Consider the following 110,294-nt stretch of genomic DNA (forward strand, 5'->3'; position numbering starts at 1 on the left):
CAGACGCCAGCGGCGTTCAAGAATGCCTGTTTATCAACCACCCAACCGGAGGCCGTTCTCCAGGAATAAGTGGTCCGGAGAATTCAGGCAGGTCAGCGACGCTGGTGCTTTTCATTCGGGCGAAGTTGGCGGTGCCAGCGGCGACGAGATAACGCCCATCTTGGCTGCGCTCATGGAATCGCTGGCGCGCCCACGAGGGTGAAACCGCAACGCTTTGACGGTGCTTCGTCATTTGTGCTGAATGACGCAGGACGACCCAAAGCCGCCCTACACGTTGTGAAAGCGGACGTAGGAAATGTTTCGTATAAGGCGTCCACGCAAACTGGGTCTGCCGCGAGTAAACCCTCACGACTCAAACTAGTTGGCCTCCGTGATATTCGGAGAGACTCAAGTGTTTATTTCTCCTTGGCTGGAATCAGAACCTGGTCGACAAACATTCGGGTTGTTGAACCAGCTGCTTCAGCATAGCCAGGACAAACATATGCCGTCAGCCACGGAGTCGGGTTGACGGGACTGGGGGCACCTGGGCTCCAGGCATAGCGCAGCATCTCGCCCAGCACTTCGCCGGTCTGGAGGTCGAGCACCTTGACCGTGCTGCTGGCCAGGCCAAGGCGACGCTCCTCGGGAATGACGTGGTCTTCGAAGGTGACGCCGTAGCGCGGAACGGCGTCTGGGGCGAGGACTTTGTTGAGAGTCCAGCGATAAACGTTCAAGTCGTAGCTAGGGTCTTTGCTGATTGCGAGCCGCACGTTGTAGGCCGAGGTGTCTTGTTTGCCAACGATTTTTTCAGAACCGGTATAGCGATACCGCTGGCCGTCCTTGGCGTCTAGCACTTCAACCCAGCGGTAGCCGGGACGCTCTTTGGGATCAGGCTTTGCACTTGTGTTGATATACCCCCGATTCATCTGGGTGATAGGGCGCGGCGTTCCGTCTGACCTAAAGGCTTCTTCGTAGCCGAGGAAGCTCGTAATGTAATAATCGGCAGTTCCCTCCCTCGCAAACGCCGCTCCCGGCCACATCCAGTCGGACTCCTCGCGTTGGCTGTGGCGCGGACGGATTTTGAGCAGCAACAAGCCCTCCACGCCGGGAACGGTCTTGTAGATCTTTTCTCCGGCAACGCTCTTGCACTTTTCGTCAAACAGCGCCTTGCCTTCCGTCATGCGCAGCTTGGTCGCTTCACGCGCCGGATTGTCGGCAAGCGCCGTGCAGCCACTGATGAGCAGGACGCACAGCGCGTGGGCGAACAGCGGGATGGTCTTGCGGGCGGGTTTCATGCTTGCCCCTCTGATATTCATTGCGCCGCGTTGGAAATGGTCATTGTTCCTTGTCCGCCACCACTTCAAGCTTGGTCGCGTGGTGCTGGCGCTCGAAGCTGAACACCTCATCGACGCGCAATCCCTGCGGTAGCTGCTCCGTCATACACAGCTGCGTGATATCGCCATTGAGAGTGTTGATCGTTCGGGCAAAGAATCAGTTTTCGATTGAATCAGGTTCAATGCCGCCAGATCGAAGAGCGGACTTTTCAGCCGCATGCGTAGACGGGGCATTCGAAATGCTGATGTTTACGTGAATCAACTGCTGAACGGCTGGCGGCGACCCAATCAGGGCTGTCGCCGTCTTAAATAAGCGGTCGTTCAACGTGGATGTGACCGGCGCTGCGCGGCTTTATCGCGCAGCGTCCGGGTGACCGCAGGGTTGGGCTGATAGCGTAAGTTACTCACCACAGGTCACGCCACGGGTCACGAGGGTCTATTCGCATCGAGTCAAGCGGCTTCGGGCATTTAAAGTTGTTCTTGGCGGCATCAGGAAAGCGTTCAGTCAGTTCCGCTCTACGTTCTGGAGTATATGGACGATTTAGAAAGTATGCGGCAGTCGTGAATCTTCTCGAGAACTCGTCTGCCCGTTCTTGGTCTACTGCCCCTCCAATACCGAATTTTGCCCAAACTTCGGCGGCACAGTGTCGTATTTCCGGCCTTAACTCGGAACGCTCCGAAAAATTTTTGGGTTCAAGATCTGATATGTCAAACAATACTCGTCTAGCCGTCTCCAAATCTTGTTTCCCATTGCAACCGAGTCGGTAATACCAATAAAGCTTGGTGTGCAAGTGACTGCTTGGTTTTATTTCAGAGCCAACTGGCTGGCGCCCCATATTCGGATTTCCATCAGCTCGAACTTTTCTCCAGTCACCATGTGAGTCCTTGGCCGACTCCAAGTCAATGCCTAGTTTTGAGCAGCTTCTCGTTAAATTTGCATTTAATAGCCACTGAATCCGACGCTGAAGCATTTCAATTTGAGATCGCCACAGTGAGTCGTCCAACGCTGAGTTTATATTCTTCCCATTTGCATCAATGTGCTCACTAAGCCTTCGTAACTCAATATTCAACCGCGTATAATTTTCATCGCTTAGGGCTTCTGATGGGAAATCATTCCCTACTGCCTTTGTTAGCTCGTGCACAAATAATTGTGTCGTCGTCCTTATAGGGAGAGTTTCACTAGCTGCTTCGGAGAGAAGCTTGTATGCGAAGCTTGATGCGATAGCGCCCACCGGAAAACTGAACATCAGTAAACAAGAAAGTGCAACACAGGCTTTCGATAAGAGAATTCTCACCATCACCGTCCTTTGTAGGCCCAACTTAAATTTCTGGAGACAATTTTGACGTTTTACTTCGGCTCCCATCCCCCTAACTTCAGACTGTGATATCGCCGGAAACCAGCATGGTTAGTAGCTTTTGGAGGCTTGGGCGTGGAGATCATGGCTACTAAAAGACATGAAAAGCGGCTGTCAGCACAAAAGCATAAACGCGTCTTTGATTGTCCGCTACGGGGAAGTACTGCCGATGTCAGCTCTTGGCCGTAAGCAGCCTGTCGTCGCTCTCATTTTAGGTATCGCTACATTGAACGCGGTAACGCGCTGAGCATAGCTCATGCGCATTTTCCCGCCAAGCCGACTGGCGAAAAGCGACTTTGTATTTTGCCGAGGAGATGCAAAGCCGCTTGGCGGCGCCCCTTGCTAAATCGCCCCGTCCGCCACCAGCCGCCCCTCGCACTCGCTCATGATCGACTCCCCAACTTCCGACACGTAGTTCGGATCAAGCGCCTCCATCAGTTCATGCGCGGTGTACAGTCCCGCCTCACGCGACAGCGAGCCGGCGATCTCGCGTGCCAGATCGTCGCTGACGGCGGATAGCTGCCGGCGCTCGGCCAGCGGCAGGCTGCGCTGCGAGCGGCTTAACCAGTCGGCGGCGAGGCTGGCGCCTTGCGCTTCGTTCAGCCACTGGCCGTGTTCGTAGTAGGCTGTCAGTCGTTCGGCGACGAGCGCGAAGCACAGCGCGATGCGCGTGCCGCGGTCGGCCGGGGCGGCGGAGGCCGTTTTTTCAATCATTGTGCGAGTTCCCTGTCGTAGCTGTTTCTTGCCTGTTTCGTGCCTGCCTGGTGCGGGGGCAGGGGATTCGTCATTGCCGGATGTTGCAGCTGCCATGCTCGAAATCGAAGCCATTTCCCGCCAGTTCAACGGCCGCAGCGTGCTGCGCGAGGTGTCGCTGCGCCTGCAGCCGGGCGAATACGTTGCCATTGTCGGCGAGTCCGGCGTCGGCAAGTCAACCCTGCTCAACCTGATCGCCGGGCTCGACCGCCCCGACGGCGGGCGGCTGGCGCTGGACGGTGTCGATTACGGCAGCCTCGACGAGGACGCCCTGACGCATTTGCGCCGCGACAAGCTCGGCTTCGTCTTCCAGGCCTTCCACATCCTGCCGCATCTCAATCTGCGCCAGAACGTCGCGCTGCCGCTGTGGCTGCAGGGCGTTGAGGGCGCGGCGGCAGAAGCGCCGGCGCAGCACCTGCTCGAGGCGGTCGGTCTGGGCGAGCGCGGCGACAGCTGGCCGCGCGAGCTGTCCGGCGGCGAGATGCAGCGCGTGGCGATTGCGCGCGCGCTGGTGCATAGGCCGCGGCTGGTGCTCGCCGACGAGCCGACCGGCAATCTCGACCCGGCCAACGGCGCGCGCGTGCTGGCGCTCCTGGCTGAGCGCATCCGCGAGGCCGGCGCCATCGGCATTCTGGTGACGCACTCGCTGGAGGCGGCGGCAACGGCCGACCGCGTGCTGCGCTTGTCCGCCGAAGGTCTTGTCGGGTGAGTCTGGCCAAGGTTTTCCTCGGCTCGCTGGCGCGGCGGCGAGCGGTGACAGCGTTCTCGTTTGCCGCCATCGTGCTCGGCGTCAGCCTCGGCATGGCGGTGCAGGCGGTGCATGAGGCGGCGCTCGCCGAATTCGGCCGCGGCCTGCGCACCATGGCCGGCGAGGCCGATCTGCAGGTCGTCGGCGGGCGCGTCGGTTTTGACGAGTCGGTCTATGGCCTCGTCGCCGGGCAGACCGATGTCGCCGCGGCGAGCCCGGTGATCGAACTCGAAGCGCGGCTGGCCGGACGCAAGGAGACGGTGCAGGTGCTCGGCGTCGATCTCTTTGCGCTGGCACGCGTCACGCCGGCCTTGCTGCCGCGCCCGCAGGCGGTGGCCGGCAAGGAACCCGAGCCGCTGGCGGCACTGGCCGACGATACGGCCTTCCTCGGCGCGGCGGCGCAGACGGCGCTTGGCGTCAAACCCGGCGAGGTATTGCGCATCCAGGCCGGCGTCGAGGTACTGCCGCTGCGCGTCGCCGGCGATCTGCCGGGGATGGCGGAAAACCCGCGTCTGGTGGTGATGGACATCGCCGCCGTGCAGCAGCAGTTCCTGCGCATCGGCCGGCTGTCGCGCGTCGATCTGCGCCTGCGCGAAGGCGTCAGCCCCGAGGCGGTGCGCGCGCGCTTGCAGGCGCTGCTGCCGGCCGGCGTGCTGGTCGAGGCACCGCAGGCGGCCGAAAACCAGGCGGCCAACCTGTCGCGCGCCTACCGCGTGAACCTCACCTTGCTGGCGGCGATGGCGCTGGTGACCGGCGGTTTCCTCGTTTTCTCGGCGCAGGCCTTGTCGGTGGTGCGCCGGCGCACCGAATTCGCTTTCCTGCGCGCCATCGGCCTTGACCGACGGCGGCTGTTCTCGTGGCTGCTCGCCGAAGGCGCGCTGGTCGGTCTGGCCGGCGGCATCGTCGGCGCGGCGCTGGGCTATGCGCTGGCGAGCGTCATGCTCAGCGTTCTCGGTGGCGACCTCGGCGCCGGCTACTTCGCCGGGCTGACGCCGCAACTGCACTTCCAGCCCGAGATGAGCGCGCTCTACGTGGTACTCGGCGTCGCCGCCGGCATCGGCGGCGCCTGGCTGCCGGCGCGCGAGGCGGCAACCGTCTCGCCAGCGCGCGCGCTCAAGGCCGGCGACGAGGCGGCGCTGATGCAGGGGCGCGGCCATCCGCTGCTCGGCGTCGCGCTGCTGGCGGCTAGCCTCGCCGCTTGCGCCATTCCGCCGCTTGGCGAACTGCCGCTTGGTGGCTATCTGGCGGTGCTGCTGCTGCTCGCCGGCAGCATCCTGCTACTGCCGCTGGCGGCCGGCGCGCTGGCGCGGCATCTGCCGCTGCGCGGTGCGGTGCCGGGGCGCCTGGCCGTGGCGCGGCTGCGCGCGGCGCCGGGGCATGCCGTGGTGGCAGCGGCCGGCGTTCTCACCAGCGTTGCGCTGGCGGTGGCGATGGCGATCATGGTCACTTCCTTCCGCGACTCGGTGAACCAGTGGCTTGATCAGGTGCTGTCGGCCGACGTATATCTGCGCGCCGGCACGGCGGCGGGCGGCGCCTACCTCGACGATGATTTGCAGCAGCGCATCCTCGCTCAACCGGGAGTCGCGGAGGTTGATTTCACGCGCATCGAAAGCCTGCGTCTGCAGGCCGGGCAGGTGCCGGTGGCGCTGATCGCGCGGCCGGTGATCCCCGACGGCCGCGAACTGGCGCTGGTCGGGCCGACGCAGCCTGGCGGCGGTGCCGATCATTTGCCCGACGTGTGGGCGTCGGAGGCGGTGCGCGACCTCTACGGCTGGCGTACCGGCCAGCGCGTCGAGGTGCCGCTCGGCGGGCGACTGGTGCCGATGCACGTTGCCGGCATCTGGCGCGACTACTCGCGGCAGACCGGCACGCTGATGATCGATCTCAAGGTCTATCGTGAGCTCACCGGCGACCGGCTGGTGAACGAGGCCGGCATCCACCTCGGCCCCGGCGGCGACGCGGCGGCGATCGCCAAGACGCTGCTCGACAGCGTCGCTCCCGGCGCACTGGAAGCGGCTTTACCGGGCGAGATCCGCGCCATCAGCCTGCGCATTTTTGACCGCACTTTCGCCGTCACCTACCTGCTCGAGGCGGTGGCGGTGCTCATCGGTCTGGCCGGCGTCGCGGCGAGTTTTGCCGCGCTGGCGGCGGCGCGGCGGCGCGAATTCGGCATGTTGCGTCACCTTGGTCTTACACGTCGTCAGGTTGGCTGGATGCTCGCCGCTGAGGGCGCGCTGGCCGCCGGCGTCGGCGTTCTCGGTGGCCTGGTTGCCGGCGGCGCCATCGGGCTGGTGCTGATCGAGGTGGTCAACCGGCAGAGTTTCCACTGGAGCATGGACCTGCACGTGCCGTGGGTTTCGCTGGCGGTATTCGCCAGCGGACTCGTTGCGCTGGCGGCATTGGCGGCGGTACTCGCCGGCCGGCAGGCGATGCGCCAGGAAGCCGTTCTGGCCGTGCGCGAGGATTGGTAGTGGAAACGGTGATCCGGCGATGAACAAACGCTCATTTCTCCTTGCGCTGGCTGCCTTGCCGGCGTGGCGCGCACTCGGCGCAGCGCCGCTCGGACCGGGCGCGCCCTCGGCGCCCGCAGCCGCAGGGGCGCCGGTAGCCGCAAGGCCCGGACCGGTAGTGTTTGCGCCGGTGCTGCGCGGCCGCCCGCTGTTCTTCCCGCGCGACCACGGCGCGCACCCGGACTTCCGCACCGAGTGGTGGTACGCCACCGGCTGGCTGCAACTGCCCGACGGCAGCCCGCTCGGTTTCCAGACGACTTTCTTCCGTGTGCGCACCGGCGCCGGCGAGGGAAATCCGAGCAGCTTCGCGCCGCGCCAGCTGATCCTCGCGCACGCGGCGATTGCCGATCCACGCCTGGGGCGCCTGCGTCACGACCAGCGCGCGGCGCGCGTGCTTGGCGGTGCCAACGCCACGAGCGCCGCCGGCGCCGGCTATTCGAGTGCGCGCACCGACGTTCACGTCGGCGACTGGTCTTTCCGGCAGACCGACGACAGCGGCCGACGCTATCGCGCCGAGGTCACGGCCGAGGGTTTTTCCTACGCGTTGAACCTCGCGGCCGATGCGCCGCCGATGTTGAACGGCGAGGGCGGTTTCAGCCGCAAGGCGGCCGACCCGAAGCACGCCAGCTACTACTACAGCCGGCCGCAGCTGCAGGTGAGCGGCACGCTCGTCCTCGACGGGCGCACGCTGCCGGTGAGCGGCCGCGCCTGGCTCGACCACGAGTGGTCGAGCGAACTGCTGCCGGAGGCGGCGCAGGGCTGGGACTGGATCGGCCTCAATTTTGACGACGGCAGCGCGTTAATGGCTTTCCGCCTGCGCGGGCGCGAGCAGGCCACTGCGGGGCGCGGCAAATCCGATGCTGCGTTGTCGGTGGCGACGGCCGGCGAGGCGCTACCGGCGCAGGCCGAAGCATTGTGGGCGGCGGCAACGCTGCGCCATGCCGACGCCGCGCTCGAGATCCTTTCGCCGCAGGCCGTGGCGTTCACCGCCTTGCGCCGCTGGCGCTCGCCGCGCACCGGCGTCGACTATCCGGTGGAATGGCAGGTTCGCGCCGGCGCGCGCCGTCTGCATCTGCAGCCGCTCATCGACGATCAGGAACTCGACAGCCGGCGTTCGACCGGCGCGCTTTACTGGGAAGGCGCCGTGCGCGTTTCCGAAGGCGGCCGCGAGATCGGCCGCGGCTATCTGGAAATGACCGGCTACAGCGAGAAGATCAAGGTTGGCTGAGCGCGCCCGGCCGGGTCAGGTTTTTGCCGGGAGGCTGCGCCGCCGCTCAGCGCGGCAGGCGCAGACAGAACACCGCGCCGGGCTCGTTGCTGAGCGCGACACTGCCGGCGACGCCGTGGTTCTGGTGCAGCGCGGCGACGCGCTGTGCCAGATAGAGGCCGACGCCGGCGCCTTCCGGGCCGACCCGGCTGGTGTGCGTCTGGCCGCGCAGGATTTCCTCGGGGAAACCGGCGCCATCGTCGCTGACGCGGAATTCGAGGCAGTCGCCGTTCTCAACGGCGCTCAGGGTGATGCGCTGGCGGGCGAAACGCAGCGCGTTCTGCACGGCATCGAGCACCAGCATGCGCACCAGATAGGGGTCGTAGAACCAGAGCTGCGGTGCGCGCGCGCCATCGACGACGATCTGCAACCGGGTCAGCGGCTGGTTTTCGCGTTGCAGTTCGCCGAGCAGATCGAGCGGGCAGCAGGCGTCGATCTCGGTGTGCAGGATGCCGGCGTCGGCCTTGTACAGCGCGAGCAGGCGGGTCAGGTCGGCGGCGGCGGCGAGCGCGTCGCGCAGTGTGTCGCTGTCGCCGCGGCTCTCGGCCCGGCTCGCCATCGCGGCAAGGCGGTTCTTGATGTCGTGCAGCGACAGCGCCGCGATGTCGAGGAAGCTCATGTGCTTTCCGCAGGCTGTTCTAATATATTGAATTTATTGCGTATTGTTGTGGTCAGCGCGGCGATGTCGGCGAGCTTGGGATGGCGCTCGTCAAGTGCCTGCAACTGTTGCTGGAAGGCCAGCGCCTTCGCGAACTTCTGCTGATCGAGACCGTTGCTGAAGACGTCGAGCAGCAGCGCGAAGGCGGCGTTGGCGACGATCTGCACGTTTTCGGGCAGGCGTTCGGCGGCTTCGGTGAGCATCTGCGCGGCGGCGCCAAGCTCGCCTGCCTTGCCGCGGCGGACGGCTTCGTTGTTCAACGCAACGACCTCGCCGATGCTGCCGGCAATCAGCGCCTGCGCGCGTTCGGGCGAACCGTGCGCGCTCATCGCCTTGGTCACCAGCGCATGCACTTCCTTGGAGTCCGGGCTGGTCTGCACGACGCGCTTGAGGATCGCCTCGCCGGCGTCGATCTGGCCGTTGGCGAGATAGGCCTTGGCCAGTTGCACCGTCACTTCCGGCGACATCGGCACGTTGGCGTTTTCGGCAACGCGCGCCAGCGCCTTGGCGGCAAGTTCCGGGCGACCGGCCTTGCTGTGCGCCAGCGCTTCGATGGCGGCAAGGTGCGGGTCCTGCTGGTCGCCCTTGAAGTTGGTCTTGGCTTCCTCGATCAGCGCGATGGCCTTGTCGGGCGTGCCGAGCTCGGTGAAGGCGTTGCCTAGGCGGGCGATGTCGCCGGTGTTGCGCAGCGGCGTGTTGCGCGTCTTTTTCACCACCTGGCTGAGCGCCGCCTCGACGCGCGAAAAGTCTGCCTGCTCTTCGGCCACCTTGGCGATGGCGCGATGCCGCGTCAGCGAGTTCGGCGCCACCTGCGTCGCCTGGTCGAGCACCTTCATCGCTTCGTCGGCCTGGCCCGATTCAAGGTGGGCGCGGCCGAGCAGGTCGTAGGCGGAGAGAAAGCGCGGCGACTCGACGATCAGCTCGCCGAGCGTTGCCTTGCTGGCGGCCAGTTCGCCCTTGGCGTGCAGCGCGTGCGCCAGGCCGAACTTGGCCCAGGGCAGGGCGCGTGCGGCGAGCACCTGCTGGTAGAAGGCGATGGCCTCGTCGAAGCGCCCGGCGGCGATCAGTGCGTTGCCGCGGATGCGCATCGCGTCGACCTGATAGCGGTCGCGGCTGGCGATGATTTCGTCGCAGGCGGTGACCACTTCCGCCCATTTGCGCTTGTCCTGCAGCGTGTTGATCTTCGCCAGCCGGGCTTTCTTTTCGAGCTGGCGCTCGACGCGCGAGTGCAGGGTGTCGGCGGTAAAGGGCTTGAGCAGGTAGTCGTCGGGCAGGCACTCGGCCGCCGTCACCACGCTCTCGTAGCTCTTTTCGGCGGTGATCATGATGAAGATGGTGCCACGGCTGATCAGCTCGCGCGAGCGCAGGTACTCGAGGAACTGCTGACCGTCGGTGCCGCCGCCGAGGTAGTAGTCGCAGAGAACGACGTCGAAACGGCGCTTCTCGAACTGTTCGATGGCGCCTTTGACGTTGGCGCAAACGACGACGTTGGTACAGCCCAATGAACCGATTTGCGCGCGCAGCGAACTGCGCATTTCCGGTTGGTCGTCGAGAACGAGGAAGTGTTTGTTGCTGAGCGTTGTGGTGATGGCCATCGGGCGTTCAAGTGTTCGCGATTTGGGGAGCTGCTGCCTGCCTGATCAGACCCGGAAAACCGGGCGCCCGACAATCCGGCGATTGTCGGGCTTGTCACCCCGTCGATCAAGAACCTTATTCCCGGCGGCTCATGTCCGGGATGCCCTGCGCACGCCTCAGGCTGCCAGCTCGTACACGCGGCGCGAACCGTCGAGGCCGAAGTCGCGCCGTTCGCCGAGCTTTTTCATGCCGTGGCGTTCGAGTTGGGCGACCAGCGCCGCTACCGCGTCGGCGCCGATGCCGTAGTCCGAGAGGCGCGTCGGTACCGACAGCGACTCGAAGAAAGCGCGGGTGTGCGCGATAGCCGCGTCGATACGTGCTTCTTCGTCGCCGTCGCGCAGGTTCCAGACGCGTTCGGCGTACTGCAGCAGCTTGGCGCGCTTTTCCTCGCGTCGTACCTGCAGCATTGCCGGCAGCACGATGGCCAGCGTTTGCGCGTGGTCGACGCCGTAGAGCACGGTGATCTCGTGGCCGAGCATGTGCGTCGCCCAGTCCTGCGGCACGCCGGCGCCGATCAGGCCGTTCAGTGCCAGCGTCGCCGTCCACATCAGGTTGGCGCGCACGGCGAGGTTGTCGGGTTCGGCCAGCGCGCGCGGACCTTCCGCGATCAGCGTCAGCAGCAGGCCTTCGGCAAAGCGATCCTGCACCGCGGCGTCGGCCGGGTAGGTGAGGTATTGCTCGACGATGTGCACGAAGGCGTCGACGACGCCGTTGGCGACCTGGCGCGGCGGCAGCGTCAGCGTCTTGGCCGGGTCGAGCACCGAAAAGCGCGGGTAGAGCAGTGGATTGGCGAAAGCCAGCTTGTCCTGCGTCGCCTTCTTGGTGATGACGGCGCCGTTGTTCATTTCCGAGCCGGTCGCCGGCAGTGTCAGCACGCTGCCGAAGGGAACGGCGCTGGTGATCGGCGCGCGTCTGGCGAGGATGTCCCAGGGATCGCCGACGAAGGGAATCGCTGCGGCGATGAACTTGGTGCCGTCGATCACCGAACCGCCGCCGACGGCGAGCAGGAAGTCGATCTTCTCGCGGCGCGCCAACTCGACGGCCTGCATCAGCGTTTCGTAGGTGGGGTTCGGCTCGATGCCGGCGAACTCGAAGACAGTGAAGCCGGCGAGTGCGGACTTCACCTCGGCCAGCGTGCCGGTCTTGACGACGCTGCCGCCGCCGTAGGTGATGAGCACGCGTGCGCCGGCCGGGATCTCAGCGCCGATGTCGGCGATGCGGCCTTCGCCGAAGAGGATTTTGGTCGGGTTGTGGAAGCTGAAGTTCTGCATGTGTTGCTCCTGGACTGCTTGTTAGAGGGTCGGGTAATCGGTGTAGCCGTGCTCGTCGCCGCCGTAGAGCGTGCTGGCGTCGAGTTCGTTGAGCGGCGCGTTGCGGCGCAGGCGCTCGACGAGGTCGGGATTGGCGATGAAGGGACGGCCGAAGGCGATCAGGTCGGCATGGCCGGCGGCGAGCGTGTCGATCGCCAGTTCGCGCGTGTAGCCGTTGTTGGCGAGGTAGGTGCTGGCGAAGTGCTGGCGCAGGAAATCGGGCGCGATGCCGCGACCGGTGTCGCGCGGGCCGCCGGTGGCGCCTTCGATGGCGTGCAGGATGCCGACGCGGCCCGACAGCTGCTGCGCGACGTAGGTGAACAGCGGTACCGGGTCGCTGTCGTCGATATCGTTGAAGGTTGACAGCGGCGACAGGCGTACGGCGACACGTTCCTTAGCCCAAACCTCAAGGACGGCGTCGGTCACTTCGAGCAGCAGGCGTGCGCGGTTCTCGATGCTGCCGCCATAGGCGTCGCTGCGCTGGTTGGACTTGTCGCGCAGGAACTGGTCGAGCAGGTAGCCGTTGGCGGCGTGGATTTCGACGCCGTCGAAGCCGGCGGCTTTGGCATTCTCGGCGGCACGCCGGTAGTCGGCGACGATACCGGGCAGTTCGGCGAGTTCGAGCGCGCGTGGTGTTTCCAGCGCCACCATCCCCTTGCCGGTGAAAGCGGTGCCCTCGGCCTTGATTGCCGACGGCGCCACCGGCAGCGCGCCGCCGGGTTGCAGGTCGGGGTGCGAGATGCGGCCGACGTGCCACAGCTGGATGAAGATCTTGCCGCCGGCGGCGTGCACGGCGTCGGTCACCTGGCGCCAGCCGGCGATCTGCCCGGCGCTGTAAATGCCCGGCGTCTGGATGTAACCCTTGCCCTGCGGTGAAACTTGCGAGGCTTCGCTGATCAGCAGGCCGGCGCTGGCACGTTGCCGGTAGTACTCGACCGTCAGCGGGCCGGGAATGTCGCCGGCGAGCGCGCGCGAGCGTGTCAGCGGCGCCATCACGATGCGGTTGGCGAGCTTCAGCTCGCCGGAGGTGAAAGGCTGGAAGAGGTCGGCGGGGGTGGTTTGCGTCGGCATTGGCTTCTCCTTGTTTGCTCGATGGTGAGTGGACCGAGTGGTCCTGAATGGCTAAAAAATTCAGCGGCCGGCGAACAGCGCGGCGAGGTGTCCGTCAATGACCGCCTGCAGGCGCGCCGGTTCAACGCCGCCCTTGGCGAGCACGTGGATGCCGGAGAGCAGGTTGAGCAGCGCGTCGGCGGCAAGCGGAGGTTTGGTCGTCGCCGGCAGCGAGCCTTCCTCACAGCCGCGGCGCAGCGCTTCGGCCAGAACGTCGGCGAGGGCGTCGATGTGCTGGCGCACGCTGGCTTCGATTTCCGCGTCGTGCGGCGCGAGTTCGATGGCCAGATTGAGGACCAGACACCCGCAGCGCTCGGCCGGGCGGCAGGCGTCGGGCAGCAGCGCATGGCCGAGCCACTCGGCCAGCAGCGCCGGCAGCGGCCGCGCCGCGGCGAAATGGCAGCGCGTTTCGGCGAGTTCACGCGCGCTGTAACGCGCCAGCGCCGCCAGCATTACCGCGCGCTTGCTGCCGAAGCACTCGTAAAAGCTGCTTTTCGAGAGCCCCATCGCCGCCAGCAGATCGCTCAGTGAAGTCGACGCGTAACCCTTCAGCCAGAAGGCGTTGAGCGCCTGGTCGAGGGCTTCGTCGATATTGAATTCGCGGCAACGCGGCATGGCAGGGCGGTCTTGTGCGGTTGGTGCGACAGCATAGCGGACCGAACGGTCCAGAACAAGTGCTTCTTGGGCGCGGGCAGGTATCGGTTTGTAACGGCGGTCGGGGTTTGCGCGCGGCAGGCGAGTTGGCGCTTGAGCGATCAGGCGCCGGACCTCAGCCTGGCACGGTGCGTCGTGCCGATGACTGGGGGCTGTCAGGCCGCGGGCGTCAGGTTGTCAGTTGCCGAGGATGCGCTCGGTGATCCGTTCGCGCAGTTCGCTGATTTTCGCGTCCTGCCGGTCGAAAGCCATCAGGCTCTGCCCGAAGACGTAGGCGTAGAGCAGCAGGCTGCGGCTCTTGGCCTCATCTTCGGAAAAACCGCAGGCGACGAACAGGCGGCGCGTACAGTCGAGGCGCCAGGCGTCGACTTCCTCGACGACGACGGCGGCAGCGGCATCGTGGCGCGCCCAGTCGCGCACCGCCAGTTCGATCCAGACGCCCTTGCGGTTGCGCGCGGTGCTGTAGATGTCGATGACCCGGTGCAATTGTTCGCGTTCGTGGCCCGGCGTCGCGGCGGACTGCCGGCTGACGTCGCGGATGCGCCCTTCCTTCCAGGTTTCGAGGACGGCGGCGAGCAGATCCTGGCGGTCCTTGAAGTGCCAGTAGAAGCTGCCTTTGGTGACCTTGAAACCCTTGGCCAGCGCTTCGACGCGCAGGCCGTCGAGGCCCTGGTCGGCGAGAACGTCGAGCGCCGCCTCGATCCAGTCGCGGCGCTCAAGTTGCTGACGCGGCTTGCTGTTTTCCTGATCCATGCTGCATCTCCTCCCCTGGGTTGCATATTGCGCAACCCGTTTCCGGCGCTGGGCGCGGCGCGTCTCAAACGGGCGTTTGCCTCACCTTGACAGCGTTACGACCCGTACGGTAGCGTTCGCTCTTCCATACCGCAGGGTATGGCTTATTGTCCGGACACGTCACAAGGCTGTCAAACCGCTTTCGCAAGATGCGTATCTGGCGCACAGGCGCCGCATAATTGAGGCTGGTGGCCTGCAAGGCTGCTCTGCTCTCGAAAGGAGAAACCATTGAAGATTCTCGTTCCCGTCAAACGGGTCATTGATTACAACGTCAAGGTTCGCGTCAAGAGTGACGGTTCCGGCGTTGATCTCGCCAACGTCAAGATGTCGATGAACCCCTTCGACGAAGTGGCCATCGAAGAGGCCGTCCGTCTCAAGGAAGCCGGTATCGCCAGCGAAGTGGTCGCCGTTTCGGCCGGAGTGGCCGCCTGTCAGGAAACGCTGCGCACGGCGATGGCGCTCGGCGCCGACCGCTCGATCCTGATCGTCACCGACGAAGAACTGCAGCCGCTGGCCGTGGCCAAGCTGCTCAAGGCCGTCTGTGACAAGGAAGCGCCGCAGATGGTGATTCCCGGCAAGCAGGCGATCGACGACGACGCCAACCAGACCGGCCAGATGCTCGCCGCGCTGCTCGGCTGGCCGCAGGCAACCTTCGCCTCGAAAGTGGTGGTCAATGCCGACAAGACCGGCGCTGCCGTGACCCGCGAAATCGACGGCGGTCTGGAAACGATCGAGATTTCGCTGCCGGCGGTGGTGACCACCGACCTGCGCCTGAACGAACCGCGCTACGCGACGCTGCCGAACATCATGAAGGCGAAGAAGAAGCCGCTGGAAACGACGACGCCGGAAGCGCTGGGCGTCGACGTGAAGCCGCGCCTGAAGACGCTGAAGGTTGCCGAGCCGGCCAAGCGCGCCGGTGGCGTCAAGGTGGCCGATGTGGCCGCGCTGGTCGATAAACTGAAGAATGAAGCAAAGGTGATCTGAAAATGACCATTCTCGTCATTGCCGAACACGACAACGCCGTCCTCAAGCCGGCGACGCGTAACGCCATCGCTGCTGCCGCGCGCATCGGTGGCGATATCGATGTGCTGGTCGCCGGCGCTGCTTGCGCTGCCGTTGCCGAAGCTGCTGCGCGCATTGCCGGCGTCACCCGCGTGCGTCTGGCCGATGCGGCGCAGTACGCCGACCATGGCGCCGAAAACCTCGCCGCGCTGGTCGTCGCCAACGCCGCAGCCTACAGCCACATCCTTGCGCCGGCCACCGCCGCGGGCAAGAACTTCCTGCCGCGCGTCGCCGCGCTGCTCGACGTGGCGCAGATTTCCGACATCGTCGAAGTCGTTTCGCCCGATACCTTCGTGCGTCCGATCTACGCCGGCAACGCGCTGGCGACGGTGCAGTCGGCCGACGCGGTCAAGGTGATCACCGTTCGCGGTACCGCCTTCGAGCCGGCCGGCGAGGGCGCCGCGGCGCCGATCGAGGCGCTGGCTGGCGCTGCCGATGCCGGTATCAGCCGTCTGGTCGGCCGCGAGCTGACGGTGTCGGCACGTCCCGAACTGACCGCCGCGCGCGTCATCGTTTCCGGCGGTCGTGCGCTCGGCAGCAACGAGAACTTCCACGCCGTGCTCGAACCGCTGGCCGACAAGCTCGGCGCCGCCGTCGGTGCTTCGCGCGCTGCGGTCGATGCCGGCTACGCGCCGAACGATTATCAGGTCGGCCAGACCGGCAAGATCGTCGCGCCCGAACTGTACATCGCCGTCGGCATTTCCGGTGCCATCCAGCATCTGGCGGGCATGAAGGAAAGCAAGGTGATCGTCGCCATCAACAAGGATCCGGAAGCGCCGATCTTCCAGGTCGCCGATTACGGGCTGGTGGCCGACCTGTTCGACGCGGTGCCGGCGCTGCTCGCGGCGATCGACTGAACCCGCGGCAAACGGCATGAACCTGCCCTCCGGCCTGTTCGACGGCGTGCTGTCGTTGGCGGCCTGGGGCGTGTTCGTGCCGGTCCTGATCGTTGCGCTGCGCCGCGCACCGTGGCGGCAGTTGGCCGATGGCCGGCAGATTCACCTGTGGCTGGGGATGATCGTCGTGCTCTCGCTGTTGTGGAGTGTGCCGATTGGCGTCAGGCCGGGGCTTGGCCTGCATTTCCTCGGTGCAACGGTACTGGCACTGTGTTGCGGCGGCTGGCTGGCGTGGATCGGCCTGTGCGTGGTGCTGGCGGCGGCGACCTTCAACGGCGCTGCCGGTTTCGAGGTGTATGCGCTCAACGCTCTGCTCACCGGCGGCGTGGGCGTGCTGAGCAGCGTCGGCGTACGCCGTCTGGCGGCCCGGTTGTTGCCGCATCAGCTGTTTGTTTTTCTGTTTGTCAGCGGTTTTTTCGCCGCTGCGCTGTCGGTGATTGCGGTCGGCGTGGCCGTGTCGCTGCTGCTCGCACTGACCGGGGCGCAGACTTTCGATTATCTGCTCAGCGAGTATCTGCCGGCGGTTCTGCTGCTGGCTTTTTCGGAAGCGTGGCTGTCCGGCATGCTGATCACGCTGATGGTGGTTTACCGGCCGCTGTGGGTGTCGACCTACGACGATGCCGAGTATTTTGCAAGTCGTTGAATAATTTATATTTTTATAACCAGAGCGGGCCGCTGCGGTCTGCCACCTGAATCTGCACTTAGCTGAAGGAGATTGTAATGAGTGAATACGTCGCCCCGCTGCGCGATATGCAGTTCGTGCTCAAGGAACTCGCAGGAATCGATCAGGTGGCGCAATTGCCCGGCTATGAGGACGCGTCGGTCGACCTCATCGACGCCGTTCTCGACGAGGCTGCCAAGTTTGCCGGCGGCGTGCTCTCGCCGCTGAACATCCCCGGCGACCGCGAGGGCGCCAAATGGTCGGCCAACGACGGCAAGCCGGGTGTGACCATGCCGGCCGGCTTCAAGGAAGCCTACAAGCTGTTCGCCGAAAGCGGCTGGACGGGCCTGCAGTCCGATCCCGAGTGGGGCGGTCAGGGCCTGCCGAAGGTGGTCGGCGCCGCCGTCACCGAAATGTGGAAGTCGGCCAACCACGCCTTCTCGCTGTGCCCGTTGCTCACCGGCGGTGCCGCCGAGGCGCTGTCGCTGTGTGGTTCCGAAACGCTGCAGCAGACCTATCTGGAAAAGATGGCCGCCGGCGTGTGGACCGGCACGATGAACCTGACCGAGCCGCAGGCTGGTTCCGACCTGTCGGCGATCCGCTCGCGCGCCGAACCGCAGGCCGACGGCAGCTACAAGATCTTCGGGCAGAAGATCTTCATCACCTACGGCGACCACGACATGGCCGAGAACATCGTCCATCTGGTGCTGGCGCGTACGCCGACGGCGCCCGAGGGCGTCAAGGGCATCTCGATGTTCGTCGTGCCGAAGTTCCTGGTCAATGCCGACGGCAGCCTCGGTGAGCGCAACGACGCCTGGTGCGTGTCGATCGAGCACAAGCTCGGCATCCACGCCAGCCCGACGGCGGTGATGGCCTTCGGCGACAACGGCGGCGCCATCGGCCATCTGGTCGGCGAAGAGAACCGCGGCCTCGAATACATGTTCATCATGATGAACGCCGCGCGCTTCGGCGTTGGTCTGGAAGGCGTTGCCGCCTGCGAGCGTGCTTACCAGCGTGCCCGCGACTACGCGCGCGACCGTGTGCAGTGCGTCGAAACCGGCGTGCGTGGCGGGCCGAAAGTGCCGATCATCCGCCACCCGGACGTTCGCCGCATGCTGATGACGATGCGCGCCTACGCCGAGGCAACGCGCGCGCTGGCCTATGTCGTTGGCGCCGCACACGACGTCGCGACGCGCCATCCGGACGTGGCGCTACGCCGCCGCAACCAGGCTTTCGTCGATCTGATGATCCCGGTGGTCAAGGGCTGGAGCACCGAAACCGGCATCCAGGTCGCCTCCATCGGCGTGCAGGTACATGGCGGCATGGGTTTCATCGAGGAAACCGGCGCCGCGCAATATCTGCGCGATGCGCGCATCTCGGCAATCTACGAAGGCACCACCGGCATCCAGGCGAACGACCTGATCGGCCGCAAGATGGCACGCGAAGGCGGCGCTACGCTGAAGGCGCTGATCGAGGAAATGCGTGCGCTCGATGCCGATCTGGCGCAGGCCGCAGGCGAGCATTTCGCAGCGATCCACCGCCGTTTTGGCGAGGGCCTCGAAGCGCTGGCGACTGCCGGCCAATGGATCGTCGATACCTACGGCCCGGATGTGCGCGCCGCGTCGGCAGGAGCGGTTCCCTTCCTGATGCTGGTCGGCATCGTCACCGGTGGCTGGCAGATGGCGCGTGCGGCGCTGATCGCGCAGGCCAAGATCAAGGCCGGCGAGACCGATCCTTTCTATCAGGACAAGATCATTACCGCGCGCTTCTTTGCCGACAACATCCTGGTCCAGGCGCAAGGGCTGGCCGACAGCATCACCGACGGTGCCGCCTCGGTGATGGCGCTGGCGGAAGACCGCTTCTGATCTTCGCGTCCTGAGCCGGCAAGGGCGGTGCCGCAAGGCACCGCCTTTTTTTCGTCCGCGCTTTGCGTCAGGCGCTGATCCTTGCCGCCGCCGCGGCCGCCGCGGCCGCCGCGGCCGCCGCGGCCGCCGCGTCGCATCGCGCCGGCTCTCGTTCGCTGGGCGCGCGCTTCCCGCCCGCTCAGTGCGCCGGCGCCTTGTCGCCGCGGCTGAGATAGGGCAGCAGCTGCACGGCGAGGATGCACGCAAAGATCAGTGCGCAGCCGCCCATCTGCATGCCGTTGAGGCGTTCGCCGAGATAGAGCGCGCCGGCGATGGCGGCGAACAGCGTTTCCGAGCTGAGCAGGATCGCCGCGTCGGCGGCTCGCGTGTGGCGCTGGGCGATGACCTGCAGCGTGAAGCCGACACCGACCGAGAGCAGTCCGCCGTAGAGGATCGCCGGCATTGCGGCGCTGATGCCAGCGAGCGAAATCGGCTCGCTAAGCAGCGCCGCAACGCTGGCGAGCACGCCGCAGACGACGAACTGCGTGAAGGCGACGAGAATCGGCGTTCCCTTCTTTGCCGCCAGCCGGCCGACCCAGAGCACATGGCCAGCCCAGAAAAAGGCGCTGGCAATGACCCAGAAGTCGCCGACCGTCAGCGCCGCGAACTCGCCGCCGCTGAGCAGATAGGTGCCGATCAGACAGCCGAATGCTGCCGGCCAGGTCGAAATGTGCGGCCGCTGCCCGTGCAGCATCCAGGCGAGCAGCGGCACCAGCGGCACGTAGATGGCGGTGAGGAAGCCGGCGTTGGTTACCGTGGTGGTGAGCATGCCGACCTGCTGCAGGATGGCGCCGCCAAAGAGCAGGCAGCCGAGTCCGGCCCAGGAGATGAGGTCGCGCCGGTCGATGACGACGCCGCGCGCCGCCAGGCGCCCGTATTCGCGCAACGCCAGCGGCAGCACGAACAGCGCACCGATGAGAAAGCGGATGCCGGTGTAGGTAAGCGGCCCGACATCCTGCATCCCGAGTTGCTGGGCGACAAAAGTCGTTCCCCAAATCAGGGCGGCAAGCAGCATCAGGCAATTGGCGAGGGTTCGTGACATTGATCTGCAGATGGAAAGACCGACCGGAGTCGCTGGTCAGCCGTAAATTCAAGGGAGTGACGCGGCGTCCTGTTCGGACGAGTTCAGGGAATGCTGGCCGGCGCGAGGTTGAAGGCGATGCGGATGCCCGAGATCAGCATCTGCACGGCCATCGCCGTCAGTACCAGACCCATCAGCCTTTCCATCGCCTGCAGCCCGGACTTGCCGAAGATTCGCGACAGCCAGCCGGCAGCGAGCAGAATCAGCGTACTCGCCAGGATGGCGACGACGATGGCGGCGACCAGCAGCCAGGGTTGCTCGGCTTGCCGCGAAGCGAGCAGGACCGTCGCCAGCGCCGCCGGTCCGGCGATCATCGGAATTGCCAGCGGCACGATGAAGGGCTCGCCGTTCGCCGCCACGTCGCTGTCGGCGAGCGGTGGGCGCGGAAAAACCATTCCCATGGCGATCAGGAACAGGATGATGCCGCCGGAAATTTCCAGCGCCGGGTCGGAGAGGTGCATCAGCTTGAGCAGCGCGTCGCCGACAAAGACGAAAACGATCAGCACGACACCGGCCACCGCGCATTCGCGCAGCACGATGTGCCGCCGCCGCGCAGGCGGCAGGTCTTTCAGCAGCGACAGGAACACCGGCACGTTGCCGAGCGGGTCGAGCAGCAGCAGAAGAAGGAAGACGGATGAGAGGAAATCGTGGCCCATGTGCTTCTCCCCGGGCGGGCAAGCGCCCGAAGAAAGAAACCGCCCCGGAGGGGGCGGTTCGGTCTGACGGAAACAGCGAAAGCTGCTTCGTCGTTTTCCGGCAGCGGCCGAAAGACCGCTGCCGGCGGGTGCATCAGTTGAGATTGTAGCGGGCGAGGAAGTTCACGCGCGACATGTTGCCCTGGTCACCAAAGACCGTTTCACGCTTGCCGTAAATGTACTCCAGGCCGAGTTCCATGGGTTTGGCCGGGCTGTAGAAGCCGCCGACGTGCAACTGGCTGATGCGACGGTTGGCTGCGTACTGCTCATCTCCCAGCGATTCGCGGGCGATGGTCGTGTAGCCGTTCTCGTAGCTCTTCTGCGTACCGTAGACGAAATTGAAGCGCCACTGGTCATTGGCCTTGTGCTGGTAGCCGAGGACGAGACCGACAGCCTTTTCCAGCTCGATGGTGTTGTTGTACTTGTTGTAAGCAGCGCCTTCGATGTAGTTGAAGTAACGGCCGATGCCCTTGCCGCCAGTGACAATCCAGCTGATCGTGTCGTCACCGACAGCCTTGATCGTACCGCTGGCCGCGAGGCCGAAGCCACGGCGGGAAATATCGACTGGGTCTGCCACTGTTGCAACAGTTCCATCAATACGGTGTTCATGCGAGACGCCACGCAGACTGACCGTCCCCCAGTTGTAGGCCTTGTCCCAACGCCCGATAAGGTCAGGAGACTTGGAGAAGCCAGCGGTCGTCGCCGAACCTGCTGGATCGATCACGTAGGAGACGGAGTTTTCTACGGCTGCCGTGAAGTTGCCGTATGTCGGTGTCGTGTGCGTGTAGCGGATCATCGGCTGGCGAATGAAGGTCGAGCCAATCGGGCCGTTGAAGTCGACGGTTTCCGGCGTGCTGTCGATATCCATGAACGTCGACCAGGTCTGGCCGAACAACCACGGGCCGACTTGCAGATAGGCGTGGCGCAGGCGGAAGCCGTAGCTGTTGGTCGCTTGTTGCGTATAAATGTTGTCAAGCGATCCGGTCACGGCCGAATTGCCGGTGCGCGGGTCGTTATTGAAGTCACCTTCAACCTTGAACATCGCCATTCCGTATTGCGTCGGTGTTGCACCTTCGATGCCGATGCGGCTGGTACGCCCGTGCAGATAGGTCTGTCCTTTCCGGTTGGCGAGATCGGAACCATTCAAGGGGATATAGGGGGCAAAGGTCGAATAGTCGGTAGCGCTGTTGTCGCCCTTGGATTCACGCACCATGTTCAGTTCGGCGATGCCATACACGCGCACCGACGTATCCGACCCCGGAACACGGAACGAATTCGGGATGTCGCCGGCGACGACGGCTTCCTTGCCTTGCGCGGTGACCTGATCGCGCAGGTCGGCGACTTCCTGGGTCGTTGCGGCCGACTTCTTCATCGCTTCGACCTGCTCCTGCAGCAGCTTCAGCTGCTTTTCGAGTTGTGCGATGCGGTCGGCGTCACCGGCGGCGTGCGCGGGCAACGCGCCGGCACAGAGGCCGGCGGCGGCAAGCGCGAGGACGATTTTCTTGTGCTTCATGGCTTCTCCTTGGTTCTGAAAAAGGGAGGGGAAAATGATTGGGTATTGCTGTCGGACAGGTGCAAACGCTGTTCAGAAGCCGTGCTTGACCTGCGACAGGAAAGCCTTGGTGCGCTCGTGGGCCGGTTGCGTGAACAGCTGTTCGGGCGTGCAGTCCTCGAGGATCGCACCGCGGTCGAAGAAAATGATGCGGTCGGCGACTTCGCGCGCGAAGCCCATTTCGTGCGTCACCACGAGCATGGTGATGCCGGTGTAGGCAAGTTCGCGCATGACGGCGAGCACTTCGTTGACCATTTCCGGGTCGAGCGCCGAGGTCGGCTCATCGAACAGAAGCACCTTCGGGTCCATCGCCAGCGCACGCGCGATGGCGACGCGCTGCTGTTGCCCGCCGGAAAGCTGGATCGGGTATTTGTTGGCCTGATCGGCCAGGCCGACGCGTTCCAGCAGCGCCAGCGCCTTGGCTTCGGCTTCCGCTTTCGGCGTCTTGCGTACGCGCATCGGTGCCAGCGCGACATTGCGCAGGATGGAAAGGTGTGCGAACAGGTTGAAGCTCTGGAAAACCATGCCAACCTCGCGCCGGATGGCGTCAAGGTTTTTCAGGTCATCGTTGAGTTCGATCCCGTCAACGAGGATGCTGCCCGAGTCATGCGCTTCCAGCCGGTTCAGCGTGCGCAGGAAGGTCGATTTGCCTGAGCCCGAAGGTCCGATGATGGCCGTCACCTGGCCTTCATAGAAGGTGGCGTTGACGCCCTTCAGCGCTTCAAAACTGCCGAAACGCTTGCACACTTCACGCGCTTCGATGATCGGCTTCAGGCCACTTTGCAGAGATTCCATCAGTTGTTCTCCTGACGTTTTCTGCCGACATCCAGCTGCGTTTCCAGTGCGGCGGTCAGGGTGGTGAAGGCGGTAGTGAGGATCAGGTAGATCGAGGCGATGGTCAGGAAGACCGGAATCGGCTGATAGCTTTCGGCCTGCACGCGGTAACCGACCATGGTCAGCTCGACGACGCTGATCGCGTAGGCCAGCGACGAATCCTTGACCAGCGAGGCGAGGTTGTTGGCCAGCGCCGGCAACGCGACGCGCATGCTTTGCGGCAGCACGATGTCGAGGAAGGTCTGCAGCGGCGACAGCCCGAGCGCGCGCGCCGCTTCAACCTGTCCTTGCGGTACGGCAAGGATGCCGGCGCGCACGCACTCGGTGTTGTAGGCGCCGACGTTGAGCGCCAGCGCAATCGCCGCGCAGGCGAAGTCGGAGATCTGCAGCGAGTCGGGCAGGATCTGCGGCACCGCCAGCCAGACGAAGAGGATCTGCAGCAGCAGCGGCGTGCCACGGATCAGCCAGACGTAGAAGCTGCAGAGCCAGCGCAGCGGTAGAAAGGACGACAGCTTGCCCAGCCCGGCAATGAAGCCGAGCAGAACGCCGGCAGAGCCGGAAATCAGCGTCAGCCACACCGTCACGCGCGCGCCTTCGGCGAACTGCTTGGCCGCCGGCCCGATCGGGTCGGGCGCGGCGGCGAGCGGAATTGCCATTCCCCAGAGAAAAAACAAGAGGCCGATCATGGCCCCGAACATCACCCAGCCGGGGTTTTGCCTGCTCCACTTCATGCCAGCATTTCCACCCGCTTAACGACAGGACGCATCGGTCTTGAAGTACTTCTGCGACAGCGTGGCGTAGGTGCCGTCCTTCATCACTTCGGCGAGGCCGTGGTTGAGCTGGTCCATCAGTTCCTTGTTGTTCTTGCGCAGGATCATCGACACGCGTTCGATGAAGACCTGTTCGCCGGCAACGATTCCGGCATCGGGGTTCTTGTCGAGCGTGCCCTTGATCACCCACTTGTCGGAGATCCAGGCGTCGATCTTCTTCGCCTTGAGCGCCGAGAAGACTTCCGGGTCGGCCTTGTAGGTCTTGATTTCGCCGATGCCGGGGATCTTCTTGGCGTTGTCGGAGTAGCTCGTCGCCAGCTGCACGCCGACAGTCTTGCCGGTCAACGCGGCAACGGTCAGCGGACCATCCTTGTGCGCGGCGATCTGGCCGCCGGTACAGTAATGCGGATTGGCGAAGTCGACCGACTTGGCGCGTTCGGGCGTGTAACCGTGCGAAGCGATGGCGAAGTCGAAACGATCCTGACGGATCGAGGCGAGCTGGGCATCGAAGGAAACGACGCGCCATTCAAGCTTGAGACCGAGCTTTTTGGCGACGGCCTCGGCGACTTCCACTTCGAAGCCGGTGAGCTTCGGGCCTTCGAAATAGTTGAAGGGGTAGAAGGCTCCTTCGGTGGCGGCGATGATCGTTCCCGAATCCTTGATCACGCTCCAGTCGCGGGCAACGGCACTGCCGCTGCCGAGCATTGCAAGACAGGCCGCAGCCCCCAGCCATTTGGCGACAACTCGCATAAATCCTCCGATGTTGAAGTTACGTGCAAAATCGATCTTCCCGTCCCGGAGTGCCGGGAGCGTGTCGATCGCGTCGAAACCTTGCTGTTGAAAAAGTATCGCTGTCGGCGTGGCTCCAGGCCGGAGCCATGTAACAGACTTTGCCGGATCGCCCTGAAAAGCGCGCCCGTAGCAAACGCGGATGACAATTTAGCGAAAAATCGTAAGCGTCGGTAACATTACTTGGCAAGAAATGGCCACTTCCAGCGTGCACCGCGGCATGTCGGCAACACTCGGCGAGACCTGTTTCCGGTACTGTCGGCGATTTATCCGCATGGCATTAATCAGCGGCTTTCAGGACGTTGCCATTTTTTAGCGCCACGGCAAGGCAGCGGATCGGAGAAGGCGACAGGGCTTTTTTCATTTCCACGAAAAACCCGGACACCGCCTCGGCTAAAATGCGCGTCAGGAATGATGATAGGGAGAAGGCGATGGAAGATGCGGTGCGGCGCGCGGCAGCGGCCCTGGCAGCCGAGTTTGATCAGAACGGTGATATCGATCCGGTATTTCCGACCAGCATCGATGCTGGTCGACGCGTCCTGCACGCACTTGATAATCCCGACGTGGCTTTTGAGGAGTTGACGCGGATCGTCATCTCCGAACCGCTGCTCTCTGCGAAGCTCATCCGTCTGGCCAATTCCGTGGCACTCGGCGCGCCTGGAGCGCGTGTCAGCGATGTCAAACATGCGGTCATGCGCGTCGGTATCGACGGCGTACGACCGCTGGCCATGGCGCTGATTGTCGACCAGTTGCGGCAAGCGCCGCCCGCCGGCGCCTGTCGCCAGCTGGCTGATGCCTTGTGGGAACGCAGTATGCACGTGGCGGCGCTCGCTTACGTGCTGGCACGCAAGATGACCCGGCTCAACGCCGACGAAGCGATGTTCGCCGGCGTGATTCACGACCTCGCGCGTTTTTACCTGCTGGCACGAGCCGGCGATTACCCCGAACTCGTTGCCGATCCGGCGACGCTGGCGGCGGTCATCAACGATCTGCGCGAGCCGGTGGGCGAACGGCTGCTTGATCAGCTCGGCTTGTCCGAGTCCTTGCGCGACGCAGTCCTCGCTGCGCGCAGCTACGGTGGCAGCATGCCGCCCGAGACCCTGCCGGACCTGCTCTTTGTCGCCGGCGCGCTGTCCTTGCGTCCCGACCCGATCGACGCGCTTGACACGCGGGTTCTCGCGCTGGCCAACAGCGCCGTCACGCTCGGCCTTGACCAGCGCACGGTGCAGGAAATGATCGCTGCCTCCGGCGACGAGATCTACTCGATCGTTCTCGCGCTCGAAACCTGAGCCGGCTCAGAACATCTGCGCAGGCGTCAGGCGCAGACCGAGCGAGAACCAGCGGCCGCCGGGGCCGCTGTCGTTTTGTCCGCCCAGCGTCGCGTCAATCTGGACGCGATCAGGAACGATGAATACGCGCACGCCGGTTTGCCAGAAGGCTTGCGCGCGGTTGTCGCCGAAAACTTCAGCGATCGCCGACACGCGCTGTCCGAAAGCATATTCACCGCCGATTCCCCAGGTCAGTTTGTCTTGTCGACTGTTGTGTTCGCGCAGCCAGCCGAGGTTGCCATGGATGAGTGTGCGCCCGTCAGCGAAAGCGAGCGTCAGCGGCACATAGGCATAGGTATTGCCGAAAAGGTTGGGTCCGGGGTTGACGGTCGGATGCATGACGCGGCCAGCCGCGAATCCGAGGCCGAAACCGTCGGCTTCCAGCGTGCGCAACAGCGTCTTGGCCTGCAGCAGATAATCCTGCGTCGCCGCCTCGCCATCGCCACGTGCGCGCCCGCCGCCAGCGGTTATTTCCAGATTGCCACCCGGATTGCAGGCCGGTAGCGCCCACGCTTCGCGGCTTTGCGGATAGACGCGCAGCCAGCTTTCGAGTTGGCAGCTGCCGGCCGTGGTCAGTCGTGCGTCGTCGGTAACGAAGGGGCGTGCGGCAAACGCCGGCAGTGTTGCCGGCAGCAGGATTGCGGCGATCGACAACTGCAGGGCGGCGTTGGCCAGCGGCCGGTGGCGGAAGAGGTATTGCATATCCGGAAGCGTGTTTGAAGGCAGATATCTGCCGTTTGCTGATCGCCGCAAAAGAGGGCGCCGTCGTGCGGGAGGGCGCATTATCCGGCAAGCCTGTTGCGACAGGATTACATGTTCGGGTAGTTCGGCCCTTCGCCGCCCTGCGGCGAGACCCAGGTGATGTTCTGTGTCGGGTCCTTGATGTCGCAGGTCTTGCAGTGCACGCAGTTCTGCGCGTTGATCTGCAGGCGCGGATGTTCGGCGTTGGCGTCGCGCACGATCTCGTAGACGCCGGCAGGGCAGTAGCGTTGCTCGGGCGAGTCATAAACCGCCAGATTGACGTCGATCGCCTTCGCCGGATCGGCCAGCAGCAGGTGACAGGGCTCGTTTTCCTCGTGGTTGGTATTGGAGAGGAAAACTGACGACAGCCGATCGAAGGTGAGCTTGTTGTCCGGTTTCGGATAGTGGATCGGCGAGCAGGACGCGGCCGACAGCAGTTTCAGATGGTCAGGCGTGTTGTGCAGCGTCCACGGCGCACGGCCGCGGAAGACGATCTGGTCAATGCCGAACATCAGCGCGCCGACGGTCAGCCCCTTGCTCATCCACGGCTTGAAGTTGCGGCCTTCGTAGAGTTCCTGGTACAGCCAGCTGTTGCGGAAGGCTTCCGGGAAGGCGACGAGTTCGTCGCCCGAGCGCTCGGCGACGATGGCGTCAAAAGCGGCTTCGGCGGCCATGGCGCCGGACTTGATTGCGCAGTGTCCACCCTTGATGCGCGAGGCACTGAGGAAGCCGGCGTCGTCGCCGATCAGCGCGCCGCCCGGGAAAACCAGCTTCGGCAGCGACTGCAGTCCGCCGGCGGCGATCGCACGCGCGCCGTAGGTGATGCGCTTGCCGCCTTCGAGGAATTCGCGGATGCGCGGATGCGTCTTGTAGCGCTGGAATTCCTCAAAGGGCGACAGGTAAGGGTTGTTGTAACCAAGGCCGACGACAAAGCCGACGGCAACGAGGCCGTCGTCCATCTGGTACATGAAGCCGCCGCCGTAGGTGTCGGGTTCGAGCGGCCAGCCGCCGGTGTGGATGACGAGGCCGGGCTGGCGTTTTTCCGGAACGATCTCCCACAGCTCCTTGATGCCGATGGCGTAGGTCTGCGGGTCGGAAGCGTCGTTCAGCCGGAAGTGCGCCTGCAGCTGCTTGCCCAGGTGGCCGCGGCAGCCTTCGGCGAAGAAGGTATAGCGCGCGTGCAGCTCCATCCCGGGCTGGAAGGCTGGACCTTCGCTGCCATCTTTCAGCCGGCCCATGTCGCCGGTGGCGATGCCCTTGACCGAGCCATCGTCGTTGAACAGCACTTCGCTGCCGGCGAAACCCGGATAGATCTCGACACCGAGTTCCTCGGCCTGCTGGCCGAGCCAGCGGCAGAGCGCGCCCATGCTGATGATGTAATTGCCGTGGTTCTGGAAACACTTCGGCAGCAGCCAGTGCGGAACCTCGGTCTCGCCGTGCGCCGAGAGGATGAACATGCGGTCTTCGCGGGCTTCGGTCTGCAGTGGTGCGCCGCGTTCGCGCCAGTCGGGAATCAGTTCGTCGAGCGCACGCGGGTTCATCACCGCACCGGAGAGGATGTGCGCGCCGACCTCGGAACCCTTCTCGATCAGGCAGACGCCGATTTCCTTGTCCGCCGCCGCAGCCAGCTGCTTCAGGCGGATCGCCGCCGCCAGACCGGCCGGCCCGCCACCGACGATTACAGCGTCGTATTCCATCGCTTCGCGTTGCATACGCATTCCTCCTGTGGAGTTCTATCCGGAGCCTCGGTCGGCCCGTGTTGTTGTACAGTTTACAATACGGTATCGTATGGAAAAAATCGCTCCGGAGTCAAGCACTACCGGAGTGCTGCCGACGAGCGGCAAACACGCCGCCAAAAACGAGGAGACACTGATGGATACAGGGCGCAAGCACGTTCACACCAGCCTGATTCCGATCCGCTGGGGCGACATGGATGCGTATGGCCATGTCAATAACACGATCTATTTCCGCTACTTCGAGCAATGCCGGGTCGAGTATCTCGAGAAGCTCGGCTTCGCGGTGGCGCCGCAGGGTTCGGCGCCGGTGATCATCAACGCCGCCTGTACCTTCCTCGTGCCGCTGAACTATCCGGGCGTCGTCGAGGTGCGCATGTTCTGCGGCGCGCCGGGGCGCAGCAGCATTCCGTCCTCCTACGAGATCCGCCTGCAGGGACAGGAAACGCTGTTTGCGGTCGGCGAGGCGAAGATCGTCTGGATGGACGTGGCCAGCGGCAAATCGGTACCGATTCCCGAGCAACTGCGCGAAGAACTGACCGCGTCCTGAACGACGGTCGGCAAAGCGCAATGGCCGCGCCCGCGCGGCCGGAATATCCATAAGGAGGAGAGCATGCAACAGGAAAACCCGTGCACGTCGGGCGGCGAGCAGCCGCAATCGGCGCAACTCTGGCGGCCGCCAGCCAACGCGCTGGCTGATTCGCGGATCGGCGCCTTCATGCGCGCGATCGAGCGCCAACATGGTCCTGAATTGGGCGATTACGCCAGTCTCTGGCGCTGGTCGGTGGCGCAGCCCGAGCACTTCTGGACCGCCATCTGGGACGACTGCGGCGTCGTCGGCGAACGCGGCGCGACGGTGCTTGAAAACGCGAACACCATGCCCGGCGCGCGCTGGTTCCCGCAGGCGCGGCTCAATTACGCGCAGAACCTGCTGCAGTCAGGTTGTACCGCCACTTCTGCGAACAGCGCAGTCGCTGGTTCCACCCTCGACGACGAGCGCGACGCGCTGGTCTTCCGCGGCGAGGACAAGGTGGCGCGCCGCCTGTCGCGGCGGCAGTTGTGCGACGAAGTGTCGCGTCTGGCGCAGGCGCTGCGCGCGGCGGGCGTGGGGCAGGGCGATCGCGTCGCCGGCTATCTGCCCAACCTGCCGGAAGCGATCATCGCCATGCTGGCGACCGCGTCGCTCGGCGCGATCTGGTCGTCGGCCTCGCCCGACTTCGGCGTTTCCGGCGTGCTCGACCGCTTCGGCCAGATCGCGCCGCGCGTGCTCGTCTGCGTCGACGGCTACTGGTACAACGGCAAGGCGGTCGATTGTCTGGCGAAGAACGCCGAGGTGGCGGCGCAACTGCCGTCGCTGGTGAAGACTGTCGTGGTGCCGTATCTCGGCACGGCCAGCGCGCCGGCGAATGCGGCAGTTACGGCCATCGCCCATGGCGTCGGCTGGCAGGACTTCGTTGCGCCCTTTGCGGCGGCGCTGATCGACTTTGTACCGCTGCCCTTCGACCACCCGCTGTTCATCATGTATTCGTCGGGGACGACGGGCGTTCCCAAGTGCATCGTGCACAGCCACGGCGGTGCGCTGCTGCAGCATCTGAAGGAGCATCAGCTGCACGGCGACGTGCGTCCGGGCGACCGCGTCTTCTACTTCACCACCTGCGGCTGGATGATGTGGAACTGGCTGGCCTCGGCGCTGGCCTCGCAGGCGACGCTGTTGCTCTATGACGGATCGCCGTTCGCCGCCGGCGCCTCGGGCGTCGCCGGAACGATCCTGTTTGACTACGCCGAGGCCGAGGGCATGACGCACTTCGGTACCTCGGCCAAGTTCATCGACGCGCTGGCCAAGGCCGGCCTGTCGCCGCGCGTCAGCCACCGGCTCGACGCGCTGCGCGTCATCTTCTCCACCGGCAGCCCGCTGGCGCCGGAGAGCTTCGATTTCGTCTACCGCGAGATCAAGTCAGACGTGCTGCTGGCGTCGATTTCCGGCGGCACCGACATCCTCTCCTGCTTCGCGCTCGGCTCCCCGATCCTGCCGGTGTGGCGCGGCGAGCTGCAGTGCCGCGGCCTAGGCATGGCGGTCGAGGTGTTCGACGACGACGGCCGGCCCTTGCCGCCGGGCAGCGGCGAGCGCGGCGAACTGGTCTGCGTGAAACCCTTCCCGGCGATGCCCGTCGGCTTCTGGAACGATGCCGACGGCGCCCGCTACCGCGCCGCGTATTTCGAACGCTTTCCCGGCGTCTGGTGCCACGGCGATTTCGTCGAGCTGACCGCGCACGCGGGGATGATCATCTACGGCCGCTCGGATGCCGTGCTCAACCCCGGCGGCGTGCGCATCGGCACCGCCGAAATCTACCGCCAGGTCGAACAGCTGCCGGAAGTACTCGAAGCGCTCGTGATCGGGCAGGACTGGCAGCACGACGTGCGCGTTGTCCTCTTCGTCAAGCTGCGCGAAGGGCTCGCGCTCGACGATGCGCTGAGCGAGCGCCTGCGCCGGCAGATCCGCGACAACACGACGCCACGCCATGTGCCGGCGAAGATCGTGCAGGTGGCCGACATTCCACGTACCAAAAGCGGCAAGATCGTCGAACTGGCGGTGCGCAACGTCGTGCATGGCCGGCCGGTGAAGAACGTCGAGGCGCTGGCCAATCCGGAGGCGCTCGAGCATTTCCGCGACCGACCCGAACTGTCTTGTTGAAGACCGGCGCACTGAGTAGCTGCCAGGAATAAAACATTTGTTTACACTGGCGCCCGATCTGCATGATCGGGGCATGTCTGTGTTGTCTGCCACCGTTCTGCGAAACCAGTCACAAACGGAACGGGGCGTATCAGATGTTGAGAAAAAATGGACTGGGCGTGCTGCTGGCGCTCTCTACTGCGGTTCTGGCGGGCTGTGCCGGCAACCCGATGCGGCAATACGACGGCGAACTCAAGGAAACGGTGACGCTGGTCAAAACCGGCGCCGTCCGCCAGGCGGTCGAACTGCTCGAGAAGAACAACGCCCCTGGCGTGATGACGCAGGACAAGGACCTTCTCTACTATTTCGAGAAGGGCGAACTGCTCAAGCTGGCCAACGATTACGCCGAAAGCCGCGACAGCTGGCTCAAGGCCGACGCCATCGTGCAGCAGTGGGAAGAGGAATTCCGTACCAATCCGCAGAAGCTGATCGGCGATCTCGGCAGCTACCTGATCAGTGACAAGACGCGTCGTTACGACGGGCAGGATTACGAGAAGGTGATGCTCTCGTCGCGCCTCACGCTTGATCACCTGCTGCTCGGCAGTTTCGATCTCGCGCGCATCGAGATGAAGAAGACCTACGAGCGCGAAAAGCTGATCGAGTCCTTCCGCGACAAGGAATACGACAAGCTCAAGGAAGACGGCGACAAGCAGAAGGTGAGCAGCGACCCGAAGCAACTGAAAGGCTATCCGCTCGACGACCTCGACACGCCGGAAGTGCGTGAGCTGAAGAACGGCTTCCAGAATGCTTTCGCGCACTACCTGGCTGGCTACTTCTTCGAGGTGACCGGCGAGCCCTCGCTGGCCGAACCGGGCTACCGTAACGCGCTGCAACTGGCGCCGCACCGCCAGATCATCCAGCAGAGCCTGAAGAACGTCGGTCGCAAGAAGCCCGGTCCACGCGAATCGGACGTGCTCTTCGTCGTCGAATCGGGCTTTGCTCCGTCGTGGAAGTCGCTGACCATCCCGCTTCCCATCCCGCGCCAGAACGGTGTGGTACTGACGCCTTTGTCCTTCCCGCTGATCAAGTCCGAGAACAGCGCCTTCGTTCCCGCGTCGATCAGCGTCTCCGGCCGCCAGTTGCCGGTCGAAACGCTGACCAATGTCGATACCATGGCGCGCCGTCTGCTCAAGGACCAGATGCCCGGCATCATCCTGCGCACCGTCGTTCGCGCCGCGCTCAAATCGGTCGCGCAGGAACAGGCCAACAAGGCCAATCCGATTGCCGGGCTCGCCGTCGGCATCGCCTCGGTCGTCACCGAACAGGCCGACGACCGCAGCTGGCGGACGCTGCCCGAGCGCATCTCGGTGGCACGCGCGATCCTGCCGCACGGCAAACAGACGATCGAGTTCCAGACCGGCGCCGGCGTTTACCGCGGCGAGGTGCTCATCGGCAACCGCTTCACCATCGTTCCGATTCGCCTGACCGGTGGCGCCGTCTATCTGGCGCAAGCCAATGTCGCCGTCGATGGTGCACAATCGGTTTCTGCCGACACCACGACGCCGCTGCCGGCGTCTACCGCGACGAAGGGCAAGCGCGTCAAGGCGGTACCGAAGACGGCGCCCAAGGCGGCAGATCAGTAAGTCCGACAGGAGAAAGCCATGAAAACCCCCAGTCTCGTTTCCCTCGCCATCGTTTGCGTGCTTGCTGCGCCGCTGGTGCAGGCACAGCCGCTTGCCGATGCGCCGCCAGCGCCGAGCATCGCCAGCAAGATCGAGGAGCAGGGCGCGATGCGCTACCTCAAGGTGAGCGATCTGCGTGCGGTACGCCGCGACGGTCTGCTGCGCGTCCAGGCCGAGATCAGCAACAGCAGTTCCAGTACCCAGCAGCTTTACTACCGTTTCAAGTGGCTCGACGCCGATGGTTTCACCGTCTGGGACGAAGAGCCGTGGAAGCCGCAGGTCATCTATGGCGCGCAGAAGCAGGTGATCAGCGTCGTCGCACCGACCTTCAAGGCCACCGATTTCCGGCTGATCCTGCAAAGCCCGAGCAATAGCGGTTTTGACCAGCCGCAACAGAACAGCAGTCCCACGTACTGATTCCGCCCGCCCGGCGGAACTTTCTCATTCACTTCAGGAGATCGCGACATGCAGGAGCAATCCAGGCTTCACACCCGCTTCACCTTGATCGCCGGCGTCATGGCGCTGACGCTGGCCGGTTGCCAGACGACGTCGCCGACCACCGGCAGCGGCAACGTCAGCTATGGCGACGCCAAGGCCGTCGAGACGGTGACGACCGACCTCGGCTCGACCGACATCCAGATGATCTCGGAAAAGATGACCTCCTCGCTGATCCAGCATCCGCTGGTGCAGGACATCATCCGCAAGCGCCAGCTGCTGATGGCGTCGCCGGTGAAGAACAAGACCAGCGAATACTTCGACACGCAGCAGATCACCGACACCGTGCTCACGCAACTGCAGAAGAACGGCGTGCGCTACGTGATCGAGGGCGAAAACATGCAGAACCAGGTTGACGAACTGCGCCGGCAGAACCAGAGCGGCCTCTACGACAAGGGCAAGTCGGTCAAGATGGGCAAGATGCAGGGCGCCAAGTACCGTCTCGACGGCAGCATCTCGTCGATCGTCAAGAAGACTTCCGACATGAAGGACGTCTATTACAAGATGAACCTGCGTCTGATCGAGATCGAGAGCGGCATCGTCGAGTGGTCGGACGAGAAGGAAATCCGCAAGTCGGCGCGGCGCTGAGCCTGCAGCGCGCAGGAACTCCGGGAGAATCTGAATGAAAGCCATCAATCACATCCGCGCCGGTGTCTGCGTACTGCTTGCCGCCTTCAGCCTTGGCGCCAGCGCAGCATCCGCGCCAAAGGTCGCCGTTACCGACCTCGCCTACGAAGAACGCGTCAGCGAGTATTTCCGCGTCGTTTCGGCGCACGAGAAATCCTCGCTGCGCGCTTCCGGGCGCGAAAGCGAGCGCGATTCCGACGCCGGCTATTCACGGCGCAGCAGCGGTTCGGTGAACGCCAAGTCCGAAAGCAGCTACTACGAGGCCGAGGGCACCTACAGCTATATCGATCGCGGCGAACTGCGCAAATTCACCGCCGACATCAAGGGCGAAATGCTCAAGTCGGGCCGTTTCCAGCTGGTGCAGGGCAAGCCGTTCACCGACACCAAGCACAGCGAGAAGCTCTACGACGTGATCGCGCGCATCAAGCAGGGCATGTATCCGGGCGCCGACTACGTTCTTTTCGGCTCGATCAACAGCATCGAATTCCGTCAGGAAGCCAATCCGATCGACAACACCAACACCGTTTCGCACACGCTCAGCCTTGAGCTGGTCGGCGAGTTCAGCCTGATCGGCACGCGTGACTACAAGATCAAGGCGGCCTTCAGCGCCATGGGCACCGGCCAGGACGTCAAGCTGCTGACCAGTCGTGGCGGTCGCGTCGTGCTCAACCGCGGCAAGGTGATGTCGGAAGTCTCGAAGAGTCTCGGCGAAGATGTCGCCCGCCAACTCGACGAACAGCTCGGTGGCGGTGGCGACCCGCGTGGCGACGGCAGCTACCGGATCCGTGAGGAATCGAGCCGCGAGGAAGTGATGATCTTCCGCTAGCCGCAGCTGTCCTGCCGGTCATGATGACGGCAGTGCAAACGGAAAAGCGCCGCCGCAAGCGGCGTTTTTTCATTCCGGGTCGAAGCAGTGCTTGCCTTTGCTTGGTTACTGTATAGAATTACAGTGGTCGTTAACCGGAGGCTGTCCCCATGTTCAAGCTGACCCCGCGCCAACAGGAAATCCTCGATTTCATCCGCAATTCGCTCGAAGTGCTCGGCGCGCCGCCGACGCGTGCCGAGATCGCCACGGCTTTCGGCTTTGCTTCGCCGAACGCGGCCGAAGAGCACCTCAAGGCGCTCGCGCGCAAGGGCGCGGTCGTCCTCGAGCCGGGATCGGCGCGTGGCATCCGGCTGGTCGAACAACTCGGCCTGCCGCTGATCGGCAGCGTTGCCGCCGGCAGTCCGATCCTTGCCGTCGAAAACGTGCAGGCGCGTTACGCGCTTGACGCGACGCTGTTCCGGCCGCGTGCCGATTTTCTGTTGCGCGTGCGCGGCCTGTCGATGATCAACGCCGGCATTTTCGATGGCGACCTGCTCGCCGTGCATCGCACCGAGGAGGCGCACAACGGCCAGATCGTCGTCGCCCGGCTGGAAGACGAGGTCACGGTCAAGCGCTTCCGCCAGCACGGCCCGATCGTCGAACTGATCGCCGAGAACCCCGATTTCGAGCCGATCGTCGTCGACACCCGCGAAGCGCATCTGGCCATCGAAGGCATCGCCGTCGGCCTGATCCGTGGCGGCGAGGCGATGTAGGGCTTCGCCCGCTGCGCCAGCCACTCTCCCGCGAAGTTAAGTGAATGAACGCCGTCCCGCGTCTTGACGACATCCTTACCCGCGCCGACGTCTGGCGCGGCGGAGTCATGGCTACGTCCGTGCAGCCCGGATTGCCGACCGGCTTTGCCGAACTCGACGCCGAACTGCCCGGCGGCGGCTGGGCACGCGGCGGCCTGTGCGAACTGCTGCCAACGCGCACCGGCGTCGGCGAACTGAGCCTGCTGCTGCCGGCGCTGGCGCGTCTCTCGGCCAGCGAGTTGTCGTGGGTGGTCTGCGTTGCGCCGCCACATCCCTTGCACGCACCGGCGCTGGCGCAGGGTGGCATTGCGCTCGAGCGCCTGCTCATTGCCGGTGCGCCCGGCCGCGATGCCGCGTGGACCTGCGCTCGCGCGCTTGATACCGACGGTGTCGGTGCCGTGGTCGCCTGGCTACCCGGCGCCGACGCGACACTGCTGCGTCGCCTGCATCTCGCCGCCGAAGCCAACCGCTCGCTGCTCTTCGTCTTCCGTCCGGCGGCCTGCGCCGCCGAAGCTTCTCCGGCGCCGCTGCGCCTGCAACTCGACGGCGAAGGCGAGCGCCTGCGCGTGCATATCCTCAAGCGGCGCGGCGCAGCTTGCGCGCTGCCGCTGTCGCTGGCGGTGCCACGCCCAGCGCTGCTACCGGCCGCCTCCTTGCCAGCGGCGATGCCGGCCTGCGCGCAAGCTGCGCCGACGCTTTCTCCCTCGTCACCGCCGCCTCTTTCGTCGCTTTCTTCGCTGCCCCCCTCGTCGCATGCTCTGGCTCGCCCTGTTCCTGCCGCGCTTGCCGCTCGACGCGCGTCCCTGCGCCTGTTCTGATGCTGCGCCGCCCTGTGCCGTCGTCGAACGCGAACGCATTGTCGTCGCCGACGATCGTGCGCAGGCGGCCGGCATCGTCTCCGGGCTGCGGCTGGCCAGCGCGCGTGCGCGCCTGCCTGAACTGGTCGTCCAGCCGCGTGATCCGGCGCAGGAAAGCGCCGCGCTGACGCGCCTGGCCTGCTCGGCCGGCGCTTTCACTTCCGAAGTCAGCCTCGCGCCACCGGCGACCTTGCTGCTCGAAATCGCGTGTTCCCTGCGCTTTTTCGGCGGCGTCGAGCGCCTGTTCGCCGGCATCGTGCAGGCGGCGACAGAGCAGGGCTTGCGCGTGCAGGCGGCCCTGGCGCCGACGCCGCTGGCGGCGCAGTGGCTGGCTTTCGCCGGTGGCGCCGACGCCGGTTTCGGCACTCCAGCCAGCCTTGACGCGGCGCCGCTGGCGCACAGGCTCGGTGTTCTGCCGCTGGCGCGGCTTGCCTTGCCGGCTGCGCAGGAGAAGCGGCTTGCCGCTTTTGGCGCCGGCACGCTCGCCGACGTTCTGCGCCTGCCGCGGGCCGGGCTGGCACGGCGCGTCGGCGCCGATTTTGTCGCCGATCTGGCGCGGGCACTCGGCGAAATTCCCGATCCGCGCGCGCGTTTCGTTTTCCCCGAACATTTCAGCCAGACGCTTGAACTGCCGGCACGCAGCGAGAGCGCACTGGCGCTGGCCTTTGCCGCGCGTCGCCTGATCGCCGCGCTGTCCGGCTGGCTGGCGGCGCGCGCCGCCGGCATCCGCGAATGTTTTCTCGACCTGCGCTGCGAACGCACGACGGGCGCCCCTCCGGCCTTGACGCTGTCGCTTTCATTCGCCGAAGTGACGCGCGATGCGCAACGCATCGGCCGCGTGCTCGACGAACGGCTGGCCCGCCTGCAACTGCCGGCGTCGGTCGAATCGCTGTGCCTGCGCGCTACGGCGCCGGAACCGCTGGCCGGCCGCGAAGCCGCCCTGTTTGCCGCCGACGGCAGCAGCGCCCGTGGCCATGCCGCCAGAGGCGCCGGCGGTGCGACGATTGCCGAACTGATCGAACGCCTGCAGGCGCGGCTTGGCGAGCACGGCGTCTATCGCCTCGCTGCGCATCCCGAGCACCGCCCGGAAAACGCCACGCAGAAAAACGCTCCGCTGGCGCGGCAGGACGCGCAGGGCACCGGGGTGGCGCAGCACGGGCCGCGGCCGCTGTGGCTGCTGCCGGCGCCGCAGGCTTTGTCGGAGCAGGGCGGTCGCCCGCAACGCGGCGGCCCGCTACACCTGCTCGCCGGCCCCGAACGCATCGAAAGCGGCTGGTGGGACGAGGGCGAGCCCTCGGCAGTCGGCGATGTCCGTCGTGACTATTTCATCGCCGTTTCGCAGCGTTGCGAATGGCTGTGGATTTTCCGCAGCGAAGCCGGCTGGTTCCTGCACGGCCTGTTTGCCTGATGGGCGCGCAGCTGATTCGCGCCGGACTCCAGCGGAAAAGTCGCGGCATGAGTAATGTCGCGCCCCTGTCGCCATGAGCCGCCTGCCTGATTACGCCGAGCTGCACTGCGTCTCCAATTTCTCCTTCCTGCGCGGTGCCTCACACCCGGAAGAACTGGTCGAACGCGCGCAGGCGCTGGGCTACGCGGCGCTGGCGATCAGCGACGAATGCTCGTTCGCCGGCGTCGTGCGTGCGCACCGGGCGGCGAAGGAGCACGGCCTCAAGCTGATCATCGGCGCCGAATTCCGCCTCACCGCCTCTATTCCTGCCTCGGCTCCGGCCTTCACCCCTGCCTCAACCTTGGCCTGCGCAGCCGCCGGTGCGGGCAGCCATGCCGGCGACGAGCCGGTGACGCCAGCACACAGCCGACTCGTGCTGCTGGCGCAGAACCGTGCCGGCTACGGCAATCTCTCGGCGCTGATCACGCTGGCGCGGCGACGCGCGGACAAAGGCAGCTACCGCCTGCTGCGCGGCGACCTCGATTCGCCGGCCGGCGCTGTGCTACGGGAAAAACCTTCCGATGCCGCGCGCCAGCCACGGGTGGCAAAGACCTGGGCTGCCGCAGCCGGCGCCGTTCCCGATTGCATTGCGCTGTGGGTGCCGCCTGCCGAACTCGTCCGCCGCGCCGCCGTGGCCGCGCGTGCAGCGGCGAGTACGGCAAGCGGCGGGGGGACAAACGAGGCGACCGGAGAGGCGGCGAGGGAAATGAGCAGAGAGGCTGCCGCGAGCAACGGCGCACTGGCTGCGCTGCGCGCCGAAGGGCAATTCCTCGCCGAACGCTTCGCCGGCCGCTGCTGGCTGGCGGTCGAACTGCATGCCGAGGGCGACGACCGCGAGCGGCTGTCGGTGTTGCAGGCGCTGGCCGTCGACTGCGGCCTGCCGGCACTCGCCGCTGGCGACGTGCACATGCACCTGCGTGCGCGACGGCCGTTGCAGGACGTGCTCACCGCCACGCGCCATCGCGTCAGCGTCTTCGCCGCCGGCGAGCGCCTGTTCGCCAACGGCGAGCGGCACCTGCGCACGCGCCTGCGCCTGTCGCGCCTGTATCCGCCCGAACTGCTCGCCGAAACGCTGAACGTCGCGGCGCAGTGCGACTTCTCGCTCGACGAACTGCGCTACGAATACCCCGGGGAAGTCGTCCCGCACGGGCAGACGCCGGCATCCTTCCTGCGCAGCGAGACCGAGCGCGGACTGCTCCGGCGCTACGGCGATTCGGTGCCATCAGCAGTGCCGCCGGCGGTACGCGAGCGCATCGAGCATGAACTCGCGCTGATCGGCGAACTCGGCTACGAGCCGTATTTCCTCACCGTCTACGACATCGTCAGCTTTGCGCGCAGTCGCGGCATCCTCTGCCAGGGGCGCGGTTCGGCGGCCAATTCGGCGGTGTGCTACGCGCTCGGCGTCACCGAGGTCGACCCGGCGCGTTCGCACCTGCTTTTCGAGCGCTTCATCTCGAAGGAGCGCGGCGAGCCGCCCGACATCGACGTCGATTTCGAGCACGAGCGGCGCGAGGAGGTGATCCAGTACCTCTACGCAAAGTACGGACGCGACCGCGCCGCGCTGGCGGCGGCGGTGATCAGCTACCACACGCGTGGCGCGCTGCGCGACGTCGGCCGCGCGCTCGGCTTCGAGCCGGCGCAGATTGACGCGCTGGCCTCGACGCTGGCCTGGTGGGACAAGCGCGAGCAACTGCCCGAACGGCTGGCGCAGATCGGCCTCGACCCGGCGAGCCCACGCGTCGCCAAGTGGCTGGCGCTCGCCGAGGCGCTGCGCGGCTTTCCGCGCCACCTGTCGCAGCACACCGGCGGCTTCGTGCTTTCGCGCGGACCGCTCTCGCGGCTGGTGCCGGTGGAGAACGCGGCGATGCCCGAGCGCACGGTGATCCAGTGGGACAAGGACGACCTCGACGCGGTCGGCCTGCTCAAGGTCGACGTGCTGGCGCTCGGCATGCTCTCGGCGATCCGCCGCGCGCTCGACCTCGTCGGCCGGCGCATGGACGAGATTCCGCCCGAAGACCCGGCCACCTACGCCATGATCTGTGCCGCCGATACCGTTGGCGTCTTCCAGATCGAATCGCGCGCGCAGATGGCCATGCTGCCGCGCCTGAAACCGCGCCAGTTCTACGATCTGGTGATCGAGGTGGCGCTGGTGCGCCCCGGCCCGATCCAGGGCGACATGGTGCATCCCTACCTGCGCCGGCGCGACGGGCGCGAGGCGATCGAAGGCATGCGCCCAGAGATCGCCGATGTGCTCGGGCGCACGCTCGGCGTGCCGATCTTCCAGGAACAGGTGATGCAGCTGGCCGTCGTCGCCGCCGGTTTCACGCCGGGCGAGGCCGACCAGCTGCGCCGGGCGATGGCGGCGTGGCGGCGCAAGGGCGGCCTCGAACCCTTCGAGCAGAAGCTGATCGCCGGCATGCGCGAACGCGGTTATGCGCTGGCGTTTGCCCAGCGCCTGTGCGCGCAGATCCGCGGTTTCGGCGAATACGGCTTTCCCGAGTCACACGCGGCGAGCTTCGCGCTGCTCGTCTATGTCTCGGCCTGGCTCAAGTGCCACCGCCCCGACGCTTTTCTCTGCGCGCTGCTCAACAGCCAGCCGATGGGCTTCTACGCCCCGGCGCAACTGCTGCGCGACGCGCGCCGGCATGGTGTCAAGGTACGGCCGGTCGACGTGCAGGCCAGCGCCGTCGAGGCGACGCTGGAGGCTGCAGCAACAACAGCGATAACGAAAGCGGCAGCCGGGGCAGGGCAGGCGCCGGCCGGCTGCTGCGCTGTCCGTCTCGGCCTTGGCGGCATCGCCAGCCTGAGCACCAGCGGCGCCGCGCGCATCGTCGTCGCCCGACGGCAAGGGCGGTTTGCCGATGTCGCCGATCTGGCTGCACGCGCCCGCCTTGCGCGCAGCGATCTCGACGCGCTCGCCGCCGCTGGCGCGCTGGCCGGCATTGCCGGGCATCGCCGGCAGGCGGCGTGGGCGGCGGCTGCCGCACCGGTGCAGGGCGATCTGCTCGCCGCGGCGATCCGTGACGAAGCGCCGCCAGTGCTGGCGCTGCCGAGCGAGGGCGACGATCTCGTCGCCGACTACGCCAGCCTCGGCCTGACGCTCGGCCGCCATCCACTGGCGCTGCTGCGCGAATCCTTGCGCGCGCGGCGCTTTGTTTCGGCCACCGACCTGGCCGGCTGCGCCGATCGCCAGCTGGCGCGCGTCGCGGGAATCGTCACCTGCCGGCAACGGCCCGGCACGGCGAGCGGCATCGTTTTCGTGACCATCGAGGACGAAAGCGGGCTGGCCAATATCGTCGTGCATGCGCCGCTGGTCGAGCGGCAGCGACGCGAACTGCTCGGCGCCACGCTGCTCGGCGTCTTTGGCCAGATCAGTCGCGAAGGCGCGGTCGTGCATCTCGTCGCCAAGCGTCTGGTCGACCTCTCGGCGTGGCTCGGTCGCCTGTCGCCGGCGAGCCGCGATTTCCACTGAGCTTGCGCCGAGCGCCGTCGTTGCGCACCATTCGGGGGCGGCTTGTCTCGAAGTCGACACGCGGAATCGACCGCGGGAAAGCGTCCGCATTCTCGCCAGCCCTTGTTCCGGCTGGTATTTTCCGGGTACCGCCCTCTGTTCCGACATAAATAGCGCTTGGCGCGCCGATTGCTTTAACGTTATATGGGCTACTTCACAACGACGACCGCAGCCAGGCTTCACCCCGAGAATCACCCGACATGAATTCATCTGCGCGCCAGCCGAAACCGGACGAAAGAATCGCTGCCTTGCCCGGCCGCGGCGATCTGCTTGCGGCCGCGCCTGACGCATCGACGCTGACGCTGGCCTTCGCCGGAGTCATCGGCGGCACCGCGCGCCGCGCGCCGCCGTACAACGTGCCCGTTGCCGGCCTTGCCGAGGCGGCGCTGCGCCGGCTGCTGCAGCGTTTCTTCCCCGCGCTGGCGGCAGCGCAGCGCGCAGCGCTGCTGGCCCAGGCCGCCGTGCGCGGGAATCCGTCTGCCCCGGAGAGCAGCGGCGTTGCCGACGAGTTCGCCGATATCGTCGCGCTGCTGCTTGAAGAGCATGCCGTCGCCGACGATGCCATCGTCTGGCTGGCGCACGCCATCGCCACCGCCTGCATGTCCGCCGACCACCTGTGGCAGGACATGGATCTGCCCGATCGCCCGGTGCTCGGCCGCCTGATGCGCGAGCACTTTCCGCAGCTGGCGGTACGCAACGTCCGCGACATGCGCTGGAAGAAGTTCCTCTACCGCGAACTCTGTGACCGTGCTGCCGTTCCGGTCTGCCCGGCGCCGAGTTGTTCGGCCTGTTCCGAGTATTCGCACTGTTTCGCCGGCGCCCCACCCGCCGCCACCGCGTCAACGTCCGCTCCCGACACTCTCCCGAACGAACTGCCATGAAAATCGCCATCGCCACGCGCAACTTCAAGACCCTGGCCGGCCACGCCGGCAAGACCCGGCACTGGCTGATCTACGACTTCGACACGCCGCGTGCCGCCGACGCCTTGCCCGAACCGACGCGGCTGACGCTGAAGAAAGAGCAGACCTTCCACTACATTCCCGATGGCGAGCCGCATCCGCTCGACGGCGTCGACATGCTGCTCACCGGTAGCGCCGGCGAGGGCTTCATCCGCCGCATGAAGCTGCGCGGTGGCGAGGTACTGCTCACCGGCGAGCGCGACCCGGAAAATGCGCTGCGTCTGCTCATCGCCGGCGAAGCGCAACCCGAGCCGCGCTTCGACCCGAGCACCGCGCTGTGCCGTCTGCGCGATCTCTTTTCGAAACACTGATCGCGCCCAAACGCCACTGAACCAACACACACGCATTCCATGTTCCTGAACGAAGAAGACCTGCAGGCGATCTGGCTGACCATCAAGCTCGCCAGTGTTGTCACCGTGATCCTGTTTCTCATCGGTACGCCGATCGCCTGGTGGCTGTCGCGTACGCGCTCGCGCCTGAAAGGAGCGATCGGCGCGGTCGTCGCCCTGCCGCTGGTGCTGCCGCCGTCGGTGCTCGGTTTCTACATGCTGGTGGCGATGGGGCCGAACGGTCCGGTCGGCCAGCTGACGCAGGCGCTCGGGATCGGCTTGCTGCCATTCACCTTCTGGGGGCTGGTCGTCGCTTCGGTCATCTATTCGCTGCCGTTCATGGTGCAGCCGGTGCAGAACGCCTTCGAGGCGGTCGGCGAAAGGCCGCTGGAAGTCGCCGCGACGCTGCGCGCTTCGCCGCTCGATGCCTTTTTCAACGTCGCGCTGCCGCTGGCGCTGCCGGGATTCATCACCGCCGGCGTGCTCACCTTTGCCCATACGGTCGGCGAGTTCGGCGTCGTGCTGATGATCGGCGGCAACCTGCCCGGCGCAACGCGCATGGTCTCGGTCCAGATCTACGACCACGTCGAGGCCATGGAGTACGCCAATGCGCATAACCTCGCCGGCGTGATGCTGGTCTTCTCCTTCCTCGTCCTGCTTGCGCTGTATGCCTGGCGTCCGGATGCAAAAAGGGACTGAGCGCATGGACAGCATCGACTTCCGCTTTCGCCTCGACTGGCCGGGCTTCTCGCTCGACGTCGATCTTGCACTGCCCGGCCGCGGCGTCAGCGGCCTGTTCGGCCACTCGGGTTCGGGCAAGACGACCCTGTTGCGCTGCATCGCCGGGCTCGAACGCGCAGCGCACGGCTACCTCTCGGTGAAGGGGGATGTCTGGCAGGATGACGGCCACTGGCGTCCCGTTCACCGCCGCCCGATCGGCTATGTCTTTCAGGAAGCCAGCCTGTTCCCGCATCTCGACGTGATCGGCAACCTGCGTTTCGGCATGAAGCGCGTGAAAACCTTGAGCGCCGGCAAGGCCGCTCTTGAAACGCATCTCGAACGTGCCATCGAACTGCTCGGCATCGAGCACCTGCTCAAGCGCAAGCCCGGCCACCTCTCGGGCGGCGAGCGGCAGCGCGTCGGCATTGCCCGCGCGCTGGCGCTCGACCCGCAACTGCTGCTGATGGACGAGCCGCTGGCGGCGCTCGACCTCAAGCGCAAGCTCGAAATCCTGCCGTATCTCGAGCGTCTGCACGACGAGCTGGCGGTGCCGATCCTTTACGTCAGTCATGCACCCGACGAAGTGGCGCGGCTCGCCGACCATCTGGTGCTGCTTGAGAACGGCCGCGTCGTTGCCAGCGGCCCGCTCACCGAAACGCTGGCGCGCGCCGATCTGCCGGCGGCATTTGCCGACGACGCCGGTGTCGTGATCGAGACCGTGCTCGCCGCGCACGAGGAAGACGGACTGTCGCGACTGGAGTTTCCCGGTGGTCAGATGTACGTCGGGCGGCGCGCTGATCCCCTCGGCCGGCGTCTGCGCTGTCGCATCCACGCCAGCGATGTCAGCCTGACGCTCAACCTGCCACCCGACTCGAGCATCCTCAACCGCCTGCCGGTGACGGTCAGCGATATTGTCGAGTCCGACAGGCTTGGGCATGTGATCGTCCGGCTGGAAATCAGCGGCGGCGGCGGTGCCTTGCTGGCACGCATCACCGAGCGTTCGCGCCGGCTGCTTGACATCAAGCCGGGGCGCCAGGTCTGGGCGCAGATCAAGGCGGTGGCGGTCCTCGCCTGAGACTTGCGCTGTGGCTACACGGCGCTGTCCTGACGGCGATCGTCGGCCCGCGGCGGCGATCTTGTCAGGGTCGCGCCCGCCACCGATAATCCGGCAGCCAGCCAGCGACGATCCACCGCTGCGCTGATCAAACCATGCAAAAGTGGCACGGCGGCAGCAGTACGCCGACCGGCAAGCCGCGCATTCCGAGGAGACAAGCCATGCTGATTCATCCCGACCGCTCGACGCTGCTCGTCATCGATATCCAGGAGCGTCTGCAACCCTTCATCGACCAGGGCGATTCCGTGCTCGCGCATAGCCAGTGGCTGCTGCGCGTCGCGCAGCGCATCGGTGTGCCGGTGATCTGCACCGAGCAGTATCCGCGCGGCATCGGTCCGACCGTGCCGGCCCTGCGCGAACTGCTGCCCGACTCGGCCGTCGTCGAAAAGATCTACTTTTCGGCGGTCGCCGAGTGCGCTGGCGGGCTTGCCGGGCCGGGCAGCGACGGCGCTGAAGGTGGTGGCATCTTTGCCGCGCCGGGCGGCGAGCGCCGCCAGTTCGTCGTCGTCGGCACCGAGTCGCATGTCTGCGTCATGCAGACCGTGCTCGACCTGCTCGCCGCCGGCCGGCGGGTTTTTGTCGTCGAAGAGGCAGTCGGCTCGCGCCGCGCCTCGGACAAGGCATTGGCCCTCGAACGCATGCGCCGTCACGGCGCCGACATCGTCTCGCGCGAGATGGTTGCTTTCGAGTGGCTGCAGCGCGCCGGCACCGATCTCTTCCGCGGCGTCAGCCGCGACTTCATCAAGTAGCCATCAAGTAGCCATCAGGTAGCCACGCCGGCGGCGCCGTGCCTCAGGAAAGCAGCGCCGCCAGCTTGTTCTCGAGCGTCGCCAGTTCTTTCCTGCCGTCGCTCGACAGCTGGATCGCCTCGCGCCAAGATTGAAAATTCTGACGCAAGGACGCCAGATCCTCGCAGGCGTCGATGCGGTCGATCAGGCTCGAACCGGCAACGCCGATGAAAGCCCGCACCGTATTGGCCATGAAGTTCTGTGCCATGCGGAAACGTTCCCCAGTATCGGCTGGCGCCGCGACAGGTTTGGCCTTGCCCGGTGCCGCCTGCGCCCCGGCCGCTGGCGCCGCTGGCTGCAAGGGCCGGACGAAGCCCTCGTCGAGCAGCGTTTGCAGGATGCCGGGCAGCGCATCGCCGGGGAACATCGCCGACAGCATTGCGCGGTCGCGCTTGCCGTCGATCATGATCAGTACCTGCCGCGTACGCATCGGCAGCCGCCAGGTACGTCGCTCAACCTCCTCGATACCCTTGGGCGTTTTCACGCAGGGCGACTCGTCGCTCATCGGTTTCCTCCTCTTGTGGATCCGGGCAACCGTCTTCGCGGTTTACCCCGGGCGCTAATCTAACGTGTTTTTCCTTCTCAGGATGAGAAGTTTTCTCACGTTTGCCACAATTCCAGGCACCAATCCCGGCTGCTCCAGAGAGCAGATGCGCCGCCAGCTGCCGCCATTCCGGCGCTTGTCGTAGTATCGGCGGATGCGAAATCCTGCCGTTCCCTTAGCCTTGCAATTCCCGTCTTCCGCCAATGGCCGTTTTTTCGGCGAGCCCGGCGCATGAGTCGGCCGTGCCTGCTTGCTGCCTGGTCGGCGAATGAGGCGTCGCTGCGCGCCTATCTGCGGCATCGGATCGGCGATGCCGGTGATGCCGACGAACTGATGCAGGAGTTGTTCCTCAAGGCCATCCGCCAGGGCGAGCTCTTCTGCCGCGTCGAGAATCCGCGCGCCTGGCTGTTTCAGGTGGCGCGCAACGCGCTCGCCGACCGTCTGCGCCTTCGCCATGAATACCTGCCACTGCCCGACGATCTGGCGATACCGGTCAGCGACGGGCTGAAGCCGGTCGATGAACTGAGCCAGTGTTTGCCACGCGTGCTCGCCGAACTGGCCGAGGCGGATCGGCAAGCGATCCGCTTCTGTGACATCGACGGCCACTCGCAGCAGGCGCTGGCCGACCTCCTCGGCTTGTCGCTGTCAGCGGCCAAATCACGGCTGCAGCGAGCCCGCCGACGCCTGAAACAGCAGCTGGAAACAGCGTGCCAGGTCGAGTTCGACGAAACCGGCGCGGTCAGCGGATTCACCCCGCGTCCGCCTTTGCCCGAGCGCTGATCGCGCTCAGCAAGGGCGTTTGCCGCCCGCCGCAGCCTGCGCGACGGGTGTCTATTCCATCCCGGACCAAATTTCTGCCGGCGCCGCTGCGTCTTTTTTGTCTCTGCTCCGTCTCCATTGGCAGAAGCCGCAAAGCGCGGCCGCCAATCGTTGATCTCCGGAGCCGCTTCATGATCGCAGTCCCCGTCGAAACAGCCGAACGACGCAAGCTGGTGCGTTGGTTGCTGGGCATTTCCGTCGCCACCGTCGCCTGGGTGTTCGCCTACGGCCAACTCACCAACTTTGCCGACGCAGCTGTCGAACTCCTCGGCGTTTCGCGGCAGACGCGCTTCGGTGAGGCGCTGCACTTCTTCTTTTACGACAGCCCGAAGGTCGTGCTGCTGCTCACCGGCATCGTCTTCGTGATGGGCATCGTCCAGACCTTTTTCTCGCCGGAGCGCACGCGGGCAATGCTCTCCGGCAAGCGCGAGGGCGTCGGCAACGTGCTGGCGGCCAGCCTCGGTATCGTCACGCCCTTCTGTTCGTGCTCGGCCGTGCCGCTGTTCATCGGCTTCCTTTCAGCCGGCGTTCCGCTCGGCGTGACTTTCTCCTTCCTCATCTCGGCGCCGATGGTCAACGAAGTGGCGCTGGTGCTGCTGTTCGGCATGTTCGGCTGGAAGGTCGCCGCGCTCTACCTGGTCATGGGGCTGCTGGTCGCCATCGTCGCCGGGCTGGTCATCGGCAAGCTGAAGATGGAGCGCTACCTCGAAGACTGGGTGCAGAAAATTCTCGGCGGACAGGCGGCGCATCCGGCGGGCGAGGCGATCTCCTGGAACGGGCGTTTCGCGGCCGGGCTGGCCCACATCAGGGAAATCGTCGGCAGGGTCTGGCCCTACATTCTTGCCGGCATCGCACTCGGCGCCGGCATCCACGGCTATGTTCCCGAGGACTTCATGGCGTCCTTCATGGGCAAGGATGTCTGGTGGGCAGTGCCGGCGGCAGTCGTCCTCGGGGTGCCGATGTACACCAACGCCGCCGGCATCATCCCGATCGTCGAGGCACTGATCGGCAAGGGCGCCGCGCTGGGCACCGTGCTCGCGTTCATGATGAGCGTGATCGCGCTGTCCGCGCCGGAAATGATCATCCTGCGCAAGGCGCTGAAGCCGCCATTGATCGCCACCTTCGCCGGCGTGGTGGCCTGCGGCATCCTGCTCGTCGGCTACGTTTTCAATCTGCTGCTGTGATGTGGCCTCATCCGGCCTCGTTTAATCGTCCTGATCAACACGAAAGGAAGTCTCATGAAAAACATCAAGGTCCTCGGCACCGGCTGTGCCAACTGTCGCAATACCGTCGCTCTCGTCGAGACAGTGGCCAGAGAAAAGGGCGTCGAGATCGTGCTGGAGAAGGTCGAGGATCTGCCCTCGATCATGGGCTATGGCGTGATGTCCACGCCCGGTGTGGTGGTCGACGGCAAGGTGGTCCATGCCGGCGGCGTGCCCTCACGAAGCAAGGTCGACAGCTGGCTTTGAAGGTGGGTGTGCGGATAATCCGGGCCATCAGCGCGGTGGTTTTCCCGATACTTCGACCGAAGGTGTTGTGATGAACGTACTTTTCCTGTGCACCGGCAACTCGTGCCGCTCGATCCTCGCCGAAGCGACTTTCAATCATCTTGCGCCAGCCGGCTGGCGGGCGCTGAGTGCCGGCAGCCGTCCCACCGGGCTCGTTCATCCGCGTTCGCTGGCGCTGCTCGCGCGTGAAGGCATTGCCTGCGATGGCGCTGCCAGCAAGTCCTGGGACGCACTGCCGCTGACGCCCGATATCGTCATCACCGTCTGCGCCAGTGCCGCCGGCGAAACCTGCCCGGCGTATCTCGGCCCGGTGCTGCGCAGCCACTGGGGCGTCGACGATCCGGCGCATGCCACAGGCAGCGATGCCGAAATCGACGCCGCCTTTCTGCGTGCCTATTGCACGCTGCGCCGGCGCATCGAGGCCTTTCTGGCGCTGCCGCTGACCGATCTGCAGGGGGATCGCAGCCGCCTGCAGGCCGAACTCGATCGCGTCGGCGCGCTGACCTGAACCAAGGACTTCACCATCAACATGAGCCTCTTCGAACGCTATCTCTCGCTCTGGGTCTTCCTGTGCATCGTCGCCGGCATCCTGCTCGGGCAGTTCTTCCCCGGCGCTTTCCAGGCGATCGGGCGGCTGGAGGTGGCGCAGGTGAATCTGCCGGTCGGCCTGCTCATCTGGGTGATGATCATCCCGATGCTGGTCAAGGTTGATTTCGGCGCGCTGCACGAGATTCGCCAGCATGTGCGCGGCATCGGTGTCACGCTGTTCGTCAATTGGCTGGTCAAACCCTTTTCGATGGCCTTCCTTGGCTGGCTGTTCATCCGCCAGCTGTTCGCGCCGTGGCTGCCGGCCGAGCAGATCGACAGCTACATCGCCGGGCTGATCCTGCTTGCCGCCGCGCCGTGCACGGCGATGGTTTTCGTCTGGAGCCGGCTGTCCAACGGCGACCCGCTGTTCACGCTGTCGCAAGTGGCGCTCAACGACGCGATCATGATCTTTGCCTTTGCGCCGCTGGTGGCCTTCCTGCTCGGCCTGTCGGCGATCAGCGTGCCGTGGGAGACGCTGATCGTTTCGGTGGTGCTCTACGTCGTCATCCCGGTGCTCCTCGCGCAATGGTGGCGGCGCTCGCTGCTGGCGAAGGGCGAGGGCGCTTTCGCGGCGGCGATGGCGCGCATCGGTCCGCTGTCGATCGCCGCGCTGCTGGCGACGCTGGTGCTGCTCTTCGCCTTTCAGGGCGAGGCGATCATCGCGCAGCCGCTGATCATCGCGCTGCTGGCGGTGCCGATCCTGATCCAGGTGTTCTTCAACTCGGCGCTCGCTTACTGGCTCAACCGCGCCCTTGGCGAAAAGCACAACGTCGCCTGTCCGTCGGCGCTGATCGGCGCGAGCAATTTCTTCGAGCTGGCCGTGGCCGCGGCGATCAGCCTGTTCGGCTTCAACTCCGGCGCGGCGCTGGCAACAGTGGTCGGCGTGCTGATCGAGGTGCCGGTGATGCTGCTGGTGGTCAGACTGGTCAATTCGAGCAAGGGCTGGTACGAGCGCCGTTGACCACTTGCCGCCCCCGGCGCGCAACGCACCAAGGGGAGTGCAGTTCAGTGACTCAGCGTCTTTGAGAAGAAATTGAGCACCGCCACGCCAGCGACGATCAGGCCGATGCCGATCATTGCCGGCAGGTCGAGCGGCTGCTGATAGACGGCCCAGCCGATCAGCGCAATCAGCGCCACGCCGACACCCGACCAGACAGCGTAGGCGATGCCCAGCGGGATCGCACGCAGCGTCAGCGACAGAAAATAGAACGCCGCCGCGTAGCCGACCACGACGATCAGCGAAGGCAGCCAGCGCGTAAAGCCTTGCGTGGCGTTGAGCGCCGAAGTTGCAATCACCTCGGAAACGATGGCGATTGCCAGATAGAGCCAGTGCATTGATCAGCGCTTTCGAAGGGTTTTCCGCATTATTTCGCCTCGCGGGTACACGACGGCGCCTTGATTTCAGTGCAGTGCTTGAAGGCTTCGGCCTTTACCGCGCCATACGCGGTGCGATACGGATTGAAGCATGCCCAGCTTGCGTCGTATCTGAGCCACTGCTCTTCACAGCTGCCCGGCTGGTTTTCGGCAGGCGCCGGCTGCGGCGCGGGGGCAGGGGGCTGAGCTGATTCGGCATTCTGCTGCAGGAGGTTTTTCTCCTGCAGCAAGCGGACTGCCGCTGCCTGGCGCTCCTCGTCCGACACCTCGACGTTATTCAGGTCCACCGGCTTTGCCGCGCGCTGATAGGCGCTGGGTACCGTGTCGCCGTAGTGCACCTGGCCTGTATCGTCGGTCCAGCGGTATATCTCGCCGCCGCAGGCAAGCGCGGGGAGCATGCAAGCGAGAATGAATAACCAATATTTATCAATCATTTGCTTGGCTCTGCTTGTTGGACGGCCGGCGTGCTCGTCGACTTGAAGAACGACCACATCACGTCGTTGGCCGACAGCGTCTGCGACGGCGCCTGGTTGCTGCGCAGCTTGTTGCCGCCCGGCCACGAGTGGCCGCCCGTTTCGGTGACGCAGAGTTCAACTGACACATTGCCCCGGCACTCCGAATAGCGCTCGCAATAGGCGCCCGGCGTTTCGAGCACGCGCTGCGGCTCGGGATTGCAGCTGTTCTGCCTGACCCACTTGGCGATCGTCGCTGGCACCGAGACGTAATCGGTGACCTTGCTCCGGCTCACCGACTTTTCGCCAGCGCCGCCGTTGAACTGTACGTGATCGTCGTTGCGCGCATGGATGTGCAGGATCGAGATCGGTGCTTTCGGCGTACAGCTCGTCGTGTTGTCGGTGCCGGCCACGGCGGCGATCGCCGAGAAGGTGTCGGCCATCTCGCAGGCGAGGCGGTAGGCCATCATCCCGCCGTTGGACATCCCCGTCGCGTAGATCTGCTTGCGGTTGATGCTCAGCTGGCTGCTCACCTGGTCGACCACCTTGCGGATGAAACCGACGTCGTCGGCGTTCTGGTCACGTGCCGCGGCGCAACAGTTGCCGGCGTTCCAGGTGGCGAACTTGCCCGAACTGCGCGGGCTGAAGCCGCCCGGAAAGACCACGACGAAACCCTCGGCCTCCGACTTCGAGATCAGCCCGTAATACTTGTCGTTGGCCATGAAGTCCATGCTGCCGCCGCCGCCATGCAGCGCAACCAGCAGCGCTGCCGGGTTCTCCGCGCTGTAGCGCTCGGGAACATGCACACGGTAGGTGCGCGGCGAACCGTCGTGCATGATCGAAAAGCTGTAATCACCGGGCTTGTCGATGCGCGACAGGCTGTCCGAACGCTGCGGTGGAACCTGCTTGTCCTGCCGTGAATCGAGCAAACGCTGTTTCAAGCGCTCGCGCAAAGTCCCGCCGCCGAAACTCTCCTGCGCGAGAACCTCGCGCGGGAGCAGGCTGAGGCTGCAGGCAATCAGCGAAATCGCAATGCCCGCGAGGACGGGCTTGCGCAGGCGTGCGTTGGCTTGCATTGAAGGCATCTCCTTGATTAACACGGCAAGGGTTTCAGTGGTTTTCCGCGGTCCGGGAAACACTATCTATTTCCAACTGAGTTGTCGGATTTCTGAGTAACGATGTGTAGATATCGACCCAATTCGGCCATGGGCGCCTGGGGAAAGCTGTCGTTCAACGTAGAAGTGAGCGGCCTGCGCGGCTTTTCGCGCAGGTCCGCTCGATTGCCGGGGTGGGCCTCATGTGGTTGGCCTAAAGAGAGCTAATATTTTTGCGCGGAGAACTTCGTCGCAGAACTCTTCCATGCCTAGCATTCGAATCAGAGCATCTACTTGTTCATCGCTTCGGTGTTCGTATGCGAGAAGCCTTTCAATTTGATATTTTGACAGATACTGATCGAGGTATTGAAATGGATTCGATGTCTTCGGCGCATGCGAAATTATCAAATTCCAACTGCATTTCTTCTGTATGCCCTCGTAGAGACGCTTGTATTCGAAGTATGGCTGAAGGACTTGCGCATACTCTTCAAGAACGGCACCTTTATGCCAGGCATAAAAGCTTTGCACATACTTTCGGTATTCGAAAAATAGGTTGTAGATATCGATTGTGTCCGAGGCGCTTTCAATAAACTCACGGGCCTTTGCGGTCCAGCCATCCCATGCAAGCAACTCAGGCTTCGTAACCGTGAATCGAGCCACTCGTGAGTGGGAGTTGAAGTCGTGATGAATGCCCCAGTTAGCCTGTGCGATGCGCCAATGAGTGTTGTAATTCCTAAGGCGTTGCAAGAAATCGTGTAGCCCGGGAGAAGAGAAGGCGGCCTTCAATCGATCAGAGTATTCGCGAACAGGTGCAGCCCCCTGAAAATTGCGTGCATGATCGACTAGCGCCATGAGAGACGAAGTGCAGTGAAAGAGCTTCTTCTTGACAGCGCGAGTATGGCTCTCCGCTTCATTCTCGTTTGCTTGGTGCCAGAACGTTAGATTCTTGCTGCGGTCTCCGAAGAGACATATCTCGTCGAGAAGTTCTGTAGTGCTTGCATGAAATATCCATATAGTGTCTTCGAGATCCCGAACGGCGCGCCATAATTTGCCACCCGAAGTCTCTTCAATTGACTCTCTTGCGTCCGAGAAACTTGCGAATATCGCGGTATCAATGAAGTCGCGAGACCAAGGATGCGGGACTGTATCGAGGTAGCGGGTCATGAGGCCCAACGTGGAAGTGAGGGGCAGCCGGAGTGCGAAGCACGAAGGGAAGCAACAAGCGCAGCTTGTTGGCTGTCCCTCTCGACTGCGGGGTTAGAGGGCTTAGCGACCACCCGTAAGTTCTCCTACTAGCGCCGCGTGACAACCATACAAAACATGCGATACCTCTTTGAGGATTGCCATCGTTTCTTGCGACTGAGAATCGTCATGAGAAAAGGCTTGCGTTACCTGATCATCGCTATCGAGAACGAGAAAAGCCTTTAGCGGCTTCGAGCCAGATTTGGCCTTGGCTAACATGTTTTCAAAGTCGTCCTCACGAATCGCTGACTTTTCTTTGTCTTTGATTTTGTCTTTGGTTACGGGATAGCGAAAGAATGTGCTGGAGGAGTCAGTTGTTTCAATTTTTTTAATCCAATCATCCAGCTCGACTGGAAAGCTCCAGTCTGTTCGGGTTTTCTCTTCTAAGTACTCAGATTGCTGTGAGAACAATTCGCGAACGTATGAGTACAGCGTTTGGATGCGGTGCTCGTTGTACATTGGTTTCCATTTGGCATCGCCGAGAACATGAGGTTCTCCATCCCAAGGGGTTGTGCCATACGGAATCTTGAGTTTTCTATGGAAGATAAGAATGGCGGATTTGAGATACAACTCAATTGCGTGCCGGTAAAGAAAGCTGACAGGAAGGTGCGCGTTAAGAAAAGGAGCCTCCGCTGTTGATTGAGTCAGCGAATCAGCAGCCTCCTTGAAAGAATCAGCTACCGCGCCAAACCCCTTATCAAAGTGCTGATCTAATGGCATGAAGAGGTAGTGCATCGGTCTTCACTCTAACGTTTGACGTGAGGGGCCGCCGTAGCGGCGAAGCCGCGGAGGGCGCCCACAAGCGCAGCTTGTGGGCGGTCCCTCTCGACGGAATGGTTAGCCAATAGCTGCAACACGCATGGCATTTGCCAATTCCTTAGCTAGCTGAACATATTTGATAACAGCTTCTGGCGGTGGCGAAAAGTCTGTCGAGTGGGCTGCTTCATTGCGGAGTGTGCGCAGATCATGAAAGAGCGCGATCCAATTGGAGTCCAATGCCTGAGCTTTTTGAACAGCACGAATGGCCCATACCGTGTTCTTTGACTGTCTTGGGGAAGAGGCTTGTTCGGACAAATCACGACGTCGGACGAGGTTAAACAGCTCATCTTCAACTTCAATCCAGGCGCTGACAATCGCTCCGCGTGGGTCCGTGCTAGCACGTGCTGCCGCAGTAGGGCTAATGCTTTCGTTCTCAGGAGCTCTCGGAATATCTGCCTCTGCATCTACCTCGCGGACATAGTTTTCGAACTCAAACTCAGCCGATCCAAATTTCCCCTTTTTAAGTCTTGCTAGCATTGCGGCAAGTTCTTTCTTGAATAAATAAGCAATAAGTACTGCCGCAACTGGCCATGAGAGGGTGCCGATAAGCTTAAAAATCTCTTCGACGATTTTTCCCCAAGAAAACGATGCGTCATCTCTCTCCTTCTTATCCGGTGTTTTTTCCGGTGCGGTTTGACTTACCGTTTGGTTCCCACAGGTAATGGATATCTCTTGTACCAGAGGTTCTTTTGTTCGAACGGATGGCGGCTTCTTTGGTGATACCTCTTTGCACGTAACTTCAGGTTCAACGGACCACGCGTTAACACACACGAGCAGGGCCATCATCGAGATAATCGTTCTGTTCATCTTGTCGCGGTGAACTAAGAATGGCTAACGTAGAAGTGAGAGGCAGCCGGAGCGAAGCGGCGGGAACCAAAAGCGCAGCTTTGGGCTGTCCTGCTCGACTGCCTGTTAGAGAGCTGCACGCGAGTTACCGTGGCCATACTTGAATGACGACAGCCAACGCACCACAAGCCGCGCCAATACCAAATGTGGCGAGCTGAAACCAGAACAAACCCCAAGTGAACTTGCCTAATGATTTTGACTCGTCACGCAAATATTGAAGCTCCGTCTCTCCATTTTCGCGGAGGCGGGAGATTTGGGTGGTAAGTCGAAAGTCGCGCAAGCGATTTATCGAGCACCACAGTGCAAACGCAACAGATAAAGAAAGTGCGATCAAGGCTGCGGCGGCGAACCCAAACGCACAACACAACGTTAGCTTTTTATCGAGAAGCTGCGTGGAGTAAAAAGCAAGCAGGCCAGTTGCTAGCGCGAGGATGAGGTTGCACACAGAACTGAAGTGCTCACGCGTTATTTCTTGCCAGCGGACAAAGCCACTTTGGTCTTCTTGGGCCATTGGGAGAGCTCTCTAACGTGAAGTGGATTTCCTAAAAGACGGGAAACATTCCGTCATGGCCTATGAAAAATCTCGAATTTTGTGATCAAAACCATTTGAAAAAATCGATATGGAAAATTTTAGTACGTCCCAATGACCCCGGTTTTTCCGTCAAATCGAGAACCGGATGCAGGTCCACGTCAAAGCGCTCCGCCTCGCACAGGGACTGTCGGTAAAAATTCTTGCAGATGGCTGATTATTCATCGAAAACGCGAGTTTTACATGCGCATATGTCTGCGATCGGGCGTCGGTGCCAGGGCCTGCTTCCGGCCGATAAGCGACTGCTGCGATGACTCTAGCATCCGAAGCGTCCCCGGTGAAGCGCACCCATCCAAAGATCGCATTTCGGGTGAAGAGGGGTCTCATTCTTTGAACGGGCAAACAACTTGCCCCGGCTCGCAAGGCACCTTCGCCCCTCACCGTGCGCTGGCGCACCGACCGGGCATCTTCGTGGTGCGACGATATCCTTGAGCACGCGTGAACGCCTCGCCAACGGTGGCGAGCAGGCTTCACCTGCCATCAGGGACCGATGAATCATGAAAAAAGAGCAAACCGCGTTGTTGCTGAGACCGCCTGAGCCGGCCATTTCGCTGACGCAGGTGCTGGGCCAGAGCGAGCGCGTCAGGGATATCGTCGAGGAGTGTGCCGACGACCTGTCCTTGGTCAATGCCGGCCTGAAGCGCGAGCTGCAGGAGGTTGATGTTTCCCCCGGTGTTGAAAGCGCTCTCGAAAAGAGCGAGGTCGTCGAAAGCAAGGTGCAGGACGCTTCCGAGGCACTGGCGGCGGTGAATAGTGCGCTGAAGGACGAGGTCAGGGAGCGGGCCGTAATTGATGAGCAGCTGGCAACGCTCACCCGGCAGGCCGACGAGGCGCGCCGTGCGTCGCTGCACGATCCTTTGACCGGCCTGCCCAATCGCGCGCTGTTCAATGATCGACTGAGCCATGGGCTGGCATCGGCCAACCGCAACGGCCTGCCACTGGCGGTGATGTTCATCGATCTTGATGACTTCAAGAGGATCAACGACTCGTATGGGCACGATGTCGGCGATCTCGTCCCGCAGACCATCGCCGGACGGCTCAAGGAAACGACGCGCGAGGACGACACCGTCTGCCGCCACGGCGGCGACGAGTTCCTCTACATCCTGATGGAAATCGACAGCGAGCGCGATCTCGCGACCGTCGCCGAAAAGATCATCAATGCGGTTCAGGCGCCGTGTGACATTCGCGTCCGCGATGTCGACACCCGCCTGAGCGTCAACCCGAGCATCGGCATATCGATCTTTCCCAAGGACGGAATCACTGCGGACGCGCTGCTCGATCTCGCCGACAAGGCCATGTATCGGGCAAAGCAGGCAAAGACAGGCTATTCATTTGCCGGTGCCGCTTAAGCCGGGCCCGCCTTGCCGGGCCCGGCGGCAGGAGCGAAGCGCCTCACTTCTTGTTGAACACCGCATTCATCTTGTTCTGGTCGATGTATTTCACGTACTCGCCAACTGACGCGGTGACTTCCGGGTTGGACATCAGTTCCTGCATCGCCAGCTGACCGACCACGCCGAAAGCGGTTTGCAGTGCGCCGCTGCCTTCCCGTTCCATGGCGATCCGGGCTTGCGAGGGGCATCTTTCGGTCAGCAGCTTGGTGATGATGTTGCCCATGCCGCGGTTGATTTCATCGCGCTGTGCCTGCGAGACGTTCGAGATGTTGCGGATTTCCGGGTGGGCCGACATGGCGAGAAAGATCCAGCGCGCCAGGTCCTTGCGGTCGCGGCCGGTGGTGTTGTCGGCCAGACAGCCCGACAGCGCGTCGGTGGCCGGGCTGGCGATGGCGGGCGCTGCCGGAATGATCGCGGCGAAGGCGGCGAAGGCGGCAATAGCGAGAATGCTTGCGGACTTTTTCATTCAGATTTTCTCCGGGGTGATCTGGCTGACGGCAGCCGTCAGAGCGATTTCGACGCGATATTGGGGGGTGGCCAGCTTCGCCTCGACGCAGGCGCGAACGGGCGCCGATCCTTCCGGAAGCCATGCATCCCAGACGCGGTTCATGGCGTCGTAGTCCTGCATGTCGGCCAGATAGATCGTCGCCTGGAGAATGCGCGCGCTGTCGCTTCCCACCTGCAGCAGCAGCCGGCCGATGCTGGCGAGGAGGTTTTCGGTCTGCGCGCTGATGTCGGCATCGAGGTTCGACGGCACTTCGACGATGTAGGCCGTGCCGTTATGCACGACGGCATCCGAGAAGCGGCGGGTGGTTCCAAAACGGATAATATTCATTGGCTTGCAATCTTGTGTGAGAAAGCAGCAGGCTTGTTGCGTGGAAGCGGCGGCCTGCATGCGCGCAGGCCGCAAGCATATCGCATGTTGGCATGGTCTTCCGGCGCTTCGTCGGCAAAGAAAAATGCACTTATTCCGCCGGCGGGGCTACGCTGAACGTCTGGCGCAACGACAGGAGCGGTCAACGTGGAATTCAGGGACTATTACAAGATTCTCGGCGTCGACAAGAGCGCGACCGCCGACGAGATCAAGAAGGCCTACCGCAAGCAGGCGCGCAAGTACCATCCGGACGTGAGCAAGGAGCCGGATGCGGAAAAGCGCATGCAGGAGGTCAACGAAGCCAACGAAGTGCTCTCCGACGCCGAGAAGCGCGCCGCCTACGATCAGCTTGGCAGCCGCTATCAGGCGGGACAGGAGTTTCAGCCGCCGCCGGACTGGGGCAGTGGCTTCGAGTTCTCCGGCCGCGACTTTGGCGGTGCCGGCGGCGATTACAGCGATTTCTTCGCCAATCTGTTCGGTCGCGGCGGCGCTGCGGCCGGCGGGCCGTTCCGCTCGGCGGCCGGGCAGGGCGGCTACCAGATGCGTGGCGAAGACCGTCACGCGCGGATTCTGATCGATCTGGCCGACGCCTATCACGGCGCGGTGCGCACGATCAGCCTGCAGGCGCCGGTGGCGGATGAATCCGGGCGCATCGTCGTGCGCGAGCACAGCCTGAAGGTGCAGATCCCCAGGGGCGTCAAGGAAGGGCAGCACATCCGTCTGGCCAGCAAAGGCAGTCCCGGCATCGGCGGTGGGCCGGCGGGCGATCTCTTTCTTGAACTGAGTTTCCGGCCGGACGTCCGCTATCGCGTTGATGGCCGCGATGTGTTCACCAGCCTGCCGGTGACGCCGTGGGAAGCCGCGCTTGGCGCGAGCATCGAGACGCCGACGCCGAGCGGCCCCCTGCAGCTCAAGGTGCCGGCTGGTTCGCAAAGCGGACGCAAGCTGCGCCTGAAGGGGCGCGGCATTCCCGCGCCGGCTGGGCAGGATGCCGGCGATCTGTATGTGCTGCTGGAAGTGGTGCTGCCGCCGGCCGACAGCGATGCTGCTCGTCACCTCTATCAGGAAATGGCGCGCGAGCTGGCTTTCGATCCGCGCCGGCAAAACGGTCAGGCGAAAGGAGTCTGAGCCATGACGCACACTGAAATCGTCGTCGGCGTGGTGCTTGATGAGGCGGCACTGACGCTGGAAGAGCTGGCGCGGGCCTGCGCGGTCGACACCCGCTGGGTGGTCGAGCATGTCGAGGCCGGCTTTCTCGGTGACGGCTCGCTCGGCGTCAGCCATTGGCGCTTCAGCAGCAACGACCTGACGCGAGCCCGTTGCCTGCGACAGCTCGAGCGCGCCTTTGCCGCCGAGCCCGAACTCGCGGCGCTGGTGGCCGATCTGCAGGCGGAAGTCCGCTCACTCCGCCAGCAGCTGCGTGCTGCCGGCTTCAGCGAGTCGCGCGGCAGCTGATCCGCGCGGGTAGCGTCAGCGGCGCACGCCACGGCGCGCGCCGCTGACCCTGGCCTCAGTCGCGCAGCGCCGCCAGTGCGCCGGCCAGATCGCGGCGCAGGTCGTCGACGCTCTCGACGCCGATCGACAGGCGCAGCAGCGAATCGCCGATGCCGATGGCGGCGCGCTGTTCCGGCGGGATGCTGGCGTGCGTCATGATCGCCGGGTGCTCGATCAGGCTTTCGACGCCGCCGAGGCTTTCGGCCAGCGTGAACACCTCGCAGCGGTCGAGCATGCGCAGCGTGCCGGCGAGGTCGGTGGCGAGTTCGAGCGCGATCATGCCGCCGAAGCCGCTCATCTGCCGCCTGGCAAGTTCGTGCTGCGGGTGCGAGGGCAGGCCGGGGTAGATCACTTTCGCCACGCCCGGCTGCTGCTCCAGCCAGCCGGCGAGTTCGAGCGCGTTGGCACAGTGCCGCTCCATGCGCAGCGCCAGCGTCTTGATGCCGCGCAGCACCAGATAGCTGTCGAAGGGGCTGGCGATGGCGCCGAGCGCGTTGTGCAGGAAAGCCAGACGCTCGCGCCACGCCGCCTGATGCGGCTCGCCCCCGGCGACGGCGATGCCGCCGATGATGTCCGAGTGGCCGTTCAGGTACTTGGTCGTCGAGTGCATGACGATATCGAAGCCGGACTCCAATGGCCGCTGCAGCGCCGGGCTGGCGAAGGTGTTGTCGGCAACGGCGATGATGTTGTGTTCGCGGCACTGCGCTGCCAGCGCCTGCAGGTCAGCCAGGCGCAGCAAGGGGTTGGTCGGCGTTTCGACCCACAGCATGCGCGTGTTCGGGCGGATCGCGGCGCGCACGGCGTCGAGGTCGGCGAGATCGACGAAGCTGAAGTCGAGCCCGGCGCTCTGCCGGCGTACGCGCTCGAACATGCGGTAGGTGCCGCCGTAGAGGTCGTCGCCGGCGATGACGTGGCTACCGGTTTCGCAGAGCTCAAGGATGGTGGCGATGGTCGCCAGCCCCGAGGCGAAGGCGAAACCCTGCGCGCCGCTTTCGAGGTCGGCGACGCAGCGTTCGAGCGCCCAGCGCGTCGGGTTCTGCGAGCGGCCGTAGTCGAGCCCGCCGTGCACGCCGGGGCTCTGCTGCACGAAGGTCGAGTTGGCGTAGATCGGCGTCACCACGGCGCCGGTCGCTGGGTCGGGGAACTGGCCGGCGTGGATGACGCGCGTGGCGAAGTCGAGGTGCTGCATGTCGAGCGCGGCGATGTGCTCGAGGTAGGACGGCACCTGCTGAGAATCTTGTTGAGCTTTGCTGTTCAGGATTTTGTTTTTCATGTATTTATTCTATTGAGAAATGAATCCGCGCAGTGTGTCGAGGACGGCGTCGGGCTGTTCGGCCATCAGCGAGTGGCCGGCGCCGGCCAGCGTCGTCAGCTGCGCGCCGGGCAGGCGGGCAATGAGTTCGCGGGTGGCGCGCGCCGGTGTCATGCGGTCGGCGGCGCCGGCAATGACCAGCACCGGGCAGGCGAGCGAGGTCAGCGGTGGCGAGGCCGGTGTGGCGTCGGCCTGATAGCGCCGGCAGGCGTCGAGCCCGGCGAGCAGCACACCGGTGCGCTGGCTGGCCATCAGCTGCCGGTTGGCGCCAAGCATCCAGGCGCCGGGAACGGTGTTGCCGCCGACGTGCGCGCGCGGCGAGTGCGACCAGTCGTTGATCATCTGCCAGGCCGCCGGCTCGTCGTCGCGCGCGGCGGCGATCAGGCCGTCGGACACCGGCATCGGCAGCGAGCAGCCGAGCAGTGCCAGTCGGCTGATGCGCCAGGGCGCGGCACGTGTGGCGACGTCGAGCGCGATCAGCGAACCCATGCTGTGGCCGATGAGCGTGGCGTGTGCCACGCCGGCGGCGTCGAGCAGTGCGACGATCCAGTCGGCGGCGGCTTCGATGCTGGCGGGTGGTGTGCCGCCGCTGCGCCCGTGGCCGGGCAGGTCGGGCGCCAGCACGGCGAAGCCATGGTGCGCGAACCAGCGGCTTTGCAGGTTCCAGCAACTGTGGTCCTGACCGGCGCCGTGGATGAAGACAACGACCGGCGCCGCCGCGGCCGGTCCGGCGGCATGCACCGGCGCTGCCGGGGGAAAGCTCGGCGCGTGCGCGTGGAAAGGCCGTCCGCCGGTGTAGCAGTAAGCGGTTTCGCCGCTGACGAGGAGTTCCATCATGCCTCCCGCTTCGGCGAGGCAGCAGACGCAGCCGGTTTGCTGGACTTTGTCGCGCTGCTGCCACCGACCTTGGCGGCGGCATAGAGGCCGCGGCCGAGGTCTTCGAGCAGGTCGTCGGCGTCTTCGAGGCCGATCGACAGGCGGATCGTTCCCGGCGCGATGCCGGCGGCGGCGAGCGCCGTGTCGGACATGCGGAAATGCGTCGTCGACGCCGGGTGGATGACCAGCGACTTGGCGTCGCCGACGTTGGCCAGATGCGAGAAGACCTTCAGCGCCTCGATGAAGGCGCGGCCGGCTTCGCGGCCACCGGCGAGCGCAAAGCTGATGATCGAGCCGGCGCCGCGCGGTAGCAGGCGGGCGGCCAGCGCGTGGTCCGGATGCTCCGGCAGTTCGGGGTGAACCACCTGTGCGATGGTGCCGCTGCTGTCGCGCTGGGCGACGAGGAAATCGAGCACGCGGCGGGTGTTTTCGGCATGCCGTGCCATGCGCAGGGGCAGGGTTTCCAGGCCCTGCATCAGCTGGAACGAGGAGAGCGGCGACAGACAGGCGCCGAAATCGCGCAGCCCCTCGCGCCGCGCACGCAGCAGGAAGGCGCCGACGGTCGATTCCTCGGCGAACACCATGTCGTGAAAGCCGGCGTAGGGGGCGGTCAGCGTCGGGAAGCGTTCGGCGTTGGCCGCCCAGTCGAAGCGGCCGCCATCGACGAGCAGGCCGCCGACGACGGTGCCGTGACCGCCGATGAACTTGGTCGCCGAGTGCAGCACCAGATCGGCACCGTGTTCGAAGGGGCGCAGCAGCCAGGGCGTCGTCAGCGTCGAATCGACCAGCAGCGGCAGGCCATGCTCGTGCGCGATGGCGGCAACGGTAGGGATGTCGAGCACGTCGAGGCCGGGGTTGCCGATCGTCTCGCCGAAGAACAGGCGCGTCTCGGGGCGGATCGCCGCGCGCCACGCGGCGGGGTCGCGTGGATTTACGAAAGTCGTTTCAATTCCGAATCTTGGCAGCGTATATTCAAGAAGATTATGCGATCCGCCGTAGAGCGAGCGGCTGGCAACGATGTGGCTGCCAGCGCCGAGCAGGGTGGCGATCGCGAGATGCAGCGCCGCCTGTCCCGAGGCGGTGGCGATCGCACCGACACCGCCTTCAAGCGCGGCGATCCGTTCTTCGAGCGCGGCGTTGGTCGGATTGGATATGCGCGAATAGACGTGGCCGGCGCGCTCCATGTTGAACAGCGCGGCGGCCTGATCGGCGTCCTTGAAGACGAAGGACGTGGACAGGTAGATCGGCTGCGCGCGCGCGCCAAACTGGCTGTCGGGTATCTGGCCCGCGTGCAGGGTCAGCGTGTCGAATTTGTAGCTCATTGCCGGGTGTCGGTCCTTGGACGGAGTTGTGGGGCGGCCGCTGGCGGCCTGGGGCGTCGCGCAGATTGATGCGGCGAAAGCGTCTTGTCCACGAAGCAATGCTGATGAGTTCATTCCCGAAACGGCCTTCTGCCGCGCCGGAATCGTGCCGTCGGCTGGCGACGATCGGTACATCCTGGCATATGCAATCGCCTGCATAGCTTAGCAGAACTGGTTCGTTCGATTCGGCCGGCGGCTTCTCCAGAATTCAGCCTGTCGCCCCTGTTCGGGGCGGTTCCGGCGCCATGCGCCGGACGATTCCTGCCTTGAAGGAGCCTGCCGTGGTCATCGCTTCCGCCCTGTTGTCGCCAAATTCGGCGAGCACCGCTGTGCCGCATCCCCATTCCGGCCGCGACTCGCGCTACTGGGACGCGGCGCTCGAAACGCAAAGCCGCGAAAGCTGGGAGCGTCTCAAGCTCGCCTCGCTGAAATCACACCTGCAGCATGCCTACCTCGGCTCGCCGTACTATCGCGCCGCCTGGTACGCGGCAGGCGTGCATCCGTCGCAGCTGAAGACGCTCGACGACCTGCGTCGTTTCCCGTTCATCGACAAGAAGGTCGTCCGCGACCGCCAGCTGGCGATGCCGCCTTTCGGCGACATCTGCGCCGTTCCCGAACGCGACATCGTCTATATCTCGGCCTCCAGCGGCTCGACCGGCGTGCCGACAGCGTCGCCCTTCACGCAGCAGGACTTCGACGACTGGATCGACTACGAAGCCCGCCAGTTCTGGTCGTCCGGCCTGCGGCCAGAAGACCGTTACGCGCATTCGCTGAATTTCTCGCTGTTCGTCGGCGGCCCCTGCGTGCTCGGCGCGCAGAAGCTCGGCGCGCTGTCGATCCACGCCGGCACGCTGCCTTCCGACCGCCTGCTGGCGATCATCCAGCAGTTCAAGGCGACGGCCATCTGGACGACGCCTTCCTACGCCTGGTATCTCGGCGAAACGGCGATCAAGCAGGGCATCGATCCGGCGCGCGATCTGTCGATCCGGCGCATTTTCGTCGCCGGCGAGCCCGGCGGCTCGATTCCCGAGACGCGCAACCGTATCGAGGCGCTGTGGGGCGCGTCGGTCTATGACTATTACGGCCTCTCTGACATCTTCGGTTCCTGCGCCGGCATGTGCGAAGAGCGCAACGGCCTGCACTGGGCCGAGGATCACATCCACGTCGAAGTGATCGACCCCGATTCCGGCGAGCCGGTGGCCGAAGGCGAGCGCGGCGAACTGGTGCTGACGACGCTGAAGAAGTCGGCACGGCCGATGATCCGCTTCCGCACCGGCGACATCGTCTCGTTTACCTCGGAGCCCTGCGCCTGCGGCCGCACCTCGCAGCGCATGCTTGGTGTGCACGGCCGGCTCGACGACATGCTGATCATCAAGGGCGTCAATGTCTTCCCGAGCGACGTCGAAGCAATTGCGCGCAAGGACCATGCGCTGACCGGCGAATACCGGCTGATCGTCCGCCGCGTCGATCACCTCGACCAGTTGACGGTGCAGATCGAGCGCACGGCGGCGGAAGCTTCGGCCGACGCCGATGCCGAACTGGCCGGGCGCTTCAGCCATCAGCTGAAGTCGATCGTCGGCATTTCGGCCAGCGTTGAAATCCTGCCGCCCGATACGCTGCCGCGCGCCACGCACAAGGCCAAGCGCGTCGACGACCAGCGGCAGGGCGTCTGGGGCTGAGCCTGTTTGCGCCGGCGGGTGGACTACAGCCAGCCGGCGCGCTTGAAGCGGTAGTAGAGGAAGCCGCAGGTCGCGGCGATGATCGCCAGCGCCATCGGGTAGCCGTACTCCCATTGCAGCTCGGGCATGTGCGCGAAGTTCATTCCCCAGATGCCGGCGAAGGCGGTGGCGACGGCAAATATCCCGGCCCAGGCGGCCAGCCGCTTGTTCACCTCGTTTTCCTCGATGGTGACGAGCGACAGGTTGACCTGGATGGCGGTGCCGATGGTGTCGCGGATGGCGTCGATCGAGGTGTTGATGCGATAGAGGTGGTCGACGACGTCGCGGAAGTAGGCTTGCGAATCGGCGCAGAGGTGCGGCACGCGGCCGCTGGTGAGCTTGCTCGCCGCCTCGGTGAGCGGTGCGACGGCGTGTCTGAGCGTCATCACCTTGCGCTTCAGTTCATAAAGCCGCTCGATGTTGGAGCTGGCCGCGCCCTTGGCGAAGATCTGTTCCTCGACCAGTTCCAGTTCGGATTCGAGCGCGTCGATCACCGGAAAATAGCGGTCGACCACCGCGTCCATCAGCGCGTAGAAGACGAAGCCGGACCCCTGGCGCAGCAGCTCGGGTTCGCGTTCGCAGCGTCCGCGCACGCCAAGAAAGCCGCGGCGGCTGCGGTTGCGCACCGACAGAACGTAGTTCTCGCCGACGAAGACATTGACCTCGCCGACGTTGAGCTCGTCGCCTTCGAGTTCGATCAGGTGCATGACGGCGAACAGCGAATCACCGTATTCCTCGATCTTCGGACGCTGATGGCCGTGGCGGGCATCTTCGACCGCCAGTTCGTGCAGTCCGAACTCGCTCTGCATCTCGGCCAGTTCGGCGTCGTCGGCATCGCACAGCGCCACCCAGACAAAACAGTCGGGCTGACTGACGTAATCGCTGATGGCGGCAATCGAAATATCTTGAAGCTTGGCGCCTTCCTGGTAGGCGGCGCAGTTGATCAGCATGCGAGCAAATCTCCGAAGCCTGGTGTCCGTGGGATTGCGGGGAGTCCCGCGCCGCGGCGAGCGCGGCGAACCCGTCGCACTTTAGCGGAATCGCCTGCGGACGATAAGCTTTCTGCGCGGAGTTCGCTCCGCGCCCGGGATTGCTCAGGCGGCCGAACGCTGCAAGTAACGGCCAAAACCGTTGTTGCGGGCGTCGCCGGCAACGGCAGGGAAGGGTTTGTTGAGCGCCGCCGCCTGAACGAGATCGATATCGCCCCAGTGGCTGGCGCCGGCATGCTCGGCGAGTCCGGCGCCGTCGATCAGCAGGCGGGCGTCGAGATTGCGCAGCGGCGCGACCAGCCTGCCGAGCGGCAGCCCCGAGGCCAGCAGGGGCGGGTCGAGACGGATGATCTGCGGTGCCAGCGCGCGCAGCAGCGGCAGGTCGGAACGGTCATGGCCGATGCCGCGCAAGGCGATGCCGTAGCCACGCGAACGATAGTTGCCGACGGCACGGATGAGGTGCGCCTGCCAGTCGCGCTGCACATGCGTTTCGGTACTCATGCCGGCGACGTCGATCTCGAGCGTGATCTCGGTCGGCAGCAGGCCGCAAGGACGCAGGATTTCCTCGAAGGCCAGACCGTGATCGTCGCTGACGCTGAGGACGTGGCGTGGATGAACGTTGAGCAGCAGGTTGCCGCGGATGCGCTGCGTCAGATAGTTGAGTGCATGCAGCGTGCGCACCAGCCGGTCGAGCTGGATGAACTCGGCGTCATTGCCCGGCAGGAGGAAGACGGCTTCGGCAGCCACTGGCTGACCGCTGGTCAGGCCGCTGACGCGCAAGCTTGCCGCGTGCCCGTGCGCACGTCCGTGCCGCGTATCGACGACCGGCAGAAACAGCGATTCGACGCACAGTCCGGCGAAATGCAGCTGCACCTCGCCACCCGGCGTGGCGACGAAAGGAGCATGCATGCGGAAACCTTCGCCAGCAGTGTTGCGGGCGTTGAGATGACGGACGAGATCGGTGAGCGGCATGGCAGTTCCTTCCGGATCGTGCGCAATGGCAGACGACCCGCGGCGACAAACAATGCCGTAAGAGTAGGTCCGCACGGACGAAGGCACAAAGATTATTTCGATCCTTGCATATCGTCATTGAGGCATATCGATAGTGGTGCCGACTTGGTCCTCGCCCTTTCGCCGAATTGGTGGGCAGCCCGGCGAGCGGTGGGCGGAAAAGCTGGCGCTTCTCTGCTTTCTCCGCCATGGCGGCCGTTTCCAGCCCGCAGGCGTTCCGTTGTTCGCTGCTCAGGGTTCTTTCAGCCAGCTGCGAATCTGCGCGTAAACCTCTTCGCTGCTGAGCAGTTCGAAGTGGTTCAGGCGGTAGGCGATGAACTGCTGCGTCTCCGGGATCGGCAGCGTCAGGGTTTGTTCCTTGTGCTGGCCGAGGCCGCTGCTGACCGGCACCAGTCCGTCACCGGCGAGCCGCTTGCCGGGCGCTGCCGGTTTCGCCTGCTTGCTCGCGGCGATCGCGTAGCAGCGTACGCCTGCGGGCAAGGGTACCGGCGTGCGCCGGTCACGCAGATGTCCCGCGCTGTGCTGGGCAGAGGCGGTGTGCCGCTGCCAGTCCTCATCGAGCAGGTTACCGTGGCGCAGATCCTTGACGCCGGCGCTGCGGATGTTGCCGAGCCGGGCGAACGGGGCGGAATAGGGGCTGAGGCCGAGAACGAGGTCGACCCAGCTGCCGGCGCGTTCGAGCGGCGAGCCGTGGTGCGGCGTGCCGAGGAAGACGAGTTTGCGCAGGAGGCCCGGCCATTTCAGGCCATCCTGCTGTGCGTAATGAAAGGCGCTGCGGGCGAGCAGTCCCCCCATGCTGTGACCGAGGATCACCAGTTCGTCGACCGGCAGCGGCCAGGCCTGCACGAGCTGCTCGAGCAGCGTCGCGAATTCGCGGCCGTTGCTCGAGATGTGCTGGCCGCTGTTGTAGCGCAGATGCAGGACGCTGTAGCCAAGATCGCGGGCGAGCGCTTCGCCGTGCTCGTGTCCGGCGCGTTGCCAGCCGAGATCGCCCATGCACAGGCCGTGTACGAGCACCAGCAGGCGAGGGCTGGCCGGTGTGCAGTCGGCAGCCAGTGCCTGTCGCTCGAGCCGCAGTGGCTGGCCGTTTCGGCGCAGCTGCATCGGAATCGCCAGCGGGTTACCGGAGGCGACGAGGTAGTCGCCGAGTACGCCGTTCAACACGGCGAGCAGCGCTTCGCGACGTGGCGACGAATGACTGCTGCCAATCAGGGGCGCAAGGCCGGCCAGCGCGTTGTCGAGCCCGACGCCGACCGCGTGCGTGACACCGCGCACGCTGCGATAGACCAGCCCGGATATGCCGCGCGTTCGCCCCGTCGGCCCCTCGCCGACCGGCGGCGAAACGCGGACGATGGTCGCGTGCATTGTCTCGACGATATCGGTGACGCCCTTGACCGCGTCGATCAGCAGCTGGCTGGCGCCGCGCAGGTCGTCGGCCATCGCCGCCGGCCGGATTGGTTTGGCGGGGAGCCTTGCCGGAAGAAGTCGCTGCGAGTTCTCGTTTTTGCTGCCCATTTTGCCGCCCGATCATTTGCTTGCAGGCAATCGCCATCATAAGCGAAAGCGGCGCCGGCGCATGACCAGATGCTCGCCTGGCCGGCGCTGCTCATTGGCCTGTCGTTCGCGGTGGTGCTCAAGGACTGTTGCCGCTTGCCCCGGCATTTTTTGCTGCCGCTTGTGCCGGCATGCCATATCGTTATGAATAAATCGTTGTTCGTTTTTGCCTCGTCACTACCTACGCTGACGCCTCGAACAAGCGCCATTGGCGGCGCGGGAGTCGTCGATGAACTGTCGAATCATTGCTGCAATGTCGTTGCGTGGCGGCGCCGGAAACAGCCGGTCGAAGCCATGTGCCGCACCGAGCACGGCGCCGCTGGCACCCCAGCTGCGACCGCGCGGTCTGGCCGGCCTTGCGCACCCGGCGCAAGCGTGCTGCGACTAGGCCGTATGCGCGCACCCCCTCAGGAATGGACAAGGATCTGAGCGCCTGTTGCCCGTCGACGCCGAGCGCCGGCGGCGGCGAAGCACGTGTGCCGCAAGCGGCAACGGCCCTGCCGACGCTGCAGCGCAACGCGCTGTGCAAGATCTTCGGTCGTTCGGGGTTTTCGCCCGAAGAGGTAGCGGCGCTTGGCCATCGCCGCCTGCAACAGGCCGAAGGCATCGGCAGCAAGGGGCTGGCGACGATCATTCTCTGGCTGGAAGCGCACGGTTACCCGCTGACCAGGGCGCGACCCGCCGCGCTCCGCCAGAACTTGCGCAAGTGCAGCCCGGACATCGAGCAGGCGATCAGTCTCTTGCGCCGCCATGGTTACACCGTACACAAGAAAAACGAGCGGGGCTGAGCGCTGCGCAAGATCAGGCTCCCGGCATATACGGGGCACGCATTTGCACGGATGAATTCCTTATTTCGGTCACTACCCGTCACCCGGTACATTGGCTTTCCTGACCATGTACGAAAGCCGGTATGTCGCCCGCCGATCTGCTTGAGCATTTCAATTCGCTCTACCGCGCCGCCAGAACGGGGATTTCGACTTCGCCGATCGCGAATGCCGCTTCTGCGGAAACCCGTTTCGCGCGTGCCGACGCGCAGATTGTCGCCCACGTTGCAGATCTGCGCCTGAACAGCGTCTTTCAGCCGATCTTCGACGCCGGCAATGGCCGACTGATCAGCCATGAAGCCCTGCTGCGTCCCTGGCGCCGCAGCGGAATGGCCAGCGACGAGGGCAGGCGCGGCGGCGGCGAAGAAGCGGTATCGCCCGAGGAGGTCTTTGCGCGTTCTGGTGAGCGCGGTGACATCGTTCATCTCGACCGTCTCTGCCGTACGCTGCACACCATCAACTTCAGCTGGCAGCAGCAGTTCCGGGGTGAGCAGCAGGGTGATCTGTTTCTCAATATCCACCCGCGGCATCTGCTGGAGGTGAGCGGCGATCACGGATCGTATTTCGAGTCGGTGCTCAGACGTTGCGGGCTGACGCCCGAGCGCGTCGTGCTGGAAATACTGGAAAGCAGCGTCGACGACCTGCCTGCCTTGCAGAAGGCGCTCGCCAACTACCAGCGCCGCGGTTACCGCATCGCCATCGACGATTTTGGTCGCAGCCATTCGAACTTTGACCGTTTATGGCAATTGCAGCCCGACATCGTCAAGCTCGACCGCAGCCTGATCGTCACTGCCAGCGACAACGACCGGGTGCGGCGAACCCTGCCGCGGCTGGTCGACATCATTCACGAACTCGACGCACTCACGGTCTTTGAAGGTATCGAAACGCAGGAGCAACTGAAGCTGGCCCGCGATAGCGGCGCCGATGCGCTGCAGGGCTATCTGCTCGGCCGACCGGCGGTGGAGTGCCGCAGCGGCGATTCCATTCCTTTGCCGCTACGCGTCGACTCGGCGCAGACGGCACAGACAGCTCCCCTGCCGTGCGCCAGGCTGGCCGCCGAATCGCTCGCCAACGCTGGCTGAGCGGCTGCCTGCAAGAAAAATCCCGGCATCACTGGGTGATGTCGGGATTTTGGTGTGTTACAGCTGAACCGCTTGAAACGCGGAAGCTTGCGCTCGTCCGGCGCAAGCGCCGGGCGTCTGGACTCAGACCGCCAGACCCGCGGCGTCGAAGATGCCTTCGAACAGGATCGAGCTCAGGTAGCGTTCGCCCGAGTCGGGCAGGATGACGACGATGGTCTTGCCGGCGTTTTCCGGGCGCTGCGCGACACGCACCGCGGCAGCGGCAGCGGCGCCGCAGGAAATGCCGGCGAGGATGCCTTCCTCGCGCGCCAGACGGCGGGCGAAGAGCACGGCGTCTTCGTTGCTGACCTGCTCGATCGCGTCGACCAGCGACAGGTCAAGCACATCGGGAACGAAGCCTGCGCCGATCCCCTGGATCTTGTGCGGTCCGGGCTTCAGCGGTTCGCCGGCAACGCGCTGGCTCAACACCGGGCTGGCCGCGGGCTCGACGGCAATCGAGGTGATCGCTTTGCCTTGTGTGCCCTTGATGTAGCGCGAGATGCCGGTGATGGTGCCGCCGGTGCCGACACCGGACACCAGAATGTCGATTTTGCCTTCGGTATCGTTCCAGATTTCCGGGCCGGTCGTCTCTTCGTGGATCGCCGGGTTGGCCGGATTCTTGAACTGTTGCAGCAGGACGTAGCGGCCGGGATCGGACGCTGCAATCTCTTCAGCGCGGGCGATGGCGCCGCCCATTCCCTTGGCGCCCTCGGTGAGGATCAGCTTGGCACCGAAGGCGGTGAGCAGCTTGCGCCGTTCGATGCTCATCGTTTCCGGCATGGTCAGCGTCAGCGGGATGCCCTTCGCGGCTGCGACGAAAGCCAGCGCGATGCCGGTGTTGCCGCTGGTCGGTTCGATCAGTTCCTTGCCGGGGCCGAGCAGGCCGCGCTTTTCAGCGTCGGCAACCATCGAGGCCCCGATCCGGCACTTGACCGAGTAAGCCGGGTTGCGGCCTTCGACCTTGGCGAAAACGGTCGCCTGTGCGCCGTCGGTGATGCGGTTGAGACGGATGAGCGGCGTATTGCCGATCGACTGTGCATTGTTCTGGTAAAGCGCCATGAATCTCTCCTGTGAAATCGGACTTTCGGGCGGTAGGGTGGCGATGTCCGGCAATCGGGCAAGCTTACGTCACCGTGTGCAACTGCGAGTTTATGCGTGCCGGAAGTGAGGCTTACGACGAAATATTCATATCGACAGATCAGGCAGCGATAAGCCGGGCAGGCCGGCAGTGGACGCCGCGCGGGCAGGCGGTCGCGCGCGGGAGTGCCTGCGCAGGCTGATTACGCTGGTGGGCGCTTTCGTGAATATGTATCGATCGCCAGTGCGATAAGCAAATAAGAATTCGTTCGTTCGGACTGGTGCGACCGCTTCATACACTCCGCCTGCCTTCATCCATCCACGGGAGCTTCCATGAAACTCAAAGCCATCGTCGCCGGCCTCGCCGCCGCGGCCATGTTCTCCGGCGCCGCAGTCGCTGCCGACGTCAGCCTGCTCAATGTATCGTATGACCCGACGCGCGAGCTCTATCAGGACTACAACGCCGCCTTTAACAAGTACTGGAAAGCCAAGACCGGCGACAACGTCACTGTCAAACAGTCGCATGGCGGCTCCGGCAAGCAGGCGCTCAGCGTCAAGGACGGTCTTGAAGCCGACGTCGTCACGCTGGCGCTGGCCTACGATATCGATGCCATCGCCGACCAGGGATTGATCGCCGCCGACTGGCAGAAGCGTCTGCCGCACAATGCCGCCCCTTACACCTCGACCATCGTTTTCCTCGTGCGCAAGGGCAACCCGAAGAACATCCGCGACTGGAACGACCTCGTCCGCGCCGACGTCAGCGTCATCACACCGAACCCGAAGACTTCCGGCGGCGCGCGCTGGAACTACCTGGCCGCCTGGGGCTTTGCGCTGAAACAGCAGGGCGGCAACGACGCCAAGGCGCGCGATTTCGTCGGTCAGCTGTACAAGAACGTCAAGGTACTCGATTCAGGTGCCCGCGGCTCGACCATCACCTTCGTCGAACGCGGCATCGGCGACGTGCTGATTGCCTGGGAAAACGAGGCCTATCTGGCGGTCAAGGAACTCGGCCCGGAAAAGGTCGATATCGTCACGCCGTCGCTGTCGATCCTCGCCGAACCGCCGGTTGCCGTCGTCGACAAAGTCGTCGACAAGCACGGTACGCGCAAGGTGGCGCAGGCCTACCTCGAATACCTGTACACCCCGGAAGGCCAGGATCTGGCGGCGCAGAACTACTACCGCCCGCGCGACGCCAAGGTTGCCGCGAAGTACACCAAGCAGTTCGGCAAGGTGAACCTGTTCACCATCGACGACGTCTTCGGTGGCTGGCGTACCGCCCAGAAGACGCACTTCTCGGAAGGCGGCGTCTTCGACCAGATCTATCTGTCCGGCCGGCGCTAGGACTGCGCAGGCCAGCTGCAACGCTGGCATCAGAGGGGCGGACGCGGCAAAGCGTCCGCCCTTTTTCATGTCGTCCGAATGTTTGTTTATAACGATAAGCGCTAACAAGATAATCACTAATTATTGGATGCTATAAGCGACTTTCCCTAAACTGCTCTGCAAGATGCCGGAGCGGTGAATGTCGAAACCTGAATCCGGCACGGCACAGGGGAAAAAGCAATGAACTTCCAGCAACTGCGCATCGTGCGCGAAACGGTTCGCCAGGACTTCAACCTCACCGAGGTGGCGAACGCCTTGTTTACCTCGCAGCCAGGCGTCAGCAAGCATATCCGCGACCTTGAAGACGAACTTGGCGTCGAGATTTTCGTTCGCCGCGGCAAGCGTCTGCTCGGCCTGACGCAACCGGGCGTCGAACTCGCCTCGGTGGTCGATCGCATGCTGATCGATGCACAGAACCTGCGCCGCATCGCTGACCAGTTTGCCAGCCGCGAAACCGGGCACTTCGTTGTCGCTACCACCCACACGCAGGCACGCTATGCCTTGCCGCGCGTCATCAAGTGGTTCAAGGCCGATTATCCGAAAGTACATCTGGCGCTGCATCAGGGCAGTCCGCGCGAAATCGCCGACATGCTCGAAAGCGGCACCGCCGACATCGGCATTGCCACCGAACTGCTCGACCAGATTCCCGGGCTGGTGACCTTCCCCTGCTATACATGGAGCCACGCCATCGTCGTTCCGCATGGGCATCCGCTGCTCGAACGGCAGGCGCCGCTGACGCTCGAGGCGATCGCCGAATACCCGATCATCACCTATCACGAAGGCTTCACCGGCCGCACGCATATCGATGAAACCTTCGCCGCCGCCGGCATCGTTCCCGATATTGTCATGTCGGCGATCGACGCCGATGTGATCAAGACCTATGTCGCGCAGGATCTCGGCATCGGCATCGTTGCGGCGATGGCCTACGACGCCGACAAGGACCGCGAACTGGCGCTGATTACCGCCGAGGGGCTGTTCCCGCCGAACACGACGCGGCTGGCGCTGCGCCGCGGCAACTTCCTGCGTGCCTACACCTACGCCTTCATCGAGAAGATCGCCCCCGAACTGAGTGAAGAAGTGGTCAAGGCGGCGATCAAGCAGCCGATCAACGGCGAGGGCTGAGCCTCGCCGGAGCTGCCGGCGAGCTGCTGGCCGGCTTCTCCGGCGACAGCTTCTTGCCTGCATCAGCGCTGTCGCGTGCCCGGCATGGCCTGGGCTTCGGTAGAATTCCGCAGATGAACGACGAATACTACATGCGCGAAGCGCTGTCGCTGGCGAACGCCGCCGAATGCCTCGGCGAGGTGCCGGTCGGCGCAATCATCGTGCGCGATGGCGAAATCATCGGCCGCGGTTTCAATTCGCCGATCGGCGAAAGCGACCCGACGGCGCACGCGGAAATTGCCGCACTGCGCGATGCCGCGCGGCGCGTCGGCAACTACCGGTTGCCCGGCGCCACCCTCTACGTCACGCTCGAGCCCTGCGCCATGTGCGCCGGCGCCATCCTGCATGCGCGCATCGCGCGCGTGGTCTATGGCGCGCGCGACCCGAAAACCGGCGTGCACGGCAGCGTCGTCGATCTCTTCGCCGTCGAACGGCTCAATCACCACACCTCGGTCGAAGGCGGCGTCCTTGCCGAGGAGTGCAGTCGTGCGCTTTCGGCTTTCTTTGCCGCACGCCGGGCGCAGCGGGCCAGCGCATGAGCGAGGCCGCCGCCGATGACGCTCGCGCAAGGGCAGCGACAGCGCTTCCGGCGTCACCGGCAGTCGCTGGGCCCGCTGACAAGGCCGACGAGGTGGCCAGCCTGTTCATTTCGCTGGCGCAGCAGACCCTGAATGTGCTCGCCGCCGACGGTCGTACGCTTGCCAATTATTCGGTGTCGACCGCGGCCAATGGCCCTGGCGAGTGCATCGACAGCGGTTGCACGCCGCGCGGCTGGCATCGCGTGCGCGCGCGCATCGGCGCCAGCATGCCCGAAAACACCGTTTTCCGCGGCCGGCGGCCGACCGGCGAGATCTACACGCCGGAACTGGCGCAAGCCTTCCCGCAGCGCGACTGGATTCTCTCGCGCATCCTCTGGCTGTCGGGCTGCGAGCCCGGCCGCAACCGGCTCGGCCAAGTCGACACCATGCGCCGCTACATCTACATCCATGGCGCCCCGGACTCGGCGCCGATGGGAATCCCCGCTTCGCACGGCTGCATCCGCATGCGCAACGCCGACATCGTCGAACTGTTCGAGCGGGTGCCGCCTTATCTGCCAGTGCTGATCGACTGATTGCGCGCTGGCGGCGCCGAAGCAGCCAGGCCTCCTGCTGCCTGGCGCCGCTGCCGATCGGCAGCGACCTCAGACGCCAAAGACCGTATCGACTTCGCCGATGATTTCTGCACCCGGGCCGAAACTGCGTTCGACGAAGCGCGTCGTGCCGTCGCGGCCGACGGCGATCAGCGTAGACGCGCGCGTTCCGTAAGCCGGCGAGCGCACGAAGATCGCCGACAGTCGCCGTTCCCACTCGCGTGAAACACCGGTCTCGGGCAGATGCTCGTCGGCGACGATTTTCTCATCCCTGAGCAGTGCAAAGAACGGATCGAGTGCGGGCAAGGCGGGCAGGGCAGCGGCGAATGCTGCCTTCGCCGTAGCGAGCTTCGGCCATGGTGTATCGAGCAGGTGGTTGGAGATGCCGTAGATGCCGGGCGCGAGCCAGCGGGTTGCACCGCCACGCTTGCTGCAGTAGCCAAGTCGCTGTCCGTCGCCGACGAGCAGGTTGCAGGCGCCATAGCCGGCCAGCTGCGGCGCAAGAGCTGCGAGATAGCCGTCGGCGGAGCATTTTCCCGACTCGTCTCCCCGCGCAAAAGCGCGCAGGTAATCGGCAACCAGGCGGCCACGCGATGGTGCAGCGGCTGGCGGCGCGGCCAACTCACGAAAGTTGGTCAGCGCGGCAAAACCCTGGCGCCAGGCAGTCTGCTGCGATTTGCCGGCGCGGCTGGCGCGCGCCGTGTCCGCGCCGCAATCCGCCGGCGCCAGCAGTGAAGCGCTGTCGATGGATTGAGGCCGGGTAATTCCCAGCCAGCTGCCACCGGCCTGCAGGTCACGGCCGCCGAATACCGCCGGCGCATCGTCCCAGAACGCCGCTGCGGCGCTCGGCCGGGCGAAGAACTCGTCGCGGTTAGCGGCGACCAGCAGCGGGTAATCGGGATGCGCCTGCCAGGCAAGAACGATCAGGCACATCGCGCTGCTGTAGGCAGGTGCAGATCGGCGCGTGTCAGGTGGAAGCGTTCGCCGCGAGCGGCGCCAGCGGCGACAGCGCCGCGTCGGCACCGTCAACGCCGCCAACCTTGAGCGAAGCGCGCTCGGCGGAGCTGTCCTGGACTACCGCCAGCGCATCGAAACCGCCGTCCGGCGCCGGTGTGCCGTCGACGATCATGCCGCAGGCGTGCTCGGGGCTGTCCGGCGACCAGAGCGCGAGACCGGCGACGAGGGGCGTCGCCGCATGCAGGCGGAACAGGCGGCGCTTGATCTTGCCGAGGTAGTGCGTTCGCGCGATCACTTCCTGCCCCGGATAGCACCCCTTCTTGAAGCTGACGCCGCCCAACTGGTCGAAATCGGCCATCTGCGGAACGAATTCCTCGCTCGTCGCCGCCGTGACCAGCGGCCAGCCGGAACGGATGTCGAGCCAGCGCCAGACCGGGCTGCCCGCCGGCCTGGCAAGGCTCGCCAGGGCTTGCCAGGTGGCTGGCGCGGCGGACGCGTCGACGGCGACTTCGTAGCGACCGGGGGCCAGACGCAACACCCAGCCGGACGCAAAAGCGGCAATGGCCAGATCGGCGGTCGGCACCGGCAAACCGGCACCGCTCAGCGCGGCTTCTGCCTGAACACCGGCAAGGCCGAGCTGAATGCGTTCAGCGCCGGCGGCGCCTTCCTCGACTTTCACCTTCGAGCGCAGCACGTAGATGCGCAGGCGCTTGGCAATCGCCGGCGCCAGATCGGCCGCCAGACGCAGTGTGTAGGTGCTGCCGTCGCGCAGCAGGAAGAAGCTGGCCAGCATGCGCCCCCTGGCGGTGCACCAGGCGGCTGGCTGCGCCGCGCCATCGGCGAGATGACGGACGTCGCTGGTCAGCTGGTTGTGCAGGAAGTCGCTCGCGTCTTCACCGGTGCAGGCGATCAGCGCGAGATGCGTCAGCGGAACCAGTACCGTCGCGTCACGCGCCGCGCGCAGTTCGCCGGCGAGGTCGCCGAAGTCGCTGATCTGTTCGTTGTCGATACGGGCGCCAGCGGCGCCAAGGAATGCTTGCCAGTCGGAATGAGTCATCGCGGTTTTCTTTTCGGATTTTGAGAAACAGTTTGGCGGGTTGGATCTGTTGCTGCGCCATCGCTGCGGCGCAGCACAACAAGTCAGCGGGAACAGACCGGTACGGGAGGTGCCAGTTCCGGCGGATGGGCTATTATATGCGCCGCTGCGGGCAAGCCATTCGACTGCCCGAAGCCCGGTCATTCCAGCCGTTTTGGCTGATTCCCCTTCTTTCCGCCTTCGCGGCCGCCGCGCCGGACCGATGCTCAGAACGCTCAAAAACCTCATCCTTCTCGCTGTGCTGCTGTTGGCCGCGCTGGCGGGTGTTTTCTACTGGTTGGTGTCGTCGCCGCTGAACCTGCCGCGCACGCCGCTCGAGTTCGAGATCGAGTCAGGCAGCGGCCTGCGCGCGGTCGCCCGGCAGATCAACGCGGCCGGCATTGCCATCGACGCGAATGTCTTTGTCGCCCTCGGCAAGCTCAGCGGCGCCGAGACCTCGATCAAGGCCGGTAGCTATGCGCTCGACTCGGCCGTCAGCGCCCGTCAGCTGCTCGCCAAACTGACGCGCGGCGACGTCACGCAGACCGACATCGCCTTCATCGAGGGCTGGACGCTGCGCCAGATGCGCGAGCGCCTCGATGCGCATCCGGACATTCGCCACGATTCGCGCGGACTGAGCGACCCCGAACTGCTGCGCCGCGTCGGCGCGCCGGCAAACTTTACCGTCGCCAGCGCCGAAGGGCTGTTCTTCCCCGACACCTACTCGTTTGCCAAGCGTTCCAGCGACATTGACATCCTGGCGCGCGCCTGGCGCGCGCAGCAGCGGCACCTGACGCAGGAATGGGAGGGCAGGGCATCGAGTTTGCCCTATCGCAGCCCGTACGAGGCGCTGATCATGGCGTCGATCGTCGAGAAGGAGACCGGGCGCGACGCCGACCGGCCGATGATCGCCGCCGTTTTCGTCAACCGTCTGCGCGCAGGAATGCCCTTGCAGACCGATCCGACGGTGATCTACGGTCTTGGCGAACGCTTCGACGGCAATCTGCGCCGCCGCGATCTCGTTGCCGACACGCCTTACAACACCTACACGCGCAACGGCCTGCCACCGACGCCGATCGCCATGCCGGGGCTCGCCGCGCTTCGCGCCGCACTGCATCCGGCCGACAGCCGTGCGCTGTACTTCGTCGCCCGCGGCGACGGCAGCAGCGCTTTCTCGCACACGCTCGACGAACATAACGCGGCGGTGGCGCGCTACCAGAAGGGCGGTGCGCGATGAACGCCAGCCAGCGCGGTCGCTTCATCACCTTCGAGGGCATCGACGGTGCCGGCAAGAGCAGCCAGATCGAGTATGTGGTCGGCTTGCTGCGCGCGCGCGGCCTGCACGTCGTCGCCACGCGCGAACCGGGCGGCACGCCGCTCGGCGAAAAGCTGCGCGAGTTGCTGCTGCACGAGCCGATGCATCTGGAAACCGAAGCCCTGCTGATGTTCGCGGCGCGACGCGAACATCTGGCGCAACTGATCGAACCGGCGCTGGCGCGCGGCGACTGGGTCGTCTGCGACCGTTTCAGCGACGCCACCTGGGCCTATCAGGGCGGTGGTCGTGGCCTCGACCGCGACAAGTTCGCGCAGCTCGAGCAATGGGTGCATGGCCATCTGCAGCCCGACCTGACACTGCTCTTCGACCTGCCACACAGCGTCGCGCAGGGACGCATCGCGGCGCAGGCGCGCGGCCTCGACCGTTTCGAGCAGGAGCGCGCCGATTTCCACGAGCGTGTGCGCGACGCCTATCTCGAACGGGCGGTGGCGGCGCCGCAGCGCATGCACGTGGTCGACGCCAATCAGACGCCGGCAGATATTCGTAAAGAACTTGAACAAACGATCGCAAATATTTGTTCATGAACATTATTTACCTTCACGCTGAAACCTGGAAACGGCTGCTGGCGCGGCGCGCGCAGCTGCCACACGCGCTGCTGTTTACCGGCCAGCGCGGTATCGGCAAGCTCGAACTGGCGCGCGCTTTTGCCGAACTCCTGCTCTGTGAGCGTACGGACGGCAGTACGGAAGGGCAGGCCTGTGGCCGCTGCGCTGCCTGCAACTGGCTGGCGCAGGGCAATCATCCGGACTTCCGTCTGCTGCAGCCGGCGGCGCTCGACGATTCGGCCGATGAGGAAAGCGGCAAAGGCGAGGGTGAAAGCGCTCGCCGCAAGCCGAGCGCGCAGATCACCATCGATCAGGTGCGCGCGCTCGACGACTTCCTGCACGTCGGCGCGCACCGTCGCGGCTTGCGCGTGATTCTCGTCAATCCAGCCGAGGCGATGAACCGGGCGACGGCGAACGCACTTCTCAAGTCGCTTGAAGAACCGATGGCAGGTGTTTTGTTTTTATTGGTTTCAAGTGAGCCAGCACGACTACTGCCGACGATCCGCAGTCGTTGCCAGGTGGTGCCGGTGGCGCGACCGGAAGCAAGCCTGGCCAGCGCCTGGCTACGCGCTGCCGGCGTCGACGACGCCGAGCGCTGGCTGGCCCTCGCCGGTGGTGCGCCCTTGCGCGCCGTGGCCATGGGCGACAGCGAAGGCGGTGGCGACCGCGAGTTGCTCGACGCGCTGGTCGGTGAACTCAGTCGTGGCGATCGCCTCGATGCACTCAATGCAGCGGCAGCGCTCGATCGCGTCGTCAAGGCGGAAAAGGCGCCGGCAGCGCTGTCGCGGCTGGTCGTCTGGCTGCAGCACTGGCTGTGCGACCTGACGCTGGCGCAGGCCGGGCAGCCGGCACGGCATTTCATCCGCGAGCAGCCGGCCCTGCAGCGTCTGGCGAAAACGGCCGAACTTCGACGCTTGTTGGCGTTCAATGCGAAGGCGATACAATACCGTTCGCAAGCCGAGCAGCCCCTGAACAGCCGTCTCTTCCTTGAGGACGTTTTCATGGGCTACGCGGCGATCTTCTCCGGGATATGAGCCACGCGATGTCCGACGCCAAAGCCCACGCCTCGCCCAAAGCCGCCGCCGCGCGGCCGAGTGTGCTGTCGCTGAACATCAACTCCAAGTCGGCGTTGTACGCCGCCTACATGCCCTTGCTGCGCAACGGCGGCATCTTCATCCCGACCTCGCGTCCATACCAGATCGGCGACGAGGTGTTCATGCTGCTCTCGCTGATGGAAGATCCGACGCGCCTGCCGATTGCCGGCGTCGTCGCCTGGATCACGCCAGCTGGCGCGCAGAACGGCCGCGCGCAAGGCGTCGGCGTGCATTTCAACAAGGACGAAGCAGGGATCGAAGCGCGGCGCAAGATCGAGGGCCTGCTTGGCGGCGTAATGCAGTCGAGCCGGCCGACCCACACCTTGTAAAGCCTCTTGATGCTTGTCGATTCGCACTGCCACCTCGATTTTCCCGAACTCGCCGAAAACCTGCCGCAGATCCTTGCCCTGATGCAGGAGAACGGCGTCGCTTACGCGCTCTGCGTCGGCGTCAATCTCGAAAACCTGCCGCGCATCCTGACGCTTGCCGAGGCACACGCGCAGCTTTTTGCCAGTGTCGGCGTGCATCCGGACAACGAAACCGCCGCCGAGCCCGACGTCGACGCGCTGCTGCAGCTGGCGGCGCATCCGAAAGTCGTCGCCATCGGCGAGACCGGTCTCGACTACTACTGGCACAAGGACCAGCCAGAGTGGCAGCGCCAGCGCTTCCGCCAGCACATCGCCGCCGCCCGCAGCTGCGGCAAACCACTGATCGTGCATACGCGCAACTCGGCGGCGGATACCTTGCGCCTGCTGCGCGAAGAGGGCGCCGACCGCGTCGGCGGCGTCATGCACTGCTTCACCGAGGATTGGGAAATCGCCAGCGCCGCGCTTGATCTCGGCTTCTACATCTCGCTCTCAGGCATCGTCACCTTCAAGAACGCGCTGGTGTTGAAGGACGTCGCCAGACGCGTGCCGCTCGACCGTCTGCTGGTCGAGACCGACTCGCCCTATCTGGCGCCGGTGCCTTATCGCGGCAAGATCAACCAGCCGGGCTACGTGCGCCACGTTGCCGAAGAGATCGCCCGTCTGCGCGACATTCCGCTGGACGAGCTGGCGACGGCGACGACCGACAATTTTTTCCGTCTTTTCAAGGCAGCCAAGCGAGTTTGAGTCGATGTCCCGTTTGACGCCGCTGGACTCTTGCGCTCAGACACCTGCCCGGCGAAACTGCCTCTGTACTCAGGAGAACAAATCATGAGAAAGATTCTTGTCGCCACTGCTTTCGCTACCGCGCTGCTGCTGCCGACACTGGCCACGGCTGGCGTCTATGAAGACATGCTCAGCGCGCTGCGTGCCGGCGATACGCCCGCCGCCATTGCCTTGCTCGACCGCGGTGTCGATGTGAATACCGTCGATCGCAGCGGTAACTCGCTGCTGATGCTCGCCGTGCGCGAAAACAACGCGGAACTGCTCGAACAGCTCCTGCTGCGCCGTGCCCGTCTCAACAGCCGCAATCGCGACGGCGATACCGCCCTGCGCATGGCTGCCTTCAACGGTCAGGACGTCTTCGTCAAGCGTCTGGTTGAGGCCGGTGCGGCGGTCAATATGTATGGCTGGACGCCGCTCGCCTACGCCGCCTTCAACGGCCATGCGACGATCGCCGACTACCTGATCCGCCACGGCGCCGAGATCGACGCGCGCAGCGAAAACGGCAGTACGGCGCTGATGATTGCGGCTCGCAACGGCCACAAGGCCGTCGTCGAGGTGCTGCTGCAGCACAAAGCCGATCCGACGCTGAGCAACGAAAACGGCCTGACGGCACTCGACTGGGCGCAGAAGTCGGCCAATACCGATATCGCCACGCTGCTGCGCGCGGCGGGTGGCGGCAGCGGTCAGAAAGTCACGATCGAACTGGCGCCGGCCGCCGCCGCAGGCATCGCTCCGGCAGCGCCGAGCGGAGCGGCTGCCGGAGTTCATGAATGAATTCATGAATGAATTCATGAAAGCCGCGCAAGCGACTGAAAAAATGGCAGAAGTTACGCAGATTCCGCAGGGCTGATCGACCCCGAACGGCGCGGCGGTGCGCGCGAAGACGCTTTTACGCGCCGGCATCGGGCGCCTGAGGCGGCAGCGCTTTTGCCACACTGCGCGCGTCTGCCGTGAGCGGGAGGCGTCGTCACCGGTGCTCCCCGGGTCAGCCCTTAAGGGCTGGCCCCAATTTCCCGGCAGCAGGATTTCTCCTACCCTGCGCAGGATGAATTACCGTCCATTTCCGTTTCGCGCGACTGCGCCGAACAGCCTTCCCGGGTTCTGCGCATGCTGACCACGCTGATCCTCATCTTCGTCGTCGCCTATGCGGCAATCGCACTCGAGCACCCGCTCAAGATCAACAAGGCTGCTTCGGCGCTGATCTGCGCCGGCCTGCTGTGGACGATCTACGCAGTCTCGCTCGGCGATACACATCTGCTCGGCGAACAACTGGGCGAGTCGCTGATGACGACGGCGCAGATCGTCTTCTTCCTGATGGGAGCGATGGCCATCGTCGAAGTGGTCGACGCGCACGACGGTTTCGAGGTCATCACCTCGCGCATCAGGACGCAGAAGCTGTCGACGCTGATGTGGCTGGTCGGCTTCGTCACCTTCTTCCTCAGCGCGATCCTTGACAACCTGACGACGACCATCGTCATGGTGTCGCTGATGCGCAAGCTGCTCGACAAGCACGATGATCGTCTGCTCTTCGCCGGCATCATCGTCATCGCGGCCAACTCCGGCGGCGCCTGGTCGCCGATGGGTGATGTCACCACCACCATGCTCTGGATCGGCGGTCAGATCACCGCGCTGGCCGTCATCAAGGGCGTCCTGCTGCCGGCCATGGTGAGCATGCTGGTGCCGCTCGGCATCAGCGCGTATCTCCTGCGTGGCCGTGCTGTTGTCGCGCCGCAACGCGTCGATGGCGGGAATGAACTGCCGAGCACGGCCTTTGAGAGCAATCTGATGTTCTTCATGGGCCTTGGCATTCTCGTCGCCGTCCCGGCGTTCAAGACCCTGACCCACCTGCCGCCGTTCATGGGAATCATGTTCGGACTGGGCATTCTCTGGCTGGTCGGCGATCTGCTGCATCGCAAGAAGCAGGAGGAGGCCAAGCAGCACCTGACGCTGGCGCATGCGCTGACGCGCATCGACATGGGGTCGCTCGTCTTCTTCATCGGCATCCTGCTGTCGGTGGCGACGCTCGAACACACGCATATCCTTACCGCGCTGGCGCAGTGGCTGGAGCAGACTGTCGGCAGGCAGGACGTCATTGTCATGATCATCGGCGTTGCCAGCGCGATCGTCGACAACGTTCCGCTGGTTGCCGCCTCAATGGGCATGTACAGCCTGAGTGACTTTCCGCCTGACCATTTCCTGTGGGAGTTCATGGCCTACTGCGCCGGTACCGGTGGTTCGATGCTGATCATCGGTTCGGCTGCCGGTATCGCCGCCATGGGACTTGAGAAGATCCACTTCTTCTGGTACGTGAAAAAAATCAGCGGCTTGGCATTGGCAGGGTATCTTGCCGGTGCGGCGACATATCTCGTCCAGTACCGGCTGCTGCATTGAGCGATCTGGCCCCCGCTGCGGCCAGCGCATCGCGTTCGCGTAGCTCCCCGGCGGGGGCTTGGTCGGGCCGCCTGCGGATTCCTCGTTGTCCGCAGGCGTTCTTTTATGTGATGCAGGTTCTGAACGCCACCTTGAGGGGGATCTGACCATGCTCAAATGGCACGCGACGGAAACGGCTACGGTAACGAACTACTTCGCTGTCGATCCGGCCAGTGGTTTGACGGACGTCGTGGCTGCCGAGCGCTTGCGCAGTTACGGCGCCAATCGGCCGAGTGCGCGGCCGGGACGAGGCGCCTTTCTCCGTTTCGTCGCCCAACTCGTCCAGCCGCTGATTCTGGTGCTGATCGCTGCGGGAATGGTGACCCTGTTTCTGCGTGAATGGGTCGATTCGGCGGTGATCTTCGGCGTCGTACTGGTCAATGCGCTGGTCGGTTTCATCCAGGAAGGCAAAGCCGAGGCCGCGTTGGCGGCGCTGGTGCGGGCAGTCGCCGCCGAGGCCACGGTCGTGCGCGATGGCGCGCGGCGTCGCCTCGACGCGATTCATCTGGTGCCCGGCGATGTGGTGGTCTTGGCCGCTGGCGACAAGGTGCCTGCCGACTTGCGGCTTTTCTCGGGCAAGGAGCTGCGTCACGCCGAGGCGGCGCTCACCGGAGAATCGCTGCCGGTGGCCAAGCACGTCGAGCCGCTGCCTGCCGAGACGCCGCTCGCCGACCGGCACAACATGGCGTATGCCGGTACCTTCGTCGTCGGCGGGCAGGGAACGGGCGTCGTCGTCGCCACCGGCGACGCGACCGAAACCGGCCGGATTTCAGCACTGATCGCCAGTGCTCCTGATCTGACGACGCCGCTGACGCGACAACTCGATGTTTTCGCCCGACGCCTGCTGGTGGCGATCCTGATTCTTGCCGTGCTCACCTTCGGCGTCGGCGTGCTGCGCGGCGAGTCGGCGCTCGACATGTTCATGGCCGCCGTGGCGCTGGCGGTGGGGGCGATTCCGGAAGGGCTGCCAGCGGCAATGACCGTCACGCTGGCCATCGGCGTCGCGCGCATGGCCAGGCGCCGCGCCATCATCCGCAAGCTCTCGGCCGTCGAGACGCTGGGCAGCACCACGGTGATCTGCTCGGACAAGACCGGGACGCTGACCGAGAACGCGATGACCGTGCGCGAGATCCGGGCCGGCGGGGAGCATTTCACGCTCAGCGGCGATGGTTACGCGCCCGTCGGCGGCATTGAGCGCGAAGGATTACCGGCGACGGTGGCGGGAGCGCTCAAGGAGACCCTGGTCGCCAGCGTGCTCTGCAACGACGCGCGTCTGGCGCAGGTGGAAAATCAGTGGACGGTGATCGGCGACCCGACCGAAGCCGCTCTCCTCGTTGCGGCGCGCAAGGCAAATCTCGACGAGGCGATCCTGAATTCGCTCTTTCCGCGCCGCGACGAACTGCCGTTTGACTCTGCCCGGCAAGTGATGGCAACGCTGCACGAAGTCGACGGCGTGTGCGTCGTCTATGTCAAAGGTGCCGTCGAGAAGCTGCTTGGCGCCTGCGCCGGCAGGCTTGATCGTCAGGGACGCGAGGTGCCGCTTGCCGGGGAAGACGTCCAGGCGGCGGCGCTGCGCATGGCGGAGGCCGGCTTGCGCGTGCTCGCCCTTGCCCGCTCCGAACTGTCCCCGACGCAGGTACTCGAGCATGAGCATCTGGGCAGCGGCCTGGTCTTTCTCGGTCTGATCGGCATGATCGATCCACCGCGCAGCAGCGCCGCTGCCGCGGTGCGCGCGTGTCACGCGGCGGGAATCCGGGTCAAGATGATCACCGGCGACCACCCCGGAACCGCCGTCGCCATCGCCCGTCAGCTCGGCATTGCCGACGCCGGAACCTGCGCACTGACCGGCCAGGAGCTGGCCAGACTGGACGACGACGGCTTGCGCCAGGCAGCGGCGACGGTCAACGTGTTCGCCCGCGTCGAGCCCGAGCAGAAGCTGCGGCTGGTGAAAGCCTTGCAGGCCGATGGCGAGGTCGTGGCGATGACCGGCGACGGCGTGAACGACGCGCCGGCGCTGAAACAGGCCGATATCGGCGTCGCCATGGGGCTTGGCGGTACCGAAGTCGCCAAGGAAGCCGCCGAAATGGTGCTGACCGACGACAACTTCGCGACGATCGAGGCTGCGGTCGAGGAGGGGCGTGGCATCTACGACAACCTCGTCAAGTTCATCGTGTGGACGATTCCGACCAATGCCGGCGAGGGACTGGTGATCCTGGCCGCCATTCTTGCGGGTTCGACGCTGCCGATCACGCCGCTGCAGATCCTGTGGATCAACATGACGACGGCCATCCTGCTCGGCATGATGCTGGCCTTCGAACCGGCAGAGCAGGGCATCATGCAGCGGCCACCGCGCGCACCGTCGGCGCCGATTCTCGATCGACCGCTGTTGCTGCGCATCCTGCTGGTCAGCATCCTGCTCCTGAGCGGTGCTTTCGGTCTGTTCGAGCTGGCCCTGCAGCGCGGGCAGTCGCTTGCCGAAGCGCGAACGATCGCCGCCAACGTCTTTGTTCTGGTCGAGACGCTGTATCTCTTCAATTGCCGATCGCTGAGCCGTCCTTTCTGGTCGATCGGTGCCTTCGCCAATCCATGGGTGTGGGCCGGCAGCGGGGCGATGCTGCTGCTGCAACTGGCATTCACCTATGTTCCGGTAATGAACAGCATTTTCCAGACCGCGCCGATCGGCCTTTCCGATTGGGCGACTATCGGCGCCTTTGCCGTCTTTTGCGCAGCAGCCGTCGAGCTGGAAAAGCGCTGGCGCCTGGCCAGCGCCTGCCGTCCGCCGGCGCTATCGGCAGGCAGATGATCGACATCGCCTTGCTCGCAAGCGACCTGGCCTGGCCTCTTACCATTCTGATCGCCTGGCTTGCCGGAGAACTTGCGCATCAGACATGGAAAATCCCGCGCATCAGCATTTATGCGCTGGTCGGCTTTGTGTTCGGGCCGGCACAGCTGGCTGTCTTGCCGCACAGCCAGTCCGCATCAATGCTGCTGCTCGCCAACATCGCTTTCGGACTGATCCTGTTTGAATGTGGATACCGGATCAATCTGCGCTGGCTGTTGGCCAACCCATGGATCGGTGCAACGAGTCTTGCCGAGGCGTTACTGACATTTCTGGCGGTGTACTTTCTTGCCAGCTGCTTCGAGCTGCCTGCGTCGACTGCCTTGCTGCTGGCTGCGCTGTCGATGGCAACATCGCCGGCGACCATTGTCCGGGTAGTCAATGAACAACGCAGTTCCGGCCAGGTTACCGAACGGGTCCTGCATCTTTCCGCGCTGAATTGCGTGCTGGCCGTTCTCGTTTTCAAGATCATTGTCGGACTCGTGGTATTCGAGACTTCCGGCAGCCTCTGGGAAGCCAGCTACAACAGCCTGATTGTCCTCTCGGTCTCGGTGATTATTGGGGCGAGCGCCGGATTCGCCGTCCCTGCGCTGCTGCGCTTCACGCATCGCACCAATCAGGACAGCACGCTTGCCTTTACCATCTCGATCATCTGTCTGGTTGCGCTGGCGCACAGCCTGAAGCTGTCGCCGGTCCTGGCGGCGCTGACCTTTGGACTGTCTGCCCGCCATCGGCGTATCGTCTTCAACTCTTCGCAGCGCGGCTTCGGCACGCTGGGCGATCTGCTCTCGGTGCTGCTGTTCGTCTTCATTGCAGCGACGCTGGAGTGGCGGCAGGTCGTCGCCGGGATCGGTCTGGGCCTCGCCATCATTGCCGTGCGCCAGCTCGCCAAAATCATTGGCATCGGCATCTTCGCCCGAATCAGCGGGATTTCCTTGCGCAAGGGCTTGCTGGTCGGCATGGCAAGCACGCCGATCTCGGCTTTTGTGATTCTGGTTCTCGAGCAAACCCGCTATCTGGGAATCAACCTCGTCGAAGAACTCGCGCCACTGGCGGCAGCGGCGCTGATTCTCGAAGTGCTCGGCCCGATATTCATCCAGCGCGCGCTGATCTGGGCGCATGAAGTGCCCGACGCCGAGGAGCCTGCGCGTGCCCCTTGAAAAATTCAGGACCTCGCAAGCATTGACGCTGGGCGTCGAGCTGGAACTGCAACTGGTCAGCCTGAGCGATCTCGACCTGGCTGCCGCCAGCCCGGACATGCTGGAATTGTTGCGACGCAAGTCGTTTCCGGGAAGTGTGACGCCGGAAGTGACGGAAAGCATGATCGAGGTCGCCACCGATATTCACGAAAGATATCCGGAGCTGCTGGCCCAGTTGCTGACCATGCGCGACACCCTCATCGGCGCCGGAGATCGTCTCAATATCGGAATTTGCGGTGGTGGCACACACCCTTTCCAGCTGTGGTCCGAACGGCGGATTTTCCGGAAACCCCGCTTCAGGGAAGTCTCGATGCTCTATGGCTACCTGAGCAAGCAGTTCACCATTTTTGGTCAGCACGTTCATGTCGGCTGCGTCAGCGGTGACGAAGCGCTGTTCCTTCTGCATGCCTTGAACAGATATGTTCCGCATTTCATCGCCTTGTCGGCATCGTCACCGTTCGTCCAAGGCCACGATACCTTGTTCAATTCGGCCCGGCTGAACTCCGTTTTTGCCTTCCCGCTCAGCGGGCGCGCGCCCTTCGTCCTGCGCTGGGATGATTTTGCCGAACAGTATTTCGCGAAGATGGAACACACCGGGGTCGTCAAAAGCATGAAGGACTTCTACTGGGACATTCGCCCCAAGCCCGAATACGGAACGATCGAACTGCGCGTATGCGACACGCCGCTCTCGGTCGAACGCGCTGCCGCTCTGGCGTGCTACCTGCAGGCACTGTGCAGCTATCTGCTCGAGCGTAACGAAGCCGAGCCTGCTGAAGACGACTATCTGGTGTACAACTACAACCGTTTTCAGGCCTGCCGCTTTGGCCTGGACGGCAGCATCGTGCATCCGAAAACCTATGAACAAATCTCTCTGCGCGAGGACATCCTGACAACGATACGGCGCATCCAGTCCCGCGCCGACGCGCTTGGATGCTCACCGGCACTGGAGGACATCTACCGGATCACGCATGCCGGCAGTGACGCAAGCTATCTGCGCCGGGAGTATGCCGAGCGCGGAAGCGTTGAGGGTATGGTCGACTCTGCGCTGCTCGTTTTCCGCGGCGATGCTTCCAGCCAGGAGTCGTTTTCAAGTGGGGTCTGAGTTGAAAAGCCTGTGCTTGGTGTGTCTTGTTGCCGGTCTGCTGCTTGGCGGCTGTGCAAGCCGGTCGGTCGGCGAAGAAGCGGATGGCGCGATCCCTCCCTTCCCGAAAAAAGTGCCGCAGAGCGTTCACGCGCATGTCGAAACACCGGAAACAAGGGCGGCAGGCGCGACAGAGACGGGGGCGGGGGAAGATGAAGCAGCGAGCATCTATTTCGGTTACGGTTCAAGCAAGGTCGATGTCGCGGGACGCGAAAAACTGCGTGCGCTTGCGTCCAAGCTCGACAGGAACAGCGAGAGCACGGTAACGCTGATCGGTCGTACCGACGATCTGGGCAGCCCTTCCTACAGTCTGGCAGTGGCCGGGAAACGCGTTGACGCGGTTGCCGACATCCTGCGTTCTTACGGAGTAGCGAGGAACCGCATCAGCAGATCGGTGCGCGGCAACGAAACACTCGCCGCGCACTGCGCCACGAAAGCCTGCAAGAAGAGGATGCGCAGGGTCGAGGTAAAGTATTCGCCGTGATTCCGGTCGGACGGCGCCGAAGCAGGCGCGCCAGCCGGCCGCGTCCATAAACTTAAGCTCAACTCGACGGTCGGACCTGCAAGGGCTCCCGCGATGTGATCGTCGGCGCTCGCGAACGTCGGCGCCTGACGCAACAGCCATGCTGGCATGTTCTTCACCAGCGCAGCGGACTGCCGGATTGCTTCCATCGTGAAAGTGTGAAGCCCGGATTTTATTAGCTCAGAAGGAGTTCCCCATGCAAATCGCGATCATCGCCGCCATTTTGACGGCTATCGGAGGCGTTGCCTTCGCCATGCAGAACAACGTTCCAGTGACGGTGAATTTCCTGTTCTGGCGTTTCGACAGCTCTCTGGCCATGGTACTGCTGCTCGCTCTGGCCTGCGGGGCGTTGATCGTTGCCCTGTTGTCCACGCCCGCAACCTTGAAGCGCCAATGGCAATTGGCGCAACAGAAGCGATTGATCGATGATCTGGAAAAAGCCTCTACTCGCCAGGTCGACCGGATCGCAACACTTGAGGGCCATGCCCCGACTGAATGAGCGTTCGTCTGGCCGGAATGATCCCCTGATGGTTGGCTGCTACGCAGGCGCTGCTTGCGCTGGGGGAATAAGCTGTTGTCAGGGGGCGATCTCCGGCTTGCTGATACGGAGAGCCAGTCGACAAGCGTTTTCGTGACGACGAAGATGCAGCACGTCGCTCAGGACCCACCAGGCGAGGGCAGGGCGCTGACCTTGCCGGAACTCAGGAAGCGATTGAATAGACGATAGATTTCCGGATCGAAGGGGGGGCTGACGGCAACGCCCTGCTGCGCTCTTTCGAGGCTTTCCGCCAGTGCTGAACGGGTTTGCACCGTCGCCAGCAGCCGCCAGCGATCGACCAGATGAAAATCTTCGCGCAAGCCGAAGTCGTCGCGTTCGACGATTGCCACCGGCCCGGCATAGGGCCATTCCTTCAAACGGATACGCGCCAGCGCCGCCTGCAGTCGCGCCGTGTGTTGCGTCGCGCTTTCCTTGCCGATACAGGCGCCGCGGCAGGCGTGACGGCGATGCGCAACACAAGGCTTGCCGGGCGGTGTATCGCCGAGCCCGAGCAGGGAAAAACACAGACGATGTGTCTCGGCGATCCGGCGCAAGGCGAGCAAAGCCTCGCGCCGGCTGGAATAGAGGCCGTAGAGATCGTCGCCGAGCGCCAGATCGTGCTCGCGCGAATAGACAAGTTGCGGGCGTAGCTCGCCAACGGCGTGCTCGACGAGGCGCCAGGCGCACAGATCGTCCGCCAAAGGCCGGAGCGGGCGCTGGAAAGCAAGCTCGTGCAGGCGCGCGCCGAGTTCTCCTGCAGCCTCACGCCATTCGATGCGCTGAGTGGAATTCGCCAGCGCGACTTCGCGCCGCTCTGGCGCAAACAGCCCGAGCGCCTGCTGGCGGACATTGGCGCTGCGCGCGATATGCAGCGGCTTGCCAGCGGCGTCGTAGAAGGCGAAAGCGCCAGCGGCGTCAGGCAGGTCGTCAATGATCGAAGGATCGATCTGCGGTGGCAGTTGCGGCCTGCCGATGATGCCGAGCGCGGCCGTCCATACGTGGTCGGGCGACTGCGCAAGGCACCAGCACTGCCACAGGTCCCACAGCACACGCGCATCGTCGAGCGCGCGGTGACGCGCGGCGACGGCGATGGCGTGGCGTTCGAGCAAGGCGTCGAGGCTGTGCCGGTGGTGTTGCGGAAAGAGCCGGCGTGAGAGTTTGACCGTGCATAGGCACTGGGCGCGGAAAGCGACGCCCACGCGCGCGAACTCGCGTTTGAGGAAACCGTAGTCGAAGCGCGCGTTGTGCGCGACGAACAGACGGCCGCGCAGCCGTTCAGAAAGCGCCGGAGCCAGATCCGCGAAGCGCGGCGCGCCATCGGTCATCGTGGCGTCGATTCCGGTGAGGCGAGTGATGAAGTCGGAGATCGGCAGTTGCGGATCAACGAGCGAACTCCATTCGCGCACGCCATCGGCGTCGACTTCGACAATGCCGATCTCGATGATGCGATCGGCCGCCAGATTGGGACCGGTTGTTTCGAGATCGACGAACACCAGCGGCTCACAAACGAATGCGGCAGACTCCTGAGCAGACGGCTCGGCCGCTAACGGCAGGGGCTGCGAATCCGGTGTGTTTTGCGGGCCTTTTCCCGCATCCTTAAAACGCATAATTTGTATTATGTCAAATTACATCGAGACGAGCAAAGCGCCGTGCGGGCAGCTTGCGCAACTTCCCCGCGCGCTGCCAGCGAGCACAACATCACGGCTTGAGGTTTCGGGCAGAACGGGCAGCCTTCAGCTTGCGAACTGCCCGGCGAGAACAGCCGCTAGTTTGCCTCAAAACCTCGTGCTCGCACTCGCGCCGAAACGTTTGTCCGCCACCAACCATCAGCAAGCTCCGCGTTTCGGGCACGCGGATCAGTTGCCGCCAATACCTTCGCTGAAAAGCGCCGCGATGCGACGCATGTCCTCGGCAAGGAGCTGCGGGTCGGCATCGCGCAGCGGCATGAAGGGAACCGCCAAGTCGCGTCGCAGCAATTCGTCTACGAGTTCGAGCATGAAAACTCCCGATGATTCGCCCAGCCCCGAAGCCTCAGCATGCACCGCGCAGCCGGGGCTTTGCATGTTGCCGCCAATGACGGCAAGCAGCCGATGTCCGTGGGCGACATGTGCCGCCATGAGCGCGGCGGTCTCCCCGGCAAGCCGCTGGCAAGCGGCGCGTCCTGCCAGTGACGCCAGCGCATCCCGCAGCGACTGGCCGGCGGGACGCGCACGCGACATCCCCAGACACTGCACTTCCGGGCAAGGCATTTGCAGCATCCCGACGCGGTGTTCACGACACAGATCGAGGAAAGCCCAGTTCGCCGCGGGGAAAGACGCAGCCCCGTGGTCACGCACATTCTGGTCGAGTATGCAGTGGATCACGGCAACCAGACGCCCGCTGCGGCAGTCGGCAAGCGGCTTCTGTCGGCCGATCAACTGCCGCAACGAGAACATCGGTGGCCCCTGCTTCCTCTCAGTTCTTGCGGGCGACGAGGCCGATCAGCGCCGAGCGCCCCTTGTGGCCAAGGCCCTCCGCAATATCGTCTTCGTACTCGACCAGCTCCTCGATCTCCCAGTCGGCAAAAGCCTCGCGCAGGATTTCCGGGGTGTAGAGATTCTCGATGGCCGAAGGTCCGCCGGTGCGGTATTCGTGCTGCTTCGGCGTATAGCCGTGCAGGAGGATCCTGCCGCCGGGCCGCGTCAGTTGCTTCATCACGTCGAACTGCCGTTCGCGCCATACGGGGGCGACAAACTGGATGAAGATGCCGAGCACCCAGTCATAGCTGTTCTGCAGTTCGGCCGGCGGCCATCCTGGCGCCAGCATGTCGGCCTGGACGAAATCGATCCTCACCTTGCGCCCGGCCGCGAGTCTTCGCGCTTTCTCCAGCGCCACCGCCGAGATCTCGATCGCTGTCACCTCCAGCCCCTGCTCTGCCAGCCAGACCGAGTTGCGGCCTTCGCCGTCAGCAACCGACAGGGCATTGCGACCTTTCTCGAAGAGCGCCGCCCGGTGCGCGAGAAAGCGGTTGGGCTCGGTGCCAAACAGGTATTGCTCGCCGGCATCGCTGTAGCGCTTGTTCCAAATGATCGACTGGTTCATCTGCACATCTCCCGTCAAGAGGACTTCTGGCGTGCTCATGATGCTCCAGGAACGATATTACCCGCATCAACAAGCCGCGCCGCGATGGAACGATGCCTTACGACAAAATCGACCGGGCGTGATGGCGGAAAACAGCGTGGCACTGACTGCCAGAAACTGCCAGATGGCAGTTTCTGCTTTTCCCGCCAGCCACCCTGCCCTGCCATGGTTCAGCAAGTTACTGTAAATAAAGAATAACAACCCCGTGCTGCAAGTGGCATGGATATTGATTGCAACAAGGCGGCAAGGGGCGTGCAGCGCGTTCATCGCTACGGCGGAGGTTTTGGCAGTGCCGCAAGCTCGCCGGCTTTCAAGGAGATCCAGATGCACAGCCTTCAGCTTTCGGTCGTCGTCGCCAGCTTTCTGTTCGCCCTGCCGCTGCTCATCGTCACCGGCCAGCACGGTTTCGCGCCAGCCGATCCCCCGGGCAGGTCGGAGCGCGTCGCCGCCCCCCCGTCCGCGCCGGTCGTCCCGTTGCGCACGCTGCCCTCCGTTGCCGCTCCGACGCGCTGATGGCGGCGCGGATCGCAAGTAGCGAAACGTTTTCCACCGCTGATTGATCGGTCTTTCCGTGAAAAAACTCGTCTGGCTCGCAGCCATCGTCATTGCCTTGTTCGCCCTCGACTGGGCGATCCGTGCGCCAGATTCGCAGGCGCGCGATCTCACCCGCGCGATTGCCGAAAGGGGCAGTCCGGAGCTGCTCGCTTATCCCTATCAGTTCCGCGTGCTCAAAGTCGATGAGGGCGTCGCCTACGTCACCACGCCGCGCAGCTTCGACGTGCCGGCGGCGCGCCTGATTGCCCTGCTGTTCCCCGACATCAACACCAAAGACGCCAACGACCCCGCCTTCGTCGCCGCAGAAAAGCGGCTGGCAGCAATCCAGGGCGAGGCACAGACGATCGTTGCCAGTCAGCCGGGAATTCGCGCCGTGCGCTGGAAAATCGATCGCGACTGGTTAACGGCACACGGCATTGATGTGCCGGACGGCGCCGGACCCTGAGCGCCCGCGCGCTGCCTCACCGTCCTCGTTCGCTGGCGCCCCGCTGACCGTGGCTCCAGGCAAAAACGCTGGGCAGTCGTTCTGCCGTAAAAGTGTCCACGGCTGGTCTGTTGGCTGGCGAACGGCGGCAAGGCAAGGGCTCCGTGAAACGCATGCCGGAATTCGTCCGATCTTCGAAACACCTTTGACACGCGCTATCAATCAGCATATACTTATGGGCATATGCCAGTAAATATGAGGCGATGTTCTTTTGCTCTCGCCTGGCAGAGTTTTCATCACCGAGATTTCGCTCCATGACCAACAAAGAAGTTCGCCCCAGCGCCCCGGTACCGAGCGGCCGCAGTCGCCGCTTCATGCACCTCGGCCGCGCCGTTGGTGAAATGGCGGCGTCGGCCGCGGCTGACGGGATTTCGCGGCTGGCGCGCGGGCAGCGGCCGCAGCTGTCGCAACTGATGCTGACGCCGGACAACGCGCGCCGTCTCGCCGAGCGCCTGTCGAAGATGCGCGGCGCGGTGATGAAGATCGGCCAGCTGATGTCGATGGACGGCAAGGACGTGCTGCCGCCGGAATTTGCGCACCTGCTCGCCGGCCTGCGCGACGGTGCACACGTCATGCCCCTGCCCCAGCTGGCCGCCGTGCTCGAACAGGAATGGGGCAGCGGCTGGGAGAGCCGTTTCAAGCGCTTCTCGTTCAATCCGATCGCCGCCGCGTCGATCGGTCAGGTGCATCGCGCCGAGACGCACGACGGACGCACGCTGGCAGTGAAGATCCAGTATCCGGGCGTGCGCGACAGCATCGACAGTGACATCGCCAACGTCGCACTGCTTGCCCGCCTGCCGGGACTCGTTCCGGGCGGCTGGGAACCGGCACCGATCCTCGAACGTGCGCGGCAACAGCTGCACGAGGAAACCGACTACGTCGCCGAAGCGCGCTCGCTGATGGCCTACCGCGAACTGCTCGGCGAGCATCCGCTGCTCAGCGTGCCGATGCTGCACACCGATCTGTCGACGCCGCGCATCCTCGTCACCGACTTTGCGGCCGGCGTGTCGATCGACCAGCTGGCGCAGGCAACTTACCCGCAGGCCTTGCGTGATCGCGTCGCCGAAGCGCTGGCTGAACTGGCACTGCGCGAGCTATTCGAATTCGGCTTGATGCAGACCGACCCCAACTTCGCCAACTACCTCTATGACGCCGACAGCGGACGCATCGCGCTGCTCGATTTCGGCGCGGCGCAAGTGGTTCCGCCCGCGCTCGTCGAGGTGTTGCGCGAGATGGGCCGGGCGCTGCGCGATCAGGACCGCGAGCGGGTGCGGACGACCGCTGGCAGCGTCGGTTTCATTGGCGAACGCGATTCGGAGGCGCAAACAGCCGGTGTCGTCGATCTGATGCTGCTTTGCAGCGAGCCGCTGCGCCATGTCGGTCCCTACGACTTCGGCCACTCCGACCTCTTCGGCCGCGCCTACACCGGTGGCCGTGACCAGTACATGAACAATGGTTTTGCCAGTGCGCCACCCGCCGACATCATGCTTCTGCAGCGCAAGCTCGCCGGCGTTTTCATGCTCGCCGCGCGCCTGCGGGCGCGGATCGATATCGGGCGCCTGTTCGCGCCCTACCTGTAGATCCACTCATGTCCAGCGGACCCGCCTGCGGAAAAGCGAAGCCCTTGCGGCCCCGCTTTTGGCGAAGTCCATGCCACACGGAAAGGAAATCCATGCGTGTTTGTGTCCCCTTGTTGTCCAGCGTGAACGATGCCTCGGGCAACGACTCACCGCTGGCCACGCACTTCGGGCTTGCCGGACGTTTTGCCGTGATTGACAGCGAAAACGGCGAGATCCTTGCCGATTGCCCGGTTGGCGGAGTCTGTCGCGGCCCCTGCGGCTGCCCGCTGCCCGACCTGTCAGGCAGCAAGCTCGACGCAATCGCCGGGCGTTCCGTTGGTTTTCGCCTGCTGCAACTGTCGCGGCGCGCTGGTCTGCCCGTGCTGGCGTCTGCCGCGCGCACGCTCGGCGAACTGCGGCGCGAACTGGCGGCAGATCGTTTGCGGCCGCTGTCGGCAGCGACTTGTGTCAGCAACGCGCGCGCTGCGAGCGGACGAGGCCGCTGAATCATGCCACGCCCGCCGAAATGCAGACGTATCGGCTTCTCGCCGGCCGCCACCTACTTCAAACCACGCGGCGTCGGTCTGGCGCTGCTCGAAGAAGTCAGTCTTGAACTCGACGAAGTCGAAGCGCTCCGTCTGGCCGACCTCGAAGCGCTCTATCAGGCCGAGGCGGCCGAGCGCATGGGTGTCTCGCGTCAGACCTTCGCCACTATCGTCGAGCGCGCGCGCAGGAAAGTCGCTGACGCCATCATCCACGGCAAGGCCCTGAAAATTGCCCTCGGCAACGAAGGCCCCGCTTCTCTTAGCTCTCATCAACCCTGTTGCAAGGAAAAATCATGAAAGTCTGTTTGCCTGTAGACCAGCTCAATGGCCTGGATTCTGAAATCGCTCCCAATTTCCGCGCTTCGCCGGCACTGCTGCTGGTCGATAGCGATACGCAGCAACACTTCGGCATTGACGCCTCGGGCGGCTCGTGTAGCGCGCTGCCGGCGCAGATCGACGCGATCGTCTGTGCCGGTGGCATCGGTCGGGGCATGTTCAACAACCTGCGGCAGCGAGGCATCCGGGTATTCAACAGCGACGCGCTGACCGCGGGCGAAGCACTGGCTGAACTTGCCGCCGGCAGCCTGCAGGAAGTGGAGGAAGTCGAATGCTGCGGCGGCGGACACCACGAAGCGCACGCCGCCGAAGAGGAACACCAAGGCTGCGGCTGTTCCGGCCACGGCGAGAGCTCCGCCGATGCGCACGAGCACGGTGCTTGCGGCTGCACCCACCACTGATCTTTGCCGCTTTGCTGCGGTGCAGTTCGGCCGCAGCAAAGCGGCAAGTGATCGCCCGGCGAAGCGGGCGTCAGATCAATGCGCGGATCTGCTCAGCAGGCTGCGCTGCTGGTACACACCTTGAGGCTGGGGAGCAGCGTACTCATTCCTCCGCCATCCATGACCCGCTTGTAGCCTTGCTGCTCCAGGCTGGTGCGGGCAATCGCCGAGCGGCGGCCGCTGCGACAATACAGAAGGATCGGGCTGTCTTTTTGCAGATTGCGGATCGACTGAACGCCACCGACGATCTGCTCGTAGGGAATGTTGAGCGCGCCATCGACATGTCCCGCCGCGAACTCCTCCTGCGTGCGGACGTCGATGATGACCGCCGGCCTGACGCCCCTGTAACTGAAATCGCCGGCCTGGGCAGAGACGGCGAGCAGTGCGAGAAAGAGGTGCAGCAGGGCATTTTTCATGAGTTGCTGTCATTTGATGAAGGCGAATGGCTCCCGGAATTTTCCGGGGGCAGATACCGGATCGTCACTTCTGCGCAACGATGAGCGCTTCGCCGCACCTTGTCCGGAAAATGGACCGTGACGGGGCTTGCGCCAATCATCAGCGGAAGACGCGCAGGTAGTGTCGTTCAAAGTAACGCTTGGCCCAGTGAAAGACACGCGACGAAGGCAATACCCAGCCGCGCTTCGCATCGCGATAGATGAGCATGCCGGCATTGACGCTATCGACGATGCAGATCAGCTCCGGACGCGCGCGTGCGCGTGGAGCCTGACCCTCAAGGCTGAGCAGCAGGTTCTCCGCAGCGGCTCGTGCCTGAAGGTCCGCCATATGCGCCTGCTTGGGCAGCCAGTCGGGCCCCGGATAGCTGCCGGCGTCACCGGCAACGAAGACGCGCTCGCCAGCTTGCACCGCGCAGAACTCGTCGGCCAGGAAAAAGCCGCCGGCAGAAAGCTGGAGACCGCTGTTCGCTGCCCAGGCCGGACCGCTCAGTCCCGGCATGAAGAGAATCAGGTCGGCCGGCAGCTCGCCGCCTTCGGTACTGATCGCTGAATCCGAAAAGGCTGTGAGCTTGTGCCCGAGATGAGTGCTGATCCCGCGCTCGCTCATCTCGTTCAGCAGCAGGGTCATCGCCTTCGGCCCGAGCCTTTTGCCCGGTTCAGCGGTGGGATTGAAGAAGCTCAGCGTAAACTGCTGTCGTCTCCCCTGCTGCCGCAGCCAGGTATCGACGCCAAACAGCAGTTCGAACATCGGGCCGCCGCGCACGGCTGTTGGCTCCTTGGGATTGCCGGCAAAACCGAAGGCCAGATGTCCGCCGCGCATCTGGCGCAGGCGGGCGCCGATTTCTTCCGCCGCGCCGACACCCGCGCAGAGGGTCAGCGCGTTTTCAATTCCGGGCAAGCCATTAAGGAAGCGGCTGCCGGTGGCAATCAGCAATGCATCGTTGCTGACTTCCCCTTGGTCGGTAACGATCGTTCGACCGCCGTCGCGCAGCCCGGTGACGCTGGCCGGAAAATGATCGATCCGCAGATCGTCGAGGAAGCGCGCAAGCGGCAGTACCAGATCGGCAGCGCGGCGAATGCCCGTCGGTACCCAGATCAGGCTCGGAAGATAGACGAATTCGGCGCGTGGTGCGGTAAGCGTAATGGACACGTCTGGCGCACGGCGACGCAACTCGCGGGCCGCGCTCAGGGCGGCGAAACCGGCACCAAGGATGGCGATCCGGACCGGGCCATCAGGCATTTTCTTCTTTCATTGTCTGATTCAGAGCAGCAAGGGAAGCCGGCCAAGCGTGACCGCCCGCAGCAGGACGAGCGCCAGCGCCACCGTGCAAGCGATAGTCGAGAGCAGGATGCGCGGCAGCCAGTGTCGTGGTATGAAGCCGACGCCGCGGACGAAACCGGCGTTCATTGCCCAGAAAATGAGCAGAGTCAGCGGATAATCGACGTGTCCGTCGCTACCGGTCGCCAGATCAGGACGCACCGTCATCAGCAGGAGCAGGACGATCCCGACCCCGAGCGAAACCGGCGATATCCCCCCTGCCGCCGGCTTTGCGCCCGGAGCGGTATGCGCCGGACTAGCGTCGCTGCTCGGCATCATTGCTCAGCGAGGCCGCACGGGCGTCCTCGTTCTCGCCCCACATGGCGTTGAGGATGGCCAGCAGGACGGCGAAACCGATGCCGAGCATCCAGGCGAAGTACCACATGATTGATCTCCTTCCTTGTTCAGTTTTCCGGCGGCCACTGGCGCCGGGCAGGCTTGGTCTCAGTAGGCGCCGTGTTCGTTCTCACGGATGTAGGCGGCGGTGACCTTGCCGGCCATGACCTTGTACGCCCAACTGGTGTAGATGATGATCAGCGGCATGAAGATCAGCGTCGCCCAGAGCATGATCGACAGCGTCAGGTGGCTGGATACGCTGTCCCACACCGTCAGGCTCGAACGCAGATCGCTTGACGAAGGCATGATGAACGGGAACAGCGAGCCCCCCGCCGTGCCGATGACGCCGAGAATGGCCAGCGACGAAGCGACGAAGGCGGCAAGCGTGCGGCCCGAAAACGCCAGCAGCAACGCCGCTATCACGCCCAGATAGGTGAGCACCGGCAGCGCCATGCTCGCCGGGTAGCGGCTGTAGTTGGCCAGCCACGCGCCCGGTTCGCGCGCCACCGTCTTGCCCAGCGGATTCGGCAGCGCACCGGGATCGACCGCGGAAGTGATCACGTAACCGTCTATGCCCTGCCACAACCAGATGCCGGCGGCAGAAAAACTGAGCAGCAGCAGTCCGCCGAAGATCACGGCTGCGCGCCCGCTCCGCCGCTGGATCTCGCCCTCGGTGCGGTGCATCAGGTAGATCGCGCCGTGGAAAGTGATCATCGCACTGGAAACGACGCCGGCAAGCAGCGCGAAGGGATTGAGCAAGGCCCAGAAGCTGCCCGTATAGGTCGACACCAGATGGTCGTCGAAGTGGAAGGGAACGCCGAGGAGCAGGTTGCCGAAAGCGACACCGAAGATCAGCGGCGGCACCGATCCACCGACGAACAGCCCCCAGTCCCAGGTGCTGCGCCAGCGCGCATCGTGAATCTTGCTGCGGTAGTCGAAGCCGACCGGGCGGAAGAACAGCGCCCACAGCACGAGCAGCATCGCCCAGTAGAAGCCCGAAAAGGCGGTTGCATAGACGAGTGGCCAGGCAGCGAAGATCGCCCCGCCACCGGTAATGAACCAGACCTGATTGCCGTCCCAGTGCGGACCGACGGTATTGATGACGACGCGACGTTCGACGTCGTTGCGGCCGACGAAGGGCAGCAGCGTGCCGACACCCATGTCGTGACCGTCCATGATGGCAAAGCCGAGCAGCAGAACGCCGACCAGCAGCCACCAGATCACCTTCAGTGTTGCGTAATCCAGCATGGTGTCCTCCTTGCTCAGGCGTGCGCCGCTTCGTCGAGATAACGACCCGTGCCGAGGCTGCCCGGGCCCTGCCGCGCAAACTTGACCATCAGATACATTTCGACGAGCAGCAGCACCGTATAGAAGCCGACAAAGCCGGCCAGCGAGCCGTAAAGGCTTTCCACGCTCAGGGTCGATACCGACAGATGCGTCGGCAGGACGCCGTAGATCGTCCACGGCTGGCGTCCGTATTCGGCGACCAGCCAGCCGAGTTCGCAGGCGAGCCAGGGCGCCGGCAGCGAGAACAGCGCCAGTCGGAGCAGCCAGCGCTTGCCGGTGAAGCTCCCCTTCACCGAATGCCACAGCGACAGGCTGAAGATCAGCAGCATCAGCAGGCCCAGACCGACCATCGCGCGAAAACCCCAGAAGATCGGCGCGACGTGCGGAATCGTGTCGTCAACCGCCTTCTCGATGATCGCGGGCGTCACCTGATCGATCGAACTGACGTATTTGCGCAGCAGCAGACCGAAGCCAAGGTCCGCCTTGTGCGCCTCGAAGCGAGCCTTCATTTCCGCGTCGTCGAGATTCTTGCGCAGGGCGTCGAGCGCGGTCACCGCCTCCATTCCCGAGATGATGCGTTCGCGGTTCTTTTCCTTGATTTCCTTGATTCCGGGAATTTCCTTGTCCAGCGAACGCGTGCCGATGATGCCCATCACCCAGGGGATGCTGATTGCGAAATCGTTCTTCATCTCGGCCTGGTTGGGGATGGCGACGAGGTTGAACGATGCCGGTGCCGGTTCCGTCTCCCACATCGCCTCCATCGCCGCCAGCTTGGTCTGCTGCGCTTCGCCGACGGTGTAACCCGATTCGTCGCCGAGAACGATCACCGAACAGACCGACGCGAATCCGAAGGCGGCGGCGATGCGGAAACTCTTCTTGGCGAATTCGACGTCGCGGCCTTTCAGCAGATACCACGACGAAATGGCGAGGACGAACATGGCACCGGTGGTGTAGCCGGCCGATACTGTGTGGACAAACTTGGCTTGCGCGTCGGGATTGAAGACGATCGTCCAGAAATCGACCATCTCCATGCGCATCGTCGTGTAGTTGAACTCGGCGCCGACCGGGTTCTGCATCCAGCCGTTGGCGATCAGGATCCATAGCGCGGAAAGATTGGTGCCGACCGCCATCAGCAGCGTCACCAGCAGGTGCTGGCCGCGCGAGAGCCGGTCCCAGCCGAAGAAGAACAGGCCGATGAAGGTCGATTCGAGGAAGAAGGCCATCAGTCCCTCGATCGCCAGCGGCGCGCCGAAGATGTCGCCGACGTAGTGCGAGTAATAGGCCCAGTTGGTGCCGAACTGGAACTCCATGGTGATGCCGGTGGTGACGCCAAGGGCGAAGTTGATGCCGAACAGCTTGCCCCAGAAGCGCGTCATGTCCTTGTAGATGGTCTTGCCGGTCATCACATAGACCGACTCCATGATCACCAGGATCCAGACCATGCCCAGCGTCAGCGGCACGAAGAGAAAGTGGTAGAGCGCCGTCGCGGCAAATTGCAGACGCGACAGATCGACGAGTTGTTCACTGATCATTCGGATTTCCAGCGGGGAGTTTGGCGGGCGAGGCAGAGGCGCCCAGATGATCGGCAGCCATCGGCGCATCGACGCTGATGCGCGCATCACGTACGAAGTACCACCACAGGGCGGCAATGGCCAGCAGCTTGACGATTACGACAAAGACAATGTCCTTGACGAGATTTCGGTCACGCTGCTGCATGAAAAGCTCCATGGCCAGCGTCAGACTTTACAAACTTGGCAGACATTTAAGGCAATTCTAATATAGGTTTCGTCACGGCCGCGAATCCTCCAAACAAGTTCCATGCCGGCCGGAACAGGCGTCGATCAAGCCAGGCAGAACAATGACTTGATAGAGCGCATTGCTGAAGCCCGGCCGAATCATTTGACTTTTTTCTGCCATCATGGCGATGATTGGCAGCATATCTGGCAGAGAGGATGACAGGACATGGCTGGTGAAAGACCGGAGTTGCCCGAATTGGTTTCCTTCCTCGAAACCCTGCCCGAGCCGCACATCCTCTGTGACCGCAATTACCGCATCGTTGCCGCCAATGCGGCGTACCGTGCCAATTGCGGCAGCTGTGACGACGTTGCCGGACGCAGCTGCTACGAAGTCTCGCACCGCTATTCCGCGCCCTGCGACCAATCCGGCGAATCGTGTCCGCTGGCGCGCAGCCTCAAATCCGGCCAGCGCGAACGCGTGCTGCACCTGCACCACACGCCCGCCGGCGAAAAATACGAGAACATCGAGTTGTCGCCGGTGCGCGATGCCGACGGCGAGATTGCATGGTTCGTCGAAAAGCTCGAGCCGCTGCCGGCCGCCCGCGGACTCGAAGACTCGCGTGGCCTGATCGGTCGTGCCCCGACTTTCCGCGCCATGCTTGAACTCGTCTACCGGGTGGCGCCGGCGGAAGCCTCGGTATTGTTGCAAGGCGAGTCGGGCGTCGGCAAGGAACTCGTCGCGCAGGCCATCCACGAGGCCAGCCGGCGCGCCAAAGGGCCGTTTGTCGCCGTCGACTGCTCGGGGCTTGCCGAATCACTGTTCGAGAGCGAGCTTTTCGGCCATGAACGCGGCTCCTTCACCGGCGCCGCACAGCGCAAGATCGGCCTCGTCGAAGCGGCGGCCGGCGGCACCCTCTTCCTCGATGAACTCGGCGACATTCCGCTCACCATGCAGGTCAAGCTGCTGCGCCTGCTCGAAACCGGTGCTTTCCGCCGGGTCGGCTCGACCGAACTGCGCCGCGCCGACATCCGCCTGATTTCGGCGACGCACCAGCCGCTGGCGCGACTCGTCGAGCGTGGCGAGTTCCGTCAGGATCTGTACTACCGACTTAACACCTTTCCGATCCGCCTGCCGGCGCTGCGCGAACGACGCGACGACATCCCGCTGCTCGTTGCCGCGCTGCTCAAGCGCGTCGCACCCGAGCGCGAACTCGGCATCTCGGACGCCGCGATGGACTTCCTGCTCGCCTACGACTACCCCGGCAATGTCCGCCAACTGCGCAACCTGCTCGAACGCGCCAGCCTGCTCTGCGACGGCGACACCATCCAGCCGCAGCATCTGGCTGACGAAGTACGCAACAACGGCAGCGCCAGCCCGGCGCTGGATTTCGCCGCCAAGGCCGGCGATCGGGAGGCCTCGCCGACAGCTGCGGCTGAGCTTCCGCTGGCGGCGCTGCTCGCCCACAACAGCATGAACGCGACCCGGGAAAACACGGTAGCCGAGGCCATCGCACGCGCCGCCCTGCTCCCGCGCCAATCCGGCGCATCGCGCCGCGCGCTGGCGGAAAGCCTCGGCATCAGCGAACGAACGCTCTACCGGCGGCTGAGCGCCCTGCGCGGCTGACGACTTGCCGGCGCACGCTACACTTGCTCGCAGCACCAGGCGCTGCCGGCCGGCAGCAAAAGAACGTTTCCGGCCGGCGTTGCTCTGGGCGACAATCGGTGACATGGACAAGACCACCAGTACGCTGCTCATCGACTTTGCCGACCCGGCCAGCATCGGGCTCTGGCAAGCCATCGGCGATCGCGTGATGGGAGGTCTCTCGTCCGGCACCCTGCTGCCCGATGCAAGCGGCGGCGCGGTCTTCTGCGGCAGCGTTTCACTTGCGAATGGCGGCGGCTTTGCCTCGGTTCGCTGTCAGCCCGGTCAGCGCGATCTTTCGGCCTATGATGGCCTGCGCCTCGGCGTGCGCGGCGACGGGCGTCCGTACAAGCTCTCCCTGCTCATCGACGCAGGCTTCGACGGCATTCTCTATCAGGGCAGCTTCACAGCCGCGCCGGGTGAATGGCAAAGCATCGACCTGCCCTTTGCCGCTTTTGTCGCCCGCCGTCGTGGCCGAACGCTCGCTGCCGCGCCGGCGCTTGACCCGGCGAACGTCCACGGTTTCGGCCTGATGACCGATGGCCGGCTGCCGGGGCCGTTCCGCCTTGAGCTGCGTGCATTGAGCGCATATTCCGGAGCAACGCAGACATGAAAGTGGATGATGATCAGCACTGGCATCAGCGTCTCCATCCGGCAGCGACTCTGACCGTCCCGCATGCCAGCGGCGCTGGAAAACGGCGGAGACTCGCGTGATGCCCTGGGCTGAACTGAGTGCCCTGATCCTGCTTGGCGGTGTCGCTTGGCTATGGATCGACACGCTGCGTGCACGTGAAGCCTGCCTTTACGAGGTACGCAACGCTTGCGCGCTGCGTTCGCTGCAGTTGCTCGACGATACCGTCGCGGTTGGCAGAATGCGTTTCGCGCGTGACGATGCAGGTCGCCTGCAGCTGCAACGCGACTATGTCTTCGAGTTCAGCGATACCGGCAACAACCGGCGTCGCGGTGGCGCCCGTCTGCTCGGCCGCGAGCTGATCGCGATCGACCTCGGCCCGCGCCTGGTCAGCGTCAGCGAGTTGCCCATCGACTGAGCGCCCTGCCTGGCGCGCAGCGGTAAACGGAGGCGAGCTCGCCCGGTCGCTGCGCCACCGGCCGTCGCCGAAGCCTTGGCGTTTCAGTAGCTGAGCAGCAGTTCCTTGCGACTGACGCCGAGCCAGTTGACGATTTCCTCGGCCGGCAGCGGTTTGGCGAACAGATAGCCCTGCCCCTCGGAGCAGCGCATGTGTTCGAGCACGCTCTTCTCTGCCGGCGTTTCGATGCCCTCGGCAACGATGTCGAGCGACAGACTGTTGGCCAGCGCAACAATCGCGCGGGCGATCGACTCGTTGGTCGGCGTGCGCTCGATGTCGCGGACGAAGGACTGGTCGATCTTCAGGCGGTCGATCGGAAAGCGGCGCAGGTAGCTCAGACTGGAAAATCCGGTGCCGAAATCGTCAATGGCCAGACTGACGCCGAGCGCCTTGATCTCGTGCAGCGTCTGCAGGACCCCCTCGACGTTGTGCATCAGCACACTTTCGGTCAGTTCGAGTTCGATCAGGCAGGGATCGATCGCATATGCCTCGATCTGCTCGGCAAGATAGCGGGCAAAACCGCCCTGGCGCAGCTGCAGCGCCGAGATATTGATCGACACGCGCACCGGCAGACGCTCCTGCATCTGCCATTGCCTGAGCTGGTGCAACGCGGCGCAGAGCACCCAGTTGCCGAGCGGCACGATCAGCCCGCTTTCCTCGGCGACGGGGATGAAATGGATCGGCGACACCAGCCCGCGCTGCGGATGGCGCCAGCGCACCAGCGCCTCGACGCCGCGAATCTCCTGCGTCACCAGATCGACCTGTGGCTGGAAGAAAAGCACCAGTTCGTCGCCGTCGATGGCCTTGCGCAAGTCGTTTTCGAGGGCGATGCGCGCCGGGTTGTACATCGCCGTGCCTGCCGCATAGCGGCGGAAACCGTTGCGGCCTCTGGCTTTCGCCTCGTACATTGCAGCATCGGCCTTGGCCAGCAAGGGACTGATTTCCGTATCGTCGGCCGGATAGAGCGAACTGCCGACACTGACCGTTGCCACCAGCGAATGACCGAAGACCTCGATCGGCGCGCGCATCGCCTCGACCACACGCTGGGCGACGAGATCGACATCGGCCTGATCGTCGAGGCTCTCCATGAGGATGACGAACTCGTCGCCGCCGAGGCGGGCCACCGTATCAGCGCGCCGCGCCGACAGCTTTAGCCGTTCGACCACCTTGCGCAGCACCGCGTCGCCGACGCTGTGACCCAGCGAATCGTTGATCTGCTTGAAACGGTCGATATCGATGAAGAGCACGGCGACGAGGCTGTTCTTGCGCTCGGCGTCACGGCAGGCACGCTCCAGACGATCGGCAAGCAGCATGCGGTTGGGCAGGCCGGTCAGATGATCGTAATGCGCGAGATAGTGCAATTCGGCCTGTTTGCGCTGCGTGATGATGTTGAGCAGATCGTGGCCGTTGGCGACGCCGAGATAATTGCCGCCGCTGACGACGATGAAACCGGTGACCATGTGCTGCATGCCGGCATCGATGATCATCTGCGCCACATCCTCGACGCTGCACGAATCCTCGACGATCAGCGGATTGGCGCTTTCATATTCGTCATAGGAATCGAGTTCGACGATCGCCCGCCGGCCGAATATCTCGCGGCTGTATTGCTTGCTGAAGAACTCGATGAAGCTGCGGCGATCAACCAGCCCGATCGGCCGAGACTCCTTGTCGATCACCGGCAGTGCATACAGGTCCGGCTGCGCAAGAAAGCGCTCGAGCACCTTCTGGCACGGCGTTTCCGCGCGCAGCGGCGACAGGAAGTTGAGCAGGTGGCGTACCGTCGGAGCCTCCTGCAGACGACCGTCGCTGATGAAAACGAACTGCCGCTGCGGCGACTCGCCGCTGGCGACCGCTGGCTCGGGGAGATGACTTGACATGAGCATCAGGCCGGCAAGGTGAGCCCGCGTACAATGGCATAAAGCCGGCGCGCAGGCGCCTTCGGCACAAAAAATGGCGACGGGCCATGGTGCGTGAGAAACATTAAGAAGATGTGACGGTCGCCGTCTGCAGCCGCGAAAGCCGCGTGAAAAGCCCATGAAATCATGGGCGGCGGCAGCGCATAGTCCGCGCTGTAACAAGGCCATCATGCGGCGCGTGCATTGTTCCCGGATTGAATGCCGCTGCCTCATGTCCCCCACTTCCCCCACTCCCGACTTATCCCCCGCCGCGTCTTTGCCCTCGAGGGCCTGTTCGTCGCCGGAATGTGCCGCCTGCCACAGCGATCTGCAACAGATGCTGGCAGCCGGCGATCTGTGCGTGCGCTTCCGGCCCGTTGCCGAACTCGCCCGCTGCGGCATCTGGGGACATATCGCGAGCATCAGCCCGGCAACGCATTCGCTGCCGCACTCGCCGCAGCGGCTGGTGGCGGTGGCGCGCGCAGCCGGGCAGCTGCCGGCGCTTGCCGGCGCCTTTTTTGCCGGCGCGGTGCGCCGCTACGCCGAGGCAGGCAAACCGGGCACCCTGCTGCTGTCGCTGCGTGGCTGGGAAGACGATTGCCACCTGCTTGATCTGACCGAACTCCTGCTGCCAATTCTCGACAGTCACGGGCTGGCGAGTACGCAGATCATGTTCGTCCATGCCGGCTGCACGCCGGCGTCGGCGGCGCCGGAGGCGACGCTGCGCTGGCTGCAGGCGGCACGCAGCGTGGGCTTTGGCGTGGCGGCACACGGTCTTGGCTGTGATTACAGCGAGCAGCGGCTGTGGTCGCTCGTCGCTCCCGAGCTGGTCATCGCTGACGCGCGCGCCATCGCCGATCTGGAAATGCCGGCGCTGAGCCAGTCGCGCTTCGCGGCGCTGATCGCCCGCGAGCGCGACCGAGGGCGGCAGGTTCTGCTGAGCGCCGTCGACAGTCTGGCCGCCTGGCGCTCGGTGGTCGCGCTCGGTATCACGCATGCCGCCGGCGATTTCATCGGTCGTGACAACGCCCTGCCGTCGACCATCGTCTCCGCGGCCGCCAGCAAGCTGATGCGCGAACACGGCAACTGCGGACTGCCGGGCGGCAGCTGCGAACTGCCGGTTCTCGAGCGCCTGCTCGTTGCCACGCCGCCGGCCAGGGTCAGCGACAGTGCGGTCAGCGTCTTCATGCGCTTCGAACGCGACAAGGAAACGCAGGCCATCGCGGTGCTGCGCGACGAGCGGCCAGTCGGCCTCATTTCGCGTTTCGACATGGTCGAAAACATGGCGCGACCGTTCCGGCAGGAAGTTTATGGCCGCAAGCCCTGCACCCGCTTCATGGACGAAGACCCGCTGATCGTCGATATCGGGCTGTCGCTGCAAGAACTCTCCGAACTGATCGTGCACGCGCATCCGCGTCACCTGGTGAGTGGCTTCATCATCGTCAGCGGTGGCCGCTACCTCGGTGTCGGCTCGGCGCGCGACCTGATGCGCGAGGTGACGGCAATGCAGATGGAAGCCGCGCGCTATGCCAATCCGCTGACCGAACTGCCGGGCAACGTGCCGATCAACAAGCATATCGACAGCCTGCTCGGCAACGGCGAATGGTGCGCGATCGGCTACTGCGACCTCGACAACTTCAAGCCCTTCAACGACGTCTATGACTACGCCAAGGGCGACGCCGTCATCCGCCTGTGCGGCCGCATCCTCGCCGACAGCTGCGATGAGCAGCGCGACTTCCTCGGCCACATCGGCGGCGACGACTTCATCCTCGTCTTTCGCAGCGAAGACTGGCGCGGTCGCTGCGAACAGGCGCTGGCGCGCTTTGCGCAGGAGATCCGCGGCTTCTTCAGCGACGACGATCTGGAACTCGGCGGCTACGTCACCGAAAACCGCAAGGGACAACCCGAATTCCATTCGGTCACTTCGCTATCGATCGGTATCGTCGAAGCGCTTCCCGGCATGTTCGCCAGCCATCTGAGCGTTGCCCGCGTGGCAACCGAGGTCAAGAAGAAGGCCAAGGCCATCGCCGGCAACAGCCTTTACGTCAATCAGCGCGCCTACCACGACGACGAGAGCGAGAGGGACACCGGCCGCGGCAGCGACGATCCGGGCAAGGCGGATCGCCGCTGATCAGGCGTCCTCGAAGCTCGCCGACGCCGCCAGGGCGAGCACCAGATCGGGATCGGCGTCGGGAAACTCCCAGTCGTCGCCATCTTTCGCCGGATCGTCGAGCGGCTCGATGTCGAGCCCGCGCCGGCGCACTTCGGCCCGCAGTTCGTCGTCGCTGAGCGCGGCAAAGCCGGCGAAACCATCGCGCAGGATGCCCAGCAGCCAGACGCCATGCCGCGACGCGGACAGTTTTTCAAAGCAGTCAAGAACCAGCAGGTCAATCATCGATTCACGATCCATGGCTTCAATCCCGGCGCAATGAGCAGCGCGGATGATGGCAAGGCTTGATGTCATGACGATGGCGAACAGATTGCGCGGCCATGTCTTTTCGGCGACGACGGCAAGCGCCGGCCGGCGCTCCCGGCATAGTCCGAACAGACTAGTCCGCCTGAGCGTCCGCATCAGCCGACTTCACCGTCATGTCACATACGCCGCCTAGACTCGCCGGCTGCAGAAACCGTTCATCCCATCCCACCGGATACCCACTTGCGACCCATGAAAAAACGCGCGCTTCATCCCTCGCAACACGGCTTCACGCTGCTCGAACTGCTGGTCGTCATGGTCATCATCGGCATGCTTGCCGGTCTTGTCGCGCCGCGTTTCTTCGCGCAGATCGGCAAGTCGGAAACCAAGGTGGCGCGCGCGCAGATCGACTCGCTGGAAAAATCGCTTGACCAGTACCGCCTTGACGTCGGCCGCTATCCGAGCAGCGAACAGGGACTGGCCGCGCTCATCGAACGTCCCTCCGGCCTCACGCGCTGGTCCGGCCCCTACCTGAAGAAGGGCATTCCGCCCGATCCCTGGGGCAACCCCTACGTCTACAAATCGCCGGGCGAACACGGCGAATTCGACCTGCTCTCCTACGGCAAGGACGGCCAGCCGGGCGGCAGCGGCGAAGCCGAGGACATCACCAACTGGTGAGCCATGGAGTACCGGATCAAGGCCGTCCAGCCGGGACGCGGCGTCACCTGCCTGCGGCTCGACGCCAGCAACCCCGCCGACGCCACGCGTCGCGCCGAAGCGCTCGGCTGCACCGTGCTCTCGGTCAGCCGTGGCCTGAGCCTTGGCCTGTCGCGCAGCAGCGGCCAGTTTCCCGTTCTGCTCTTCGCGCAGGAACTGCTCGCCCTGCTGCGCTCGGGCATTTCCGTACTGGAAGCCGTCGAAGCCCTGCTCGAAAAGGAATCGCGGCCCTGGGTGCGCGGCGTGCTCGACGGCGTGCATGGTGCGCTGCGCGAAGGCAAGACGCTGTCGGCGGCGCTGGAAGCCTCGGCCGCCTCCTTTCCGGTGCTGTTCATCGCCGCCATCCGTGCCAGCGAGCGCACCAGCGGCCTCGATGAAGCACTCTCGCGCTACGCCGCCTACGCCACGCAACTCGAAAACCTGCGCGGCCGCCTCACCAGCGCGGCGATCTATCCGCTGCTGCTGGTCGGCGTCGGCGGTCTCGTCATCCTTTTCCTGATGGGCTTCGTCGTGCCGCGCTTTGCGCACATCTACGAAGACTTCGGCGGCGAACTGCCGTGGATCTCGCGCCTGCTGCTCGAATCGGGCAGCTTCGTCGAGAACGCCTGGCCGCTGCTCCTCGTCGCTGCCAGCGTCGCCGTCGCCACGCTGTTCAGCGGCCCCGGTCGCAGCGCACTCGGCCGCCTCGGCGAACGCATTGCCTGGCGCATCCCGGCGCTTGGCGAGCGCCTGCGCGTCTTCCAGCTGGCGCGCGCCTACCGCACGCTGGGCATGCTGCTGCGCGGCGGCATCCCGACGCCGCAGGCGATGCGCATGGTTTCCGGGCTGCTCTCGGCGAAGCTGGCGACGGCGCTTGAGCGCGCGCGCATCAAGATCACCGAAGGCATCGCGCTTTCCGTCGCTTTCGAGCAGGAAGGACTGAGCACGCCGGTGGCGCTGCGCATGCTGCGTGTCGGCGAACGCGCCGGCAACATGGGCGAGATGATGGAACGCGCCGCCGCCTTCCACGACGAGGAAATGTCGCGCTGGGCCGACTGGGCGACGCGCCTGTTCGGGCCGGTGCTGATGCTGTTCATGGGCGTGGTCATCGGCGTCATCGTCGTCTTCATGTACCTGCCGATCTTCCAGCTGGCGGACAGCATCCGATGAACGATCCACGCGTTCCCGCCAGCATGGCGCAGCCCTTCAGCGCCGAGGAGATCGCCGCCGCGCGCAGCCGCGACGAGTCACTGGTCGATGCGCTCGAAGCGGTCAGCGGCCTCGCGCCCGCCGATTTCTGCCGCCGCCTCGGCGCGAGTGTGCGCCTGCCGGTGCTGACGCTGGCCGAACTGCAATCGCTGCCGGCCGGCTTTGCGCACATCCCCTTCGGCGACGCGCTGCAACGCGGCTGCGTCCCCCTCGAAGGCGCCGACGGCCAGTTGCTGC

At 64.4% G+C, this 110,294-nt stretch carries 112 protein-coding genes (1 of these 112 running past the window's edge); 63 read left to right on the top strand and 49 right to left on the bottom strand.

What is annotated here, in order from left to right; translation table 11 throughout:
• Positions 1 to 395: 395 nt before the first annotated feature.
• The 3 genes from GGD90_RS12840 to GGD90_RS12850 form a co-directional block, all read right to left on the bottom strand.
• Positions 396 to 1,274: a hypothetical protein gene (locus GGD90_RS12840; protein ID WP_153117532.1), complete on the bottom strand. Its 879-nt coding sequence runs from the start codon at positions 1,272 to 1,274 to the stop codon at positions 396 to 398.
• Positions 1,275 to 1,717: 443 nt separating this feature from the next.
• Complete coding sequence (locus GGD90_RS12845) at positions 1,718 to 2,611, bottom strand: hypothetical protein (protein WP_153117531.1); 894 nt, start codon at positions 2,609 to 2,611, stop codon at positions 1,718 to 1,720.
• Positions 2,612 to 3,010: 399 nt separating this feature from the next.
• Entirely contained in the window at positions 3,011 to 3,382 is a 372-nt protein-coding gene (locus tag GGD90_RS12850) for a hypothetical protein (RefSeq protein WP_153117530.1), read from the bottom strand.
• 94 nt (positions 3,383 to 3,476) lie between these two features.
• Here GGD90_RS12850 and GGD90_RS12855 point away from each other — a divergent pair, with 94 nt between their 5' ends.
• The 3 genes from GGD90_RS12855 to GGD90_RS12865 are packed head-to-tail and all read left to right on the top strand — an operon-like array spanning position 3,477 to position 7,907.
• Entirely contained in the window at positions 3,477 to 4,130 is a 654-nt protein-coding gene (locus tag GGD90_RS12855; protein ID WP_153117529.1) for an ABC transporter ATP-binding protein, read from the top strand.
• Positions 4,127 to 6,640, top strand: coding sequence for an ABC transporter permease (locus tag GGD90_RS12860; RefSeq protein WP_153117528.1), 2,514 nt, complete (start codon positions 4,127 to 4,129; stop codon positions 6,638 to 6,640). Before GGD90_RS12855 ends, GGD90_RS12860 begins: the two co-directional genes overlap by 4 nt.
• A 19-nt stretch (positions 6,641 to 6,659) precedes the next feature.
• Entirely contained in the window at positions 6,660 to 7,907 is a 1,248-nt protein-coding gene (locus GGD90_RS12865) for a lipocalin-like domain-containing protein (RefSeq protein ID WP_153117527.1), read from the top strand.
• A gap of 46 nt (positions 7,908 to 7,953) precedes the next feature.
• Here the strand turns inward: GGD90_RS12865 and GGD90_RS12870 are convergent, their stop codons facing one another.
• The 6 genes from GGD90_RS12870 to GGD90_RS12895 all read right to left on the bottom strand — a co-directional run bounded on the left by GGD90_RS12870 (position 7,954) and on the right by GGD90_RS12895 (position 14,066).
• Positions 7,954 to 8,565 carry an ATP-binding protein gene (locus tag GGD90_RS12870; protein WP_153117526.1) on the bottom strand — a complete coding sequence of 204 codons (612 nt, stop codon included), beginning with the start codon at positions 8,563 to 8,565 and terminating at the stop codon, positions 7,954 to 7,956.
• Positions 8,562 to 10,199, bottom strand: a complete 1,638-nt coding sequence (locus GGD90_RS12875) for a tetratricopeptide repeat-containing response regulator (RefSeq protein ID WP_153117525.1) — start codon at positions 10,197 to 10,199, stop codon at positions 8,562 to 8,564. Before GGD90_RS12875 ends, GGD90_RS12870 begins: the two co-directional genes overlap by 4 nt.
• A 156-nt stretch (positions 10,200 to 10,355) precedes the next feature.
• Positions 10,356 to 11,510 carry an alcohol dehydrogenase gene (gene yqhD / locus GGD90_RS12880; protein WP_153117524.1) on the bottom strand — a complete coding sequence of 385 codons (1,155 nt, stop codon included), beginning with the start codon at positions 11,508 to 11,510 and terminating at the stop codon, positions 10,356 to 10,358.
• Between the two features lie 21 nt (positions 11,511 to 11,531).
• On the bottom strand, positions 11,532 to 12,620 hold the full coding sequence (locus GGD90_RS12885; RefSeq protein ID WP_153117523.1) for an alkene reductase: 1,089 nt from the start codon (positions 12,618 to 12,620) through the stop codon (positions 11,532 to 11,534).
• A gap of 60 nt (positions 12,621 to 12,680) precedes the next feature.
• Positions 12,681 to 13,274, bottom strand: coding sequence for a TetR/AcrR family transcriptional regulator (locus GGD90_RS12890; RefSeq protein WP_153117522.1), 594 nt, complete (start codon positions 13,272 to 13,274; stop codon positions 12,681 to 12,683).
• 216 nt (positions 13,275 to 13,490) lie between these two features.
• The gene (locus tag GGD90_RS12895; protein WP_153117521.1) at positions 13,491 to 14,066 is read right to left on the bottom strand and encodes a TetR/AcrR family transcriptional regulator; all 576 of its coding nucleotides are present in this window, start codon (positions 14,064 to 14,066) and stop codon (positions 13,491 to 13,493) included.
• 267 nt (positions 14,067 to 14,333) lie between these two features.
• Between GGD90_RS12895 and GGD90_RS12900 the strand changes: the two genes are divergently transcribed.
• The 4 genes from GGD90_RS12900 to GGD90_RS12915 all read left to right on the top strand — a co-directional run bounded on the left by GGD90_RS12900 (position 14,334) and on the right by GGD90_RS12915 (position 18,589).
• Positions 14,334 to 15,089, top strand: a complete 756-nt coding sequence (locus GGD90_RS12900; RefSeq protein ID WP_153117520.1) for an electron transfer flavoprotein subunit beta/FixA family protein — start codon at positions 14,334 to 14,336, stop codon at positions 15,087 to 15,089.
• Between the two features lie 2 nt (positions 15,090 to 15,091).
• Positions 15,092 to 16,024 (top strand): electron transfer flavoprotein subunit alpha/FixB family protein, encoded by a 933-nt coding sequence (locus GGD90_RS12905; protein WP_153117519.1) that lies wholly within the window; start codon positions 15,092 to 15,094, stop codon positions 16,022 to 16,024.
• A 16-nt stretch (positions 16,025 to 16,040) separates the two neighbouring features.
• Entirely contained in the window at positions 16,041 to 16,706 is a 666-nt protein-coding gene (locus tag GGD90_RS12910; protein ID WP_153117518.1) for an energy-coupling factor ABC transporter permease, read from the top strand.
• A 77-nt stretch (positions 16,707 to 16,783) separates the two neighbouring features.
• Entirely contained in the window at positions 16,784 to 18,589 is a 1,806-nt protein-coding gene (locus GGD90_RS12915; protein WP_153117517.1) for an acyl-CoA dehydrogenase, read from the top strand.
• Between the two features lie 178 nt (positions 18,590 to 18,767).
• Here the strand turns inward: GGD90_RS12915 and GGD90_RS12920 are convergent, their stop codons facing one another.
• The 6 genes from GGD90_RS12920 to GGD90_RS12945 all read right to left on the bottom strand — a co-directional run bounded on the left by GGD90_RS12920 (position 18,768) and on the right by GGD90_RS12945 (position 24,310).
• On the bottom strand, positions 18,768 to 19,670 hold the full coding sequence (locus GGD90_RS12920; protein WP_153117516.1) for a DMT family transporter: 903 nt from the start codon (positions 19,668 to 19,670) through the stop codon (positions 18,768 to 18,770).
• Between the two features lie 83 nt (positions 19,671 to 19,753).
• Positions 19,754 to 20,365, bottom strand: coding sequence for a MarC family protein (locus GGD90_RS12925; protein ID WP_153117515.1), 612 nt, complete (start codon positions 20,363 to 20,365; stop codon positions 19,754 to 19,756).
• A gap of 133 nt (positions 20,366 to 20,498) precedes the next feature.
• Positions 20,499 to 21,917, bottom strand: coding sequence for a DcaP family trimeric outer membrane transporter (locus GGD90_RS12930; protein WP_153117514.1), 1,419 nt, complete (start codon positions 21,915 to 21,917; stop codon positions 20,499 to 20,501).
• Between the two features lie 72 nt (positions 21,918 to 21,989).
• Positions 21,990 to 22,721, bottom strand: a complete 732-nt coding sequence (locus tag GGD90_RS12935; protein ID WP_153117545.1) for an amino acid ABC transporter ATP-binding protein — start codon at positions 22,719 to 22,721, stop codon at positions 21,990 to 21,992.
• Positions 22,722 to 22,750: 29 nt separating this feature from the next.
• Positions 22,751 to 23,521, bottom strand: a complete 771-nt coding sequence (locus tag GGD90_RS12940; RefSeq protein WP_153117513.1) for an amino acid ABC transporter permease — start codon at positions 23,519 to 23,521, stop codon at positions 22,751 to 22,753.
• A gap of 18 nt (positions 23,522 to 23,539) precedes the next feature.
• Positions 23,540 to 24,310: an ABC transporter substrate-binding protein gene (locus GGD90_RS12945; RefSeq protein ID WP_153117512.1), complete on the bottom strand. Its 771-nt coding sequence runs from the start codon at positions 24,308 to 24,310 to the stop codon at positions 23,540 to 23,542.
• Between the two features lie 602 nt (positions 24,311 to 24,912).
• On the opposite strand from GGD90_RS12945, the gene GGD90_RS12950 reads away from it, so the two are divergent.
• Positions 24,913 to 25,638: an HDOD domain-containing protein gene (locus GGD90_RS12950; RefSeq protein ID WP_228273783.1), complete on the top strand. Its 726-nt coding sequence runs from the start codon at positions 24,913 to 24,915 to the stop codon at positions 25,636 to 25,638.
• A 6-nt stretch (positions 25,639 to 25,644) separates the two neighbouring features.
• Here the strand turns inward: GGD90_RS12950 and GGD90_RS12955 are convergent, their stop codons facing one another.
• Both GGD90_RS12955 and GGD90_RS12960 read right to left on the bottom strand, forming a co-directional pair.
• A complete protein-coding gene (locus GGD90_RS12955) occupies positions 25,645 to 26,379 on the bottom strand; it encodes a hypothetical protein (protein WP_228273780.1) in 735 nt (244 codons plus the stop codon).
• A gap of 107 nt (positions 26,380 to 26,486) precedes the next feature.
• A complete protein-coding gene (locus GGD90_RS12960) occupies positions 26,487 to 28,130 on the bottom strand; it encodes an electron transfer flavoprotein-ubiquinone oxidoreductase (RefSeq protein ID WP_153117510.1) in 1,644 nt (547 codons plus the stop codon).
• A 160-nt stretch (positions 28,131 to 28,290) separates the two neighbouring features.
• Between GGD90_RS12960 and GGD90_RS12965 the strand changes: the two genes are divergently transcribed.
• The 15 genes from GGD90_RS12965 (at position 28,291) to GGD90_RS13035 (ending at position 44,929) form a co-directional block, all read left to right on the top strand.
• A complete protein-coding gene (locus tag GGD90_RS12965; RefSeq protein ID WP_153117509.1) occupies positions 28,291 to 28,701 on the top strand; it encodes an acyl-CoA thioesterase in 411 nt (136 codons plus the stop codon).
• Positions 28,702 to 28,764: 63 nt separating this feature from the next.
• Positions 28,765 to 30,843, top strand: a complete 2,079-nt coding sequence (locus GGD90_RS12970) for an acetoacetate--CoA ligase (RefSeq protein ID WP_153117508.1) — start codon at positions 28,765 to 28,767, stop codon at positions 30,841 to 30,843.
• A gap of 134 nt (positions 30,844 to 30,977) precedes the next feature.
• Positions 30,978 to 32,465 carry a COG3014 family protein gene (locus tag GGD90_RS12975; protein ID WP_153117507.1) on the top strand — a complete coding sequence of 496 codons (1,488 nt, stop codon included), beginning with the start codon at positions 30,978 to 30,980 and terminating at the stop codon, positions 32,463 to 32,465.
• Between the two features lie 18 nt (positions 32,466 to 32,483).
• Positions 32,484 to 32,921, top strand: a complete 438-nt coding sequence (locus GGD90_RS12980) for a YcfL family protein (protein WP_153117506.1) — start codon at positions 32,484 to 32,486, stop codon at positions 32,919 to 32,921.
• Between the two features lie 48 nt (positions 32,922 to 32,969).
• Positions 32,970 to 33,587, top strand: a complete 618-nt coding sequence (gene lpoB / locus GGD90_RS12985) for a penicillin-binding protein activator LpoB (protein ID WP_153117505.1) — start codon at positions 32,970 to 32,972, stop codon at positions 33,585 to 33,587.
• A 34-nt stretch (positions 33,588 to 33,621) separates the two neighbouring features.
• The gene (locus tag GGD90_RS12990) at positions 33,622 to 34,452 is read left to right on the top strand and encodes a penicillin-binding protein activator LpoB (RefSeq protein ID WP_221227771.1); all 831 of its coding nucleotides are present in this window, start codon (positions 33,622 to 33,624) and stop codon (positions 34,450 to 34,452) included.
• Positions 34,453 to 34,601: 149 nt separating this feature from the next.
• On the top strand, positions 34,602 to 35,204 hold the full coding sequence (lexA, locus tag GGD90_RS12995) for a transcriptional repressor LexA (RefSeq protein WP_153117504.1): 603 nt from the start codon (positions 34,602 to 34,604) through the stop codon (positions 35,202 to 35,204).
• Positions 35,205 to 35,248: 44 nt separating this feature from the next.
• Positions 35,249 to 36,061, top strand: coding sequence for a translesion DNA synthesis-associated protein ImuA (gene imuA / locus GGD90_RS13000; protein ID WP_153117503.1), 813 nt, complete (start codon positions 35,249 to 35,251; stop codon positions 36,059 to 36,061).
• Complete coding sequence (locus tag GGD90_RS13005) at positions 35,997 to 37,508, top strand: Y-family DNA polymerase (RefSeq protein WP_153117502.1); 1,512 nt, start codon at positions 35,997 to 35,999, stop codon at positions 37,506 to 37,508. Before imuA ends, GGD90_RS13005 begins: the two co-directional genes overlap by 65 nt.
• A gap of 73 nt (positions 37,509 to 37,581) precedes the next feature.
• Positions 37,582 to 41,019 (top strand): error-prone DNA polymerase, encoded by a 3,438-nt coding sequence (locus tag GGD90_RS13010; protein WP_153117501.1) that lies wholly within the window; start codon positions 37,582 to 37,584, stop codon positions 41,017 to 41,019.
• 239 nt (positions 41,020 to 41,258) lie between these two features.
• The gene (locus GGD90_RS13015) at positions 41,259 to 41,939 is read left to right on the top strand and encodes a nitrogen fixation protein NifQ (protein WP_153117500.1); all 681 of its coding nucleotides are present in this window, start codon (positions 41,259 to 41,261) and stop codon (positions 41,937 to 41,939) included.
• Positions 41,936 to 42,328: a NifB/NifX family molybdenum-iron cluster-binding protein gene (locus GGD90_RS13020; protein WP_153117499.1), complete on the top strand. Its 393-nt coding sequence runs from the start codon at positions 41,936 to 41,938 to the stop codon at positions 42,326 to 42,328. Before GGD90_RS13015 ends, GGD90_RS13020 begins: the two co-directional genes overlap by 4 nt.
• Positions 42,329 to 42,367: 39 nt before the next feature.
• A complete protein-coding gene (modB, locus tag GGD90_RS13025; RefSeq protein ID WP_153117498.1) occupies positions 42,368 to 43,045 on the top strand; it encodes a molybdate ABC transporter permease subunit in 678 nt (225 codons plus the stop codon).
• Positions 43,046 to 43,049: 4 nt separating this feature from the next.
• A complete protein-coding gene (modC, locus tag GGD90_RS13030) occupies positions 43,050 to 44,141 on the top strand; it encodes a molybdenum ABC transporter ATP-binding protein (protein WP_153117497.1) in 1,092 nt (363 codons plus the stop codon).
• Positions 44,142 to 44,341: 200 nt separating this feature from the next.
• Positions 44,342 to 44,929, top strand: coding sequence for an isochorismatase family protein (locus tag GGD90_RS13035; protein ID WP_153117496.1), 588 nt, complete (start codon positions 44,342 to 44,344; stop codon positions 44,927 to 44,929).
• Between the two features lie 43 nt (positions 44,930 to 44,972).
• Here GGD90_RS13035 and GGD90_RS13040 read toward each other — a convergent pair whose 3' ends face one another.
• Positions 44,973 to 45,473, bottom strand: coding sequence for a hypothetical protein (locus GGD90_RS13040; protein WP_153117495.1), 501 nt, complete (start codon positions 45,471 to 45,473; stop codon positions 44,973 to 44,975).
• 270 nt (positions 45,474 to 45,743) lie between these two features.
• Here GGD90_RS13040 and GGD90_RS13045 point away from each other — a divergent pair, with 270 nt between their 5' ends.
• The 5 genes from GGD90_RS13045 (at position 45,744) to arsB (ending at position 49,388) form a co-directional block, all read left to right on the top strand.
• Complete coding sequence (locus GGD90_RS13045) at positions 45,744 to 46,292, top strand: sigma-70 family RNA polymerase sigma factor (RefSeq protein ID WP_153117494.1); 549 nt, start codon at positions 45,744 to 45,746, stop codon at positions 46,290 to 46,292.
• A gap of 170 nt (positions 46,293 to 46,462) precedes the next feature.
• The gene (locus GGD90_RS13050; RefSeq protein WP_153117493.1) at positions 46,463 to 47,515 is read left to right on the top strand and encodes a permease; all 1,053 of its coding nucleotides are present in this window, start codon (positions 46,463 to 46,465) and stop codon (positions 47,513 to 47,515) included.
• Between the two features lie 54 nt (positions 47,516 to 47,569).
• The gene (locus tag GGD90_RS13055) at positions 47,570 to 47,800 is read left to right on the top strand and encodes a thioredoxin family protein (protein ID WP_153117492.1); all 231 of its coding nucleotides are present in this window, start codon (positions 47,570 to 47,572) and stop codon (positions 47,798 to 47,800) included.
• Between the two features lie 70 nt (positions 47,801 to 47,870).
• Positions 47,871 to 48,347 (top strand): arsenate reductase ArsC, encoded by a 477-nt coding sequence (locus GGD90_RS13060; protein ID WP_153117491.1) that lies wholly within the window; start codon positions 47,871 to 47,873, stop codon positions 48,345 to 48,347.
• A 21-nt stretch (positions 48,348 to 48,368) separates the two neighbouring features.
• Positions 48,369 to 49,388 (top strand): ACR3 family arsenite efflux transporter, encoded by a 1,020-nt coding sequence (arsB, locus tag GGD90_RS13065; RefSeq protein WP_153117490.1) that lies wholly within the window; start codon positions 48,369 to 48,371, stop codon positions 49,386 to 49,388.
• 44 nt (positions 49,389 to 49,432) lie between these two features.
• Here arsB and GGD90_RS13070 read toward each other — a convergent pair whose 3' ends face one another.
• From GGD90_RS13070 to GGD90_RS13100, 7 genes are all read right to left on the bottom strand, one after another.
• Positions 49,433 to 49,762, bottom strand: a complete 330-nt coding sequence (locus tag GGD90_RS13070; RefSeq protein WP_153117489.1) for a DMT family transporter — start codon at positions 49,760 to 49,762, stop codon at positions 49,433 to 49,435.
• A gap of 29 nt (positions 49,763 to 49,791) precedes the next feature.
• Positions 49,792 to 50,235 (bottom strand): DUF4124 domain-containing protein, encoded by a 444-nt coding sequence (locus tag GGD90_RS13075; protein ID WP_221227773.1) that lies wholly within the window; start codon positions 50,233 to 50,235, stop codon positions 49,792 to 49,794.
• The gene (locus GGD90_RS13080) at positions 50,232 to 51,329 is read right to left on the bottom strand and encodes an extracellular catalytic domain type 1 short-chain-length polyhydroxyalkanoate depolymerase (RefSeq protein WP_153117488.1); all 1,098 of its coding nucleotides are present in this window, start codon (positions 51,327 to 51,329) and stop codon (positions 50,232 to 50,234) included. The genes GGD90_RS13075 and GGD90_RS13080 overlap by 4 nt, the downstream gene beginning before the upstream one ends.
• Positions 51,330 to 51,548: 219 nt before the next feature.
• Positions 51,549 to 52,511: a hypothetical protein gene (locus GGD90_RS13085; protein WP_153117487.1), complete on the bottom strand. Its 963-nt coding sequence runs from the start codon at positions 52,509 to 52,511 to the stop codon at positions 51,549 to 51,551.
• Positions 52,512 to 52,613: 102 nt separating this feature from the next.
• A complete protein-coding gene (locus tag GGD90_RS13090; protein WP_153117486.1) occupies positions 52,614 to 53,324 on the bottom strand; it encodes a hypothetical protein in 711 nt (236 codons plus the stop codon).
• 102 nt (positions 53,325 to 53,426) lie between these two features.
• The gene (locus tag GGD90_RS13095) at positions 53,427 to 54,194 is read right to left on the bottom strand and encodes a hypothetical protein (RefSeq protein WP_153117485.1); all 768 of its coding nucleotides are present in this window, start codon (positions 54,192 to 54,194) and stop codon (positions 53,427 to 53,429) included.
• 145 nt (positions 54,195 to 54,339) lie between these two features.
• On the bottom strand, positions 54,340 to 54,765 hold the full coding sequence (locus GGD90_RS13100) for a hypothetical protein (RefSeq protein ID WP_153117484.1): 426 nt from the start codon (positions 54,763 to 54,765) through the stop codon (positions 54,340 to 54,342).
• A gap of 575 nt (positions 54,766 to 55,340) precedes the next feature.
• Here GGD90_RS13100 and GGD90_RS13105 point away from each other — a divergent pair.
• Positions 55,341 to 56,192 (top strand): GGDEF domain-containing protein, encoded by an 852-nt coding sequence (locus GGD90_RS13105; RefSeq protein WP_153117483.1) that lies wholly within the window; start codon positions 55,341 to 55,343, stop codon positions 56,190 to 56,192.
• 43 nt (positions 56,193 to 56,235) lie between these two features.
• Here the strand turns inward: GGD90_RS13105 and GGD90_RS13110 are convergent, their stop codons facing one another.
• Both GGD90_RS13110 and GGD90_RS13115 read right to left on the bottom strand, forming a co-directional pair.
• Positions 56,236 to 56,700 (bottom strand): hypothetical protein, encoded by a 465-nt coding sequence (locus GGD90_RS13110; RefSeq protein ID WP_153117482.1) that lies wholly within the window; start codon positions 56,698 to 56,700, stop codon positions 56,236 to 56,238.
• Positions 56,701 to 57,069 carry a RidA family protein gene (locus GGD90_RS13115; RefSeq protein WP_153117541.1) on the bottom strand — a complete coding sequence of 123 codons (369 nt, stop codon included), beginning with the start codon at positions 57,067 to 57,069 and terminating at the stop codon, positions 56,701 to 56,703. It abuts the gene before it with no gap.
• 186 nt (positions 57,070 to 57,255) lie between these two features.
• Here GGD90_RS13115 and GGD90_RS18335 point away from each other — a divergent pair, with 186 nt between their 5' ends.
• The gene (locus tag GGD90_RS18335) at positions 57,256 to 58,236 is read left to right on the top strand and encodes a DnaJ C-terminal domain-containing protein (RefSeq protein ID WP_153117481.1); all 981 of its coding nucleotides are present in this window, start codon (positions 57,256 to 57,258) and stop codon (positions 58,234 to 58,236) included.
• A 3-nt stretch (positions 58,237 to 58,239) separates the two neighbouring features.
• The gene (locus GGD90_RS13125; protein ID WP_153117480.1) at positions 58,240 to 58,563 is read left to right on the top strand and encodes a MerR family transcriptional regulator; all 324 of its coding nucleotides are present in this window, start codon (positions 58,240 to 58,242) and stop codon (positions 58,561 to 58,563) included.
• A 55-nt stretch (positions 58,564 to 58,618) separates the two neighbouring features.
• Here GGD90_RS13125 and GGD90_RS13130 read toward each other — a convergent pair whose 3' ends face one another.
• The 3 genes from GGD90_RS13130 to GGD90_RS13140 are packed head-to-tail and all read right to left on the bottom strand — an operon-like array spanning position 58,619 to position 62,112.
• Entirely contained in the window at positions 58,619 to 59,875 is a 1,257-nt protein-coding gene (locus tag GGD90_RS13130; RefSeq protein WP_228273779.1) for a trans-sulfuration enzyme family protein, read from the bottom strand.
• 9 nt (positions 59,876 to 59,884) lie between these two features.
• Positions 59,885 to 60,751: an alpha/beta fold hydrolase gene (locus GGD90_RS13135; protein ID WP_228273778.1), complete on the bottom strand. Its 867-nt coding sequence runs from the start codon at positions 60,749 to 60,751 to the stop codon at positions 59,885 to 59,887.
• Entirely contained in the window at positions 60,748 to 62,112 is a 1,365-nt protein-coding gene (locus tag GGD90_RS13140; RefSeq protein WP_153117479.1) for an O-acetylhomoserine aminocarboxypropyltransferase, read from the bottom strand. The genes GGD90_RS13135 and GGD90_RS13140 overlap by 4 nt, the downstream gene beginning before the upstream one ends.
• Before the next feature lie 320 nt (positions 62,113 to 62,432).
• Between GGD90_RS13140 and GGD90_RS13145 the strand changes: the two genes are divergently transcribed.
• A complete protein-coding gene (locus GGD90_RS13145) occupies positions 62,433 to 63,830 on the top strand; it encodes a phenylacetate--CoA ligase family protein (protein WP_228273777.1) in 1,398 nt (465 codons plus the stop codon).
• Between the two features lie 23 nt (positions 63,831 to 63,853).
• Here GGD90_RS13145 and corA read toward each other — a convergent pair whose 3' ends face one another.
• The 3 genes from corA to GGD90_RS13160 form a co-directional block, all read right to left on the bottom strand.
• Positions 63,854 to 64,819, bottom strand: a complete 966-nt coding sequence (corA, locus tag GGD90_RS13150; RefSeq protein ID WP_153117477.1) for a magnesium/cobalt transporter CorA — start codon at positions 64,817 to 64,819, stop codon at positions 63,854 to 63,856.
• Positions 64,820 to 64,963: 144 nt separating this feature from the next.
• Positions 64,964 to 65,830 carry an EAL domain-containing protein gene (locus GGD90_RS13155; RefSeq protein WP_153117476.1) on the bottom strand — a complete coding sequence of 289 codons (867 nt, stop codon included), beginning with the start codon at positions 65,828 to 65,830 and terminating at the stop codon, positions 64,964 to 64,966.
• Between the two features lie 270 nt (positions 65,831 to 66,100).
• Positions 66,101 to 67,384, bottom strand: a complete 1,284-nt coding sequence (locus GGD90_RS13160; protein WP_221227774.1) for an esterase/lipase family protein — start codon at positions 67,382 to 67,384, stop codon at positions 66,101 to 66,103.
• A gap of 452 nt (positions 67,385 to 67,836) precedes the next feature.
• Here GGD90_RS13160 and GGD90_RS13165 point away from each other — a divergent pair, with 452 nt between their 5' ends.
• Positions 67,837 to 68,211 carry a hypothetical protein gene (locus tag GGD90_RS13165; protein ID WP_153117475.1) on the top strand — a complete coding sequence of 125 codons (375 nt, stop codon included), beginning with the start codon at positions 67,837 to 67,839 and terminating at the stop codon, positions 68,209 to 68,211.
• A gap of 122 nt (positions 68,212 to 68,333) precedes the next feature.
• Entirely contained in the window at positions 68,334 to 69,329 is a 996-nt protein-coding gene (locus tag GGD90_RS13170; RefSeq protein WP_153117474.1) for an EAL domain-containing protein, read from the top strand.
• Positions 69,330 to 69,452: 123 nt separating this feature from the next.
• Here the strand turns inward: GGD90_RS13170 and cysK are convergent, their stop codons facing one another.
• On the bottom strand, positions 69,453 to 70,427 hold the full coding sequence (cysK, locus tag GGD90_RS13175; RefSeq protein ID WP_153117473.1) for a cysteine synthase A: 975 nt from the start codon (positions 70,425 to 70,427) through the stop codon (positions 69,453 to 69,455).
• 351 nt (positions 70,428 to 70,778) lie between these two features.
• Between cysK and GGD90_RS13180 the strand changes: the two genes are divergently transcribed.
• From GGD90_RS13180 to GGD90_RS13195, 4 genes are all read left to right on the top strand, one after another.
• A complete protein-coding gene (locus GGD90_RS13180) occupies positions 70,779 to 71,786 on the top strand; it encodes a sulfate ABC transporter substrate-binding protein (protein WP_153117472.1) in 1,008 nt (335 codons plus the stop codon).
• Between the two features lie 219 nt (positions 71,787 to 72,005).
• The gene (locus GGD90_RS13185) at positions 72,006 to 72,947 is read left to right on the top strand and encodes a CysB family HTH-type transcriptional regulator (RefSeq protein ID WP_153117471.1); all 942 of its coding nucleotides are present in this window, start codon (positions 72,006 to 72,008) and stop codon (positions 72,945 to 72,947) included.
• A gap of 113 nt (positions 72,948 to 73,060) precedes the next feature.
• Positions 73,061 to 73,525: a tRNA adenosine(34) deaminase TadA gene (gene tadA, locus GGD90_RS13190; RefSeq protein ID WP_153117470.1), complete on the top strand. Its 465-nt coding sequence runs from the start codon at positions 73,061 to 73,063 to the stop codon at positions 73,523 to 73,525.
• Positions 73,522 to 74,097, top strand: a complete 576-nt coding sequence (locus tag GGD90_RS13195; RefSeq protein WP_153117469.1) for a L,D-transpeptidase — start codon at positions 73,522 to 73,524, stop codon at positions 74,095 to 74,097. Before tadA ends, GGD90_RS13195 begins: the two co-directional genes overlap by 4 nt.
• 69 nt (positions 74,098 to 74,166) lie before the next feature.
• Here GGD90_RS13195 and GGD90_RS13200 read toward each other — a convergent pair whose 3' ends face one another.
• Both GGD90_RS13200 and ygfZ read right to left on the bottom strand, forming a co-directional pair.
• Positions 74,167 to 75,048 carry an NRDE family protein gene (locus GGD90_RS13200; protein ID WP_153117468.1) on the bottom strand — a complete coding sequence of 294 codons (882 nt, stop codon included), beginning with the start codon at positions 75,046 to 75,048 and terminating at the stop codon, positions 74,167 to 74,169.
• A gap of 34 nt (positions 75,049 to 75,082) precedes the next feature.
• Positions 75,083 to 76,129, bottom strand: coding sequence for a CAF17-like 4Fe-4S cluster assembly/insertion protein YgfZ (gene ygfZ, locus GGD90_RS13205; RefSeq protein ID WP_153117467.1), 1,047 nt, complete (start codon positions 76,127 to 76,129; stop codon positions 75,083 to 75,085).
• Between the two features lie 241 nt (positions 76,130 to 76,370).
• On the opposite strand from ygfZ, the gene mltG reads away from it, so the two are divergent.
• The 12 genes from mltG to GGD90_RS13265 all read left to right on the top strand — a co-directional run bounded on the left by mltG (position 76,371) and on the right by GGD90_RS13265 (position 88,904).
• On the top strand, positions 76,371 to 77,384 hold the full coding sequence (gene mltG / locus GGD90_RS13210) for an endolytic transglycosylase MltG (protein ID WP_153117466.1): 1,014 nt from the start codon (positions 76,371 to 76,373) through the stop codon (positions 77,382 to 77,384).
• The gene (tmk, locus tag GGD90_RS13215) at positions 77,381 to 78,007 is read left to right on the top strand and encodes a dTMP kinase (protein ID WP_153117465.1); all 627 of its coding nucleotides are present in this window, start codon (positions 77,381 to 77,383) and stop codon (positions 78,005 to 78,007) included. The genes mltG and tmk overlap by 4 nt, the downstream gene beginning before the upstream one ends.
• The gene (gene holB, locus GGD90_RS13220; RefSeq protein WP_153117464.1) at positions 78,004 to 79,062 is read left to right on the top strand and encodes a DNA polymerase III subunit delta'; all 1,059 of its coding nucleotides are present in this window, start codon (positions 78,004 to 78,006) and stop codon (positions 79,060 to 79,062) included. Before tmk ends, holB begins: the two co-directional genes overlap by 4 nt.
• A gap of 8 nt (positions 79,063 to 79,070) precedes the next feature.
• Positions 79,071 to 79,451, top strand: coding sequence for a PilZ domain-containing protein (locus tag GGD90_RS13225; RefSeq protein ID WP_153117463.1), 381 nt, complete (start codon positions 79,071 to 79,073; stop codon positions 79,449 to 79,451).
• Positions 79,452 to 79,460: 9 nt separating this feature from the next.
• On the top strand, positions 79,461 to 80,234 hold the full coding sequence (locus tag GGD90_RS13230) for a TatD family hydrolase (RefSeq protein WP_153117462.1): 774 nt from the start codon (positions 79,461 to 79,463) through the stop codon (positions 80,232 to 80,234).
• Positions 80,235 to 80,318: 84 nt separating this feature from the next.
• Positions 80,319 to 81,047, top strand: coding sequence for an ankyrin repeat domain-containing protein (locus tag GGD90_RS13235; protein WP_153117461.1), 729 nt, complete (start codon positions 80,319 to 80,321; stop codon positions 81,045 to 81,047).
• A gap of 333 nt (positions 81,048 to 81,380) precedes the next feature.
• Positions 81,381 to 82,664, top strand: a complete 1,284-nt coding sequence (gene nhaD / locus GGD90_RS13240; protein WP_153117460.1) for a sodium:proton antiporter NhaD — start codon at positions 81,381 to 81,383, stop codon at positions 82,662 to 82,664.
• 148 nt (positions 82,665 to 82,812) lie between these two features.
• Positions 82,813 to 85,506 carry an HAD-IC family P-type ATPase gene (locus tag GGD90_RS13245; protein WP_153117459.1) on the top strand — a complete coding sequence of 898 codons (2,694 nt, stop codon included), beginning with the start codon at positions 82,813 to 82,815 and terminating at the stop codon, positions 85,504 to 85,506.
• A complete protein-coding gene (locus GGD90_RS13250) occupies positions 85,503 to 86,702 on the top strand; it encodes a cation:proton antiporter (protein WP_153117537.1) in 1,200 nt (399 codons plus the stop codon). The genes GGD90_RS13245 and GGD90_RS13250 overlap by 4 nt, the downstream gene beginning before the upstream one ends.
• Positions 86,692 to 87,843, top strand: coding sequence for a YbdK family carboxylate-amine ligase (locus tag GGD90_RS13255; protein WP_153117458.1), 1,152 nt, complete (start codon positions 86,692 to 86,694; stop codon positions 87,841 to 87,843). The genes GGD90_RS13250 and GGD90_RS13255 overlap by 11 nt, the downstream gene beginning before the upstream one ends.
• Position 87,844: 1 nt before the next feature.
• Positions 87,845 to 88,366 (top strand): OmpA family protein, encoded by a 522-nt coding sequence (locus GGD90_RS13260; protein WP_184415174.1) that lies wholly within the window; start codon positions 87,845 to 87,847, stop codon positions 88,364 to 88,366.
• A gap of 235 nt (positions 88,367 to 88,601) precedes the next feature.
• A complete protein-coding gene (locus tag GGD90_RS13265) occupies positions 88,602 to 88,904 on the top strand; it encodes a lipopolysaccharide assembly protein LapA domain-containing protein (RefSeq protein ID WP_153117456.1) in 303 nt (100 codons plus the stop codon).
• Positions 88,905 to 89,062: 158 nt separating this feature from the next.
• On the opposite strand, the gene GGD90_RS13270 is transcribed toward GGD90_RS13265, so the two are convergent.
• From GGD90_RS13270 to GGD90_RS13285, 4 genes are all read right to left on the bottom strand, one after another.
• Positions 89,063 to 90,436, bottom strand: a complete 1,374-nt coding sequence (locus tag GGD90_RS13270; RefSeq protein ID WP_228273776.1) for a 3'-5' exonuclease family protein — start codon at positions 90,434 to 90,436, stop codon at positions 89,063 to 89,065.
• Between the two features lie 363 nt (positions 90,437 to 90,799).
• Positions 90,800 to 91,378, bottom strand: coding sequence for a hypothetical protein (locus tag GGD90_RS13275; RefSeq protein ID WP_153117454.1), 579 nt, complete (start codon positions 91,376 to 91,378; stop codon positions 90,800 to 90,802).
• Between the two features lie 19 nt (positions 91,379 to 91,397).
• Entirely contained in the window at positions 91,398 to 92,063 is a 666-nt protein-coding gene (locus tag GGD90_RS13280) for an SAM-dependent methyltransferase (RefSeq protein ID WP_322741729.1), read from the bottom strand.
• Positions 92,064 to 92,090: 27 nt separating this feature from the next.
• A complete protein-coding gene (locus GGD90_RS13285) occupies positions 92,091 to 92,330 on the bottom strand; it encodes a hypothetical protein (RefSeq protein ID WP_153117453.1) in 240 nt (79 codons plus the stop codon).
• Positions 92,331 to 92,387: 57 nt separating this feature from the next.
• Between GGD90_RS13285 and GGD90_RS13290 the strand changes: the two genes are divergently transcribed.
• The 6 genes from GGD90_RS13290 (at position 92,388) to GGD90_RS13315 (ending at position 95,943) form a co-directional block, all read left to right on the top strand.
• On the top strand, positions 92,388 to 92,576 hold the full coding sequence (locus tag GGD90_RS13290) for a hypothetical protein (RefSeq protein ID WP_153117452.1): 189 nt from the start codon (positions 92,388 to 92,390) through the stop codon (positions 92,574 to 92,576).
• A 58-nt stretch (positions 92,577 to 92,634) separates the two neighbouring features.
• Positions 92,635 to 93,063 carry a hypothetical protein gene (locus GGD90_RS13295; protein ID WP_153117451.1) on the top strand — a complete coding sequence of 143 codons (429 nt, stop codon included), beginning with the start codon at positions 92,635 to 92,637 and terminating at the stop codon, positions 93,061 to 93,063.
• 293 nt (positions 93,064 to 93,356) lie between these two features.
• Complete coding sequence (locus tag GGD90_RS13300) at positions 93,357 to 94,682, top strand: ABC1 kinase family protein (RefSeq protein ID WP_153117450.1); 1,326 nt, start codon at positions 93,357 to 93,359, stop codon at positions 94,680 to 94,682.
• A 92-nt stretch (positions 94,683 to 94,774) separates the two neighbouring features.
• Positions 94,775 to 95,167, top strand: a complete 393-nt coding sequence (locus GGD90_RS13305) for a NifB/NifX family molybdenum-iron cluster-binding protein (RefSeq protein ID WP_153117449.1) — start codon at positions 94,775 to 94,777, stop codon at positions 95,165 to 95,167.
• A 3-nt stretch (positions 95,168 to 95,170) separates the two neighbouring features.
• A complete protein-coding gene (locus GGD90_RS13310) occupies positions 95,171 to 95,503 on the top strand; it encodes a DUF134 domain-containing protein (RefSeq protein WP_153117448.1) in 333 nt (110 codons plus the stop codon).
• A complete protein-coding gene (locus tag GGD90_RS13315; RefSeq protein ID WP_153117447.1) occupies positions 95,500 to 95,943 on the top strand; it encodes a NifB/NifX family molybdenum-iron cluster-binding protein in 444 nt (147 codons plus the stop codon). The genes GGD90_RS13310 and GGD90_RS13315 overlap by 4 nt, the downstream gene beginning before the upstream one ends.
• Positions 95,944 to 96,035: 92 nt before the next feature.
• Here the strand turns inward: GGD90_RS13315 and GGD90_RS13320 are convergent, their stop codons facing one another.
• From GGD90_RS13320 to cydP, 7 genes are all read right to left on the bottom strand, one after another.
• Positions 96,036 to 96,398, bottom strand: a complete 363-nt coding sequence (locus GGD90_RS13320; RefSeq protein WP_153117446.1) for a rhodanese-like domain-containing protein — start codon at positions 96,396 to 96,398, stop codon at positions 96,036 to 96,038.
• A 139-nt stretch (positions 96,399 to 96,537) separates the two neighbouring features.
• Positions 96,538 to 97,677 carry an NAD(P)/FAD-dependent oxidoreductase gene (locus GGD90_RS13325; RefSeq protein WP_153117445.1) on the bottom strand — a complete coding sequence of 380 codons (1,140 nt, stop codon included), beginning with the start codon at positions 97,675 to 97,677 and terminating at the stop codon, positions 96,538 to 96,540.
• A 21-nt stretch (positions 97,678 to 97,698) separates the two neighbouring features.
• Positions 97,699 to 98,034: a cyd operon YbgE family protein gene (locus GGD90_RS13330; protein WP_325066000.1), complete on the bottom strand. Its 336-nt coding sequence runs from the start codon at positions 98,032 to 98,034 to the stop codon at positions 97,699 to 97,701.
• Positions 98,012 to 98,140, bottom strand: coding sequence for a cytochrome bd-I oxidase subunit CydX (gene cydX, locus GGD90_RS13335; protein ID WP_153117444.1), 129 nt, complete (start codon positions 98,138 to 98,140; stop codon positions 98,012 to 98,014). The genes GGD90_RS13330 and cydX overlap by 23 nt, the downstream gene beginning before the upstream one ends.
• A gap of 59 nt (positions 98,141 to 98,199) precedes the next feature.
• On the bottom strand, positions 98,200 to 99,339 hold the full coding sequence (gene cydB, locus GGD90_RS13340) for a cytochrome d ubiquinol oxidase subunit II (RefSeq protein WP_153117443.1): 1,140 nt from the start codon (positions 99,337 to 99,339) through the stop codon (positions 98,200 to 98,202).
• A gap of 14 nt (positions 99,340 to 99,353) precedes the next feature.
• Positions 99,354 to 100,910 carry a cytochrome ubiquinol oxidase subunit I gene (locus GGD90_RS13345; protein WP_153117442.1) on the bottom strand — a complete coding sequence of 519 codons (1,557 nt, stop codon included), beginning with the start codon at positions 100,908 to 100,910 and terminating at the stop codon, positions 99,354 to 99,356.
• Positions 100,900 to 101,094, bottom strand: a complete 195-nt coding sequence (gene cydP, locus GGD90_RS13350) for a cytochrome oxidase putative small subunit CydP (RefSeq protein ID WP_153117441.1) — start codon at positions 101,092 to 101,094, stop codon at positions 100,900 to 100,902. The genes GGD90_RS13345 and cydP overlap by 11 nt, the downstream gene beginning before the upstream one ends.
• 246 nt (positions 101,095 to 101,340) lie before the next feature.
• Here cydP and GGD90_RS13355 point away from each other — a divergent pair, with 246 nt between their 5' ends.
• The 3 genes from GGD90_RS13355 (at position 101,341) to GGD90_RS13365 (ending at position 103,805) form a co-directional block, all read left to right on the top strand.
• Positions 101,341 to 102,738, top strand: coding sequence for a sigma-54 interaction domain-containing protein (locus GGD90_RS13355; RefSeq protein ID WP_153117440.1), 1,398 nt, complete (start codon positions 101,341 to 101,343; stop codon positions 102,736 to 102,738).
• Between the two features lie 103 nt (positions 102,739 to 102,841).
• A complete protein-coding gene (locus GGD90_RS13360) occupies positions 102,842 to 103,369 on the top strand; it encodes a CIA30 family protein (protein ID WP_153117439.1) in 528 nt (175 codons plus the stop codon).
• Between the two features lie 100 nt (positions 103,370 to 103,469).
• Positions 103,470 to 103,805, top strand: coding sequence for a DUF3301 domain-containing protein (locus tag GGD90_RS13365; RefSeq protein WP_153117438.1), 336 nt, complete (start codon positions 103,470 to 103,472; stop codon positions 103,803 to 103,805).
• Between the two features lie 83 nt (positions 103,806 to 103,888).
• Here GGD90_RS13365 and GGD90_RS13370 read toward each other — a convergent pair whose 3' ends face one another.
• A complete protein-coding gene (locus GGD90_RS13370) occupies positions 103,889 to 105,721 on the bottom strand; it encodes an EAL domain-containing protein (RefSeq protein ID WP_184415176.1) in 1,833 nt (610 codons plus the stop codon).
• 355 nt (positions 105,722 to 106,076) lie between these two features.
• Between GGD90_RS13370 and GGD90_RS13375 the strand changes: the two genes are divergently transcribed.
• Positions 106,077 to 107,870, top strand: coding sequence for an EAL domain-containing protein (locus GGD90_RS13375; protein ID WP_184415178.1), 1,794 nt, complete (start codon positions 106,077 to 106,079; stop codon positions 107,868 to 107,870).
• On the opposite strand, the gene GGD90_RS13380 is transcribed toward GGD90_RS13375, so the two are convergent.
• Complete coding sequence (locus GGD90_RS13380; protein ID WP_153117435.1) at positions 107,871 to 108,311, bottom strand: hypothetical protein; 441 nt, start codon at positions 108,309 to 108,311, stop codon at positions 107,871 to 107,873. It abuts the gene before it with no gap.
• 93 nt (positions 108,312 to 108,404) lie between these two features.
• On the opposite strand from GGD90_RS13380, the gene gspG reads away from it, so the two are divergent.
• The 3 genes in view from gspG to GGD90_RS13395 are tightly spaced (at most 3 nt apart) and all read left to right on the top strand, a layout consistent with a single transcriptional unit that may run on beyond the window.
• Complete coding sequence (gspG, locus tag GGD90_RS13385; protein WP_153117434.1) at positions 108,405 to 108,830, top strand: type II secretion system major pseudopilin GspG; 426 nt, start codon at positions 108,405 to 108,407, stop codon at positions 108,828 to 108,830.
• Between the two features lie 3 nt (positions 108,831 to 108,833).
• Positions 108,834 to 110,018 carry a type II secretion system F family protein gene (locus GGD90_RS13390; RefSeq protein ID WP_153117433.1) on the top strand — a complete coding sequence of 395 codons (1,185 nt, stop codon included), beginning with the start codon at positions 108,834 to 108,836 and terminating at the stop codon, positions 110,016 to 110,018.
• Positions 110,015 to 110,294: the 5' end (the start) of a GspE/PulE family protein gene (locus GGD90_RS13395; protein ID WP_221227776.1), read on the top strand. Its footprint extends 1,391 nt past the window's final position; only the first 280 of its 1,671 coding nucleotides appear in the window; the start codon lies at positions 110,015 to 110,017; the stop codon falls past the right edge of the window. The genes GGD90_RS13390 and GGD90_RS13395 overlap by 4 nt, the downstream gene beginning before the upstream one ends.

It is taken from the genome of Rhodocyclus tenuis (assembly GCF_014197755.1).
GTDB classification, from domain to species: domain Bacteria; phylum Pseudomonadota; class Gammaproteobacteria; order Burkholderiales; family Rhodocyclaceae; genus Rhodocyclus; species Rhodocyclus tenuis.

Excerpts from the sequence above, each read along its gene's own strand:
- GGD90_RS13245 (WP_153117459.1), top strand. The coding sequence starts at position 82,813 with ATGCTCAAATGGCACGCGACGGAAACGGCTACGGTAACGAACTACTTC.
- GGD90_RS13080 (WP_153117488.1), bottom strand. The coding sequence starts at position 51,329 with ATGCAAGCCAACGCACGCCTGCGCAAGCCCGTCCTCGCGGGCATTGCG.
- ygfZ (WP_153117467.1), bottom strand. The coding sequence starts at position 76,129 with ATGACTCATTCCGACTGGCAAGCATTCCTTGGCGCCGCTGGCGCCCGT.
- GGD90_RS13290 (WP_153117452.1), top strand. The coding sequence starts at position 92,388 with ATGCACAGCCTTCAGCTTTCGGTCGTCGTCGCCAGCTTTCTGTTCGCC.
- GGD90_RS13165 (WP_153117475.1), top strand. The coding sequence starts at position 67,837 with ATGGACAAGGATCTGAGCGCCTGTTGCCCGTCGACGCCGAGCGCCGGC.
- GGD90_RS13315 (WP_153117447.1), top strand. The coding sequence starts at position 95,500 with ATGAAAGTCTGTTTGCCTGTAGACCAGCTCAATGGCCTGGATTCTGAA.
- GGD90_RS13070 (WP_153117489.1), bottom strand. The coding sequence starts at position 49,762 with ATGCACTGGCTCTATCTGGCAATCGCCATCGTTTCCGAGGTGATTGCA.
- GGD90_RS13005 (WP_153117502.1), top strand. The coding sequence starts at position 35,997 with ATGCTCTGGCTCGCCCTGTTCCTGCCGCGCTTGCCGCTCGACGCGCGT.
- GGD90_RS13060 (WP_153117491.1), top strand. The coding sequence starts at position 47,871 with ATGAACGTACTTTTCCTGTGCACCGGCAACTCGTGCCGCTCGATCCTC.
- GGD90_RS12855 (WP_153117529.1), top strand. The coding sequence starts at position 3,477 with ATGCTCGAAATCGAAGCCATTTCCCGCCAGTTCAACGGCCGCAGCGTG.
- GGD90_RS13100 (WP_153117484.1), bottom strand. The coding sequence starts at position 54,765 with ATGGCCCAAGAAGACCAAAGTGGCTTTGTCCGCTGGCAAGAAATAACG.
- GGD90_RS13375 (WP_184415178.1), top strand. The coding sequence starts at position 106,077 with ATGCTGGCAGCCGGCGATCTGTGCGTGCGCTTCCGGCCCGTTGCCGAA.
- GGD90_RS12980 (WP_153117506.1), top strand. The coding sequence starts at position 32,484 with ATGAAAACCCCCAGTCTCGTTTCCCTCGCCATCGTTTGCGTGCTTGCT.
- mltG (WP_153117466.1), top strand. The coding sequence starts at position 76,371 with ATGCTCAGAACGCTCAAAAACCTCATCCTTCTCGCTGTGCTGCTGTTG.
- GGD90_RS13155 (WP_153117476.1), bottom strand. The coding sequence starts at position 65,830 with ATGCCGCTCACCGATCTCGTCCGTCATCTCAACGCCCGCAACACTGCT.
- GGD90_RS13325 (WP_153117445.1), bottom strand. The coding sequence starts at position 97,677 with ATGCCTGATGGCCCGGTCCGGATCGCCATCCTTGGTGCCGGTTTCGCC.
- GGD90_RS13115 (WP_153117541.1), bottom strand. The coding sequence starts at position 57,069 with ATGAATATTATCCGTTTTGGAACCACCCGCCGCTTCTCGGATGCCGTC.
- GGD90_RS12920 (WP_153117516.1), bottom strand. The coding sequence starts at position 19,670 with ATGTCACGAACCCTCGCCAATTGCCTGATGCTGCTTGCCGCCCTGATT.
- cysK (WP_153117473.1), bottom strand. The coding sequence starts at position 70,427 with ATGGCGCTTTACCAGAACAATGCACAGTCGATCGGCAATACGCCGCTC.
- GGD90_RS12960 (WP_153117510.1), bottom strand. The coding sequence starts at position 28,130 with ATGCAACGCGAAGCGATGGAATACGACGCTGTAATCGTCGGTGGCGGG.
- GGD90_RS12970 (WP_153117508.1), top strand. The coding sequence starts at position 28,765 with ATGCAACAGGAAAACCCGTGCACGTCGGGCGGCGAGCAGCCGCAATCG.
- GGD90_RS13390 (WP_153117433.1), top strand. The coding sequence starts at position 108,834 with ATGGAGTACCGGATCAAGGCCGTCCAGCCGGGACGCGGCGTCACCTGC.
- GGD90_RS13235 (WP_153117461.1), top strand. The coding sequence starts at position 80,319 with ATGAGAAAGATTCTTGTCGCCACTGCTTTCGCTACCGCGCTGCTGCTG.
- GGD90_RS13355 (WP_153117440.1), top strand. The coding sequence starts at position 101,341 with ATGGCTGGTGAAAGACCGGAGTTGCCCGAATTGGTTTCCTTCCTCGAA.
- GGD90_RS13230 (WP_153117462.1), top strand. The coding sequence starts at position 79,461 with ATGCTTGTCGATTCGCACTGCCACCTCGATTTTCCCGAACTCGCCGAA.
- GGD90_RS12965 (WP_153117509.1), top strand. The coding sequence starts at position 28,291 with ATGGATACAGGGCGCAAGCACGTTCACACCAGCCTGATTCCGATCCGC.
- GGD90_RS12865 (WP_153117527.1), top strand. The coding sequence starts at position 6,660 with ATGAACAAACGCTCATTTCTCCTTGCGCTGGCTGCCTTGCCGGCGTGG.
- modB (WP_153117498.1), top strand. The coding sequence starts at position 42,368 with ATGTTCCTGAACGAAGAAGACCTGCAGGCGATCTGGCTGACCATCAAG.
- GGD90_RS13090 (WP_153117486.1), bottom strand. The coding sequence starts at position 53,324 with ATGCACTACCTCTTCATGCCATTAGATCAGCACTTTGATAAGGGGTTT.
- GGD90_RS13280 (WP_322741729.1), bottom strand. The coding sequence starts at position 92,063 with ATGAGCACGCCAGAAGTCCTCTTGACGGGAGATGTGCAGATGAACCAG.
- GGD90_RS12850 (WP_153117530.1), bottom strand. The coding sequence starts at position 3,382 with ATGATTGAAAAAACGGCCTCCGCCGCCCCGGCCGACCGCGGCACGCGC.
- GGD90_RS13180 (WP_153117472.1), top strand. The coding sequence starts at position 70,779 with ATGAAACTCAAAGCCATCGTCGCCGGCCTCGCCGCCGCGGCCATGTTC.
- GGD90_RS13015 (WP_153117500.1), top strand. The coding sequence starts at position 41,259 with ATGAATTCATCTGCGCGCCAGCCGAAACCGGACGAAAGAATCGCTGCC.
- GGD90_RS13095 (WP_153117485.1), bottom strand. The coding sequence starts at position 54,194 with ATGATGGCCCTGCTCGTGTGTGTTAACGCGTGGTCCGTTGAACCTGAA.
- gspG (WP_153117434.1), top strand. The coding sequence starts at position 108,405 with ATGAAAAAACGCGCGCTTCATCCCTCGCAACACGGCTTCACGCTGCTC.
- tmk (WP_153117465.1), top strand. The coding sequence starts at position 77,381 with ATGAACGCCAGCCAGCGCGGTCGCTTCATCACCTTCGAGGGCATCGAC.
- GGD90_RS13265 (WP_153117456.1), top strand. The coding sequence starts at position 88,602 with ATGCAAATCGCGATCATCGCCGCCATTTTGACGGCTATCGGAGGCGTT.
- GGD90_RS13050 (WP_153117493.1), top strand. The coding sequence starts at position 46,463 with ATGATCGCAGTCCCCGTCGAAACAGCCGAACGACGCAAGCTGGTGCGT.
- GGD90_RS12870 (WP_153117526.1), bottom strand. The coding sequence starts at position 8,565 with ATGAGCTTCCTCGACATCGCGGCGCTGTCGCTGCACGACATCAAGAAC.
- corA (WP_153117477.1), bottom strand. The coding sequence starts at position 64,819 with ATGCTGATCAACTGCGCCGCCTACCAGGAAGGCGCCAAGCTTCAAGAT.
- GGD90_RS12925 (WP_153117515.1), bottom strand. The coding sequence starts at position 20,365 with ATGGGCCACGATTTCCTCTCATCCGTCTTCCTTCTTCTGCTGCTGCTC.
- lpoB (WP_153117505.1), top strand. The coding sequence starts at position 32,970 with ATGCAGGAGCAATCCAGGCTTCACACCCGCTTCACCTTGATCGCCGGC.
- holB (WP_153117464.1), top strand. The coding sequence starts at position 78,004 with ATGAACATTATTTACCTTCACGCTGAAACCTGGAAACGGCTGCTGGCG.
- GGD90_RS12885 (WP_153117523.1), bottom strand. The coding sequence starts at position 12,620 with ATGCCGACGCAAACCACCCCCGCCGACCTCTTCCAGCCTTTCACCTCC.
- tadA (WP_153117470.1), top strand. The coding sequence starts at position 73,061 with ATGAACGACGAATACTACATGCGCGAAGCGCTGTCGCTGGCGAACGCC.
- GGD90_RS12955 (WP_228273780.1), bottom strand. The coding sequence starts at position 26,379 with ATGCAATACCTCTTCCGCCACCGGCCGCTGGCCAACGCCGCCCTGCAG.
- GGD90_RS13225 (WP_153117463.1), top strand. The coding sequence starts at position 79,071 with ATGTCCGACGCCAAAGCCCACGCCTCGCCCAAAGCCGCCGCCGCGCGG.
- GGD90_RS12875 (WP_153117525.1), bottom strand. The coding sequence starts at position 10,199 with ATGGCCATCACCACAACGCTCAGCAACAAACACTTCCTCGTTCTCGAC.
- GGD90_RS12975 (WP_153117507.1), top strand. The coding sequence starts at position 30,978 with ATGTTGAGAAAAAATGGACTGGGCGTGCTGCTGGCGCTCTCTACTGCG.
- GGD90_RS13310 (WP_153117448.1), top strand. The coding sequence starts at position 95,171 with ATGCCACGCCCGCCGAAATGCAGACGTATCGGCTTCTCGCCGGCCGCC.
- GGD90_RS13305 (WP_153117449.1), top strand. The coding sequence starts at position 94,775 with ATGCGTGTTTGTGTCCCCTTGTTGTCCAGCGTGAACGATGCCTCGGGC.
- GGD90_RS13110 (WP_153117482.1), bottom strand. The coding sequence starts at position 56,700 with ATGAAAAAGTCCGCAAGCATTCTCGCTATTGCCGCCTTCGCCGCCTTC.
- GGD90_RS12945 (WP_153117512.1), bottom strand. The coding sequence starts at position 24,310 with ATGCGAGTTGTCGCCAAATGGCTGGGGGCTGCGGCCTGTCTTGCAATG.
- GGD90_RS13020 (WP_153117499.1), top strand. The coding sequence starts at position 41,936 with ATGAAAATCGCCATCGCCACGCGCAACTTCAAGACCCTGGCCGGCCAC.
- GGD90_RS12990 (WP_221227771.1), top strand. The coding sequence starts at position 33,622 with ATGAAAGCCATCAATCACATCCGCGCCGGTGTCTGCGTACTGCTTGCC.
- GGD90_RS13275 (WP_153117454.1), bottom strand. The coding sequence starts at position 91,378 with ATGTTCTCGTTGCGGCAGTTGATCGGCCGACAGAAGCCGCTTGCCGAC.
- GGD90_RS13345 (WP_153117442.1), bottom strand. The coding sequence starts at position 100,910 with ATGATCAGTGAACAACTCGTCGATCTGTCGCGTCTGCAATTTGCCGCG.
- GGD90_RS13140 (WP_153117479.1), bottom strand. The coding sequence starts at position 62,112 with ATGAGCTACAAATTCGACACGCTGACCCTGCACGCGGGCCAGATACCC.
- lexA (WP_153117504.1), top strand. The coding sequence starts at position 34,602 with ATGTTCAAGCTGACCCCGCGCCAACAGGAAATCCTCGATTTCATCCGC.
- cydX (WP_153117444.1), bottom strand. The coding sequence starts at position 98,140 with ATGTGGTACTTCGCCTGGATGCTCGGCATCGGTTTCGCCGTCCTGCTG.
- arsB (WP_153117490.1), top strand. The coding sequence starts at position 48,369 with ATGAGCCTCTTCGAACGCTATCTCTCGCTCTGGGTCTTCCTGTGCATC.
- GGD90_RS13185 (WP_153117471.1), top strand. The coding sequence starts at position 72,006 with ATGAACTTCCAGCAACTGCGCATCGTGCGCGAAACGGTTCGCCAGGAC.
- GGD90_RS13320 (WP_153117446.1), bottom strand. The coding sequence starts at position 96,398 with ATGAAAAATGCCCTGCTGCACCTCTTTCTCGCACTGCTCGCCGTCTCT.
- GGD90_RS13370 (WP_184415176.1), bottom strand. The coding sequence starts at position 105,721 with ATGTCAAGTCATCTCCCCGAGCCAGCGGTCGCCAGCGGCGAGTCGCCG.
- GGD90_RS13055 (WP_153117492.1), top strand. The coding sequence starts at position 47,570 with ATGAAAAACATCAAGGTCCTCGGCACCGGCTGTGCCAACTGTCGCAAT.
- cydB (WP_153117443.1), bottom strand. The coding sequence starts at position 99,339 with ATGCTGGATTACGCAACACTGAAGGTGATCTGGTGGCTGCTGGTCGGC.
- GGD90_RS13330 (WP_325066000.1), bottom strand. The coding sequence starts at position 98,034 with ATGATGCCGAGCAGCGACGCTAGTCCGGCGCATACCGCTCCGGGCGCA.
- GGD90_RS12905 (WP_153117519.1), top strand. The coding sequence starts at position 15,092 with ATGACCATTCTCGTCATTGCCGAACACGACAACGCCGTCCTCAAGCCG.
- yqhD (WP_153117524.1), bottom strand. The coding sequence starts at position 11,510 with ATGCAGAACTTCAGCTTCCACAACCCGACCAAAATCCTCTTCGGCGAA.
- GGD90_RS12930 (WP_153117514.1), bottom strand. The coding sequence starts at position 21,917 with ATGAAGCACAAGAAAATCGTCCTCGCGCTTGCCGCCGCCGGCCTCTGT.
- GGD90_RS13380 (WP_153117435.1), bottom strand. The coding sequence starts at position 108,311 with ATGCGGACGCTCAGGCGGACTAGTCTGTTCGGACTATGCCGGGAGCGC.
- GGD90_RS13130 (WP_228273779.1), bottom strand. The coding sequence starts at position 59,875 with ATGAAAAACAAAATCCTGAACAGCAAAGCTCAACAAGATTCTCAGCAG.
- GGD90_RS12840 (WP_153117532.1), bottom strand. The coding sequence starts at position 1,274 with ATGAAACCCGCCCGCAAGACCATCCCGCTGTTCGCCCACGCGCTGTGC.
- GGD90_RS13010 (WP_153117501.1), top strand. The coding sequence starts at position 37,582 with ATGAGCCGCCTGCCTGATTACGCCGAGCTGCACTGCGTCTCCAATTTC.
- GGD90_RS13125 (WP_153117480.1), top strand. The coding sequence starts at position 58,240 with ATGACGCACACTGAAATCGTCGTCGGCGTGGTGCTTGATGAGGCGGCA.
- GGD90_RS13085 (WP_153117487.1), bottom strand. The coding sequence starts at position 52,511 with ATGACCCGCTACCTCGATACAGTCCCGCATCCTTGGTCTCGCGACTTC.
- nhaD (WP_153117460.1), top strand. The coding sequence starts at position 81,381 with ATGCTGACCACGCTGATCCTCATCTTCGTCGTCGCCTATGCGGCAATC.
- GGD90_RS13170 (WP_153117474.1), top strand. The coding sequence starts at position 68,334 with ATGTCGCCCGCCGATCTGCTTGAGCATTTCAATTCGCTCTACCGCGCC.
- GGD90_RS13365 (WP_153117438.1), top strand. The coding sequence starts at position 103,470 with ATGCCCTGGGCTGAACTGAGTGCCCTGATCCTGCTTGGCGGTGTCGCT.
- GGD90_RS12895 (WP_153117521.1), bottom strand. The coding sequence starts at position 14,066 with ATGGATCAGGAAAACAGCAAGCCGCGTCAGCAACTTGAGCGCCGCGAC.
- GGD90_RS13200 (WP_153117468.1), bottom strand. The coding sequence starts at position 75,048 with ATGTGCCTGATCGTTCTTGCCTGGCAGGCGCATCCCGATTACCCGCTG.
- GGD90_RS13195 (WP_153117469.1), top strand. The coding sequence starts at position 73,522 with ATGAGCGAGGCCGCCGCCGATGACGCTCGCGCAAGGGCAGCGACAGCG.
- GGD90_RS12915 (WP_153117517.1), top strand. The coding sequence starts at position 16,784 with ATGAGTGAATACGTCGCCCCGCTGCGCGATATGCAGTTCGTGCTCAAG.
- GGD90_RS12940 (WP_153117513.1), bottom strand. The coding sequence starts at position 23,521 with ATGAAGTGGAGCAGGCAAAACCCCGGCTGGGTGATGTTCGGGGCCATG.
- GGD90_RS12845 (WP_153117531.1), bottom strand. The coding sequence starts at position 2,611 with ATGGTGAGAATTCTCTTATCGAAAGCCTGTGTTGCACTTTCTTGTTTA.
- GGD90_RS13045 (WP_153117494.1), top strand. The coding sequence starts at position 45,744 with ATGAGTCGGCCGTGCCTGCTTGCTGCCTGGTCGGCGAATGAGGCGTCG.
- GGD90_RS13105 (WP_153117483.1), top strand. The coding sequence starts at position 55,341 with ATGAAAAAAGAGCAAACCGCGTTGTTGCTGAGACCGCCTGAGCCGGCC.
- modC (WP_153117497.1), top strand. The coding sequence starts at position 43,050 with ATGGACAGCATCGACTTCCGCTTTCGCCTCGACTGGCCGGGCTTCTCG.
- GGD90_RS12890 (WP_153117522.1), bottom strand. The coding sequence starts at position 13,274 with ATGCCGCGTTGCCGCGAATTCAATATCGACGAAGCCCTCGACCAGGCG.
- GGD90_RS13285 (WP_153117453.1), bottom strand. The coding sequence starts at position 92,330 with ATGAACGCGCTGCACGCCCCTTGCCGCCTTGTTGCAATCAATATCCAT.
- GGD90_RS13135 (WP_228273778.1), bottom strand. The coding sequence starts at position 60,751 with ATGATGGAACTCCTCGTCAGCGGCGAAACCGCTTACTGCTACACCGGC.
- GGD90_RS13250 (WP_153117537.1), top strand. The coding sequence starts at position 85,503 with ATGATCGACATCGCCTTGCTCGCAAGCGACCTGGCCTGGCCTCTTACC.
- imuA (WP_153117503.1), top strand. The coding sequence starts at position 35,249 with ATGAACGCCGTCCCGCGTCTTGACGACATCCTTACCCGCGCCGACGTC.
- GGD90_RS13160 (WP_221227774.1), bottom strand. The coding sequence starts at position 67,384 with ATGGGCAGCAAAAACGAGAACTCGCAGCGACTTCTTCCGGCAAGGCTC.
- GGD90_RS12910 (WP_153117518.1), top strand. The coding sequence starts at position 16,041 with ATGAACCTGCCCTCCGGCCTGTTCGACGGCGTGCTGTCGTTGGCGGCC.
- GGD90_RS13300 (WP_153117450.1), top strand. The coding sequence starts at position 93,357 with ATGACCAACAAAGAAGTTCGCCCCAGCGCCCCGGTACCGAGCGGCCGC.
- GGD90_RS13075 (WP_221227773.1), bottom strand. The coding sequence starts at position 50,235 with ATGATTGATAAATATTGGTTATTCATTCTCGCTTGCATGCTCCCCGCG.
- GGD90_RS13360 (WP_153117439.1), top strand. The coding sequence starts at position 102,842 with ATGGACAAGACCACCAGTACGCTGCTCATCGACTTTGCCGACCCGGCC.
- GGD90_RS13040 (WP_153117495.1), bottom strand. The coding sequence starts at position 45,473 with ATGAGCGACGAGTCGCCCTGCGTGAAAACGCCCAAGGGTATCGAGGAG.
- GGD90_RS13035 (WP_153117496.1), top strand. The coding sequence starts at position 44,342 with ATGCTGATTCATCCCGACCGCTCGACGCTGCTCGTCATCGATATCCAG.
- cydP (WP_153117441.1), bottom strand. The coding sequence starts at position 101,094 with ATGCAGCAGCGTGACCGAAATCTCGTCAAGGACATTGTCTTTGTCGTA.